Source organism: Sulfurospirillum sp. SCADC, assembly GCF_000743525.1.
GTDB lineage: Bacteria > Campylobacterota > Campylobacteria > Campylobacterales > Sulfurospirillaceae > Sulfurospirillum.
In genome coordinates this window covers 1-115343 of record NZ_JQGK01000007.1, presented here as the reverse complement: position 1 = coordinate 115343, position 115343 = coordinate 1, and the positions used below count along the sequence as shown (strand labels likewise).

Genomic DNA, 115343 nt, shown 5'->3' with positions numbered 1-115343 from the left:
TAAAAGCCGACGATGGTGTTTTTGAGCAAATCAAAGCTTTTTTATCGCTCTTACCCAAAGAAAAAGTACAACTCATTGACCCTTTTGAAGTTGGTTATATGTCACAAGAAGAAGAACAAGAGATCAAAGCTTTACTTCAAGATGAAGAGACAAAAGCACTCGTGATAGAATCTAAACGAAGCTATACTTTATGACGATTGACGTCGTTTACTCCAAAGCATCACTCTCTTTTTCAAAAGGGAAAAATGGCTCAAAGCAAAGCTTTTAACTTCTTTAACTCTACCTTTTCTTGTTTACATGTAAAGATTTCAACGAACCACCACACTTAAAAACAGTTTAAAAAACAAATCTTCAAACACTACATAAGCTTATGGAACACAACGTGCATATGTCACGTAAAAAGGCATCCAAACATGGACGAAATTCGTGATCGATATGTGAGTTTTCATAACATTGACTGCTATGAAAATGCAACCCAAGTGCTTGATGCCATGTATGAACTCTTTGATCTGTATCCTGAAGCTAAAGATGGTTTGTGGATTCGTTTTGAGACATTGATTCCTAAAGATTATAAAGCGGTTTTTGCGAAGCACTATTCTAAGGACATTTTGTACCACATCTGCTCTCATGTTTTTTATCTTTCGGCTCTTTTTGAAACGTATGATTTTAAAAAAGGAATCGAACTGATGGAAAAAGCTGAAATGGAGTGTTGTTAAAAATCCCATAAAAACCCACGCGCACTTGCTATAATGGCACTATTATTTTGCAGGAGTGAGCGATGGAGTACTACAGTTGGATTTTAACATTTCACGTTATGTCGTTTATGTCGTGGATGGCGATGCTTTTTTACCTGCCACGTCTTTTTGTCTACCATGTTGAAAACGCACACAAAAGCGAATTTGTCGAAGTGGTGAAGATTCAAGAGTACAAAATCTACAAATACATCGGTCTGCCTGCCTTTTGGGCAACGCTTTTAAGCGGTGCAGCGATGCTGATCATCAACCCTATTTTATTTGAATCAGGCGAATGGCTTTACGCTAAATTAACGGTAGTTGCGCTTTTAACCGCATACTCTTTTTCATTGGAATACTACCGTGTACAGTTGGAAAACGATGAATGCACCCAAAGCGGCAAATTCTTCCGCGCGTACAATGAAGTGCCAACCTTGCTTTCCATTTTGATCGTCGCTTACGTTGTGGTTAAAACATTTTCACTGCTATTTACCTCTATTACGGTCGCCTTTTTTGCCTTTATCATTTACATGATTTTCCAGCAACCAAAACATAAAGGGTAATTTTTCTTTGATCGCTGCAAAAGTTTACATGTAAACAGAAACGATACCATTACGCTTCATGGGCGCTGAGATGAACTCCATGTTTAGCTTGATACATCTTGGTATCCGCCTCAACCATCAAGTCATCCACCCTGCTCTCTTTGTCGCCCATCGCCATACCGATGGAGACACCCAACATTTTGGCACTGCCTTGAAAGAAAAAAGGCTCTTTTAAAGCTTCCATACACTTCGTTGCAACAAGCGTTGCCGTATTGCGTGCAGATGCGACATCACTCTCAAGGTCGCTGAGCACAATCACAAATTCATCACCGCCAACGCGGGCTAACGTATCACTCTCGCGTATCAACGCTGAAAACCGCTTCGCCACCTCAATCAATGCGTGATCTCCTGCGCTATGACCCAAAGAGTCATTGATCGCCTTAAATCCATCCAAGTCCATAAAAAGCAGTGCCAGCCTCGTATGATTGCGTGCGCACCGTGCCAGAGCTTGCTCCAGTCTATCGACCATCAAAAAGCGGTTAGGTAGCTTGGTCAGATAGTAGTCATAGTGGGCGATCTCTTTGAGCTCTTTTTGACTCGCTAAAAGCATTGCCATCAAGCGGTTGAACGCAACCGTCAAATACCCACCTCATCCATCCTTGTGATCGGCAATGGTTTGAGAGGGACTTCGCCAAGCGACATTTTATTGGCCAACAAAGCCGACGTTCGAAGAGGTTTAAAAAAGAAAAACAAGAACAAAAAAAGTATGGCTGGAACGATGACGAGACTCATGATATGTGCTCGTATCAGGGTCGTTTTAATATCTCTTCCATCACAAAAGCCTCTTTGGTCTGAATATGAGAAGCAACAAACCAGTCGGTGTTGGGAATGGAAGCAATCGCAGATAACTCTTCGACGCCATTGGTGTTGATCGTAATATCACTGCCCCTAAAACCTTCTATTGCCCTATCATGCAAGAGATTTTTCCCTTTTGGCGGTGTGGGTTTGAGTATCAGCTCTTTGTTCGTCGCTGCTATAAAAATCTGCTGCTTCGCATCAATCAGTAAAAAGCCGCCTGTCTTACCAATGCGACCATTAAGGCCGCGATTGAAAAACGTGGCATCATAATACGTCAAGCCCACCACGATGGCTCGAACATGCCCAAAATCATCTTTGATCGGCATCGCCATAGGAAGAACAGGCTCGTTTGAATGTTGAGAGAACATCAGCGTTCCAATCACAAACTCTTGATTAAACGCACGTTTAAAAACATCATCACTCGCATACGCTTTTTCACCCTCTACTCTTTCAGCCCCCGTCCCTGCGATCAAACTTCCCTCTTCATTGAGCACCAACAGAGCGCCGGAGAAAAGGGATTGAAAACATGGCGTTCCTCAAGCCACATTTTAAGTTGATGTGGATTTTCAAGCAATTCTAAAGGCATCCGAGACGCAATCTGTGCAAGCAATGTTTTGCGAACATCTAAATCATGCGTGATCTCTTTAGCTGCCTCGTTGGCAAGTGCTTCTTGATGAATCGAAACGACCTTGAAAAGATTCGTATGGATGGTATAAGCGAAGAGGTAATACCGTGTTAATCCCCCTATGATGATCATAACACATAAAAATCACCCTCACAATAATGCTATTTTTAATCTCGTTAAACCAGCCGTATTTGAGTCTCAACACCCTACCTTTTTTGAACATCATGTGTCAGATTTATTCCAACAAAACTATGATTTTAAGGCTATTATTGTACTTGTCTCTACCTTAATTCACCAAGAAAATACGAAGCTATAGTCAAACGTATTGGGTACGTATTATAAAAATAGCGCTGTGCTCAGTCATTGCAAAAAACGCTCCGTTTAGGTTACAGACTGCCCAACGAGATACCCCGAAGCCCACGCAAAATGCAAGTTAAACCCTCCGCAATCGCCATCAATGTCCAACACTTCGCCACAGAAATAGAGATTTGGCATCTTTTTTGACATCAGATTTTTGGCATCTAGTTCGCGCACATCCACGCCACCAGCGCACACTTCGGCACTTTCAAATCCCTTGGTCGCCTTTACATGTAAACGCAGTGCCTTCAAAGCAAAGACGATCTTTTTGATCTCTTTTGCACCCAGTGTTGACGCCTCTTTGATGTGCGCTATTTTTGTGTTTTCGATAATGAAATGGGCTAGCTTTTTAGGAATCATCCCCTCAAGCCACAACGAGAGTGACTTCTCTTTGGCAACACTCACTCTTTTTTGAAGCAGCGACGTCAGTGCTTCGCGCGAAAGCGTGGGAAGAAGATCGAGCACGACATGCACGGATTCATGATGCACCAACGCATGAGACGCTTTGCGACTTAGATCTAAAATCGCCGAGCCTGAAAGTCCATACGCGGTAAAAAGCAGATCGCCCTGCACGCTTTGGCATTTTTGGTTGTCGATGTAAAGCTCGACATTCGCGTCCATCTTCACACCGCTCACCTCTCTCAGATGCGGTTCATCGCAGACAAACTGCACCAGCGAAGGATACGGCTCAATGACGCTATGTCCCAAGGTTTTGGCAAAACCATACCCACTGCCAGAACTTCCCAAAGTGGGCATTGCGACGCTTCCTGTGGCAATCACGCAGGCATCAAAAACATGCGTTTTATCGTTTACATGTAAAATAAATTCCACACCTTTTTTCTCTATTTTTGCGACTTCAGATTCAAGTAAAATGTTTACATGCAAAGATCGCACTTCATGCAACAGCATATCGACCACACTTGAAGCTTGATGGCTCATCGGGTAGAGTCTGCCCTCCTCGCCTTCGCGCATTTCCAGTCCTAACGTGCGAAAAAACGTTTTACATGTAAGGGTGTCAAAACGACGCAACGCCTCTTTGGCAAAGCTGGGCGATTCGCCATGGTAGCGCTCGAGGCTGATCTTTTCATTGGAGATATTGCACTTACCATTGCCCGTGGCAAGAATTTTGCGCCCTACTTTGCTGTTTTTCTCAAACAGCGTGACGCTATGTCCTTTGCGCGAGGCTTCGATGGCACACACCAGTCCCGACGCTCCTGCTCCAATGATGGCAACACGACTCATAAAAGCTTCATGCCTTCATCGTTCACTTCCAGTTTTTTTGCCTCGATCAGTTTGGTGAGGGCGCGTTTATACGCCTTACGACTCAGCCCAAAACGATCCGAAATCAGCTCAGGCGTACTTTTGTAATTCATCTCGCACGCCCCACCCGTGAGACTTAAAATCTCCACGATTTTAGCGGCAGCCGCTTCATCGCTTTTATCGCCGATGGGACGAAGCACAATGTCTAATTTTCCATCTTTGCGAAGGGTTTTAATGTAACCCACTTTTTCATCACCGATCTCAACATTTTCAAAAATTTCATTGTGAAAGATGAGCCCATCGTAAAGGTTGTTAACGATCACTTTGAAGCCAAGTGGGGTTCGCTCGCGCACCAGAACGTTGACCTCTTGTTTGAGTTTGAGCGCTTTGAGATCTTTTTTTAAGAAGTCGTTGTACTTTTGTGTCCCTATGATGCGCCCCGTCTCATCGTCCAAACTGACCTGTACGATCACCTTCATGCCGACATAAAACGGAAATTTCTGAAGCGCTTTAGGAACCAATAAATCTTTGGGCAAGCCCCAGTCTAGAAAAGCGCCAAAGGGGGTGACATCGACCACTTCAAAACAGCCAAATTGATCGAGCATCGCTTTGGGGAAAGTCGTACTCGCCACGATGCGATCTTCCGAGTCAAAATAGACAAACACATCGATCTCATCGCCCTCTTTCATCGCGTAGGTGACGTATTGGTTGGGCATGAGAACTTCATCTTGATCCTCACAGATCAGGTAAACGCCATTGTCGGTGTAACGGTTGATTTTCAGACGATTTTTTTCGCCTACAAGCAGGTATTGATTCATTTATCCTCGATTATTTTACAGCGATCGTGCATATCGCTGAGTTCCATATTTAAAGCACGTGTAGAGATCATCACTTCCCAAAGGGAGATAAAAAGTGAAATACACATTGAAATGAGGCTTAAGCCAAAGATTTTTTTCCCTAACTCTAAAATGCCCAAGAAAAGATCAAACATCGAGAAGGTACAGAGCAAAATGGAAAGTACGCCAAAAAACTGCATCCATTTGGTGAGTTCCAAACGGTGCTTAAGATTGCCGATCTGTTTGTACTCTTCGCAATTTTCGCGCTCGTTTGATTGACGATGCAACATGCGAATCAGTTGCGCAACCGCCAAAAAACGGTTGGTATATGCCAGTAGCAAAAGTGAAACAGCAGGGAACAAAAGGGCGGGGGTTGAAATTTCAATCTCCATGGTTATCCTTTTACAATAAGTGCTTTTATTGTACCTTAAAATGGCTTTTGGCAAACCAAACTTTATGCTTTCGTGCGCTATAATCTAGCCACTTTAACGAGATGGATAGAAAAAGAATGCTTGAAAATATTGCGCAAATGCTCTGCTCCAAAGAGAGACTTCTGACTGAAATTTACTTCGATCTTCAGCTCTTTTTTGAATCAAAATATGGCAAAAATACGATTGTATTTATGGAAATCGGCTCTTTTTTTGAAACCTATGAAGTCAACAACGAAACGCATCAAATCGGCAAAGCCAAAGAGGTCAGTGAGCTTTTAAACATCCAACTCACGCGCAAAAATAAATCCATTTTAGAAAACTCCGTGCAAAATCCTCTGCTTGCAGGCATTCCTTCCGTTTCACTCGATCGTTATTTGAGCCGTCTGGTGCAAGCGAAAAAATACACAATCGTTTTGGTTCGCCAAAAAGGCGAGCCGCCCCACGTCAAACGCTACATCTCCAATATCATCAGCCCAGGTACAAACTTTGATTATCTGATCGAGCCTAGTGAAAACTACTTGGTTTCACTGCTCGTAGACTGCAATCATCAGATCTATTCCATCGGCTACAGCGCCATTGATGTCACAACGGGCAAAACCATCATCAACGAAGTGCATGGAACCAGAGAAGATAAAACTTATGCACTGGACGAGATTTTCAACCTTTTGCAGACCTATAAAACCAGTGAAATTGTCCTCACCTTTAACACCGAGAGCATCGATAAAGAGTGGGTGCAAAACTACCTGGAGATCACGCCCAGTGTCGCGCACAGCCTCAACAAAGAGCGCCTCAAAGTGACCTATCAAAATGAACTTTTCGGTCGCATTTACGCGATTCGCTCCCTGCTCTCGCCTATCGAATACCTCGACATCGAGCGCTACCCCTATGCGAGTGAATCATTGGCGATTTTGTGCGATTTTATCATCGAACACGATGCCAATATCATCGAGAAGATGAGCCGCCCGATTTTACTTGGTAACAGTCGCTACCTCTACATTGGCAATAATACTCTCGAACAGCTCGACATCATCTCCAAAAATCCTTCCGAGATGACGCTTTTAAACCTGATCGATCAGACCTCGACTGCCATTGGAAAGCGACTCTTAAAAGAACGCTTGCTCAACCCGATTTGTGATCTTAAAACCCTCAATGAGCGTTTTGAGCTGAGTGCGCAGCTCATCAGCGACTCTAAAAAATTTGAGATCGCGCTCAAGCAAGTCTACGATTTGGAGCGCATTTTAAGACGGATTGCGCTGAAAAAATTGCACCCGTTGGAGCTCGATTACCTCGGCACGTCGCTTGAAGCGATTTTGGGCATTCTCAAAGAGGCGGAGCTTAAAAAAGTGCCCACACCCAAAAAGCTTTTTGATGAGAGTGAAGCGCTGCTGTTGATGCTCAAAAATACCTTTGTACTCGATATTTGTGCGAAGTTTCGCAAAGATCAGATCAGCGAAAACCTTTTTGTCAAAGGTATTTTCCCACAAATTGACAAGATCGAGCAGAGCAAGCAAGAGCGTTTTAGCGCCCTTGAACACATCGCACAACATATTGAAACGCTCTTTGAAGAGAGTAACCGCACGACGCTCAGCATCGAATGGTTGGAGAGCGAAGGGCATTACATCGCGATGAGCAAAAACCGTTTTGCGCTCATTGAAGACAGACTCATGCAAAGCTTTATCACCATTGGGGAACAGCACTATTTCTTCAAAGATTTCACCTACAAACACCTCAAAAACAGCGTGAAGATTTCTGCCTCACTGATCGATGAGATTTCCCAAGAGATCACGCTCAGTAACCTTCAAATGATCGCATTGGTCAAACAGCGCTACGATGAGATGTTGGAAAAGATCGAAACGCATTATGCGCTCACTTTGGAGCATCTGATCTCATTTGTGGGAACACTCGACGTGGCGCTGAGCAATGCCAAATGCGCGATTTTATACAACTACGTCAGACCTGAGCTTTTGCCGATGCAGGAGAAAAACCGCTTTATCGAAGCCATCGGACTGCGCCATCCTTTAATCGAATCGCGCGAGGAGAATGGTATCTACATTCCCAACGATCTTTTCTTGGGACACTGCACGCCAGAGATCACCCACGATCATGTGACCCTTGAAGCATGCAAAGAGAATGATGTGCAGGGCATTTTGCTCTATGGCATTAACTCGAGTGGTAAATCCTCTTTAATGAAAAGCCTTGGTATCGCCGTCATCATGGCGCAAGCGGGCTTTTTTGTACCGTGCGCGAGTCTGAGGTTTCACCTGTTTGATAAAATCTTCACGCGCATCATCAGCCACGACAACCTTTACAAAGGGCTTTCGACCTTTACGGTGGAGATGTTGGAACTCAAAAATATCTTCAACCGTGCCACGGAGTTTTCACTCGTCTTAGGCGATGAGATCAGCCATGGAACGGAGACTGAATCGGCATTGGCGATTGTCGCGAGTAGCGTGGTGAAGATGCACACGCTAGGCTCGTTTTTCGTCTTTGCGACCCATCTGCATCAACTGAACAACCTGCCTCTGATTGCAGAGCTCAAAAAGGTGATTTACCTGCATTTAGGCGTGTGTTACGATGAAGAGAGTGATAAGCTTCTCTACAACCGCAAACTCGAAATTGGCAGTGGAAGCTCACTCTACGGTTTAGAGTTTGCCAAGTCGTTGCATATGGACCCAACCTTCATTAAAACCGCGTACGATATTCGTCGCAGCCTCGCAGGAGAGCTAGGCGATGTGGAACTGTTAAAGCAGAAAAAACGCAGTAAATACAATAAAAATCTCTACCTCGCCAAATGTGCCCTCTGCGATGAGTATGTTGAAGAGGTGCATCACATCAAGGCGCAAGAGCGTGCGGATGAGCATGGCAACATCGACCACTTTCACCAAAATCACCGTTACAATCTCATTCCGCTCTGCGCGAAGCATCATAAAATGGTGCATGAAGGCAAGATCGTGATTAGCGGTTTTGTGATGGGAAGCGAAGGGTTAAAACTCCATTATGAAGAGAAGTAAAGAGTGAAAACACTCTTTACATGTAAAAGCTTACGCGGTTTTAAATTGAGCGAGCGTTGCGCTTAAACTCTCGGATAAACGTGCTAAATGTTCTGCCGCAGAGGCGATCTCTTCGACACTTCTGGCGTTGGAGCTGGAGAGATGATTGATCGTTTCGATTTTGTGGATGACGGCGGTTTGGATGCGCCTAACATTATCTTCCGCTTTGGCGACCACGGAGTCGGTTGCACTTACGGTTTCATCCAATAAGCTGACCGCATCGCCCGTTTGTGTGCTTACTTTCGTTGAAAAATCCGAGAGATCGTGGATGCGTTTGGCATTGAGATTCATCTGCCCGCAAATATCTTGAATGGACTGGACGATGACATTGATCGTTGCATTGGTTTCGATCAAACTCTTTTGCGTACGCTCCGCTAGCTTTCGCACCTCATCCGCCACAACGGCAAACCCACGTCCATGTTCCCCTGCACGCGCTGCCTCGATGGCAGCATTCAGCGCCAATAAATTGGTCTGTTCTGCAATATCACTGATCACCTCTAAAACATTTTTCACTTGATCGGTGTCGTTGGAGAGCTGATTGAGTCGGTCGTTGATCTCAGATTCGGCATGGGAGGTGTCGCCTAGTTGAATGATGGTTTCATTGAGCAGATTTTGAGCGAGTAACAGACTCTTTTGTGCGGTATGGATGCGCTCTTTCATTTTTCCCACATCGGCACTCGTGTGTTCGATCTCCAAAGCAACCGCAGACGCCTCTTGCGTTGTCTCCCTCACCACACTTGCTTCCTCTTCTGCACGCTTGCCAATTTGCAAACTCGTGCTCGAGAGCTCTTCGGCAACAGAAGCATTTTCAACGGCATTGCTTTTGGCTTCACCAATGGCGGTTGAAATCTCTTGAAGCAGTGCATTTACGGTGAGCATCGTTTCACTGATCTCATCGTGCGTATCGAGCTTTAGTGATTGGTTTAGAACTTTGCTGTGGCGCATCTGTTCACACTTGGATTGGGCTTGTGCGACAGAGTGTTTGATGGAACGCGTGAGAAAAAAGAAGAGCACCAAAATCACCAGCGAGACAGCCCCTAAAACAATCTGTGAGCTGGTTTTGTTCTTTTCGAGTCGATCAAAATTGGTTTGTTTCATATTTTGAGAAAGCTCGTAGATGTTTTCCAAAATCGTTTCAAACGCATTGACATTCTTTTTGGACTTGTCACTACTGCCTTGATAATCTTCAAAACTACTACCATCGACCGTTTTTTTAGGCTCATTGGCAACATGCCAGATCTCAATAGCATGTTTAATCTCAGCGATTTTATCTTGGTTAATTTTGGAGCGAAAAATCTTTGTCAGTGTTTCGATCTGAGGTACGAGCTTTTCATAATGCTCCTCATACGCCTTCACCGCCTCTTCACGGTAATAATTTTGATAATTTCGCTGTTCAATGCGCATTTGTAAAAAATGTGACTCCAGTGCCTGAATAGCAGTAAATCGTACCGCAATCCCTTTAGCATTATTGCTCACCTCTACAATCTGATACCCCAGTGCTCCAAAGCCTACAATCAATATCGCTAAAAGAAGCGTTAACTTCCCTTTGATGGTTCTAAGCAACATTACCGATCCTTCGTATGAATTTATCTTGATTATAAAGTCATGCCTCTTAAAATGTTGATAAAATTACATATTAAGTAATAAATCCTTTTTGAGCGCAAAGGCAACGTCTGCAGAGCAGAGCTGTTCCACAAGGCTCAAAGCAAAAAGCATCGCCGTACTGGGCCCTTGTGAAGTTGTAATATTGCCATCCTTAACCACTTTATCAATGGCGTTATAACCTTCCCCTCCAATTTTTGGCTGAAAGCCTGGGTAGCAGGTGTAGCTGTTTTTAAGCACGCCTGCGCTCTTTAGGGCATAAGGGGCCGCACAAATCGCAGCGATGGCTTTATGCTTAGCATCAAAGCGTTTCAGAAGATTTTGGGTGGTTTCATCGGCAGCTAAATTGGTCGCACCAGGGAGTCCGCCCGGCAGGGCGATCATATCGTAAGCATCGCCATCAACCTCTTTTAAAAGGGCATCGGCTACGACCACAATACCGTGTGCTCCTTTTACATGTAAAGACTCTAAGGCTGCCATAACCACTTCAACATTGGCACGTCTTAAAATATCCACAATCGTGAGTGCTTCGATCTCTTCGAATCCCTCAGCTAAAGGGACAATCACTTTTTTACGCATAGGAAACTCCTCAAAAAAATGGTGTTGTGTGTAAGGTCGGTCTTGTGAAGATTATTATAGCACTAAAGGAAAAAAGAAGAGGAAACCATAGCACCGTTTTCGATGCTATGGTGTTGATATGTAGACTTATTTAACTTTTTCTAAGTATTCGCCGCGAACCGTGTCCACTTTGATGACATCACCCTCAACGACGTGGAAAGGTACTTGAACCACTGCACCACTCTCAAGCGTTGCTGGTTTCTTACCGCCTTGGGTATCGCCTTTAAAGTTAGGGGGTGTTTCGACAATTTTGAGTTGAACAAACTGAGGCGCTTCAACGCTGATAGGTTTACCGTTGTGGTAAAGCATATCAACATTCATACCATCAATGATCCAATCCGCTGCTTCACCGACTTGATCGTGTGTTAGTGCGATTTGCTCATAGGTAACGCTGTCCATAAATTGTAAAAATTCACCATCGTCGTATAAAAATTGCATGATTTTATCTTCAAGATGAGGCGTTTCACACTTATCACCCGCATGAAATGTTTTTTCAATGACTTTGCCATCCATAAATGATTTGATTTTACAGCGTACAAAGGCCGCACCTTTGCCCGGTTTGACATGTTGATACTCGACGATTTTATACGGTGTGCCGTTTAATTCGATCTTTAACCCTTTTTTTAAGTCGCCCATTCCTATAGAGGCCATACATTCTCCTAGATTTTAGTTTTCGTCATTATAGCGAAAAAAACTACGACTACAAAGCAGTCTATTTTTATACAATATATTGTATGTTTAAATCAATATAAATGATATAATTATCAATATAAACGTTATAAAATTCATAATATTGTTTATAATATAAATTAACTTGTATATTTTATGATTTTTAATTTATATTTAATACATCTTTCAGTATCATCATACGATGAAAACAAGCGATATTATTAATCTTTTGCATAATGCCATTGAAGCCGAAAATATGGGGAAGAAAATTTCTCAAAAAAAAATGGCGGAAACCTTTGGTATTTCCATGCGCACCTACCAAGAGTGGAGACTTGGAAGTAGCGCGCCTATGGGCATTCCTGTGGTTTTCAATATGCTCGGAATGTTGAAAGATGAAGATATTGTGAGATTAGTGCGTAAAATAAATGATGGGCAAAAAGGAACGGTATGACAAATCTATCCGTGAGTGAGAAGTTGGCATTAGAAGAGGTATTTGAGTGTTTGAAACATAAGCATTGCCGTAAAATAAACATCATGACAAAACGTCTTTTTGTCTACCGCATGATGCGTCTGTTGGTCTCAACGCGTCGAAAACTCTTACATGTAAAACGTTGAGTTGCCCCACCGTTTACATGTAAGTGCTGCTAAAGTGCCTTTGTATTATCCATAAACACCGGAACCACGATCAACGATACGATCACAGCCGCAATCGTTCCAAAGATCAAAGCAACCCCAAGTCCACCAAATATAGGATCGGTGGCAAGCAATGTACTGGCTAAAATAATCGCTGCTGCTGTCAGCATAATCGGCTTTGCTCTGGTAGCGCTCGCCTTGGCTATCGCCTCTTTTTTTGAACTCCCTTGTGTGATCAAAGTCTGCGCAAAATCAATCAACAACAAAGAATTGCGCGAGCTAATCCCCATCAGTGAAATAAATCCAATCAGCGATGTTGCGGTGAGAAAAAACGTTGTCGATGCAAAAAGATCCATGATCCAATGCCCGATGATCACCCCAATGATCGAGAGAAAACTTCCTAAAAGTACAATGCCAGCGAGCGCAAAGCTTTTGTAGTAAACAACCATCAATAAAAAGATCAAAACAAGGGCTGTGATAAACGCACCACCGAGGTCACGAAACGTATCCATTGTTACTTTCATCTCGCCATCCCAAGCCAATTCGTACACATCACCACTCTTTTTATCTTTGAGCGTGAGATCAAACAGATGGCTACGATGTACCTCAAACTCCTCTTGCAGTGCTTCTTTGATCTGGGATCGTGCTTCCAAAAGCGGATAGACTTGCGAAACAAGATCAGCTTCAGCCACAATGCTGACCATCTTTTGAAGATTCTTTGACATAATCGTTGGGCTTGAAGCCACTTTTTCAACACGAACCACTTCGGAGAGTGGCACCATCATGCCTTGAGCATTGAGCAGTTTAAGCTCACTCAATTTTGCGCTGAGCTCCTCTTTGGAGGCATGTGGAAGCGACTTGGAAGGAGCGCTTAACACTACATACAGTGGGATTTGTTCAGGGGAATTTTCACTGTTTTTATGAGCGACATGTGCGCCTTCAAAGGCAAGGTACAACAGTTCGTTGATCTGAGCAATGGTTAGATGCGAACGGGTCACTTTTTCTTTATCAAGCACAAGCGCGTACTTTTCATACACCTCCTCAGAGAGTATATCCACATCGACCAGATCCTTGGTTTGCGCTAAAATCTGTTTGATTCTCTGCGCTAGCGCGTTTAAAGGCTCACTCTTTTCGCCATACAACTCGACCACCACAGCCGCCATTGTTGGAGGGCCAGCAGGCTGTTCGACCATCTTGATGGACGTCTTTGGAATCAAGGTTTCACATGCTTGATGGATGAGAGGACGCAAGCGATGCACCATCGCAAAGGAGCGCTCATCTCGCTCATGAATGCCACTGAGATTGACCACGATTTCACTGCTTTGCTCTCCTCTTTTCAGCCCAGAGCCTTTTACCAACCCTGCATAATCTAAAGGAGATCCCATGCCATTAAAAACTTCAATATTTTGAATCTCTTTCTCTTTTTGCAAAATACCCACAACGCAGGAATTGACCCTGTCAGTCTCTTGGTACGAACTTCCACTGGGAAGATCCACATAGATTGAAAATGTGTTCGTACTTTTTCCCGGTAACATCTTGGCTAAGACAATTTTAGTAGGAAACATCAGCACGGCTAGGACAAAGGCTAACAACGTTAAAAAAAGAACGAGCTTTTTCTTACGCTCATCCATTAAAAGAGCATGGATGAATGACTCAAATTTTTGCATCATGCTCTCCTTGAGTGTGTGTTGGTTTTTTCAAAAATCTGCGTGCTAAAAACGGTGTAAAAATATAGGCGATCAATAAAGAGGAGAGCATCGCCACAGGTACATTGAGTGGAATCGGTTTCATAAACTCACCCATCATCTGCCCCACAAACGCCATCGGCACCATCGTTAAGATGATCGCAATCGTTGCTAAGTTGGTCGGAGCTCCGATCTCATCGGTCGCTTCGATAAGTAGCTCATCCATCTCTTTATCATGAGCATCTTTTGCGTGCAGATGGCGATGAATGTTTTCGATGACGACGATAACATCATCCACCAAAAGCCCAAGGCTCAGCAAAAAGGCAAAAAGCGTGATGCGGTTGATCGTTTGCCCGCTCATGTAGGCGATAAAAATCGTAATCGCTAAGATGGCAGGAACGGTAAGCGTGACGATCAATCCTTCCCTCCAACCCAAAATAAAAATCAGCAAAAAAGCAATAATCACGATGGAAATCAACAAGTGAAAGACCAACTCGTTCACCGCTTCATTGGCGCGCTCACCATAATTTCGCGTTACAATGTAGCCAATGCCCTCACGATCCAGAGCACTTTTGGAAGCCTCAAGACGGGTGACCACGTCATTGGCGATCACAACAGCATTGGAGCCTTTGAGTTTGGAAACACTGAGCGTGACTTGATCTTGCAAAGGCGTAAAGGTTTCGCCTTGTTTGTAGCTGATCTGCGCACTCTTTTTGTTTTGAATATCATCACCCAGATGAATAGCGGCAATATCTTTCAGATACACCACCGAACCGCCAAAATGGGCGACAATCAGATTTTGAATATCTTCGACCTTTTCAAGCGCATTTTTCACACCAAAAACGATCAATTTCCCCTCTTGCGTTCTATTTTTCACTTCAGGGGAGGAGACCGTGAGTGATTTTAACGAGCCTACGATCTGCTCCAAAGAGAGATGATAAGCGGAGAGTTTGGAAAGATCGATCTCGATGTTAAACTGCTCTTTGTGTTCGCCTTTGATCTCGGTTTTAGCGACATTAGGCACATTGCCTAACGTATTTCGAAAAGCTTCCACACGCTTATAAAGACTCACATTATCCACCCCTTGAGGCGTTTTAGCGTAAAAAGCGATGGAGAGAATAGGAATGTCGATGTCGATGTCAAAAGGACGCACCAGTGGCGTTGCTGCCCCTTGAGGAAGTTGATCCATATTTTGCATCACTTTATCGTAGAGTTTGAGGTTCGACGCTTCACGGTTTTCGCCGATAAAATACATCACATTCACAATGCCCACATTATCACTCGCGATCCCATAAATGTGCTCCACACCTTTAATCTCCTTGATACGCCTCTCTAAGGGACGAACAATCATCTGCTCGATCTCAGCCGCACTCGCCCCTGGCATCGAGACGATGACCACGCCACCGCTGATCGAAATTTGGGGGTCTTCTTCTCTGGGCATTAACGAGAGTGCGATCACTCCCAAAACAATCAAACTCACCCCTAAAATCATCGTCAGAGGATTTTTCAAAAAAAGTCGCGCTAAGTAGCCTGCGAGGTATCGCTCTTTGTACTTCATCGTTACTCACCCACCGTGACAACTGCGTACATACCAGGATACGCTTTGGTATCTTTACATGTAAAAGAGAGTTTCACACGAAAGGTGTGCGCCATTTGATTGGAGCTAGGGATGATCGCTTCGATTTTTCCTTCACTAATGCACCCAATGGAAGGCACTTCCACACGAGCTTTATCGCCCACTTTAACACTACCAAGATAACTCTCTGCAATTTCAGTGCTAATTCTAAGCGCACTCAGATCGGCTAAAACCAATGTGGGAACTCCGGAGAGCGCCATTTCTCCTGCTTTAATGTGCTTTTCAATCACGACGCTCTCATTGGGTGCTTTCACTTTGAGATACTGGTACTGGTTTTGAACCTCTTGGCGTTTTTGTTTGGCTTGCGCTATCTGTTGTCTTGCAATATCAACCATCGCTTTAAGATTGCTCGTTGAAAGCTCCAAATTTTCAACCTCATACTTTGAAACCATATCTTTTTCAAGCAAGCGCTGATGACGCTCTAAATTGAGCTTTGCATTTTGATACTGGTTTTCGTACATTTTCAGACTAAGCTCCGCTTGAGAGATCGCAAGCTCACTTTGCGCAAGAGCGGTATCGACCTCTTTAGAGTCAATGCTGTAGAGCAGATCGCCCTTTTTGACCACATCGCCTTCGCTCACATTGACCGTTTGCACAAATCCCATATAACGGCTCGAAATTGTTTTTTGATTCTCGGAAATCACGCTACCGCTTAAGGTCAAACTTCCTGCTTGAAGCGTTCCTGAGGCGATTAAAGCAAGCATTACTGCTTTTACATGTAAAGATTTCATTGCACTTCCTTGCTGGCTAATTTTTGAAGCTCAAAGATTTTTTCATTGCGTGCATTTTGCACCTCTTTGAGCCTGAGTACTTTGGTAAGCTCTTCGGATTGTTTCATCATCACCTCGTTAATAGAGACCAATTTTTGCGCATACCTTCCTGCATAATTTTCATAAATGAGATGGGCAAGTTCCACCTCTTTTTTAAGACTTTGGATCTCATAGTCATCATTATATATCTGGGTCTGAATCTGCTTGATTGACAAAGCAATCTGTTTCTTTGCCAACGCCAATTGTTGCGAAGCTTTGAGGTTTTCAACGCGCGCTTTTTCCAGATTATTTTTATCGCTTCCACCGTTAAAAAGGTTCCATTTCACTTGAAGCCCCACAGTGTACGCATCGTTTTTTGAAAAGTCATTCATCAGCTTATCATCACTGCTGCCATAGTTTGCAAACGCACCTACTTGAGGGAGAAAAGCACTCTGCTGCAGGTCAATGCCCATCTTAGAAATCTCAACGCCCTGCTCGGCTTTTTTGATCTCAAGATTGTCGTTCAAAATGTCTGCATCGCTACTGTGAAGCATAAGCGCCTCTTCATCATTTCCCGAAATTTGCGTCACAGGTTCATCCACTAAAAACGAAACAAAGGCATATAAAAGCGTTCTGTTCGCTTCGGCTTGATGAATCAATCGCTCGACATCGGCTTGTTTGCTCTGCACTTCTAAAAGATCGATTTTTTTAACATACCCTTCTTCCAGCATCGCCGCTGTTTTTGCCTCTAATTTGGCGGTATTAGACGCAATAATGTGAAGGTTATAAAGGTGCGCATCCAAAAGCGTTATAGCAAAAAAACTCTTTTTGAGCTCGTAAATTTTTTGAAGGGTTAACGCCTCACGATCTAGTGTGCTCATCGCATGCAAGGCTTGGGTGATTTTGCCATACTGCTCAATTTTGCCACCTGTGTAAAGCGGTAAGGTATACTCTATTTTGGTTTGAAAGTGATTACGATCCGAGGGATTGTTAAGATCATCGGGCGATAACATGTAGTTACTCCCACTAAACTGCTTAAAGCCAAAGTCCGCAAAGGTGGCTTCGCGTGATTGAAGTTTATAGCCAAAGATGTTTAGGGCATCGTTACTTCGAAGTGCTGCTTGGGAGAGTTCTAAACTTCCATAATGCGCACCTAAAGCTGCTTGATGCTCTAGCATTTTAATTCTTTCATCAAATTTAGCAATCACAATCTCGCTGTTTTGCGCTTTGAGTTTTTGAATCGCATCGTCTAAACGGAGTCCATCCGCTGCAAAGCTAAAACGCAATGCCAGTAGAAAAAGCAGAATCATTCGCATGCACATTCCCCTCACCTATTTTAATTACTATTATATTATCAAATGTATAATATTTATTTATTTATTGAAAAATATTAAGCAGATCATTTTAGCTAAAGATAATAAAATTTTACTTTTTAAAAAGGTGACTAAAGCTTTAAAAGAGGGACTATATCCAAAAGAAGTAAACTATATTTTAACGAAAGAACACAGGAGCTCTCTGCAAAGAGAGGCTCCTATGAGTATCATATTTTATACGATCATAAAACAGCGTACTCTACCCAAACGCATGACTCGAGTTTGGTGAGTTCGGTAATGATCTTTTTATCAATGTCGGTATCCACCAAGATAACCGCCATCGCAAATTGGTGCGCACCACGCCCCAATCTAAAGTCAGCAATGTTAATGCCCTCTTTGGCTAAAATCGTCGCGATATGAGCGATAACACCTGGTACGTCATTGTTTTTAAAAATAATCATCTTACCTTTAGGTTTAAAGTCAAACTTGAAGCCATTGATACCCACGATGCGTTGCTCATCTTCGCCAAAAACGGTTCCACTGATACTGATCACATCTTTTTCAGTGGTTAAAACAAGCGTTACTTTATTTTTATAGCCGCTTGAACTCGCAGCCACTTCACATTTACTCTCAATGTTTTTCTCTTTGGCAACAAATTCCGCATTGACATAGTTGATTTTGTTCTCATTTGCCTCTTTGAGAGAGCCTACAATACCAAAGGTTAAGAGGGATTTCGCGTAACCACCGATCTCGCCCTCTAACTCAAGTTTGATCGATTTGATCGCAGAGCGGTTCAGTTGCGCGGCTAAAAAGCCCATTTTTTGTACCAGCTCTAAGTATGGCTCCACAAACGCAGGAATATCTTCTGCTTTGATTGGAAGATTGAGCGCATTAGGATAACTAATGCCACGCGCCGCACTGATCGCATTTTCGGCGGCTTGAATCGCAATTTTTTCTTGAGATTCTAGGGTATTAGCACCAAGGTGTGGGGTCACACAGATATGCTCAAGATCCAGTAAAGGGTGGTTGGTTGCTGGCTCTTTGGAAAAAACATCAATACCCGCAAAAGCGATTTTGCCACTTTTAATGCCTTCTAACAGAGCCTCTTCATTGTAAAGACCACCACGCGCACAGTTGATAAGGCGTACGCCATCTTTCATCTTCGCGATTTCATCGTGTGAAATGATATTAATCGTCTCTTTGTTTTTAGGCGTATGAATCGTAATAAAATCACAGCTTAAAATGTCATTGAAATTTTCAGTATAGGTCATGCCAAGATCGGTCACTTTGGATGCAGAGATATACGGATCATACGCCACCACTTCCATGCCAAAGGCTTTAGCGCGAATGGCTACACGACTACCGATATTGCCAAAACCAATGACGCCAAGACGTTTCTCACACAATTCAACGCCATACCATTTTTCGCGGTTCCATACACGATCAATTTTGAGGTGATTGTTGGCGTTGGTAAAGCTTCGTGCACAGCCTAAAAGATGTGCCATCGTCAGCTCAACCGCAGCAATCGTATTGGCGGTTGGAACGTTCATCGCGATGATACCACGTCTACTACAGCCATCTTGATCGACGTTGTCAACGCCTACACCTGCTCTTACAATCGCTTTAAGGTTGGTCGCTGCGTTTAAAAATTTTTCATCCACATCGGTGGAGCTTCGTGTAATCGCAACATCACTCTCGCCAATAATTTTAAGCAACTCATCTTTAGGCAAACGTACAGCGTCAATAACTTCAATATCTTTTTCAGCACGTAAGATTGCAAAACCTTTTTCGTGAATCGCATCGCATACAATGATTTTCTTCTGTTTCATAACCAAACCTCGACAATTTTTGATTTTATATCGTATTTTTCAAGCTCTAGAACAACATTTTCCAGTTGCTTTTCACTTTTTTCTTCTACGTAGATAATAGGAATTTTATCTTCCTTAATCACCATATACGGTAGATGCAAAGCATTCAGAGTCTGCACAATGCAAAACAGTGAGTAGCGATCCGCTCGATCAATCACCAAGCGAAACGACTTTAATTTGCCTGCACTTCCGCTTTTTTGCCCATACGCATCGATCTGCATAAAAAGCTCATTGACAGGGAAGATAAACTCCCTAGCGTCTTTATGCGCCATCTCTTTGATCCAAACGTTTTGGGATGTTTCTTGTTTGATTTCTTGCGTTTTGGAAGGTTCGTACTTGACGATCTCTTCCTTCACATCTGTCTCGTGAGTCAGAAGTTTGGAGAGAAAAAATCCTACTCCTGCAAAGAGGAGCAGAAAGAGTGCGCCAAGTACTTTTTTTTGCATTGCTTATTTCAATTGATCTTTAAGGATGTCCCCAAGTGTCATCTTCTCTTCTTTATTGATCTCTTTAAGCGCTTCTCTCTCTTTCAGTTTTGAAAGACGTCTAACAGAGAGACGGATGCGGTTTTTCTTGTCATCAATAAACGTAATGGCAGCTTCGATTTCATCACCAATCTTAAGATCAGCTTCACTCACTTGACCCAAATCTTCTTTACGAATCAACGCGTCAACATTCTCTTCAAGTTCAACAAAGATACCAAACTCTTTAATATCTCTTATTTTACCATGAACGATGTCGCCATTCTCGTGTGATTTTGCGTATTTTTGGATTGGGCTGTCTTCAAGCTCTTTTTTGCTGAGAGATACTTTTTCAGTCTCTTCATCAATCTTAACGATTTTTACTTCTACTTCATCGCCAACCGCAAAAAGCTCTTTGCATTTGTTGTTACGATCCCAAGAAGCATCTTCATTGTGTAAGAGACCTTCAATTCCACCGATTTTAACAAATGCACCAAAGTTTGTAATGGTCGTGATAGCACCTTTAACCACATCACCGACTTTGAATTTTTTCATAAAATCATCAAATGGTTTTGGAAGTACGTTTTTCAAAGAAACTCTTAAACGTCTCTCTTTGGCGTCAATTTCAATCACTTCAACATCAACCACTTGTCCCTCTTCGATGTAATCGCGTGGGTGTTTAATGTTTTTATCCCATGAAATTTCAGAGATGTGAAGGAAACCTTCAATGTCATTACCCAAATCAACAAACGCACCGTATGGCTCAATATTGCTAATCGTAACTTGAATTGAATCACCTGTCTCTAACTCATCTTTGATCTCATCCCAAGGATCAGGCATAGCCGCTTTTACGGAGAGAGAAAGATGACGCTTGTCTTTGTCGTATTTAATCGCTTTAACAGGAATAACTTCACCCTCTTTGTAGAGTGTACCAGGATTGACGGGACCTTTGTAGCTGATTTCACTGTAGTGAACCAAACCGTCAATACCACCCACATCCACAAACATACCATACGTGGTGATTTTTTTAATCGTACCTTCCACCACTTCGTCACGGTCGATCAACTCTTGAACGATCTCTTTGCGTTTTTTACGCTCGTCATCGAGGAATTTTTTACGAGAAATGATGATCGATTCGGTCTCAGTGTCAATTTTGATGATTTTCACTTTGAGCGATTTACCTAAAAGTGCGTTCATATCTTTGACCGCTGCTTGTGAACGAGGAAGGAAAAATTCGATACCTTCTGCATTTTCAGCGATAAATCCACCTTTGTTTTTTCCCGTGATTTTAACATCAAGAACCACATCGTCTTCTTCTTTATAGTCAGCGATAAATGATTTAATATGACCTTTACGAAGGGCCTTTTTGTGCGAAACCGCTGGTCTTTCGTTTCTGAATCCTGTAATCACTACAGGGATGACATCTCCCACTTTGCATGTTATGTTGCCATTTTCATCTGTGACCTCAGATGCGTTGAGACGTCCTTCAGACTTCTTACCCACATCAACTAAGATAACATCTTCTTTGATCGCTACAACAACACCATTGATGAGTGCATCTCTCTCAGAATCTTTGAAAGACTCTTCCAACATAGCCGCAAAATCCATCTCCTCATGTTCGTCTACGGCGTCAGTATGAACAGCTTTGTTCGCCTCATTTACCATTTTATACCCTTTTTGATTGATTTTTGACACATTTAGCTACATGTAAACATGTAAAAGTTGTCTATTATACTTTAATTTTGCTGATTTTTCCAACTATTTTTTCGATAATCCAATCCGGTGTCGAAGCGCCCGCAGTCACGCCACAAAGCGTTTTTCCCACAAACCAACTCGGATCTAAATCTTTTTCACTCTCGACTAAAAAACTATCCACACAATACTCTTTGCAAATGCTGTGCAATTGCTTTGTATTGGACGAATTTTTTCCTCCAATGACAATGACGACATCGGCTTCTTTAGCCAGTTCACGCGCCGCATCTTGGTTCTCAAAGGTTGCGTTGCAGATGGTGTTAAAGACGCGCACCTCTTTGTAGCGTGTCTCCAAAAAATTGGTGATCTCTAAAAATTCGCTGATTTTTCGCGTCGTTTGTGAAACAACGGCAATTTTATTGCCTTTAAACCTTACTTTTTCAAGCTCTTCCACACTTTGAACGACGTGCGCTCCATGAATGGCATAACTCTCAACCCCTTTGACTTCGGGATGGTCAGCATCGCCAAAAATGACGATTTCATACCCTTCCATGCTCATTTTTTCGCAAATTTCTTGGGGTTTTGTCACATAAGGACATGTCGCATTGATCACTTGAACATCACTTTTGAGAAGCGTTTCAAGATCGTTTTTAGGAATGCCATGCGTGCGAATAATTGCTTTACCCACACCCTCAGCTTCTAAGATATGGTGCAAGGTTTTCACATTAAAATTCTCACGCAAACGATTAATTTCCTCGTTGTTGTGAATAAGCGGTCCAATCGTCGAAGCATTTTTGGTATTTTCCGCGATTTTGATCGCACGTTTGACACCAAAACAGAAGCCGTAACTCTCAGCGAGTTTAATTTTCATTGCTCCACCTCTCCTATTTGAGACAAGAGCTCGATGAAATTGGGAAAAGAGGTGTTAATGCACTCAATATCTTCAATTTTCATGCTCACACGTGTTCCTGCAATCGCAAAACTCATCGCAATGCGGTGATCACCAAAGCTGTTAATCGTAGCACGTTTAAGCGCTCCGCCACTGACTTCATAACCATCTTCAAACTCTTCGACATCGATGCCACATAAACGAAGATTTTTCACCACGCTGGAGATACGATCACTCTCTTTGACACGTAGTTCCTGTGCATTTTTAACCAGACTTTTACCCTGTGCGCACGCAAACGCAATGGAGAGTGCTGGCAGTTCATCGATCAACCATGAGATGTTTTCACTCACTTCCACGCCGTGCAGTTCTTTGCCCATAATGATTATATCACCAACACTCTCGTATACACTCTCTTTTTCGATAAACACTACCTCAGCACCCATGCGTTTTAGCACGTTGTAGGCTTCGATGCGTGTAGGGTTTAAAAGCATATTGTGCAGTGTGACGGAACTTCCCGTATTAATTGCTGCGGCAACGGCAAAGAAGAAACCACTCGAAGGGTCATTGGGAACTTTCATGTGCAACGGTTTGAGCGGTGAAGTTTGGGGATGAATGCTTACATGTAAACCTTCAGATACCACATTCGCACCCATGCCTCGAAGCATGCGTTCACTGTGATCACGACTCAGTTCTGGTTCACTAAAGGTGGAGATACCATCCGCTTGAAGGGCGGCTAAAATCAGGGCACTTTTGACTTGTGCGGAGGCGATTTTACTCTCATAATGAAACGCCTTAAGTGTTTCGCCACGAATACCAAGAGGGGCATAATTGCCATTGTTTCTGCCATCAATTTTAGCGCCAATCTCACGCAGAGGGTCTGCGACACGACGCATCGGTCTGGAGCATAAATATTTGTCTCCATACAAGACAAAAAACCCTTTACATGTAGAAAGAAAGCCCATCAAAAGTCGTATCGCTGTACCCGAATTGCCGCAGTCTAAAATGAGCGGAGGCTCCACTATGCTAAGAGGCGGCGTAATCGTGAGTGTTCCATCTTCGGCTTTTTCAACCTGTGCACCCAGGGATTGAACAATGCTGAGGGTACAGAGCGTATCTTCCGCAGGCAGGTAATTTTGAATGATGGAAGGTTGATCACTGAGGAGTGAGAAAATCGCGCAGCGATGCGAAATCGACTTATCGCTGGCGATCTGATCGGTTGTAAACGAAAAGTCTCCTTTTGGGTTTACATGTAAAGTTTTCATCGGATCGAAATTCCAAATTTTTCGTGAATTTTGGCAAGTATCTCTTCAACCATCGAAGCGATCTCTTCTTCTTCAAAGGTCTTTTCCATGGATTGGAATTGAAGTTTAAGCGTCAAACTGACTTTATCGCCAAGACTCTCATGCACGTAACGATCAATGACTGCAAATTTTACCAACGCTTTGGGAGCAATGGAAGCGATAAACTGCTCTAACTCAAAATAGTGCATTTTTGCATCGACAAGCAAGCTAAGATCGCGTGATGAAGAGGGAAGTTTAGAGTACTCTTTGGCAATTTTACGCTCATACATCAACGCGTCAAAATCAAGCTCACAAATGTACGTACGCGCTAAATCAAGCTCTTTTTCGACTTGAACATTCACACGTGCCATATACCCAGCGTCCACGCCATCAATGAGCACACGCGCGGCTTCATACGGACTGCACAGACCATTGACATCGCTTAATGGAAGCAGCGTAAAGTTGCCCAAAACACTCTGAATTTTACCCGCAAACGCAAAAAAGTCAATCTCACTAGGCTTCCCATGATTTGCAATTTCAGCCATACCATTTTCGCCACTAAAGACAAACGCTATTTTTTTACTCTCATTTCTCTGCGTATCAAAAACACTGCCCACTTCAAAGAGTGCCACACGTTTTTTACCAAATTTGAGGTTGTTGGAAACCGCATTTAAAATATTCGGTAACAATGAACTGCGAAGTGTGTTAAGCTCACTGGTAATCGGATTGGCAACATCCAGTGCTTCATTTAACAGTGGCAAATGAAATTTTACAGCTTTTTCGCGATCATCAAACACAAAATGTAAGGTCTCAAAAAATCCTGCAGAAACGGCACGGTGACGGTACATTTGTCTTTTTTTGAAGTTCAAATACGGTGGATTGATTTTGAGTTGTTCGGCAAAGACAAAAGGTTTTGAGGTGATATTATCAATGCCCACAATACGTACAATCTCTTCACAAATATCCTGTGTATTCACAACATCCGATCGAAATTGTGGTACTTTGACATTAATGACATCTTGCTCAAATGCAAAGTTAACGCCAAATCCTAACTGTTTTAAAATTTTAATAATCTTATTTTTAGGGATCTCTTCCCCAATCATCTCGGTCAAATCGCTTTGGTGAATATTGATAATTTTGGCTTCAAAATCTTGCGTAATTTGTTGAGAATCCGCATATGCCATGATTTTAGAACGTTTGTTGAGCATTTTAAAGAAATAGTTCAAACCAAACGCCAGTTGCGGTTCGCTGCCTCTGGAAGAGCGGTAGAGGTGTTTGTCCGCGCCTAATTTTTTGTTGGCACTGCGTGAGGCAATGATCTCAGGATGCGTGTAGTTTGCTTCGACAATAATGCGATCATCCAGCGCTGTTGCTCGGCATTCACTCATTTGTGCCACACCCGTAATCGCCACCTTTTGACCTTCAAGACCGTAAATAGCATCCAACCCATTCTCATCTTTAGCGATGGCAATCTTTGCTTTTTCCTCTTTAGCACCAAAGCAGGTTTGGTTGTAGACACGAAGCAATACGCCTGTGACATAGGTAGCATAATCAACCAATTTACCCAATAAACACTCATTTTCAATCGCGGCAAACCCTAAACGCAGTTGAATAATAAGCGGCACACCAATCTCTGTGTTATCAAATACTTTGTACATGTAAGAGCCCGAAAGTGCTTCGCTACCATGCAGATGAAGCACGCGACCCACACCGGGTTGGTTCTCTTCTTCCTCTTTTTGACTCAATGTTTTGACTTCCAAATCAAAATAGACACTGAGATCTCGAGCCACACCATACACACTTTGGCAATCGCCTCGGTTAGGAGTGAGTCCAATTTCGATCACATCATCATTGATCAAAGGGTACTCACACAGAGGTTTTCCAAGCTCAAGCGTGCCAATACTCTCATCTAAGATCATAATACCATCATTGATTTTTGGAAGTCCAAGCTCCGTAGAAGAGCAGATCATGCCACATGATTCGACATCACGAAGTTTTGCTTTTTTGATCTTAAGATCACCCGGAAGCATTGCACCCATAAGTGCCACAGCGACCATCTGGCCTGCAGCCACATTTTTAGCCCCACACACGATCTGCTGAATACTCTCACCCACATCGACTTGGCAGACATTGAGTTTATCCGCATTGGGGTGTTTTTCGCACGAAACGACATGACCAACAACGACATTTTCAGGAATTTTGATTTTGGTGAGCCCATCGACTTCAAGACCGATGGCGTTCAGTGCTACAGAAATTTTATCCGTATCAATTGCACTGATGTCGATCCATTCATTTAACCACTGTTTTGTTACTATCATCTAAATTGCTCCAATAATCTCAAATCACCCTCAAACAAAGACCGCAAATCCGGGATCTGATGCAACAGCATCGCAAAGCGCTCAACGCCGAGTCCAAACGCATAGCCACTCACATCTTTGTAGCCAACCGCTTTGAAAACGTTTGGATCAACGACACCACAACCAAGGACTTCGAGCCAACCGGTGTGTGAACAGACACGACACCCTTCCCCTTTACAGAAGATACAGCTAATATCTGCTTCTGCACTTGGCTCCGTAAACGGGAAAAAGCTCGGACGGAAGCGCACTTTAACATCGCCAAACATGTACTTTAAAAAGTCTTCAAGAATAAATTTTAGATTGGCAAAGGAGACTTTTCCTGTTTTATCAACGACCAAACCTTCGACTTGGTGAAACATCGGAGTATGCGTAATGTCAAAATCACGCCTAAAAACAGCTCCTGGACAGATCATACGAATCGGAGCGCCTTGTCTGAGCATCGTCCTGATTTGAACGGGCGAGGTGTGGGTACGAAGCAACATCGAATCTTTAAAATAAAAGGTGTCTTGCATATCGCGTGCTGGGTGGTATTTGGGAAGATTGAGCGCTTCAAAGTTATGGAAGTCATCTTCAACCAAAGGACCTTCTTCGATGGAAAAGTTCATACTTACAAAATATTCAATAATTTTATCCATCGTATCCATCACTGGATGAAGTGCACCTGCACTACTTTCTTGATTAAAAAGGGTAACATCCACACTGCTTTTGCGCATCTGCGCTTCAATCATCACGGCATCCAATGCACTCTTTTTTTGATTGAGCAGATCTAAAAAGTTCTCTTTGTTGATATTGAGATTTTGAGCAAACTCTTTTTTAGCGTCTCCGTCAAGCTTTTTCAGCTTTTCAAATTGCACTGCAAAATGCCCTTTTTTACCAAAGAGCGAGACTCTTAATTTTTCTAATTCAACAAGCGACGTACATGAAGCAATCGCATTTTCTATATCTTTCAAAGGGTTACCTTTCATTCGTGAGCATCCATTACGCTCTTAAGTCTATTCGGAAGCCCATTTTAGTCAAACTTTAATTATAAAAGGTTAAAATCCAACGTTTAGACTAAATTCAAAGCACTATGTACTACACTATATCCCTAAAATGAAGGAGAAGGCAATGACGATCTTTAGTAAAATTGTAAGTGGCGAAATTCCATGCAATAAAGTGCTTGAAAATGAGGATTTCTTAGCGTTTCATGATATTAACCCCAAAGCACCGGTGCATATCTTGATAATCCCTAAAGTTGAGTACACCTGCTTTCAAGAAGTTGATCCAAAAATCATGGTAGGACTCACCGAATTTACGCAAAAAGTGGCAAAACTTTTAGGATTGGACGAGCGAGGGTATCGTTTGATTACCAATAACGGCAGTGACGGTGGGCAAGAGGTGTTGCATCTGCATTTTCACCTTTTAGGAGGAGCAAAACTTTCATGGAGTCACTTAAGCGACAGTGACACCCACAATTTTTTATAACATATCGAAGAGGTTTTCACCTCTTCTGCTCTCTTTTAGTGACGCGATTGTATCCATGTTTCAAAAATTTCAATCTGTTTACATGTAGAAGAGACTGCCGTTCCTCCTTGGGAGGTTCGTGCGTTCATAGAATGGACTAAAGAGAGATACTCACTCACATCTTCGCCAATACGTGCATCGACTTTTTGAAGCTCAGGAACGCTCATAACACTGAGATCTATTCCTAAACCTTCCGCATGCGCCACGGCGCGCCCTGTGATAAAATGGGCTTCACGGAAAGGGATGTTGCACTTTTGAACCAAGTAGTCTGCCAAATCGGTGGCACTGAGATGCCCTACTTCACACGCTTGCTTCATACGATCTACATTGATGGTCATCGTACGAACCGCTTCTTTAAGAATATTAAGGGACATAAAAACGGTTTCAACACTGTCAAACACACCCTCTTTATCCTCTTGCATATCTTTATTATACGCCAAAGGAAGCCCTTTAAGCACGGTTAAGAGTGAAATCAGATTGCCATTCACGCGTCCTGTTTTACCGCGTAACAGTTCAGGCACATCGGGATTTTTCTTTTGGGGCATGATGGAGCTGCCCGTAGAGTACTCATCGCTGAGCGTGATAAATTTAAACTCATAACTTGACCATAAAATAAGCTCTTCGGCAAAACGCGAAATGTGCATCATAATGGTTGAAATATTAAAAAGAATCTCTAATGCAAAGTCACGATCACTGACCGTATCAAGGCAATTCACACTCACACTGTCAAAACCAAGGAGCTTTGCTACGTACTCTCGATCGATGTTATGCGGTGTACCCGCAAGTGCGGCGCATCCAAGCGGTAAAACATTATTGCGATGGTAAGAGCTCTCAAGGCGCTCGATGTCACGTTTAAACATCGAAACGTAGGCTAAAAGGTGAAACGCCAAGTTGATCGGTTGCGCGTGTTGCAGATGCGTCATACCAGGAAGTAGCGTCTGGGTATGCTCTTTAGCGATGCTCATCAAAACCTCAATCACCTCTTCTAAAGCACGCACAGTGATGAGGGTGTGTTTTTGCACATACTGTTTAAAATCAACCGCGACTTGATCGTTACGACTTCGCGCGGTATGCAGGCGTTTTCCCGCTTCTCCGATGAGATCAATGAGACGTGTTTCCACCGACATATGAATATCTTCATGGGCAATATCAAACACAAATGTCTCTTCTTCGATCTCTTGCTTGATTTGCAAGAGTCCTTTGGCAATTTGATCGGCTTCATCCTGCGTTAAAATGCCTTGTTTTGCAAGCATTGTAGCATGAGCAATGGAGCCTTTAATATCCTCTGCGTAGAGTTTTTTATCGAATGGTAATGAAGCGTTAAATTGATCGAGCAAAGCGGCTCCACTTGCGGCAAATCTGCCAGACCATAGCTTTGACATGAACGTGTCTCCCTGTAAAATAAAGTAATAAAGTTCTTGCAAAATGAGTTTTACAAGAACTTAAAGCACCAAAGGTGCGTGGGCATTCCGCCAAGGATTACCCAGTGTTAACGTAGTCTTTAGAGCTTTGCTTTAAAGACGTGTCAAGAGTTTTGCAAGAACTCTAATAAGATAATGTGATGTAAAACTAAAGTAAAGGAGTTGGAAACTCCTTTACATGTAAAGATTGAATTAGAGTTTTGGACCCGCGTTAGAAAAATCAGAATCGGCTGTAATGTATTTTTTGAAATTCTCAATAAACATCTCGGCAAGCTCATCTCTGGTTGCATCGTAAAGGCTTTTATTTTCCCAGGTACTTTTCGGGTTGAGCACTTCGGTTGGAACGCCTGCGAGCGCTTTTGGGGCTTGAATGTTAAAGACCGGAATGGTTTCAAACTCACACTCGTTGATACTGCCATCCAAAATGGCGTTAATACACGCACGGGTTGCTTTAATGCTCATACGTTTACCGATACCATAGCTTCCGCCGCTCCAACCAGTGTTGACCAAGTAGACATCCACATTGTGCTTGGCAATCTTTTCGCCTAAAAGCTTCGCGTACACGGTTGGATGCAAGGGTAAAAATGCCTCACCAAAACATGCACTAAAGGTCGCAACGGGCTCGGTAACACCACGCTCTGTTCCTGCAACTTTAGCCGTATAGCCACTGAGGAAGTAGTACATCGCTTGCTCTTTGGTGAGTTTGGATACGGGAGGTAAAACACCAAACGCGTCAGCACTTAAAAAGATGATTTTTTTAGGGTGCCCTGCTTGAAGGCTTACTTCGTGATTGTCAATATGATAGATAGGATAAGAGACGCGGGTATTTTCTGTTTTAGAGGCATCGGCATAATCCACAACCCCGTTGTCATTGATAACAACATTTTCTAACAGGGCATCTTGACGAATCGCACCAAAAATTTCAGGCTCACTGCTTGGATCAAGGTTGATACATTTGGCGTAACAGCCGCCTTCAAAGTTAAAGACACCTTCATCATCCCAACCATGCTCATCATCGCCAATGAGTTTACGTTTAGGATCGGTGGAAAGCGTTGTTTTACCCGTTCCTGAAAGTCCAAAGAAAAGGGCGGTATCGCCTTTTTCACCGACATTCGCAGAACAGTGCATCGAGAGTTTGCCTTCTAATGGCAACCAGTAGTTCATCATGGAGAAGATACCTTTTTTAATCTCTCCACCGTACCATGTGCCTCCGATAATCGCAATGTTCTCTTCCACATTAAAAACAACAAACACATCGGAATGAAGATTGTGTTTTTTATAGTCATCGTTGACCATTTTACACGCATTGTAGAGCACAAAGTCTGGTTTAAAATGGGCAAGTTCTTCTTCACTGGGACGAATAAACATGTTTTTGACAAAATGAGCTTGCCATGCAATCTCTGTGACCACACGAATGCTTTTGCGACTCGCTAAACTGCCACCACTGTAAGCATCTTGAACGTAAATATCTTTACCAGAGAGCTGTTTTTTGACTTTATCAAACAGCTCTTCAAAAATCTCTTTACTGATTTTATGGTTCATTTTGCCCCATGAGATGTACTGATTGGAAGGCGCTTGATCTACAAAGTATTTATCTTTCGGGCTTCGACCTGTAAAAATTCCTGTATCCACACTAAACGTACCATTGCTGGTGACACGCCCTTCATTATTGGCAATTTCATGTTTCAGCAACGCTTCATAATCGAGGTTGTAGTGAATCTTACCAACCGTGGTTAAGCCTAACTTTTCAATTTCATTAATCTTCGACATCGTCTTTATATCCTCAAAACATTTTATTTAAAAATGGACAGCAGCACACCTGCTACAACCGCAGAGCCAATGACACCTGCCACATTTGGACCCATCGCATGCATTAAAAGCATATTGGTTGGATCTTCTTTCATACCCTCTTTATTGGATACCCTTGCCGCCATAGGTACAGCACTCACACCTGCTGAACCAATGAGTGGGTTTACTTTATGTTTGCTAAATTTATTCATCACTTTTGCCATAAGGATACCACCTGCAGTTCCCATAGAAAAAGCAATCAGTCCTAAAACAATAATGCCTAACGTCTCTGGAACCAAAAACTTTTCAGCGGCCAATTTTGACCCAACTGAGAGCCCTAGAAAAATGGTTACAATGTTGATTAACGCGTTTTCCATTGTGTCGGACAATCGTTTCACCACACCCGATTCACGTGCTAAATTTCCAAAAGCAAGTGCTCCAATCAAAGGGGTCGCATCAGGCAAAATCAAAATACATAAAATCATCACGGTAATAGGAAAAATAATCTTTTCAAGTTTAGAGACTTCGCGTAACTGCTCCATCTTAATCAGTCGCTCTTCTTTCGTTGTAAGCGCTTTCATAATAGGAGGTTGAATAATAGGTACCAATGCCATATACGAATACGCTGCTACCGCAATAGCACCCAAAAGATCCGGTGCTAACCTCGTTGCTACAAAAATAGAGGTAGGACCATCTGCGCCACCGATAATACCAATGGCACACGCATCTTTCAAAGAGAAGTTAATAAAGCCTGTGTATTCGGTTAGAATAGCCGCACCTACAATCGTACCAAAGATACCAAGTTGTGCAGCACCCCCTAAAAGGGCCGTCTTAGGGTTTGCTAAAAGAGGACCAAAGTCCGTCATCGCACCCACGCCCATAAAAATCATCAAGGGGAAAAGCCCTGAACTGATACCCATGTTAAATAAAATACCTAAAAATCCTTCAGGGCCTGCAATATCCGCCACAGGAATATTGGCTAAGAATCCACCAAACGCAATCGGAATGAGCAGCAACGGCTCAAACCCTTTTGCAATCGCTAGATAAATTAACACAAAGCAGATAGCCATCATGACAACCTTACCCGCACCTTGGTTAAAGGTAGAGACAGGAATGCCATGCGAAATTAATCCTTCAACAGGATTAATCATGGCATTAATACCTGTGGATTCATACAATGAGACAAAAAGCTCCGAAACGCTTTTGGATTTATAGTCTTGGTTTAAATTCTCTTTGGCTACATCGCTCGCATTTAGAAATGAGGGAATCACCATCAATCCTAAAAACAACATTATCCCAATGATCTTTTTTTTCATTTTGTCCCTTATAATGTTACAAGTAATTGATTATTGACGATGGTATCACCTTGTTTCACTCTGACGCTACTGACCACACCATCGGATGGGGCTGTCACTTCAATTTCCATTTTCATGGCTTCAATCACAATAACGGGTTGACCTTTGCTCACTTTATCGCCGACATTCACAAGTACTTTAAAGATCGAACCAGGAATGCCTGCTTTAATTTCAGTACCGTTTGAAGAAGCAGAGGCTGCAACATGAGCGCCACCTGCTTCATCACTGCATCCCTCTTCGATTTCTATAAAATACTCTTGCCCGTTAATGACAAAAGCATCTTGTTTATCGGACGATTTAACATTGTATTTTTGACCATTGACAATGACCGTATAATCTGAAGAGGCACTGCAAACAATCTTCTCTTTCTCTGCTTTACCAATTTTACGAACATTGACTTTTGCTTCACCTTTGAGGAATGCAATACCTTTTTCCTTACATGAAGCGGCAATAAAGAGATTCTCTTCAGTTGTTTTAAGTCCCTCTTTTGCTAAGATCTGTTTCACATGTGCAAGTGATTTACTCTCATCCGCATCTGCCAAATCAAGTGCATTTTTCTTTGTTGGTTCTAATTTAAGTTGCTCACTTGCGAGGGCGACAACATGTTCATCTGGAGTGACTGGTGTTTTTCCAAAGTAACCAAGCACCATTTTGCCATAACCTTCTGCAATTTTTGTCCACGGTCCAAACATCACATTGTTAAAGGCTTGTTGGAAATAAAATTGCGATACAGGCGTGACACTCGTACCGTAGCCACCTTTTTCAACGACTTCACGCATCGCTTTGATGACTTCTGGGAATTTATGTAAAATGTTGTTATCGCGTAGCATTTGAGTATTGGCCGTTAGAGCACCCCCCGGCATTGGGGAGAAAGGAATTAAAGGAGAGACTTGCACCGCTTCGGGTGGCATAAAGTAGTCTTTTAAACAGTCTTGCAACACATCTTCGTAGGTCAAAATTTTCTCAAGTTCTAATCCTCCAAGATCGTAATTTTTACCTTTCACCGCGTGAAGCATCGTTAAGATGTCTGGTTGAGAGGTACCACCACTCACAGGTGAAGCGGCAAGGTCGATTCCATCGGCACCTGCTTCAAGGGCGGCAAGATAACACGCCACACTGACACCTGCCGTTTCATGCGTATGAAGTCTAACATGGGTGTTTTCAGGCAGTAATTTTTTAGCCATTTTTATGGTCTCGTACACTTTTTGAGGGCTGGAAGTTCCACTCGCATCTTTAAAACAGACACTGTGATACGGAATACCTGAATCTAAAATCTCACGAAGCGTTTTCTCATAAAAAGCAACATCATGCGCTCCCACACATTTAGGAGGAAGGTCCATCATCGTTACCACGATCTCGTGTTTAAGTCCATGATGCACAATGCGTTCACCGCTGTATTTGAGGTTTTCAATATCATTGAGTGCATCAAAGTTACGAATGGTTGTCGTACTGTGTTTTTTAAACATTTTGGCATGCAAGTCAATCAAATCACGATTGCCCGTATCGAGCATTACGGTATTGACGCCACGTGCTAAGGTTTGAAGGTTGGCATCAGGACCTGCGATGGCACGAAAACGATCCATCATCTCAAAAGCATCTTCATTAAGATAAAAGTAAAGGCTTTGAAAACGTGCTCCACCACCAAATTCAAAATGGCTAATACCCGCATCTCTTGCTGCAGCAACTGCAGGGAGAAAATCATCCATAAGTACACGTCCACCAAAAACCGATTGAAAACCATCTCTAAACGTTGTATCCATCACATCGATGTATTTTTTAGCCATCTTACTTTGCCCTTTTTACTGTTTTGATTTTTTTTTGTATGACTGAATAGAAGCAGCAATGGCTGCAACAACCGTGAAGTTATCTTTTTGTGATAATTCTTGTGTAGAATTATAAACACTCACCTCTTTGGGAGGAAAATATTTGAGGATAATTTTAGCCTGAAGCTCCAAAACAACAACCATTAAGACCAAAAACATAAATACCGTGGACATTCCTAAAACCAAGAATTTAAGGCTTTCCACAATCAGATTCACTTCCATAGACGCAACCCTTTTTGTTTAAATTTAACTAAAAAGCATAGTCAAAATTTTAGTATTTTATCATTTTATTTATTAAATCAAACCCATGAAAAAGTGGTGTTAAAGGTGAGGTAGTTGGGTCAATTCAGTCTACAATAAAGAGTGATTGACCCATATTTACATGTAAAGCAGAATCCTTAAGAAATAGCGCGTTCAAGGAGATAAAAGAGGGAACGATACTCCAATCCACTCTCTTCGCTCAAACCAATTTCACAGGGTTTTCCTGTCGAAAAAGCTAATTTTGTATCGCTGGGAATGGATGCTTTGAGATGACGTAATGCCGATTTATTAAGCTCTGGGTAGTTAAACCCACGATCTCCTGCAAAGCCACAACAGGTGACATCCGCAGGAACCGTGACCTTAGAGCTGCACAAACGTGCAATTTTTTCAAATTTATCGGCTAATCCCATTTTTCGCGTACTGCAAATCGTATGAATGACCACTGGCTCATCAATTTGCTTAATGGTAAGCTTATCTAAGAGAAAATCATGAATAAACTCAATAGGATCGTGAACTTTTAATCCTGAATCAAAATACTCCATCATGGTTTTGGTACACGAACTCATGTCACATAAGATTGGGTATTTACCGTTTTCACTTGCTTTATTCAAGGCAGCTTCAAGCTCAACTGATTTTTGTTTTCCCTCTTTTTTATACCCTTTACTCGAAAAAGGCATACCACAGCACAATGGCTTTAACTGCTCTGGGAAAATCACTTCAAAGCCCGCTTTTTCTAAAATACCGATGATGAGTTCATCCAACTCTTTCTCTTCACCTTTTGGCTTTGGATTTCCCATGGTACGATTGAGACACGATGAAAAATAGACCACTTTATCAGCAACGCCAAAGAGTTTTCTGCTGTCTTTAAACGTATGACCACCGGGTAGACTGGTTGTCCATAGTGGCAATTTATTTCCACTGAGTGCGGTAACACCTGCGCTCATTGCTTTCATAACGCCATCAGGAATAACAGCATTGACACCTTTTACGGCACTTAAAACAAAGCTACCTACACCTAAAATGGTTCCATAGTTATTGGCAATCATACTAGCAATTTTGTGCTGCGTTGGGGTGATTTGATGTGCACGAATCTTCTTCGTTAATGCACCTGTATCAATGCCAACAGGGCAGACCAGTGAACAGAGTGAACACGTGGCACAGGTGTCAACCCCATCGTACTGATACAACGCCTGAAACGCTTCAAGTGCTTCTTCATCTCCTGCATTTTTCAGGGTACTCATATAACGATTGGAAACAATGCGCTGTCGAGGTGTAAGTGTTAAAAAGTTCGATGGACAGGCAGGTTCACAAAAACCACACTCGATACACTTATCGATATACTCATCTGTTACGGGCATTGATTTGAAGTTTTTAAGATGCGCTTTAGGATCATCATTGATAATGACGCCAGGATTGAGAAGTCCACGAGGGTCAAAAATATTCTTAATCTCTTTCATAAGCATATAAGCATCATTTCCCCATTCCAATTCGACAAATGGCGCCATATTGCGACCTGTGCCGTGTTCGGCTTTAAGACTACCATGGTATTTTGTGGCTACTTGCTCGGCAACATCTTGCATAAACGCTTCGTAGCGTTGAATCTCTTTGGGATCTTCAAAGGCTTGGGTGAAGACAAAGTGTAGATTGCCATCCAGAGCATGTCCAAAAATAATCGCTTCGTTGTAGCCATACTTTTTGAAAAGGTCTTGAAGCTCCAACGTTGCATCCGCCAAAGATTCGATAGGATACGCCACATCTTCGATGATAACCGTTGTTCCGCTCTCACGCACAGCACCAACGGCAGGGAAAAGCCCTTTACGAATTTTCCAATACTTCGTATACTCGTACACATCTTTGGTAAAATGCAGTGGCATTTCAGGCTCAAAATGAGAGAGTTTCTCTAAAATGACGGCGATGTTTTCATCCAATTTGGCATCGTTTTCTGCGCGACTTTCAACTAAAAGAGCGGTGGCTGTGGGGCTTAGTGTTTTAAGGAAACTTGGCATTCCCTCTTTGTTTTCAACACTCGCAAGCCCTGCCCTATCCATCATTTCAGCCGCAGCCACGTTTTCTTTGCATTGAGTTTTAAGCACAATAACCGCGTCACAGGCATCTTTGATGTTTTTAAAGATCATCAACGCACTGGCTTTATCTTTGTACTCAGGCACCGTTTTAAAGGTAATCTCTTTAATAAATCCAAGCGTACCTTCACTACCGATCATGAGGTGCGCGATAATATCAATTGGATCTTCATAATCCACCAGTGCATTAAGGCTATACCCACAGGTATTTTTGATCTTAAATTTACGGACAATTTTATCATGAAGTGAAGGATTGGCTTTAATCTCAGCCGAGAGTGCGCTAATGCGCTCTACCAAAGCGTGATGGTATTGTTTAAACTCTTTGATACTTTGGGGTGATGCCGTATCGAGTTCAGTGCCATCATGGAAGATAATCTTCATCGATTCAAGCGTTTTGTAGGAGTTGTCGGTTGTGCCACAGCACATACCACTCGCGTTATTCGCGGCAATGCCTGCAATCATCGCGGAGCTAATACTGGCAGGATCGGGACCGATTTTTTTCCCATACGGAAGCAAATACGCATTCGCATCCGCACCGATGACTGAGGGTTGCATGGTGATGGTACTCACTTCTTTATTCACATTGATCTTTTTCCAATCACGTGACGTCATAAGTAAAATGGAATCGGTAATCGCTTGCCCAGAAAGGCTTGTCCCTGCCGCTCGAAAAACAACTGGCAAAGAGAGTGAAGAGGTGATTTTAAGAATTTGACTCACTTCATCAGCATTATTGGCCCAAACGACGACTTTGGGAACTAACCTGTAAAACGAAGCATCCGTACCGTATGCTATGGTATGAAGAGGATCGGTAAAAATTCTCTTCTCGGGAATAAACGCAATGATTTCATTGTAGAAATCAAGATATTTTCCGCTTAATAACATTCACAATCCTTTAAAGGGGGTTTTACTCAGTGTATCAATTTGACATAAAAAACACATGACATTTTGTCAAAAAACCTTACATGTAAAGCCGATCAAGCAAAAAAGTGACACACCTTACATGTAAAGAAGAAGAAGCGAAACATTTTTTCTACATGAGCCTATTTGAGCATCATTGTAACACCGTAAATCTCTGGGAAAAGTGTGAAAACAAGCATCACTAAGATTTGCAAAAGAATAAAAGGAACCACCCCTTTGTAGATGTCCATTGTCGCAACAGAAGTAGGGGCAACGCCTCTGAGATAAAAGAGACTAAAGCCAAACGGTGGCGTTAGAAACGAGGTTTGCAAATTAAGTGCGATTAAAAGCGCATACCAAACCGGACTCAACCCAATCGCTTCTGCAATCGGCGCTAAAATAGGAATGATGATGTAAGAGATCTCCACAAAATCAATAAAAAAGCCCAATGCCATAATTGCGAGCATTGAGACAACAATAAATCCCCATTTATCGCCGGGTAAAGAACGCATAACCTCTGCGATGATTTCATCGCCACCGGTGTAGCTAAAAACCATGGAGAAAGCGGTCGCACCGATTAAAATCGCAAAAACCATTGCCGTTGTACGCACGGTTTCCATCGATGCTTCTTGAATCATCTTCAACGAAAATGATTGGTACATCCACGCCAAAACCATCGCACCAATACACCCAACAGCCGAAGACTCCGTAGGCGTTGCAATGCCTTCAAAAATGGAACCCAAGACCAAAATAATTAAAATAAGTGGTGGTAAAATCGCTTTGAACGCATTCACAATTTGTTTGGATTTGCTGTGCGTCAGCTCACTTTTAGGAATGGCTGGCGCCATCTCTTTGTTAAAAAAAGCGACGATGGCAATGTAGAGAATATAAACAACCACCAGTGTCAATCCTGGCCAAAAAGCGCCCTCAAACAGATCGCCTACAGGAAGCTGAAAGACATCCCCTAAAATAATCAAAACAACAGACGGCGGAATAATTTGCCCTAGGGTTCCTGAAGCGCAAATGGTTCCGCACGCAAGGGATTTGGAGTAGTTGTATTTGAGCATAACAGGCAAGGAGATCACGCCCATTGCCACAACACTGGCACCAACAACACCGGTCGATGCGGCAAGCAGAGCACCTACTAAAACCGTGCTGATGGCGAGTCCTCCACGAATTTCGCCAAACAAAAAGCCCATCGCCTCTAACAAACGCTCTGCCAAACGTGATTTTTGTAAAATAATGCCCATTAAAATAAACATCGGAACGGAAATCAGAATCGTGTTGTTCATAATGCTCCAGATACGATGCGGCATAAAAGCAAACATCCGCGCCCCCGCATCAAGCCCTTCCATAATGGTTCCACCATCCCTCAAAGAGTCTATCATGCCCGAAGCTAACCCAAAAAAGACCGACACTGCACCAAAGGTAAAGGCAACAGGAAATCCTATCAGCAACATCAGCATGCCGACGATAAACATCACAATACCGATCATAACTCTTCCTGCTTTCTAAAATGGGCTTTTGTGACACCTCGGTAGATGTTAATATTTTTAAGAATAAATCCAAGCGTCATAAAAATCAATAGCCAAAAAGAAAAAGGGATAAACGCCTTTAAAATCCAGCGATGTGTCAATCCTCCTGGATCGCTGCTAATTTCATGAGAGGTAAATGCTTCCATCACAAACCCCACAGAACTGAGGGCAACCAGCAGGGCAATAGGTGTTATAAAAACAATCGCGCCAACGATATTGACCAACGCTTTTTTCTTATCGCTAAATTTTGCGTACAAAACATCCACACGTACATGCGAATCTTCCATCAGTGCATACGAAGTCCCAAGGAGAATAATGACAGAGAAAAGATGCCACTCCATCTCTTGAAGTGCGATAGAACCACTTTTAAACAGATACCGCATAAACACATCGTAAAAGATATTTAACATCATCACAATCATCAACCCTGAGCAAAGATGCCCAATCCCATGGCTGATTTTATCAAACCATTTTTCAATCATTAAGAGCATTGAAATCCTTTTTCCAAAAATGCAAAGCGAGAACCTTCTTCCAAAGATGCTCGCTTTATATTTTACAAAAGAGTGCGTAACGTTGAATGCAACATCTGAACCATTGAGTCAAATAGCTTACATGTAAAGCACTAATAACGCAGAATATATCCTACATCGACTACCGTTTCGATACACTCAAACGGAATTTTTTTACGCAGTCGTCGCATCAAAGAGCGAATCGAATCCAAACTTGCAAAATTGCCTTCCCATACCATCGCTTGAATTTTATCAAACGTAACCACTTTTCCTTTTTCGCTAATGAGGACATTTAACAGAAGTTTTTCTTTACGCGAAAGGTGCTCTTCTTGCGCTTCCCCGATACGAAGCAAGCTTGTTTTAAAATCAAAACAACACTCATGCCCTAAATCCACAATATCATGGCGAATATTGCAGAGTTTTTCAATTTTAATTTCAAGTTCATCAATAAAAAATGGCTTTTTCAAGAAATCGTTACACCCATAATTGTAAGCATCTTTGATCACTTCAAGTTCCACACTGGAGCTCATAATAATCACTGGCGTCTCTGGGTAAAAATCGCGTATTTTTTTCAAGATTTCAATGCCATCAAGACTGGGAACGTTGATGTCTAAAAGAAAACAGGCATAGCCATTATCCAAAGCATTATACGCTTCTTGCCCATCCGTAAATGAATCTATACGGTACCCTTTCGCTTCCAACCGTTTGACGATCGTGGCATTAAAGCGTGCATTGTCTTCTAAAAGTAAAATTTTCATTCGCTGCCTTTGTTTGCATTCGGAACTAAAATGGTAAACTCGACGGTGCTCGTATCTTTATTCTGCACGCGAATACTGCCACCCATTTTATCTTCAATAATCATCTTCGCCATATACAACCCTAACCCTGTTCCATTTTTGTTCGTCGTAAAATACGGATCAAAAATAAACCCAATGATTTTTTCAGGAATAAATCCTCCATCGTCGCTAATGATGATTTTGGTATAGATCATCTCACGATCAACTTCAATACTAATTTTCCCACCTTTGTGCGCTTTTACCAGTTTGATTTTAGCATTATTAATGACATTGATGAGCACTTGTTTAAACTCATTTTCATAACCATACACCGGAAACGATTCTGCCTCTTTAAGGTAAGTGACATTAAGATCAATATGCGCATAAAAGATCTGCCTACCAATGATCTCTAACACTTCATTCAACGCTTTTTTAGCGCAAAAGAGTGTCTTCTTGGTGGAGGGTTTAAGAAAATTACGAAAATCTTTCAGCGTTTGTGACATGTATTGTATCTGAATGATGGCGTCACGTACAAACTCTTTCATTTTTGCCCGATCCATCTCCCCACTATTAAAACAAAACTCCATATCTTGCATGATTGCCGAAAGCTCCACCAAAGGCTCATTCCACTGATGCGCAACACCTGCGATCATCTCACCCATTTCGGTCAGTTTCGATTGTTGAATTAAAAATTGTTGTTGTTGCACCCGCTCTGTCATATCATCCATAATACAAACGATACCACCCACGCTCCCATCAATATTGCTGTAGACTGCTTTACTCAGTGTAAAAAGTCGCGCTCTTTTTTTAGGAAGATGCAACATTAATTCAAGCATATCGGAACCTTTTTTGGCTAAGAGCTCAACATCGCTTTTTCGCCTCTCAGATGCCCACTCTTTTGGGAAAAAATCAAAAATGGATTTTCCAATAATCTCCTCTTTGCTTTGATCATACAGCTTTGCAAACGCCATATTGCTCCCAATATATTTCCCTTCGACATCGGTAAAATAGATAGGGTTAGGGATTGTATCGAGTAGCACTTTGATAAATTCCAGCTGATTTTTAAGTGCCATTTCACTCTGTTTACGAATGCGCACATTTTGCATTAAAAAGAGAATAATCATAATGATAGCACTAAAAATAGCAGCAAAAAGCCAAATATAATGCTTATACTCCTCATAAAAAGAGAAAGGCTTATTGATCACTTCGTAATTTTTTAAAACAGGAGATGGATCTATTTGATGATTGGTAAGCTCTTTGTAATCGAAGAGATAGCGGTTGGGACTTCTTTCCACGATGGGAATCGTCTGAGGATCTTTTCCTGCAAAAATTTGATCGACTATTTTTGAAGCGGCCTCTGCTTGCGCTGTCGCACTGGTTAAAAAACCTCCTACAATGCCATAATCCAAATAAAAATCCCAAAGTCCATAAATAGGTATGTGCGTGATTTTACGAATCTGTTGTAAATTATCTTTATAGGTAAAAAAACGTCCCGTTTTATCTTTGAAGAGGAGAACCCATAAAATAGCACTGTTTTTGCTCAAGCCCGCTGTTTTTGATGCAATTTCATCCATATCCATACTATCAACATGCTCAATTTCTATGCGACTTTCATACTTTGGACTCACCGCATCAATCTCTTTGCGAATAGCATCACCTGTGATTGTTTTCTCATTGATAATTAAGATTTTATCAAGATTAGGCTGTAACGTTATCATTAAATCAATATTTTTTTCAATATCTACATTTTCAACCACGCCACTAATGTTTTTGATTCCATCAATTAACGTGGGTTCAAAATTATTGATACCAACAAAAACAATAGGAGTTTTGTGTGAAAAAAGCTCTTCATAATGTTCTTTAACAAAGGCTAATGCGCTGTTGTCTACTGCGATAACAATATCAAACGTGTAATGACTAAAGCGCTCTTTATAATAGCGGTAGAACTCTTCTAAATATTCGGGGGTATCAATACGTTTGGTATCCATATAAACCGTTGATATAAAAATATTTTCTTGATTTGAAAAATTTTTTTCAATCGTTTTTGAAATATCATCGCTCCACTTATACCCTTTATGGTACGACTGGATAATTAAAATATCTTTTGTATTTTGAGCAAGAAGCACTCCCAAACTCAAACAGCAAAGTAAAAAAATCTTTTTCATGCGTTAAAAGAGGTTACATTAGATAATAAAAAAGTTTTCGGGATGTTGAATAATAGCACCGTGTTCTGCGATTGCTTCGTCTGCCATATTGTAGCGTTCATTGAAGATAGGATGATGAAATTGTACTTCGTCATTCATAATCTCAAACACCATGGTTTCATAGACAATTTTTTTAGAATCACCTTCAAAAAAAGAGTGGCGAACATGCATACTAATGGTTGAAATTAAAAACTCACGTTCACCAAGTTTGATGACATTTTTTAGCTCTAACTCTCGCATCAAGAACCTTTCAGAATTGAAAAAATAGGACTAATAATAACATAATTCAACATTGAGTTTTATAAAAATGGAGATATTAAAAAAGAGGAGATAAAATGGTGCGGTCGGGGGGATTTGAATAAAAGGTACATACTTTTTTAGTGCATCTCGATCTTGATATTTGGGTTTTTTGTTGGTGTTTTTACCTCTTCTTTTTGTAAAGTCTTTGTTTCTGTTTTTATAGGTTCTTCAATAATTGTAACAGGAGCTTTTTTTGTAGTTTCTTGTTGTGTTGGATATGGTATTGTTATTTTAGGTTTATCTTGAAACATGTTCATACTTTTTTCAAAGCTTTTATTCATTATTTCAAAACTTTTTCCTAGTTCTCTATTTAAATTGTCTCCTAGAGCTTCCATTTTTAGGGTTAATCTTCTTTCTTCTATTTTGTCTAAAAAACTTCCGATTATTATATATCCTATAAGTGCTGTTATAGCAATCCATACATATCTTGGTACACCATTTTTGTTTTGATTATTTTCTAAGTAGTTCATTTTTTGTAATTCTCCTCGTTCATTTCATTTTGAATAACATCACTTTCCATTTTTAATAGATAATATTTTTGTTGTTTTTCATTTAACGACTTAAATATCTTTAGGATTTTTTCTTCTTCTATACTAAGTTTATTTAAGCTTCCATTCTTCCATTGCATTACTATTTCATATAAATTTTTTTTGTTTTTTTTCCATGAATATATGGTTGGCTCTGATATTCCTAAATATTCTGCAAATTCTTTATTATTCATTTATTCCTCTTGACATACTTAATATATTTTAGTATAGTTCCTTATGTATTTTAAGTATGTGTTCTTTTTCATTAAAATATTTAAGTTGCATTATAGCATTTCTATTTTTTTTAATAAAAAAATACTTTTTCAAAGCTTTTACATGTAAAGGCTCTGAAAGAGTTTCTGCGTTAGCGAGGGAAATTCTTGTCATGGGGTGGTTGACTGGCTCCGCCCCTGATCTATTCCAACCAGTCAAAAAATCTTCCTTAAAGGAGCTTGTCATGCACGTATATCTAATCGGTTTACTCGAAGAGGTTCGCCCAGTTGAGCGTAAAGATAAAAAATCAGGTGAAATGAAACCTTTGATCGACGTTACGATCACATTCAGTTCAAAAGATAACGAAGGTTACCTCGTTAAAAGCACTGAGACACTGTCTTATCCTGTGGAAATGAAACTAAAATTTGACCCACTTAAAGGCAAATTTATTGCTGTTCCTCACGTTTTTATTACAACGTCAAACGGTAACTATCTTTTCCCTGATGAAAAAATGCAGTTTTTCACATTCGATAAAGACCCACTTTTACAGCCTCCAGCTTCTAAATAGCATTTACAGGTTTTACCCTTTTCCTTTAAAAAGGGGGTTTCTTAGATCAAAGTTGAAAAGAATTCCAGTCTTCTTTTGAGCTTTGGCTCTAATACATCTCATGTAAGGAGTTCTTATGTCGTGGAAAAAATTAACTGCTAAAGCAGTTAGTGCGGGTCAATCTGTTGTTACAGCGGGTAAAGGTTTAGTTGTTGCGGGTGCGGTAGCCGCTGGTAATTTGATGGCGGGTGACTCTCCTGTTGTTCCTACAACTGAGTTAAAAGCGGATTTTGCTCTGTTTGACTACGTTTTTGCAGGTGTTTTGGTCGTTTGTATCGTTTTCATGGTTGCGAAACGTTCCAAAGGTTTTGTTCGTTAAATCAAGGGGCTTTCGCCCCTTTTAAGGTGTCAGTCATGTTGAAATATCTTTTATTTTTAATTCCTTTTTCTCTTCTTGCTGAAGATGTAAACGCAACAAGCGCTTCGTTAAATCTTACTCCAAACCAATACAGTTTTTTAATGGGTCTTACGGGTAACCTTGTTGGATTTACCTTTTTACTTGGTCTTATCTTAGTGGCGTCAAGGAAATAAAATGGAAGTAGTAGTTTTATCCAACGAAACGTTCAATTTCTTTTTAGCGCAATACGCCGTCTTTTTCGTTCCATTGTTTATCTATATTTCTGCCCTTACACTAACAAAGGATTGACATGCAATCTTTCCTTACTTGCCCCTCTCTTTGCTCTTCGCTCTTTAAAAGAGAAAACTTTAACGAAAAAAAGAAGTTTCAACCTGAGAAGAGACGCAGACGGGCACACGATGTGAAAAACGACCGTTTAAGGTTTTTTCACGTCGGGTTCACGCAAGTCGGACGTGCTACGGAGAAATCATCTCTAGGGGATTTGGTTTTGATCGTAATAAATGTCGAAAACTTTAAAAAAGCTCTTTGCGTTCCTATGTTTTGGACTTCAAAATGAAAAAAATATTCCTAGCTTTAATAATAATGGTAACGACTTCTTTTTCTGATATTGTTTCACCAACATATTATACATATGGTGGTGTTACTTATGTGAAGTCTGGTAATTCTTATAATTTTGTTACAGGTGTTGACTTAGGTATTCCTACTCCTTTGAATGGCTATTCTTATCAGATTATGAATTTTTCTTCTACTAGTCTTCTTTTAATTATTAATTATTGTACTTCTATTCCTTTTTTTGGTCGTTCTGTTGGTGATCATGTTACTCAAAATTATGTTAAAGATACAGGAACGTGTCAATCTCCTAGTATAATCGTTAATGGTGAGTGCGTTATTCCTACATGTGGTACAAATGGAACATTAAATCAAACGACACAACAATGTGATTGTAATCCTGGTTATTTTTCAAAAAATATTCAAAACGAAGATGGCACCGCCACAAAAGATGAGTGTAGACCTTTAGTTGATTGCCCTTCCCAAATGAAATACTTTTGGACAGATCAAGCGACTGATATTACGGGTCTTTTTAAAACAACTTATTATACATGTTTGCCACGTACTGATCTTAGTGAACCTGATTGTGCTTCACAAGGTGGTACTTATTATAAAAAATCGATGATGGGTGAGAGTGTACAGGATTATTACACTATGTATATTTTAGAACATGGTGAGGGTTGTGTAAATGAGCAATGGATTAAAAGCGACGTTTTTAGACTTGACTCTACATTTTTAATGAGTGGTTTTATCCTTGGTGCTGTTAAACCTTTTCCTGCTTCTTTAGCTAATAAAGCAGTTTCCGAAAAACAGCTTTTATTAGAATACAAAAATAAACAAGGTGATTTTCCTTTAACAAAATATGAACCTGTTGTTGAAGATTTAGGCATGACTTCTGAAGGTGTTACCGGTAATATTGGTTTTAATCCAAAAAATGCCGTCACCGATGCTGAAACCACTGCGGCTTATAATAAATTTTTGAAAGATAATGGCTATATAACGGATACTTCTGAAGTCCCTTCAGCTCCTGTCAATGATCTTGGTGTTGACCCTGCTGTTACTTCTAAAATTGGCGATAATTTTTATAAGGGCGATGATGTAACAAAGTTTGGTGACAATATGTTGGGTTCGGCTAATATGGCTTCTAAGGGCACAATCCCTGATCTTGCGCCTGCAACTTCTGCGCCTGTTGGCGCTACTGTTGCAACAAAAATCGATCTCAGCCAATATCTAAACAAAACGGAAGTTCAAAGCTATCCTGTTGCTGTTGTCAAGCAATCTGAAAAGACAAATGTTGATGGTTCTGTTGCTACTGTTTATAAAGGTAAGGTCACTTATCCTGACGCAACGGTAGCGGATTTTACTGTCAATCAAATAAAGCAGTCAACGGGTGCTACTGTAAATGAAGTTGGTTATTCGTACATCGTTAATACTGCCAATGGTACAAAAACTTTTAACGGCGCTTACACTACAACAACGGACGCGACTGGAACCGTTACAAATACAGTCAATAAACCTTCTAATATTACACAGGTTAATGATGACGGTTCAATCTCAACAAGTTCAAATGCTGGTTCGCAATCTGTCGAAACAGACAGAACTGAAACAGCTATTAATCTTTCTCCTATTATCCAAAGATTAGATCAAATCAAAAATAAATTAGATGAAATTCAATTACAAAAGCAAAAAGAGTGGGAATACACGTCACCAAAAACTGCCGAAGCTGTCGTTTCTCTTACAAAATTAACACAAGCATTTACAAATTACAGCGTCTCTCTTGACACACTTTTTGATTTTACTAACGGTCTTTTTTCTGATCTTAAAAATCTTTTTCAAGCTTTTGATGACGCTAAAAATCAATTAACTGATAAGCCAACTGTAAATATTCCTAACGGTACTTGCCCTTTTACTATTTCGGGTGCAAATCGTACAGGTGGACCTATAAAAACCTATACCATTGACCCTTGTATGTTTGTAGCTCCGCGAAAACCGTTTTTAACGGTTTTTTTCACTTTGTTATTTTCTTGGGGTGTCATTATGTTTGCTATTAAACATCTTTTTAATACCACGCCAAACGCTTAGGGGGATTACATGCAATGGTTGATTAATTTTATTGCGGCTGGTGCGGTTAGTTTAATCGAAATTATTGTCAAAAAATTTGGCATTTTCGTATCTGTTAACGTACTTATAAAGTCTGTTGTTGCTCTTTACATTGCTTTTTTAATTGCGGCGGCTGCTTTTATTACCTCTTACATTTTGCGTATTTGGAACGCTTTTAAAGATTTATTTACACAAGTTACTTCTATGCCTTCCATAGGGGGAACGTGGGGCGGTATTTCAAATTCTCAAATCGTTAGTTCTTCTTTCGCTTTTTTGCATGAAAGTGGACTTGCTGACGCGTTTATTACCGCTGGTGATCTTTTTATAGGTCTTTTGTCTGTTTACTTTGTTATTCAGCTTTATAAGCTCTATAAAGCCATTACGGGCAACATCGTAAAAATCATCAATGATCTTTTACTCTTGATGACACGTTAAATTAAAAGGAGCCAGTCACCATGTTTTCTGCTATCGTCGGGCGTCCTCGTTCCGGTAAAACTTACAAACTTGTACATTTAATCGTTGAGGAATTTAAAAAACATAAAAAAGGTGTTTCTCCTTATCGTTTTATTTATACCAATATTAATGGTTTTCTTTTTGACTCTTTTGATGGTTTTGTTAAGCGTTATAACAAAGCTGACTTTGATAATGCTATGCAACAGGAATTTGGCATATATACACAAGCAGAACAGGGTTTAATCGATTACGGTAATGACTATGACAAATGGGCGATTGAAAACGGCGTTTATGCTGATTATCACCATTGTTTAATTATTATCGATGAGGCTTATGGTACTTTCACAAAAACGCTGGAAGATCATAAAAATCGTTTTCTTTCTTATCATGGTCATTGGGGCATAGATGTATTTTTTATCCTACAATCAAAAAGGCAAATTAATAGAACTTATTTTGATCAGTGTGATATTTTTTTAGTTACCAAATCTTCTGCTAAGCGTTTAAATTCAAAGATTTTTTCTTACAAAGTCTATTCGACTTCTGAAGTCTGTAAAGACAATTTTATTGAGGACGTTAGCTTAACTTTAAATAAAGATATTTACAATTTTTATAATAGCGGTTCAACTGTTCTTTATAAAAGTTTCGTTTTAAAAAAACTTATGCCTCTTTTCTTTTTAATCCCTGCTCTTTACTTTTACTTTTTCTTCTTTGGTGCTCCTAAAGTTTCCAAAGATGTTCCTCAAAATTCTAAAAATGAAATTTCCAAAAGTTTTGATCTAAACTATTCTAATGACCAAAATATTTCAAAACAAAACACTCAATCTTTACCTATACAACAAGAAAAACCTTTTTTAACGGAAGGTGTTTTTTTAAGAGCTTTTTGTTATTCGACTGGGTGTCGTTTTGAAAATTACTCCATCGTTTTAGGTGAAAAAAACATGCTCAAAATTGTCAATATTTATAAGTGTGAGATTGTTTTATATGAAACATTGAGCGCAAATTTTGCTCATTATTATTTACGTTGTAATCCTGCAATTAATGAATTTTTATTACCATTTAAGGAGCGAAGCAATGAAGCAAATATTGCTAATGATAGTCCTGTTAAGTAGTCTCTTTTCAGCTGACTATAAAAATATCTCTTTCCCTGATTTTGTGCGTGAACTTTCTTCTGTTTCGGGTAAAAATATTGTTATCAGTGGGGAGGTAAATACTAATTTTAACGTTTTCTTCCCTACCTTTGATTACACAAAAAAAGAGAATGTCTTTAGCGTTCTTCTTGATGTTTTACAGGTCAATGATCTTGATTTTAAAGAAACGGCTCAGTCAATTATTATCTTCAAAAAAAAGCCTGATATAGCGTTAACTCCTCCATCTGACAACAACGTTACAGAAAAAGAAGATTATTACGTTGTTAAGTTTCGTTATCTTGCAAATAACGATGTCACAAAGGCTTTATCTATCTTTCAAGGTGTTGGGGTCTCTGTTTTTAAAGATCGCGTTTTGGTACGTTGTTTACCCTCTCAAATTGACGCTATTCGCTCCATGCTCAATAGCCTTGACGCTTCTTATCAACTTCGGCAACTTACTTTTGTCGTTATTGCAACAAACAATTCAAAATTAAAAGATGTTGGAACAGATTTTGAAATATTTAAACAATTCGACGACGCTTATATAAAACTCGTAACTTCTACAGTATCGCTTAAAACTACAGTAAAAGACCCCGTTAAATTTACCTCTTTTATTAACGCGATGAGTTCGCAAGGTGTAAGCGATATTATTTACAATCCTGTTGTGACTCTTCTTGACGGCAAAGATGCAGTTTTAGAGAGTATAAAAGAAGTTCCCGTTTCTACTGGCACTACATCAACAACCAATGCACAGACAGTTACTACAACCACCAAAAGTTATAAAAAAGTAGGGTTAAAACTGAATGTTACAAATGTCGTTATTTTTGATGAACGTATAACCTTTGCTCTTGATCTTTACATTGAGAGCCTTGCAAATGAAAGTGAAACACCCACAATTAATTCAAAACATGTTCAAACACATGTTTACCTAGATAATCACAATAGTTTCCTTCTAGCTGGCATAAATTCATTTGATAGGAGTCAGACTGAGTCTAATATCCCGATCATTGAAAATATACCCCTTCTAGGGTCTCTAACACGCCATAAAACAGAAACAATTAATGACTTTACTTTCTCTGTTTTCATCTCTCTTTCAAACGCAACAGAGGAGCCAAAGGGGGCACCCGCGCAAGCGGGGGAATGAGCGACGAAGTTGCCTCTTGGCTACTTATAAAATAAATGTGTACCAATATAAGATAGAAAAGGAACTCTAAAATGTACGGATTAACAAAAGAAGATCGTAAAACGGTTTTGGCAAAATTGCAAAAACAACAAGATTATCTCTATGAGAATTTTATCGACACTGGTGTTGCAAAAATTCCTTATGCAGACTTTTTTCAAAATGCTTGGCATAATTCAAATCGTTACATCGCTGAATTAAATCATCGAGTTTGGTCTTTGAATGAATATGCGAATGACAAAGGTTTAAAGTGCATTTTTGCCGTTCTTTCCCTTCCCCCTGAATACCATTTTAAACGTCAAATAACGTTAAAAAATGACAAAATAAGGCTAGTTAGAAACGATAATTACATCAATGATGACGCACATTCTGTTGTCGCTGGTAGCAAAATTCTTGGTAATGCTGTACGCTCAATTTTAAACTCAAAAGTATTTCGTGCTATTCCAAAAGATGATCGTTGCTATGTTACGACACGTGAGCCTCATAAAGACGGTACATGCCATCTCAATTTCATGTGTTTTGTCCCTGCTGAATATGTGGATAATTGTGTTAAAGCTATTGAACATCGTTTTGTAGATGAAAAATCCTATTGTAGGGTTGCGATTGATAATCCGACTGCCTACATCATGAAATATATTTTTAAAACGCTTGACGATCTTCGCAAAAGCAAAGGTGATCTTAATGATCTGAGCGATCTTACACTTTGGTATATTCATCATAAAATACCAAGAGTTACTATGTCTCGTACCTTCATATCGCTTGACGTGTATCGTTGTTTAAAAGGTCAATACAATCTTCACAAAATGACTACTATGTATAATAATGGTCGCTTAGAAGTTTTATTGAATGATGATGGTAAAATCTTACAAATTTCAAATGATTATGGCGATTTGTATATGCACCGTAGGTCATTCATCCGTAAAGATTGGTTACGTGAAGATAAACCGTGTTTAAAGGTTCATCAAAAAAACCTTTCTGTTGAAATTTACGACGTTTTAGGCAATCTTTTGAATCCCCCTGTTCTTCCTGTTTCTGATCTTAAATCATACGAATTACTTTCGTATTACTATAAACTCAATCCTGAAACTTACAATCTTCAACACTTTGGTTTAGTTAAAAACGAATGTGTTAAACGAGGACTTATTAACGGTCAAGTTCAGTCTCTTAATGATTTTTCTACTGATCTAGTTAAGACAAATATCAATCCTTATTCTGATCAACTTTCTAAATTCAAATATTATCTCGAAGCTAACCCCAAAAAGGTTGACGATCACTTTAATAATTTGATTGCTCTCTCTGAAGAAAAAAGAATAGCAAATAACAAAAATCGAAAACTTCCTAAAACTTTTGATCTTACTCCTATACCTGAAACGGTCATAGAACATAATCGTCAATCAACAATCTATGATTTTGGAGCATAAAATGAAAAAGCGTCATGATTGTTCTGAATGGATTGTAAGACATATTGCCCCTAACGGTTATGTTGACATTTGTTCTATATGTTGTCGTCAAGTTGGTTGGAATTTTACTAGAGGTGATGGTTCTCAAAATGTTGGTTCTATTTGGAAAAATAAAACATATTCTGTAATTGCAGTAAAAAAATAAATAGGAGCTTAAAATGCAAATTTTTATTGGTTTACTTTGTTCATTTTTTATTTCTTTTATTTTGATTTTAAATGATATTGGTGAGGATTCTCGTAGTGCTCTTAAACGTTTTGAAAATAATGAAACTATTGTTTGCTTATCTTCTTTTTTAATTAATAATAGTTTCTATACGGCAGATGGTGGTCGACATTATTATTTTCTTTCTTCTTCTAATCCATCTTATCCTGTTTCATTTAATATTTATGATTGTAAATAGGTATATAAAATGACTTTCCAAAAATACGCAGACCTTTATATTCAACTTAACGAAGATGAGTGGAAACCATCCTATCTCTATAAAAACAAACGTATTCTAAACAATCGTTTTGATGAATTCCAAAACATGAACATTAAAGACATTCATGCCTCTGATATTAAGCTTTGGTATAAAAAAATAACAGGTGTAGGGAATAAGTCGAAAAGAAACTACTTAAGCGTTTTAAAGGGTATTCTAGACGTCGCATTGCAGGACGAAGTTATCGAAAAGAATCCCATGATACATGTAAAGCTTCCGCAATACCATGCACCCAGAATAAATCCTTTTAGTTCCGATGATGTTAAACGTATCATCGAAGGTGCACAGGACTTTAATTTTAACTTTGTTTACTTCCTTGCAATGGGTCTTTTTACAGGCATGCGTACAGGTGAGATTTTAGCTCTAAAAAGAAGTGAGGTTGATCTTGAAAATAAAATCATTCATATACGCTCTACGATCTCTAGGTTTGGTGATGTAAAACCAAAAACGTTTGGTTCTTCGCGCGATCTTCCAATTATAGATACTCTGTATCCTTATATCTTAAAAATGTTTGAGAAAGAAAATGACAATTATATGATGACTACACAGTATGGTCTGCCATATCATGACACGCACATTTTCTGCAATTATTGGTGGAAGCCTCTTCTAAAGTCTCTTGATATTCCATACCGTAGACCTTACAATATGCGTCACACATTCGCTACGAATATGCTTTACCGTCAATTATGCACACCTGTTGAACTATCGCAGTATTTGGGTCATTCTAGTACAAAAATGATTTATGACGTTTATGTGAGTTATATTCAAGGGCATTTAAATAATTTCAATACAAATATTTCGGTTTATTCCTAGATATTGCCTACGTAAGGGTTTTTGACTTTTTTTTGATTTGTTTTGGAAGTGCCTAAAATAGGGGTTTGGAGAGATAAAATGGTGCGGTCGGGGGGATTTGAACCCCCACACCCGTAGGGCGCTACCACCTCAAGGTAGTGTGTCTACCGTTTCACCACGACCGCATAAGAAGAAAGAGGTCTAAAAAGACCTCTTATTTTGTTGTGTATTAATTAACCAAGAAATGGGTTTTTGTAAAGAAGGATCAAAGAGATAACAAGTGCATAAATAACTTGTGCTTCGATCATCGCAAGCGCAATAAACATTGTTGTTACCAGTTTACCACCAAGACCAGGATTTCTTGCTGTTCCAGAAATTGCTGAAGAGGCAGTGTTACCCATACCGATTGCGCCACCAAGTGCAGCAAGACCAAGTACGATACCTACAGCGAGTGCTGAATATGCTTTAACTGTTTCACCCTCACCTGCAAACGCAAACGTTGCAAATGCTACCATTAAAAAAAGAATCTTTTTCAAAGATTACTCCTCTGTGTTTTTCAAAGTCTGTTCGGATAACATCCCTACTTTCCACTTTGTGAGCGAGATTATAGCCATCCAATTGTTAAAAAGCCTTTAAAGTTATCGTTCTAACCCTAGCTCGATTTTATTCCCTGTTTGTTTTAAGATTTTAACACGTACTTTTTGCTCTAAGCTCAAATAATCACTCACTTTATCCACACGGTGATCGGCAATTTTAGATACATGTAAAAGCCCATCAATTCCACCAGGAAGTTCAATAAACGCACCAAAATCAACAATACGTTTCACAACACCATCAACCACTTCATCTTGCACAAACGTTGGTACGGGCTTCTCTTCTCGTGGGGCACTGTGTCGATCACCGCCTCTATCTCTTCCGCCACCGCGTCCGCCAAAGGAAGGTTTATTGGTAATTTGAATGATATGCTCTTTCGCCGCTTCCACTTTTTCTTTGTTCTCTCCTGCGATTTTCACTTCACCTTTTTCGCGATCAAGATCAATAGAGACTTCAAAGCGCTCAATAATTTCACGAATCGTTTTACCCGCTTGCCCAATAATATCAACAATTTTAGAAGGATCAACACTAAAGAGTTCCAGTTTTGGCAAAATAGCATTATTAATCACAATCTCTTCACTTGCCGCTTCCATGAGTCCTAAAATATGCGCTCTACCCTCTTTGGCTTGGTACAACGCTTCTTTAAGCACATCGCGTGAAATTCCTCCAAGTTTAATATCCATCTGAAGCGCTGTAATACCATCCCTTGTACCTGCTACTTTAAAGTCCATATCGCCATCGTGATCTTCCAAGCCCATGATGTCACTCAGAACCGCATGTTTATCACCTTCAAACACAAGTCCCATGGCAATACCCGCTACCAGTTTTTCAAGAGTGATTCCAGCCGCTTTAAGCGCTAGGGCACCACCGCAAATGGTTGCCATAGAAGAAGAGCCATTCGATTCTAAAATCTCCGATACCAAACGAATGGTTTGCAAACGATTTCGATCCAAAACAGGCTCAAGTGCACGACGCGCAAGATTGCCATGACCCAACTCTCTTCGTCCAGGAGCGCGAAGTGGAGAAGCTTCACCTACGGAGAAACCTGGGAAGTTATAGTTCACCATAAAAGTATCATTAATCGTATTTTTTTCGGTTAAAAGATCGTACATTTGCGCATCTTTATCATTTCCCAGTGTGACAACTGCAAGCGCTTGTGTCTGACCACGGGTAAAGAGGCATGAACCATGTGCTAAAGGTAAAAGATTGGTCTCGATGCTAATCGGTCTGATTTCATTGAGCTTTCTACCATCGGCACGCACACGTTTTTCAATAATCATCTCTCTCACGATTTTCTTTTTATACGCTTGCACAACGCTGTCCACTAACTCTTTGCTCCAGCCCTCCAAGATCGCTACTTCATCCCCTAAAATTTTGGTAACAATCTTTCCAAGCTCACTCGCACGCTCACTTTTTGCCATTTGGTTGATCGCGTTGTTAACCTCGTCTTTGTAGAATTCATCCACGTACGCAAAAATAGAATCATTGGCTAAATCTTGTTTATAATCAAGGACGGCATCCTCTTTTTTAAGAGGTTTAAAGGTATTTTCATACGCCGTTGTTGCTTCGGTAATGGCACTTTGTGCTTTATCAATTGCGGCAACAATCGCATCTTCATCAAATTCATTGACCGATTGCTTCACAATAACGCTCTGCGCAAGGGTTGGATCAAGCATTGGGTCAATTGCCATGATAGGAAGGCTCATGCTCTCCATCGAAGCGAGGGAACGCATCTCAATCATCAAGAGCTCTTCTTTTGTTCCAGCCACATAAAGATCCAACGTGCTCGTTTTTAAAGCAGAATTGGAAGGATTCACAACATATTGCCCATCAATGTAACCAATACGCACGCCTGCGACTGCTTTATTCACAGGAATATCAGAGAGATAAAGCGCTGCACTTGCAGCGTTGAGAGCGGCTACTTGAAGATCGACTTCAGGGTCACAGCTTAAGACAAAAACAACAATTTGTGTGGGATAAGCATACCCTTTAGGGAAAAGAGGACGAAGGCTTCTATCAATAATGCGTGAGGTTAATGTTTCAAAATCGCCTGGCTTCGTCTCTCGCTTAAAATAGCCTCCAGGAATTTTCCCAACCGCATAGGTTTTTTCAACATATTGCACGGTTAAAGGTACAAAATTTTCAGCAACTTGGGAATCATCTCGCGCAACCGTTGCTAAAATAACCGTATTTTTAATCTTTAATAATGCAGCCCCTGCCGCTTGTTTTGCAACTTTGCCAAGATCGTAAATCTCTTCTTGGTTATTCACTCTAATTTTATATTCCACGCTGATGCTCCTTGAATTTTTACTCAATTTTAATTTGTAACTTTTTGCTCTGACTCTCTTGAGAAATCATAGCTAACACTACCCATTGGGTAGAGATTAAACATAAACATAATACCTTGTTTGTTGACCGAATCAATTCCATTACTTGAACTCGTTGATTTAGGCGTCGTTGTGTCTTTGTACTGAATAGAGTAATCCCAACACTTTAATGTCTTTTTAAAGCCAAAAGCCCACGATCTAAATTCATCCTCTTTAACGTCATAATTGACGCTTGTGAAAATATTGTAATGGGTAAAATATTTGGTATCGGCATACAGTGTTACATAGCTATAATCTTCATCCGTAGAGGTACTTTCCGTAATTTTATAGATCGTATTTTCTTTATAAACCGAATCTTGATAGGTGTAACGAAGAGAGGTTGAATAGAGCTCATCACTGTAATTAATCGAAATTTGATTCCGTGAAATTTTACTATACTCATTGGAATAAGAGAGATTATGACCCAATGAAAGTTGATCACTTACATGGTACTTAATGTCATTTTCCAAGTCACCATACTTATAATCATAGTCATCGTAATAAAATTGTACCAATTTATGACTGATTTTTTTCTCTCCATCGCTGTTGTAAAAAAACTCTTTTAGCGTTAATGAGGTACTTTTGGCAAGCGTATTCAGCGTAATAAAATCAGCAAAATAGCCTGTCTCATCCTCTTTACTAGGGATGATATGGTCAAGTTTAAGATACATCGTATGGTAAAAATTATCATACGGTTTTGCAAGCTCTGTGAAGAGTGAAATTTTATGGTAGTTTCTCCAATATTTCCCTTCATTCTCATTTGAATCATCGTCGTTTCCATAGGCAATATGCGACGCATAGATATTTTCTGAAACGCTTACATGTACATAATCTTGAAGAAGAGAAAAGTAGAGGGAGAAAGGGACATCCACTTGATTTTGAAAGGCAGTTATACCCTCTTGACGCGTATAATTACTGGTTTTATAATCAACACTGTAGAGTAAATTATCTAACAGTAAAGGCGATGTAAAATGGTGGTAATGCAGTGTTGGCAATTCCTGAAGAGTGCCTCTGTTATCAGTTCTTGATGGATCTTGTAGCTCTGGGTGAGTATCAATATCATACCTTGCATACACACCATAATAGTCTTGATCTTGTTTGATGTAGTAATTAAGGCGAGACGTTACCAATCTATCATAACTTGTTGTCTCATTGCTCATCGTGTTGTAATAGTCTATATCATTTAAATAGTTCAGATCAAACCAAAGACCATCTTCGAGATTGGTATACTGTGAACTCAGCAGTTGACTGCGATCATACTTTACTTGTAAACCATAATGTGAACTGTTTTTTAGATTTTCTTCTTCCGCATAATCGCTGTGTTCATTAAAATACCCCGTAGTAATCTCACCATTGGAGTAAGCAGAATCGACAAAACGATAAGTTCCGTGCATGCCTTCACCTCTATTGGTGCGCATTTGAGGACGAAGCTCCACATCGTAATCCACCGCAGGCGCAATGTAGATAGGTTGCATGTAATAAAAACCCTCTGAGCTTCCAAAGCCAAATTCAGGTCTTAAAAGTCCTGTGCGACGTGTCGTATCGGTTGAAAATGCAAAATAAGGAAGGTAGAAAACAGGCACATCGTTCGCGTAAAAGACGGGATTGTAAAGGTGTAACCATTTACTCTCTTTGTTAAATTCACCCGTAGTAAAAGCAATTTTCCAGTCAGGTTCTTGGGTATTGCAGCTTGAGACAATGGACTTTTGGGTGATGTAGGTTTCAGGATTTAACACAGCATTTTCACATTTGATCCAGACATTGGTCTCTTCATCGTAAAAGAATAGCGGATCTGAAACGCCTATATCCGTATTGAGATTGAGTTTTGTGTGTCCTGTACGAGAGGCGTAACTGACACCCTCTAGCATCGTAATATTGCCAAAAAGTTCTAAATCACCACTTTCCGTGTCATAATACGCTTCATCCGCGGTAATCAGGTATTTGGGGCTGTAAAGTACCACGTTATTGATAGCATGAATTAACGTACCCTTTTTGGTAACATTTTCAGCCAATACTTCAACGTCTTGAGGTCCTTTTTGTTCGGGTGTTTTTTGTGCAGGTGCTGCCCATAAGCTTCCTAAAGAAAGCGCCACGAAAAGAAAAAACTTAATTTGCATTGACCACCAACGTGTTGGCAACTCTATCATGCCATGTCTCTCTTTTTGGATTTAACGCGGCCCATACAAACCCTAAATAAAAGATGGACTCACTGATCATTCTAAAGGCAGCGCGACTGAGTGAAAACAAAAAGGAAGGCTTTTCCAAATCATCGGTGGAAATCACTCTAATTTTCATCGCGATTCTTCCTAAAGTCGCCCCATACATCCATACAAAATAGGTTTGATAGATCACTTTTAAGACAACGACATAACCAAAAAGACCATTGATCGCTTCTATCATCTCTTCGGTCGTCATGTTTTCAGGGATTTGATCAAAATAGATGAGCGCAAACAAAACAGAGATCAAAATCTCATCAATTATATACGCTAAACCACGCTTTTGAAGCGTGGCTAATGTAATATTTTCACTCTCGAATTTTTCAATCAACTCTTCATTTGTCATGTTTAAGTGCCTGATATGCAATATCGCTCCTAAACTGTTTGCCTGCAAAATGGACTTGTCCGCAGAGCAAATAGGCACATTCTCGTGCCTCTTTGATGCTTTCCCCAACGCCCACACATAAAAGCACACGTCCACCTGTGGCGTAAAGTTTGCCCTCTTCAAGGCTTACACCTGCATACGAAATATGAGTGTTCGCTAGACCTGCATGCACACTTTTATCGACAATAATTTCAGAAGGTTTTGAATTGCTATACGGATAATTCTCACTTGCCATCACCACAGCAATCGCATATTGATTAAAAAATTCAATGTTTAAATCTTTAAGATTGCCTGTCGCAGCTTTGTAAAAAAGCTCGCTCGCAGGGGTTTTTAACAGTGGCATCAAGATTTCGCACTCAGGATCGCCAAAACGAACGTTGTACTCTAAAACAATCGGCTCATTTTTCACGATCATCAAGCCAATAAACAAAACACCCTCAAACGGAGCATTTTCATTTTGCATCCCTGCTAATGTTGGCTTAATAACGCGTTCTTCCACTTTTTTGTACAACACGTCATCAATCAATGGCGTTGGTGCATACGCTCCCATACCGCCCGTATTGGGGCCAATGTCGTTGTCTTTGAGGCGTTTATGATCTTGCGCTGCTGGGAGGATTTTATAATCCACACCATCGCAAATCACAAATAACGAAAGCTCATAACCGTCTAAAAACTCTTCCACAACCACACCAAGTCCCGCATCACCAAAGCTTTTTCCACTGAGCATATCAGCAACTGCCTCTTTGGCTTCCTCTTTACTTTGCGCGATGATAACGCCTTTTCCAGCACACAAACCATCGGCTTTGACAACGATAGGAAGCTCTAACGTTTCGATAAAATCATTGGCTTTTTGAGCATCACTGGTTTCGATAAATTTTGCAGTCGGAATCTGATAACGCGAGAGGAAATTTTTCATAAAAATTTTTGAGCCTTCAAGTCTGGCTGCTGCTTTAGAAGCGCCAAAAATGACAAGCCCTTTGGCTTTAAAACAATCGACGATACCATCCACCAAAGCAGTTTCAGGACCAACAACGGTCAGATCAATACCGTTTTCTTTAGCAAAATCTGCCAAAGCTTCATAATCTTTACATGTAACGTTTTGTCCAAGTTGAGGGGTTGCACCGTTTCCAGGTGCGAAAAAAATTTCGGTTACATTGGGGTCTCGTTTGAGCGCCAACCCTATAGAATACTCTCTGCCACCACTACCAACAACCATGACTTTCATCAATTATTTCTCCAAATTTATGTGTAAAAACCCAAGTGAGCGTTCCGTGATTGAAGCGGCCCTAATAAGCCAACTTCTGGGAGTCGACCTTTCCTTTAGGCTGCAATCTCTCACTTTTTGCAAAGCTCAAACAAAACCACAGACACACCAAAAACGTACGTATTCCCGTATACTAATTGTTGGACCCTCATGAAAACGGTTGTCGCTTCACCCAGGCAAGTAAATGACTAAACTTCTTCAATTATAAAGGATTTTAGCTTCTAAAGAGCTTTTGCCAAGGCGATGCACGCCTCAATACTTTGGGTGGAAGCGACCTTGCAGTTTACATGTAAAGGAAGAGCCGAGGCTGTTTTTTCACCAATCGCAATTGCAGTGTAACTCTCATCCCATGCGAAATTTTTCAAAAAACACCGCACGGTTGAAGGAGCTGTAAAGATAAGTTTAGCCTCTTTTAAAGGAGCACTTGAGAGAGGATACTGCTTGCAGTGTGTCTCATAAACAATGCGCTCTTCTATCGCAATACCGTTTACATGTAAGATCTCAAAAAGCGAAGAGACGACCTCTTTGGCTCTAGGGAAAAAGACCTTTTGCGCGCCCAGTAAAGGAAGAAGATTTTTGGCAAAAAGATCACCGTAGGATTCTTTACATGTAAAGACCAAATTTCCCCCCAACTGCTCGATAAAGGAAGCGGTTCCTTCACCGATGGCATAGGCATTTTTAGCTTTCCATGCCGTACCATTTTGCTCAAGCGCTCTCACACTGTTTTTGGAGGTAAAGATGATGCCATCAAACCCTTCCAAATCAATCGGTGTGGGATCAAAAGTGATCTCAAAAAGCGGTAGATGCACTACCCCTTCATACGCTTTATCGCTGAAGAGGTAGATCATCGTCTGTTATTCCCATTCAATCGTTGCAGGTGGCTTGGAAGAGATGTCATACACCACGCGGTTAATGCCAGCCACTTCGTTGATAATACGTCGGCTAATATTCTCCAAAATCGTATGCGGAATGTGCGCAAAGGTCGCGGTCATGCCATCCGTCGCATCGACGATTCTGACACAAATGGTGTTATCATAGGTTCGATTATCGCCCATAACGCCGACACTTTTGACATTGAGAAGCACGGTAAAGGCTTGCCATGTTTTTTCATAATAGCCCGTTGCGCGAAGCTCTTGAAGCATAATGACATCGGCTGCGCGTAAAAGCACTAAATCCTCTTTCGTCACTTCTCCCATGATGCGAATCGCAAGACCAGGTCCTGGGAAAGGATGGCGAGAGAGCATATCTTTGGGAAGCCCTAACTCAGCGCCTAAAATTCTCACCTCATCTTTAAAAATTTCACGAAGTGGCTCAATGAGTTCAAACGTCATCCAATCAGGAAGGCCGCCCACATTATGGTGCGATTTGATCGTTTTAGAAGGGCCTTTGACCGAGACGGATTCGATCACGTCGGTGTAGAGTGTACCTTGGGCTAAAAACTGAATGCCATTGTGTTTTTTTGCCTCTTCATCAAAGACTTCAATGAAGGTTTCCCCGATGATTTTACGTTTTTTCTCAGGATCGCTCACACCAGCCAATCGACCTAAAAATTTCTCACTCGCATCGACGGTGATGAGAGGCACATTGCGACTTTTAAACATCGCTTCGACTTGCTCACGTTCATGCGCTCGAAGAAGTCCATTGTCCACAAACACCGAAACGAGTTGATCGCCAATCGCTTCGGCTAAAAGGGTTGCAACCACAGAGCTATCAACGCCACCACTCACACCACACAACACTTTTTTGGAACCTACTTTTTCGCGAATCTTTGCAATTTGCTCTTTCGCAAAGGAGCCCATATTCCACGTACTTTCGCATCCACAAATGTATTTGGCAAAGTTTTTAAGCAGTTTGCTTCCTTGTTCTGAATGATACACTTCAGGATGGAACTGAAACGCATAAATATTGCGTTTTTCATCGGCAATCGCCGCATACGGTGAATTTTCACTGTAGCCGATTTTTTCAAAGCCAGCAGGTAAAGACTCAACCCTATCGCCATGACTCATCCAAACAATTTGTCCGCACGTCGTATCTTTAAAAATCTTATGATCACTTTCAAATTTAAGCTCAGCTTTTCCATACTCTTGATGCGTTGCAGGAATGACGCTACCACCAAAGTGTTGCGTTAGAAGCTGCATACCATAGCAAATCCCCAAAATTGGAAGCCCAAGTGTGTACACATTCTCATCGGGGTGGTACGAATCTTTGGCGTACACAGAAGCTGGACCACCACTTAAAATAATCCCTTTAGGGTTTCGCGCTTTTATAGCCTCAATCTTCTCATTGTACGGGACGATTTCACAGTAAACACCACTCTCACGGAGCTTACGTGCAATCAACTGCGTGTATTGTGACCCAAAATCTAAGACTAAAATAGGGACTTCTTTCATTTATTTCCTTCTATTTAAATATAAACTAAACGCATTAACTCTTTTAAACAACTACCACACGCTTTCAAAGCAAAGCTTTGAAAACTACGTTAACACTGGGTAATCCTTGGCAGAATGCCCGCGCACCCTTGGTGCTTTTTCTAATATAAATCAAGTATTTCAAACTGTACGTACCAAATGACAACGGAGAGAACATAACCAGCAAGCACGGTCCATGCGTACTTCATGTGAGAACCAAAAGTGTAAACACCTCTCATTTTTCCCATAACGCCCACACCTGCTGCAGAGCCAAAGCTAATTAAACTGCCACCAATTCCAGCCGTCATCGTAACGAGTAACCATTGATCCATGGACATATCGGGATTGGCTTTTAAGACCGCACTCATGACAGGAACATTGTCCACAATGGCGGAGAGAAATCCTATACCAATGTTAACGGTTGTTGCACCAAGGCTATCATACAATTTTACAGCTAAATCCAAATAACCTAAAAAATGGAGCCCGCCAACTGCGGCTAAAATACCAAAAAAGAAGAGCAGTGTATCGTGTTCGATTTTGCCAATGGATTTAAAGGTATTGAGCTCTTCATGATGCCTTCGTTTGAGCTGATAACTGTAAAGTTTCAAGAGCGAAAGTCCAAAGACCATGCCCCACATCGGTGGGAGTTTAAAGAGTTGCTGACAGAGCACGGCACAGACAATGGTAACAACACCTAGCACCATCACCACTTTGCCTCCTTTTAAAACAGTGACGCGCATTTCCGTTGAGACATCAAAGTGCGGCTTATCCGAAGGCACATACAACGATAAAAGCCATGCAGTGAGCACCCAACCCAAGAAAGCGGCGGGAAAGAGGTAAAAGAAATCCGCAAAAGGCGCTTTTTCTGCCATCCACGTCATCAGGGTTGTAATATCCCCAAAAGGGCTCCATGCACCACCTGCATTGGCGGCAACAACGATATTAATCGCCCCTGGTACCAAGAAAGTTGGCTTCTCTTTTTCAATCGTAATCAAAACGGTGGATAAAATCAATGCCGTCGTTAAATTATCGGCTACGGGGCTGATAAAAAAGGCCAATGCACCGGTTAGCCAAAAAAGTTTTTTATACGAATAGCCTCTGGAGACAAGGTTGTATTTAAGCGTGTCAAACACTCTGCGCTCAATCAAAACCTCAATATAGGTCATCGCAACCAATAAAAAGAAAAAGATCTCAGCAATTTCTAAAATCAGATGATCAACACTCTGCGTTAACGCCGTAGCATCTAAGCCATTGATGTAATTGTAAATTCCAATTAAGACAAAAATAAATGTCCCCATAAACAAAGCAGGTTTTGCTTTATTGATATGGTAATTCTCTTCGGTTGCGACCATATAATACCCGATCACAAACACAGCCAAGCAGACAATTCCTACCCATGTTGTTGTCATATCTTGCCCACTGGATGCCCAGATGGTATTTGCCAAGACTAATAATACAAACGCTATTTTCATAGTCTCACTTCCTCTTTTATGTAGTGTGCGCCCAAAGACGTTTTTCGTTTCAATGCACTGGTGATAATCTCGCGTGAGACCCAAAGTCTCAACCTCAAAAGCTTCCCAATCGACAATGCCAGCATCGCGTCAACCCTTTGCTGCGCCTTTTCCAACCGCTCTTTTTCACGTATAATGCCCACGTCATTCCACATCAAGTGGCGCAGTTCATTTTTAAGGACCTTATCGTTTTCGCACATCAAGACGGCTTCGTTCTCACTAAAACGTTTCATCGTTTTTGCGGACTCTTGCGTTGCGATGACCTCGTTGGCAACCCTTATCGAGAAGACCAAGCCTTCCAGCAGTGAGTTACTTGCCAACCGATTAGCACCGTGAACTCCCGTGTGGGCGCATTCGCCAACTGCGTACACATCTTTTACATGTAAAACCCTGCCGTGCAAATCTGTTTTGATACCTCCCATTGAATAGTGAAATGCTGGAGAGATTGGAATTCTCTGGTGTGGCACATTGTAACCAATATTTTTCATATTAAAATAGATACTCGGAAAGCGTTGTTGAAAATGCTCCTGCGAGAAAGCACTCAAGTCAAGATAGACCTCTTTGTGCGTTTTTTGTTTGTACTGAAAAATAGCACGACTGACCACATCGCGAGGTGCGAGTTCGCCTCTAGGGTCGTAGTCAAAGACAAAACGTTTGCCCTCTTCATCCACCACTAAAGCGCCTTCACCACGTAAAGATTCGCTTAAAAGCTGTTTGCGCACGCTATTGCCCAAAATAAATGCGGTCGGATGAAACTGCATCATCTCCATGTCGCCCAAGGCGATGTTATGGCTTAAACAGATCCCTTGCATGTCGGCACTGATGGTACGTGCGTTGGTATGGTACTCATACAATGATCCCACGCCACCGCTGGCAATGATCACTTTTTTGGCGTAAAGGTTAAAAATGCGATCGCTATTGGAAACACGCACACCATAACAGGTACCTTCATCGATCAAAAGGTCGGTCACTTGGGTGTTGTATAAAATGGGAAAAGGGAGTTGTTCCATTAAAAAAAGATGAATGTATCGCCCCGTGGCATCGCCGCCTGCGTGCAAAATGCGGTTGGTACTGTGTGCGGCTTCTTTGGTGTAGAGCAGATTGCCTGCTTCATCGGTATCAAAATGAAATCCTCTATCGATCAAGCCTTTGATCGCAGCTGGACCTTCTGAACAGAGAACATTGACCGCTTCTGCATCACAATGCCCTGCTCCAGCGCCTAGTGTATCGTTTACATGTAAAGGGATGTCGGCGTCATCTTTCGCCACCGCAACACCGCCTTGCGCATAAAAGGTATTGCACTCCCACGCATAATCTTTGGAAACGATCAAAACGCTCAGTGATTTTGGGAGTGCTAAAGCGGTATTCAGTCCCGCAATACCCGTACCAATAATCAGCACATCGTACGATGTTTTCATTTAGTAAAGTGATTTCTTGTGTGTTTTTGCCGTTGTGTTGCCATCGTCGTAAACAGGAGGTCCTTTGTAACCGCAACCAAGCAGCCCAAAGCCCAAACATGCTATAATCAACGTATGAAAGATTCTAAAAGTATAATTTCTCATCTCGTACAACAACCTTCTATGAAGAAATATGAGCAGATGCGTTGTTACGACAGATTGCTCAGTTTATTACCCAAAAGCTTCACACGTATGATACGCTTTGTGTACACCAAAAACGATACGCTCTTTTTTGTACTCAATCATCCGTGCGCCAAAATGGAATTCAATTATAAACGTAATTTAATAAAGAGTCTATTAAAAGAGGTGCATGTTCATTTTCCCGAGTGTGGCTGTTTACATGTAAACGAAGTTCAAGCCTTTGTCACCAATCAAAAAAGCGAGGAAGAGGCGCTCATTGTCTCTGCCAATTCGGAAATTTTCTATGCAGAACAAGCGACTGGGGCGTTTGAAACACTCTGCGAAGATGAAAAACTGCATTCGCTTTTTGAAGCGATCAAAGAGACCATTGCCAAAAACAGAACATGCTAGCTCAAAAACTTAAAAATGCTCCGCACAATGCGGGCATTTATCAGTATTTCAATGCGCAAGGAATGCTGCTGTATGTTGGCAAAGCCAAGAGCATTAAAAACCGCGTGAAGAGCTATTTTCGCTTCTCAGGTGAACTCAGTGCTGCACCCAATTTATCGCCACGCATTGCGAAGATGATCAGTGAAGTGGAGAATGTCGAGTACATCGTCGTGCAAAGCGAACATGACGCTTTAATTTTGGAAAACTCGCTGATTAAACAGCTCAAACCCAAGTACAACATTTTGTTGCGCGATGATAAAACCTACCCGTACATTGCGATCAATCTCTCCGAGCCCTTCCCTCGTTTTGAGATCACGCGTAAGATTGTCAACGATAAGCATATGAAATATTTTGGTCCCCTTTCAGGTTCAGCCAAAGCTCTCTTAGAAGCGCTCTATTTGGCGTTTCCGTTGGTGCAAAAAAAAGGGTGTTTGAAAGGCAAAAAAGCCTGTCTATTTTACCAGATCAACCGCTGTTTAGCGCCTTGCGAGCAAAAGATAGACACCGAAACGTATGGCAAAATTGTTCAAGAAGCACTCGAATCCTTAAGCGATCAAAAAAAGCTCGTTACCCTTTTACATGTAAAGATGGAAGAGGCGTCGATGAAGCTCAATTTTGAAGAAGCCGCCAAGCTTCGTGACATCATAAACTCCATCAAAGATGCGTTACATGTAACGCATGTGGAGCTTTCAAAACTCGAAGATTACGATGTATTTGCCATTGAAATTATGGAAAAAACCGCGGTGATTATGCGTCTGTTTATTCGAGGCGGCAAAATCGTCTCCACCTCGCACACGCTGATGCACAATGCGTACGGTTTTGAAAAAGAGGAGCTGTATCAGCGAGCACTTTTTGAGTTTTACAACCCGATGAATCAAACCTTTGCCAAGCAGATTCTCATCGCAGAGTCGTTTCATGAACAAGAGTACCTCAGTCAATTTTTAAGTGAAAAATTTGGACAAAAGATCACGATTAGTGTTCCTCAAAGAGGCGAAAAACTGCATCTAACCTCCATCGCACAAGAAAATGCCAAAACGATTTTACTTCAACACAGCACGAAAAACAACAACTCTTTGTACGAGCAGATGCAAACCCTGTTTGATTTTGTCTCTTTGCCCAAACGCATTGAAATTTTTGATAACTCGCATCTTGGAGGCAAATCGCCCGTGGGAGGTATGGTCGTGTGGGATGAAGGATTTGATAAGTCCAGCTATCGCCGTTATGAACTTCACCACGCCGATGAATACGCGCAAATGCGCGAAATGTTAGAGCGTCGTATTAATGATTTTTCCAAAGAATCTGCGCCCGATCTTTGGGTGCTGGACGGCGGTGAAACCATCCTCAAACTAGCCAAAAGTCTGCTCAGCCAAAAAGGGGTGCAGGTCGATCTGCTCGCCATCGCCAAAGAAAAACGTGACGCCAAAGCGAACCGCTCCAAAGGAGCCGCGCACGATCTTTTATACAATCAAAACCAAGCCTTTGAACTCCCACCTAGCGACAAACGTTTGCAGTTTATTCAAAGGCTTCGCGATGAAGCCCACCGCTTTGCCATTACCTATCATCAGAAGAAAAAACGAGGAGCCGATATGAGTTTGGAGCTTTTGCAAATCGAAGGAGTCGGTGCGGCAACGATTAAAAAATTGCTCCTTTACTTTGGCACGTTTGAAGCCATTTATGCGGCAAACCAAGAAGAGCTAGAGGTCACCGTTGGTAAGAAGCTTGGAGTCAATCTATTTCAGGGCTTAAAAAAGTAGGTTAGTTTTAAGTATAAGTGAGTTAAAATTGACTTTTTAACGTTCATTAAAGGATCGTGATTTGATACTTTACGATAAAAGTGGCCTATTTTTGGGAATGGGGAGCCAAGAGTTGTACCTTTTGGGGTACGAAGACATGGAAGAGTTTCGTAATTATCACAGCGACATTGCCGATCTCTTTGTGAATAAACCAGGCTTCATCTTCAAGTTTAAAAACTTCTGCTGGATCGATTATGCTCAGCACAGTGGCACACCCAATAAACGCGTTCTCATCCGTACCAAAAATGGTAAAGAGATTGAATCTTCTCTTTTGATTAATGAAATCTATCTTCAAAAAGAGCTCAATAACACATCGCTTTTTTACAGTGTAGAGCTTAGCAATGCGCCTTCATTTAAACGTGACCTTCCTATTTCGATGAACACGCCTCAAAGTTTTGATACACCGCTTGAAGAGCCATCCCCTTCTATCATCTCGTATGAAGAGTCCTTCAGCGAAGAAGTACCATCAGCACCCATTAGCTTTGAGACACCGCAACCTTCGATGAAAACGGCTTTTGAAGAGGATTATACCCCTCCGCTTCCGACACCGATGATTGCACTACCTGAGACAGAAGAAGATCAAGATTTTAAGCTCAATACTTCTGCCCCACTTTTGGAAGAGACGTTTGATTTTAAACTCAAATTTGACCATACCATTCTGGATGAACCCAAAGAGGATAACGAGCCAAAAACCGTAGAAGAGACGCCACAAGCGTACCATTCGATTGATCAAATCACGCTACACGATCTTGATTTTGTCGCCCCTCTGGAAGCCTATCCAGAAGATCATGTCGAAGATCTTTTAAGCGATCCAACCTTACATGTAGAGGAGTTGCGGCTCCAAGCAGAGGCTCCTCCTTTCGTGCAAGACGAGAGCTTTGATCTCTCAGAGTGTGCCGAAGCATTAGGGCTTGATATTAGTACATTAGCACAAATTATTGAAGAGTATGTACTGTCCTTGGATACCAGTTTACCACGGCTAAAAGACGCTATCGATGCGAATAATCGCCATCAAGCCAAAGAGGAGATTGCACACCTTAAAAGCATTGCCCTTCATCTTCAAATTCTCTCTTTATTTCACCATTTCGAGCACTTAGAAACCAGTTTAGATTTTGATACCAAAGAGGAGATTTTGCACACACTCCAAGCTCTCCAAAAAGCTGTTTCATACTTTAAGGAGAATGTTCTATGATAAAATTTTTCCTCGTTTTGGCGCTACTACTCTCATCTGCCTTTGCCGACCACTTTCGCGATGCAACCTTAGCGTATAAAGCAGGTCACTATACGCAAGCCAAAGAGCTTTTTGAACTCTCTATCAAAAAAGAAAATGCCATTCAAGGCTACTTTTACTTAGGCAAAATGTATCTGTATGGCGAAGGGATGGAAGCCAATGCTTCGCTTGCAATTCCCTACTTAGAACAAGCGGTGATGAAAGGCAATATCAAGGCAAAATGTTATCTTGCTGAAGCCTATCTCAAGAACAAGATCAAACATGATGATGCCGTTTTACTCCTCAAGCAAGGAGCCAAAGAGAGCGTTACATGTAAAGAGATCGCTGCTACTTACAACATACTTATCAACAGTTAATAAAGGACGCCGACCATGAAATTAACGACACAACATACGTTACGACTTATCAGCCAATACCCATTGATTATCCTCTTTATCTTTTCAAGTTATTTTCTCTTTTTATCGTACAGTCAATTTGATACGACACTCACACTGAAGAATAAGATAGAGAGTACCAAGGTTTTAAGTTCACTCTCCATTGAACTTGCCAAAGAGAGGGGGCTCAGTGCTTCGTACCTTTCCAGCCAAGGAAGCATCGCCAAAGAGGCACTCCAAGAGCAGCGTGCCAGTGTCAATAAATCCATCAAAGAGTTCCATGACTTTTACAAAATCCATGAGGTAACCCCGAACATTAAAAATGTGATTACCTATGTGACTAAAATTGTTGAAATGCGCCAAGCTGTCGATAGTTTTTCCATTGATTTTAATAAAATGTTCTTTGATTACTACAGCCAAATCAACATTCATCTTCTCAAAGAGCTTGAAACCATCGGCACCATTAACACCAATTCCAATATTTCAAACCTTACCTACTCTTTGGTGACGGTCTATAAAAATATTGAATCGCTTGGTCAAGAGCGTGGATTTGTTGCTAAAATCTTGAGCCAATATGTCCCCTTTAGTCCTAAAGACCTCGAAATGTGGATCACAATATTTGGGACATCCAATAGTTTTGATTATACAACGATTAACGATGCTCAAACACGAGCACAAATCGAAAGTCTTTATAAACTTCCCGATAATGTCAAACTGGAAGAGGAGATCACACAAGTTAAAGCGGAACTCATTGCAGCAGCACAAACGGGCGAGTATCTGATTGATCCAACCCTGTGGTTTGGGCTTTTGACAAAAAAAATCGACATCCTTGATAAATCGGCACAGATTATTAAAGTTTCATTAAACGCACAAGAGCACAACTATGACAATCAAAATATAGGACAACTCATTGGCGCAGGTTTTACATGGGTTATCTCCATTGTGCTTATGTTCCTAGGCTTTGGACTCTCAGGACAATTTCGAAAGAACGTCCAAGGTCTTGAAAACATCTTTACCCGCGTTGAAGAACTCGCCGATACCAAAGAGAAGGTTGATTTTAACACAGCAGAGGGCATGAACGTCGCTTACGCCATTATCGATAAAGCAATTGAAAATATTGCCAAAGAGAAACAAAATGCCGAAGAAGCGAGTGCTGCAAAAAGTATTTTCTTGGCGAATATGAGCCATGAAATCAGGACACCACTCAATGGCATTATCGGTTTTACGGAGCTGCTGAGAAACTCTGATTTAGATGAAGAGAAACGTGAATTTGTGGATGTTATTGAGAAAAGTTCTGAAAACCTTTTGGCGATTATCAATAACATTTTGGATCTTTCTAAAGTGGAGAGTAACAAAATTGAGATCGATGAGATTCTCTTCTCCCCTATTGATGAGTTTGAAAATGCCGTTGAAGTGTATGGACCAAAAGCGGCTGAGAAAAATATTCAGCTCTCTTTGTACATTGACCCAAGCTTGCACAATTACCTCAAAGGTGACGCCGTTAAGATTAAAGAGGTATTGATTAACCTTATGAGCAACGCGGTCAAATTTACCCCCAATAATGGCCAAATTACCGTCGAGATCAAACGACTGGATAAAGCGCCGCTGGATAAAGCCCGCGTGCTCTTTAGTGTTCAAGACTCTGGGATTGGCATTCATCACGATAAAATTGAAGGTATTTTTGATGCCTTTAACCAAGCAGATTCAACGATTACGCGCAAATTTGGAGGAACGGGACTTGGTCTTACGATCTCATCGAAGTATATTGCGCTTATGGGAAGTCGCTTGGAAGTGGAGAGTGAAGAAGGCAAAGGGAGTCGCTTCTTCTTTGTACTGGATCTTATTGAATCCACCGCTAGCGGCACGGATTATAAAGATCATTTTAGTGACTTTAACTGTGCCCTGTATGCACCGCTGAACAGTGCTAAAGCGCATACCGAGTTTATGTATGACTACTTTACCTATTTTGGTGCACACGCCAAATACTATACCGATTTTCCGGCACTTAAAAATCTGATCTTTAAAGCAGGAAGCAACATCATCGTTGCCGATTACAACAACCTCACCAAAGAGGAGCTTGAAGAGTATAAAAAGATTAAATTACCGATTATTTTGATCTTCAAATCTTCACAGCAATCCAAATACAACGAATACAATACCAAATACATTACCCCAATTTACGAGCCTATCAATGTCTCAAAACTCGTTAAAGCACTAGAGTCAAAACGTGAATTTTTACCAGCGAAAGAAGAGCATGTTGAGCCACAACCGGTTCAAAAAGCGACCTTTGGTAAAAAATTTAAAGCCAATGTCTTGGTCGCAGAAGATAATGAGATCAACCAAAAACTGATTCGTAGAACCCTCGAAGATTTAGGCTTAAACATCACGATTGTCCCCAATGGTCTTCAAGCCTTGGAGCGCAGGCGCAATGAGACATTTGATATGATCTTTATGGATATTGCGATGCCAGTTATGGATGGTATTGAAGCGACCCATAAGATTTTAGAATACGAAGAGAAAAATCACCTGACCCATACACCCATTGTCGCCATTACGGCCAATGCGCTTAAGGGAGACCGTGAACGTTTTATGAAAGAGGGCTTGGATGAGTACATCACCAAACCGATTAAGAAAGAGAGTATCATCAGTATCCTCAACCTCTTTATGCAAGACAAGATTGATTACTCTGCTCAAGAAAACGTTGCCGAAGTCAAACCTTCCCCAAAAGAGAAACCCATCGAGCCTGTAGCACCACTGCAAGATGACGTTGTCGTTGCCCCAAGCGCGCCTGAGCTATCCATCCGCGAGGAAGAGACTGTGTCACCTCTCGAACTGCTTGATGTTTTAGTCTTGAAAAAAAGTCCCATTGAAACCAAAATTTTCACCAGTGTTTTGAGTAAAATATGTGATCATGTTGAAGCAGCAACCTCGTATAATGAGTTTAAACAAAAAATTGAGTCCAAACAGTGTAAGATTGTCTTGTTCGACAAAGAGATGCTTTTGGATGATGCAGAGACGTTTCTAGCATGGATTCACACCATCACAGAGCAACACCATGCAGGAAAGATCTATACCATTATGTTTATTGATCCTAAAGATAAAATCCAAGATTCCGCTGTTGCCTTTGATGCTATTTTACCAAACCAAATTAGCAAAAAAGAGCTTGAGACCCTGATTCACACGTTTATTTAAAAGGCCACATGTATGGAAAAGCAGTTAAAAATTCTAGCGGTTGATGATGATTTCATTAATCTAAAATTGATTAGTTCTATGTTACGTAAAAATGAGAACGTAGGCATTATCATCGAAGCAACCAATGGACTTGATGCCATTAACCTGTTAAAAACACAAGGCGATATTGACTTAGTGCTTCTTGACATTAAAATGCCTGTCATGGATGGTATTGAGTTTCTCACCAATATCCAATCCATGAGCGAATTTAAAAAGCTTCCTGTCATTGTTTTAACAACGGACGAGACGCGAAAACATGAAGCGTTTGATCATGGGGCGTTTGATTTTCTAGTCAAGCCGATTCGTGAGCATGACTTAAGCAGTAAAATCGCTAAGGTTGCTGATCTTTATTGATCAGCGACTTTGGTGAATCACCTCATGAATATGGTGATACAACGATGTAATTTCCTCTTTTTTCTCAATAAAACTGTTTTTATTCGCGATCAAATACGCCGATGAATCTAAAATAGTTTCAACCACTTTAAGCCCATTTTGCTTCATCGTGCTCCCCGTTTCGACAATATCCACGATCACATCTGAAAGCCCAACGAGTGGCGCTAATTCAATCGAACCATAGAGTTTAATAATATTGACTGGCATCGCTTTTTTTGAAAAATACTTTTGCGTAATATTGGTCATTTTGGTAGCGACTTTAAGCTCTGGAGCACTGTAATCGATCTCTTTACCCTCTTGGATGCCCACACAGACTTTGCATTTACCAATACCAAGATCAAGCAGTCGCAAAAGATCTTCATCTTTCTCTTCTAACACATCTAAACCCACGACACCAATATCTGCTGATTGGTGCAAAACATACGCAGGTACATCTTGATTTCGTACCAATAAAAATCGAAAACCATCGGCTTCTAAGATTAGTTTACGATCGTCAAAGCGAAACGCCGTTCCAAAGATTTTTTCAAAAATTTCCAATGTCTCTTCTGCAATTCTACCCTTTGGCAATGCCACTGTTAACATTTTCTTCCTTTTAGTATTTTGATCACGGGGTTTAGGCAAAGCCTAAACCCCTACGCTTGGCCGCTGTGACACTAAAGCTTGACTCCAACGAGTCAGAAAGCTTCTAAGAAGTCTATTCTAATTGTGCTTCTTTAATGGTTTTGAGCATTCCTCTAAAAATGAGCGTTCGATCAAAGACCGCATTGCTGAAAAATTTAGAGAAAAATTTACCATCTCCACCCAAAAAGAAGATGCGTTTATCTTTACATGTAACTTCTAAAAGCATCATAATCGACTTAATCACGCCATAGGAGATCGCATCGTTTGTTTTTTGAGGTAGGGCATCCAAAGCGATGCTTGGATTAATCGGTAAACTAAGACGTGGCGAAATCGAGGCATAACACTTCTCATACGCGCCAAGACCCGGAAGAATAAAACCACCCAAGTGCATTCCTCCTGACATAATGTCAACCGTAATGGCGCTGCCTGCATCCACAATCATCCCATCTTCAATCGTACAACATGCCGCAATACGATCAATCCCCATTCCTTGGTAAATCGTGTCAAACTCAAAATAAGGCTCCAAATCAATAAAATGATTTCGCCCTTGCAACCAACTTTTGAGGGCATCGTTCACACAAATATAGTAGACACGCTCTTTGGCTGAAAACTCTTTAAACTGTTTATGAGACATGCTCCACACTTTACCATCTTGGTAAAAATCAGCATTGGAATTTCCAATATCACATAAAATCATTATAAACCTTCCAACCATTGTCTTGAAGTATGAGGGCTGCTTTGGAGCACAAAGGCGCATTAAGAAGCAGGTGTTTATACTTATAGGTATGCTTTACATGTAACTCTAAATTGTGACATAGTTCAACAATTTCATCCACATGTTTGCGTAAAAATCGGCTCTTTTGTTCCATACGAAAGATAAGATGGTAAAACGATTTTGGATCTACCCCACTAAAGATAGCGAGCTTTTTGCGCGTATGAAGTATTTTTGGATCCACCACTTCCAGAGATGTAAAGACGACCTGCTTGCAACAAATGCGCTCTAACATCTCTTTCATGATGGTAACACAACCCAATGCCTATTTTTTACGATTGAGTTTGAAGAAATGATCTTTATAGTAAAGCGCATCACCTGTTGTAAAGATGTGGCTCTCAATTTCATCGGGAAGTTTATACACGTTGGTAGAGACGAGATCCAAATCGGTCGCAATCACATACCCACCTTTTTCGATCATGTAGATAAAATCGCCGTAAATCGTTCCAGCAAAGGTTGCAAAGGGAAATTTACGCTCTTTAATCACTCTAAGATCCGCATCGGCTAAAATGACACGTCCATCTTTCGTGAAGACAAAAATGCGATTTTCAAGTACGATCACATCTTTGACCTCTTTTTCAAGGAAACTGATCGATTTTGGGCTAATGGAAACCACTTTGCTCTTCGTCGCTGCCACCAAACGATCGCCTAAGACTTGAAGGTAGATGATGTTACCAAAGAACTTTTCATTGCTGACCACAACATCACGAATCGGTTTTTTGCTTTGCGCATCCACAATCACAAGCTTACCATCCAAGGTTGGGAAAACGATTAAGTCGCCCAAGAAATACGGTGCCGCAATACGAGAATCAAGCACATAAACGTTATCTTGCTTAAGGTGCATCATCTCTTTGCCATCGTTAATGTCAATCAAGATAAGCTCATTAGAGCCTAAAACAAGTGCTAAGATATTGGCTTTTAGCGAAGCAGAAGCGACAGAGACGCTACAGTCTTTAGTGAAAAGCACTTTTTTAGACGCGTCAATGACTTGCAAAGCACCGCATTTGGATGCAGCAACATAGCGCCCTTGATCTTCACCAAGGTAGACAAAACCTTCAGGTAAAAGAACATTTGAGAGTCCTTTTTTGGTGATAACTTGACCATTAGAGAGTGTAGCACCATCGCGTACCGCGTCCACAATGGAACCAGGCAATGAGCCATCATAACTTACTTTACCCGCAAGCGCCTCTGGTTCAAAATATTGACGTTTTGTGCCACAGCCGCTGACAACCAATAGTAAAGCTAAAAGTGAAAAAACAATTTTTGCGTATCTCATTAGTTTAAACCTTGATAGTGTTCTAGATTTTTTGCAATCTGTTTAAGTGGAGAACTTGCATCGATTTGAGCAAATTTCAACCTCGCCTCTTCTACTTTCTTCTCTTTGAGCAATTCATACCCCTCTTGGAGAGCCACCATTCCCGAAAGCAATTCACCTTTAGCCGTGGCATTTGCATCAAGCTGTGAAAGCTGATACGCTGCTAAATCCGCTAAAATAGGATCTTCTTTTGAAAGGGAGACGCTTTTGAGCACTTCCGCATCACCTTTTGCCAGTGCTGACTCAAAGAGATACATCGTGTACAGTTTTGGATTTTTTGCTTTGAGGGTTTCTAGCGCAGAGACATTACTTGCATCCATCAAAAGTGCTTGATACGCAACATTGGAAGCTTTTAAACGTTGTTGAACCATAACATCATTGATAGCGTAGCCACCAGCGCCTAGCACTAAAAGCACCAGTGCAGAGATGATATATGTTTTATTACGTTTAAAGAAACGCTCACCTTTGATCATGCCCTCTAAGAACTGCTCTTCCGTGCTTATCTCTTCTTTGACCGCTTTAATATTCTCTTGAAGTCCCAAACACTATCCTTATAGAAGCGATTTTTTTAAAAATATGCCAAAGTTTATCACAAGAAATATAAAAAGCCACTAATGCCATTTCAGTCTTAGCCAAAAGAGAATTTGCTATAATCAGCTTTTAAACCAACTGAAGGATTTTAGCCAATGCACATTGATGACACACTCTTGCAAAAACTTGAAAAACTCTCTTCTTTGAAAATAAGCAATGAGAAACGTGAAGGTGTGATTAACCAGCTGAGTGAAATTGTCGCTTTTGTTGAAAACCTGAATGAACTGAACCTTGAATCAGAAGAGGCGACCTTTACAACCCTCGCAGGGGGCACACCGTTTCGTGACGATATTCCCACTGTCAATCCAGCCATTATTAAAATTATTTTAAACCATGCCCCACAGAGTGAAAGTGGCTTTTTTGTCGTTCCAAAAATCATCGAATAAGCCCATTTAAGGAGAAAACCGTATGAGTTCACTTAATATTAAAGCATTATTAAAAAATGTGGTCGCCTATAAAGCGTCCGATCTACACCTTGTAGGTCGTAGTGAACCTCAGATTAGAATTGATGGTAAACTGGTTCCTCTCGATATGGAACACCTCAGTGGCACGGTGATTGAAGAACTCTGTTATACCCTGATTACCGATAAACAAAAAAAGAAACTGGAAGAAGAGAAAGAGCTCGATTTTGCAATCATGTTTCCTGACATTGGTCGTTTTCGCGCGAACTACTATTACACGATCAACGGTGATTTAGCCGCCGCATTTAGGATTATTCCTATTGAAATTCCTTCTTTGGATGATCTTAATGCTCCTATCGTGTTTAAAGAGCTGATTAAACGCGAAAAAGGGCTTATCTTAGTCACAGGGCCTACGGGAAGCGGTAAATCAACCACCTTAGCAGCCCTGTTAAATGAAATTAACCTTTTTGAACATCGCCATATTATTACTATTGAAGATCCCGTGGAGTTTATTCATAGCAACAAAAAGTGCCTCTTTTCGCACCGCAATGTGGGTGAAGATACCAAAAGTTTTGCAAAGGCGCTCAAATTTTCACTTCGCCAAGATCCAGACATTATCCTTGTGGGTGAGATGCGAGATCAAGAGACCATTAGTACAGCTATTACCGCAGCTGAGACAGGTCACTTGGTTTTAGGAACCTTACACACCAACTCTGCTGTTCAAACGATCAATAGAATTGTTGACAGTTTTGATGGCCCTGAACAGGTACAAGTACGCAATATGCTAGCAACGTCGCTGTACGCTATTATTTCGCAAAGCCTCTTGCCAAAAGTCGGTGGAGGAAGGGTTGCCATTCATGAAATCATGATTAACAATGCGGCAATTGCAAACCTTATTCGTGAAAATAAGATTCATCAAATTTACTCACAAATGCAACTCAATCAGCAAAAAACAGGTATGGTCACCCAAACCCAAGCCATGATGAAACATCTCAAAGCAAACCTGATTACCAAAGAGGATGCCATTCGTTACTCGACACAACCGCAGGAGCTCTTAAACAATATGGGCATCTAACGCAAAGGTTTTACTAATATTACAGCTAATTCAGGCTATACTAAAGCACTAAAATTTAAAATAATGGGTAAAAAGGCACCTATGGACATGAACAATGGCAATCATATCGCAGAGATGGTTTTTCAACTGGCCGATGAGACATTTGCAAAGCTCAAAGATTTAAATATTCCCCCCTATCCCAAATATTATCACGATACCTTTGTCGAGACGATGCAAACAAACGGCGATGCCGAAATTTTAGACCTTTCAAAAAAACACAGTTATCTTTTTTCCAATGCAGGGCAGGAAGAACTTTTAAGTGAAAACTGCTTTGGATTAATGAAAAAAGGGCTTGAAGAGTTTGTCAAAACCAATGACAATCTTAGATTCATCTCCGATGAGACCGCCATTAATATTGATAACATTAAACGAGACTATGAAAGTGTGGATACCCACCAAATTCTTCAAGCATTTGACCATTTCCAAGATAAAATTTTCCACGAGTTGCAAGCAGCCGATGAAACCATCGCAAAGCTCAAATTGGAAGTGGAACGATTGGAGCGTGAATCCAACATCGACCCTCTGACCAAAGCACATAACCGCAGAGTCTTGGTGAAAGACTTAGAAGAGGTGCTCAGTTTTGGAAAAGAGAAAGATATGGACATGCACCTTGTCATGTTTGATGCCGATGATTTTAAACAGATCAACGACTCTTTTGGACATATTGCAGGGGATAAAACACTGATCTTTTTATCCAAACTGATTCAAAACTCGCTTCGTCGTGGAACACGCATCTACCGTTACGGAGGAGAAGAGTTTGTGGTGATTCTTAACCGCACCTCTTTCGAAGAGGCGACCAAAATTGTTGATCGCATTATTAAAGAGACGAGTGATAGTAAATTACTCTACAAAAACCACGACATTCATTTGACACTCAGTGCAGGTATCTGCTCTCATAGACACACCATGAGTGCGGATGATCTTTTAGATAAAGCAGACAAAGCACTGAATGAAGCCAAACGAAGTGGCAAAAATTGTTTTAGGAGCACCTATTAATGGCGAATTTTTCCATGTTTGACATTATCTCATTGGCTTTAGTGCTTATTTTAGGTATTAAAGGTATTATTAATGGCTTTGTCAAAGAAGTTTTTGGTCTTTTAGGCATTATTGGAGGTATCTATTTCGCCTCACGTTATGCACCTGTTGCTGGTCACATGATTAATGATCATCTTTTTGTTTTTGGAAACCAAGCCTCTTTGTATCTTTTTGGTTTTATTGCAGTTTTAATTGTTGTATGGATTACGTGTATCTTTTTGGGCTACCTTATCGCGCAAGCATTGAGCCTTAGTGGACTTGGTATGATCGATAAATTAGCAGGTTTTGCGGTGGGAAGCATGAAAATCTTTTTGGTCTTCTCAGTGCTTGCTGTGACACTCAGTAACATTGAATTTGTCAAATCCAAAATGGAGCCTTATGTTACTCAAAGTAGTATGTATCCTCTCTTTTTGGAGATGGGCAATTATATTGTAAAATTAGATACCAATACGATGTTTGAAAGCCTTCAGCCTAAAGTCGATAATTCAACAAATCCTTAAGAAAGGTTACACAATGAGTGCATTTGAAAATCTTGAATACAGCTCTTTACTCGCCAACTTTAAAGAGCTCTTGAAAAACAATAGTTTAAAATTTACCAAACAACGCGAAGTTGTTTTAAAAACCTTGTACGAGCGAAATGAGCATTTTACCCCTGAGGATCTCTATATTTTTCTTAAAAGCACGTACCCAGAACTGAACATTGGGATCGCTACGGTGTATCGCACTTTGAACCTTTTGGAAGAGTCCCTCATGGTCACGTCCATCTCTTTTGGCGTGGCAGGTAAAAAATTTGAGCTTGCCAACAAACCCCATCATGATCATATGATTTGCAAAACATGCGGGCTTATCATCGAATTTCAAAACGATAAAATCGAACAACTTCAACTAGAGATCGCGAAAGCGAATCACTTTCACATCACCAGCCATTTGATGCAACTACGTGGTCTTTGCGAAAAATGTGCTAAAGAAAAAAGCTAATATTTAGAAAAGAGGAAGCAATTTGTTATTTCAGGACCAATACCAACAACAACGTATCGAGAAGGGAAAAGCGCTCCAAGTTCTTGGTCACAACCCTTACAGGCACAATATTATCAAAGACACCAGTACCAAAGAGTTTTTAGAGTGTTATGAATATGTGATTGAGAGTGAACTCAAACGTGATGAGAACAAGAACAATACCGTTGTAGGACGTATTAAATTTTTACGCCATATGGGAAAAGCCGCGTTTGCAAAAATCGAAGATGAACAAGGGCTGCTTCAAATCTATTTTAGCCGTGAGTCGATCGGTGAAGCATGGTTTGATGAAGCCAAAAAACTCGTTGAAGTGGGTGACATCATCAGTGTGACGGGCTTTCCATTTGTCACCAAAACGGGTGAACTCTCTTTACATGTAAACACACTTGAAGTCGCTACCAAGTCCATTGTACCGCTTCCTGAGAAGTTTCATGGTCTCCAAGATAAAGAGCTCAGATACCGTAAACGTTATCTCGATATGATTATGAACGCGGATGTGCGCAAAACCTTTAAAATCAGAAGTAAAATTGTCAGCGAGATTCGTCATTTCTTTGAAGAGAGAGACTTCTTGGAGGTTGAAACTCCTATGATGCACCCCATTGCAGGAGGGGCTAATGCGAAGCCTTTTATCACCCATCATAATGCGCTTGGTGTTGATCGTTACCTTCGCATTGCACCCGAACTTTACCTTAAACGTCTTGTAGTAGGAGGTTTTGAAGCGGTTTTTGAGATCAATCGTAATTTTAGAAACGAAGGGATGGATCAAACCCATAACCCTGAATTTACGATGATTGAATTTTACTGGGCGTACCATAACTACCATGATTTAATGCGTCTGACTGAAGAGATGTTTGATGTGCTCCTCAAAAAACTCAAACTCCCTCGTAAACTCCCTTATGGTGATTTCGAAATCGATTTTTCAAAACCATTCCGTAAAATTGGCTTTAGAGCAGCGCTTGCAGAAATCGGTGATATTCCTGATCAAATTTTGGATGATCGTGCTCAAATTGTGACCTATATTACCAATAAAGGGTTTACAGTTGAAAAAAACCTAAGCCTTGGTAAACTCTACGAAGAACTTTTTGACCTTTTTGTGGAAGAAAAACTGATTGATCCAACGTTCATCATGGATTATCCGATTGAAATTAGCCCCCTCGCACGTCGCAGTGAAATTGATCCAAACATTGCAGAGCGCTTTGAGCTCTTCATTGCTGGGCGAGAGATCGCCAATGGATTTAACGAACTGAACGATCCTTTGGATCAATACGAACGATTTGCAAAACAGTTGCAGGCTAAAAATGCCGGTGATGATGAAGCCCATGAGATGGATGAAGATTATGTCTACGCTCTAGGGTATGGCTTACCGCCAACCGCAGGACAAGGGTTAGGAATTGATCGTTTGACGATGTTACTCACCAATGAGATGTCGATTAAAGATGTCATTTTGTTCCCTGCCATGAAACCCCTTGGTGAGAGCGATGATTTAACACAAAAAGATGAGGAATAAAAATGAGTATTTTAAAAACTGTTGACCCTGTTGTTTATGACTTGACCGTAAAAGAGTTGCACCGCCAATGCGATCACCTTGAGATGATTGCCAGCGAAAACTTCACCTATCCTGCTGTTATGGAAGCGATGGGCAGTGTTTTTACGAACAAATATGCGGAAGGTTATCCTGCAAAACGCTACTACGGTGGTTGTGAATTTGCCGATGCGGTAGAACAACTGGCGATTGATCGCGTGTGTCAGCTTTTTGGATGTACCTATGCCAATGTTCAACCAAACTCGGGTAGTCAAGCCAACCAAGGTGTCTACCAAGCGCTTCTTACGCCCTATGATAAAATTTTAGGTATGGATCTAAGCCACGGTGGTCACTTAACACACGGTGCAAAAGTGAGCAGTTCAGGTAAAACGTATTCGAGTTTCTTTTACGGCGTAGAGCTGGATGGTCGCATCAATTATGATAAAGTGAGAGAAATCGCGCACATTGTCAAACCTAAAATGATCGTTTGTGGTGCCAGTGCGTACCCACGCGAGATTGATTTTGCTAAATTTAGAGAGATTGCCGATGAAGTCGGTGCGTATCTTTTTGCCGACATCGCGCACATTGCAGGTCTTGTAGCAGCAGGTGAGCATCCAAGTCCATTCCCACACTGCCATATTGTAACTTCAACAACGCACAAAACACTTCGTGGACCTCGTGGTGGCATCATTCTTACTAACGATGAAGAGATCGCTAAGAAAGTCAATAGCGCGATCTTCCCAGGTATTCAAGGTGGTCCCTTGGTGCATGTGATTGCGGCTAAAGCGGTTGGGTTTGCTGAAAACCTTAAGCCAGAGTGGACAGTGTATGCCAAACAAGTTCGTGCCAATGCCAAAGTTTTGGCAGACGTGCTCATTAAACGTGGCTATGACATCGTGAGTGGCGGTACCGATAACCATTTGGTACTTGTTTCATTTTTGAACAAAGAATTTAGCGGTAAAGAGGCTGATTTGGCATTGGGACGTGCTGGCATTACGGTCAATAAAAACACCGTTCCTGGCGAAACCAGAAGCCCGTTTGTCACCAGCGGTGTTCGCATCGGTTCACCTGCTTTAACCGCGCGTGGTATGAAAGAGAAAGAGTTTGAAATCATCGCCAATAAAATTGCCGATGTGCTGGATAATATCAACGATGAAGCGTTACATGTAAAGATTAAAGATGAGATGAAAGCGCTTGCAAGCAACTTTATTATTTACGACAGACCAACCTACTAAGGGAAATTATGTACAATATTGACGTCTCTCTTATCAAAATGATTACCGATCACTATTGGATCAAACGTGACAACATTGTCCAAAAGATCGATTTTGGAGGGAGAGTCTTTTTTGATAAATACGAGCGTATTAATCAGCCTCTGAACAACAGTATCATCAAAGATCATCTTGATGGCAAAATTACGGTTGCGCACTCGCTGATTAACCGCTTTGACAAAGTCGAAAACATCGTTTTTGACTATAACGGAAGAAACACCGAGCGATTTTGGCATAGGGCACAACTTTTGCTTAGAGAAGAGGGATTCATCAATTTTACGGCGTATAAAAGTAAAACGGAAGATCATCTACATCTGTATGTTCATAAAGGCCATACTACCTTGCAAGAGGGGTATCAGATCGCTAAAATGCTCTCAGCCAAACTCTCCCAAAAGCTTCCGCGCGAGTGGAGAATGTTCCCAACACAGGAGCTTCCAAAAGAGTTTAACATTTTGGCACTGCCTTATGACTTGTACCAAAAAGAGCGAGGCGCTTCTTGGTCGAAGCATATGTAGTGATAACATCATTCTAAGGAGAACCGATGGAAAATAGAAATGAGCTTAGTGATATTGTGTTAGAAAAAGGGGATAATAAGACCCTTAGGATGAAGCGTATCCTTATTTTAGTTGCTTTTTTGATTCTTGTCTTTTTAGTCGCACTCGCAAGCATGAAAGTAGCAAACAAAGACGAAGGCAAAGATACGTCGAAACTTATTTTACCGCCAGAGCCAACCCAAGAGACACAAATTCCTAAAGATGACCAACTCTTTAAGCAAGTGCCAATTATTGAGGAAAACCCTAAAAAAGAGAGTTTTGAAGATATGATCAAAACCCTCAAAGAGAAAGAGGCGCAAAAACAAGAAGAGGCAAAAGAGACCGAGAAAACAGCTACGCCAGCAACAACCCCTTCTGTCAAAGAGACCCTTCCTTCTAAAGTGAAAGAAGAGCCTAAAAAAGAGGCGACAAAAGCACAACCTCTGCTTCGCAGTACCGAAGTGAGCTCTAGCGAAAAAGCACCTACTAGCGGAAGTGCCGATGCAGGAATTTATGTTCAAATAGGCGCTGTTGCGACCACACCTGATGCCAAACAGCTGAACGACATTAAGTCCAAAGGGTTTGAGTACAAACTCTACACGACCGTGGTTAATGGCAATAAAGTGACGAAAATCTTAATTGGACCGTATGCCAAATCAAGCGATGCGGAGAGTGCACTTGTCCTCATTCGCTCCAGTGTCAATAAAAACGCATTTATATACCGGGTGAAATAAGGTGCTAAGCTCTCGTAAAATTCTCTTCGATCAGCTCACCCCAATTACGATCTTTGCAAAATTGCAGGATTATTTTCAAGGTGAGCTCTGCTTTTTGTTTGAAAGTGCCATCAACAACAACGATGGCAACTTTAGTTTTCTCTTTATTGGCGCACGTGAGCGTGTTATTCATCAAAATGATCTGGCGGTACACATCGATGAAGAGGGCATCTCTCACGATTTAGGCGCTAACCCATTTACCTTTTTAAAAAAACGCTACGCAGAACTGGATAAAACACTCTACCAAAACTATGCCAAAGAGCTAGGTGTTGGCTTTGTAGATGGTTTTATCGGTTACATCGGTTATGATGCCGTGAAAATTTTTGAACCACGTTTACGCTCACACATGGATGGACTCAAAGATGAGCTTCACATTCCCGAAATCGACCTGATGCGTCCCAAACTCGTCTGTACCTTTTCGCATAAAACCAATACACTTGTCCTAAGCACATTTGTACCTCACATTGTAGCTCAACTGGATGCCATTGAGGCAACCCTTAAAGAGCCTCATCATCACATTCCGATTCAAACAGCGATTGTCGATAAAAGCAAGAGCTCGTTTGCGCTTTCCAAAGAGCACTTTTTTGAGATGGTGGCACAAGCTAAAGAGATGATTCGCAGTGGGGATGTTTTTCAGATTTTGATGTCGAATCGTTTTACGCAATACGCACAAATTGATCGTCTCAGTTTTTACCGCATTTTGCGTCAGAAAAATCCATCGCCATACATGTTTTACCTCTCCTATCCCACATTTGCGATCATCGGCAGTTCTCCTGAAGTGATGATCGGGCTCAAAGATGGGCGCATAACGCTTCGTCCGATTGCAGGCACACGCAAACGCGGATCGACGTATGAGAAAGATATGGCGTACGAAAAAGAGATGCTCAGTGATGAAAAAGAGCGTGCGGAGCATCTGATGCTGATCGATCTTGGACGCAATGACCTTGGACGCGTGGCAAAAGTGGGCAGTGTGAAAGTGAAAGAGATGATGCGTGTCGAGCGTTATTCTCACGTCATGCACATGGTCAGCGACATCGAAGCAGTGCTCGATGCCAAATACGACATGTTTGATCTTTTTGCAGCCACCTTTACGGCTGGAACGATGACCGGAACGCCTAAGATTCGGGCAATGGAGCTTATTAGCGATTTTGAAGGTTTGAAGCGAAGCTTTTACAGTGGAGCAGCGGGTTATTTTGGATTCGATGGCAATATGGACAGCTGCATTATGATTCGAACCGCTTACCTTGATGAAGAGAAGATCATTTTTCAAGCAGGAGGCGGTATTGTAGCCGATAGCAACCCTGAGCTTGAATACCTCGAAGTGACCAATAAACTAGGTGCCATGACCAGTTCACTTGATGACCTAAAAGCGTAGCATACTCATGTTACTCTTTAGTATTTTTGGCGACCCTGTTACGCATTCGATCTCTCCAAGACTTCATAACACCGTTTTGCAGGCGTTAGAACTCGATGGTTGTTATGTGCGCAAAGCCATTAAAGAGCCTGAAAAATTGCTCTCCGCGTTTCGTGCGATGAATCTTCAAGGGGCAAATGTTACCGTCCCCCATAAAGAGGCAGCGTATGCGCAATGCGACGAAGTGCGAGGGCTTGCCAAAGAGATTGGCGCGGTCAACACGCTGGTCCGTGAAGGAGCGCGCGTCATCGGCTACAACACCGATGCTGAAGGCTTTTACGAAGCGATCAAAAGCTTTGGCATGCTTCGCAATGCCCTGATTTTAGGAGCAGGAGGAACGGCAAAAGCGATTGCGATGATTTTAAAAACACACCACATCGAAACCACCATTCTCAACCGATCCTCCTCTCGACTCTCTTTTTTTGAAGCCAAAGGCTTTACATGTAACACTTGGGAAACCTTTACATGTAAAGCGTATGACCTCATCATCAACACCACCTCAGCAGGACTCAAAGAGGAAGCGTACCCGTGTGACAAAGCGCTCTTAGAGACTCTGTTTCAAGACGCCAAATACGCTTTTGATGTGATTTACAATAAACCAACCCCTTTTTTAGAACTCGCACGAAGCCATCAGCTTACATGTAAAGATGGTAAAGAGATGCTTTTATACCAAGGAGTTCTTGCGTTTAACCTTTTCTTCTCTAACCATTATGACGTTAAAACGATCGAATCGTTGATGCGCCCTGCGTTTGATCTCTAAATTTTACCCAAGGAGAGCGTGTGCAACTTGAAAATACCCTGAAAAATCCTTATGCGCATGAGTATCAACTCTTGATTAAAAACATCCTCAATGCTCCAATTTATTTCGACCCTAAACAAGAGATCGTCTACCGTGGGGAGAAGCGTTTTACCTACGCAACGTTTAAAAAACGTGTGCATAAACTGGCGCATATGCTCAGTGCTCTGGGCGTGAAAAAAGGCGATACGGTCGCGGTGATGGATTATGACTCGCACCGTTATTTGGAGTGCTATTTTGCGATTCCGATGCTAGGAGCCATTTTACACACAATCAATATTCGTCTCAGCCCTGAGCAGATTCTCTACACGATTGACCATGCCGAAGATGATGTGATCTTAGCGCATACCGACTTTTTGCCCATCCTTGAGCAGATCAAAGGAAGGCTGGATGTGGAGCATTTTATTGTTTTATCGGACGATGAAACAATCCCTTCAACCTCTTTACATGTAAACGGTGAATACGAAGCGCTTCTTGCGCAAAGTGCCGATGTTTTCGACTTTCCAGACTTTGATGAGAACACCCGTGCAACAACGTTTTACACCACAGGAACGACAGGTCTTCCCAAAGGTGTCTACTTTACCCATCGCCAACTTCTCCTTCATACTCTAGGCGTTCTCTCCACGCTCGGAACAGCTCCACAACAAGGAAGTTTTCACCAATACGATGTGTATATGCCGATCACACCGATGTTTCATGTCCACGCATGGGGATTGCCTTATGTTGCAACGATGCTTGGGGTTAAGCAAGTCTATCCAGGTCGTTACATTCCTGACCTGCTTTTAGAGCTGATCGAGACAGAAAAAGTCACTTTCTCGCATTGTGTTCCAACAATCATGCACATGCTTTTTAACTCCCCAAAAATTAATGAAGTCAATCTCAAAGGCTGGAAAGTCATCATTGGAGGAGCAGCCCTTCCCAAAGCAATGTGCAAAGAAGCACTCCGAAGAGGGATCGATATGTTCACAGGGTATGGCATGAGTGAAACCTGCCCAATTTTAAGCCTTGCGCAACTTACGCCTGAGATGTTGGAGATGAATGATGACGCGCAAAGCGATATTCGCATCAAAACGGGTCGTCCGATGGGACTTGTGGAGATTCACGTGGTGGATGAGCAGATGAACCAACTTCCAAGGGATAGCATCAGCACAGGAGAAATTGTGGTGCGTTCACCATGGCTGACACAAGGCTATTTTAAAGATCAAAAAAACTCTGAAGTGCTGTGGCACGGTGGGTATTTGCACACGGGCGATATGGCAAACATCGATGAAAAAGGCTACATTAAGATCACCGATCGCGTCAAAGACATCATTAAAGTGGGTGGTGAATGGGTCTCATCACTTGAGCTTGAAGACATCATCAATCAACATCCCTCTGTCAAAGAGGTCGCTGTGATTGGGATTGATGATGAAAAATGGGGAGAGCGACCGCTTGCACTGGTCGTGAAAGATCCCACAAAATCCCTTAGCGATAAAGAGCTGCTGCTGCACACTAAGGAATTTATTCACAAAGGAATTATGGCACGTGAAAGCATGCTCTTGAAAATAAAATGTGTCGAAAGTATCGATAAAACCAGCGTTGGCAAAGTCGATAAAAAAGAACTGCGTCACAAATACAGTGCTTAAAAAGCGGAGGGACGTTTAGATGTAAGCTTCCCTTTGACATACCCAGAGACTTTTTTCCCCTCCTTCACGACACTAATAATATTTTTAAAAAAATTTTGTAAGTTTATCTTATAATACTTTATCGCATTGGAATAGATAGTGCATATACGATATTTTAAAGCTTTTAATGGTCTACATTTTAATCCAAGGCTCTATGATGACCATAAAACTACGGTTAATTCTAGCAGCTATCCTCAGCATGCTCGTCGTGGCACTGGTCATTGGAGTCTCATTTATCACCATCAATGCCGTGCAAATTAAAGGTGAGCTCTACACCAAAATTATTCTCTCCAAAGACCTGCTTGCCGACATTCTCCCTCCGCCTGAGCATATCATCGAAACCCGCTTGATTACATACGCTATGCTCACAAGTGACACCGCACAGATTGCCGAACTTAAAACAAAATTACTCGCGTTAAAGAAAGAGTTTATGAATCGCCAAGCATACTGGTTTGAGAGTGACGTTGAATCATCCATGAAAAAATTGGTGCTTAATGAGGTTAAAAACTCCGCATTAAGCTATTTTGAAATCACCGAAAAAGAGTTTTTACCTGCCATAGATACCCACGATCTTAACAAAGCCCAAGCGCTGGTGCTGGGAAAACTCAAAACAGCATATGACACGCATCGAAACTACGTCGATCAACTGGTGATTCTTGCCAACCAAGAAGCGCAAAAAGATGAGGCACGTGCCGATAGCGCACTTCAGAGAGGATTTATAACGCTTTTGCTCACAGCATTTTTGGGTGTTTTTCTTCTGCTGAGCATTTTAGCATTGACCAGCAGATCCATTCTAAAAAATATCAATCGCCTCAAATCCATTGCCGAATCCCTAGCATCCGAACAAGGTGATCTCTCCAACCGTTTAGCCATTGTGAGTAGCGACGAAATCGCGCAAACATCTCGTAATTTCAACCTTCTTTTTGATAAATTTGAACAGAATGTTCTTCTTGCCAAGGAGGAAGAGAAGAAGATCAAAGAGGCGAATGAACAGATTCATCAACATATGAAGCGATCCCAACTCATGATCTCGCTGACCGATCTGATGAGTGAAGGGGCGATTCATGGAAGCCTTGCCATTCAACCAACCATGCAGACAACCATTGGAACATTGCAATCCATTTTAAAACTGAATGACCAAACATCCATCGTCGTTCAAAATGTTCACCAAAGTACTGCGATCAACATTCTAAAGCAAAATGCCGAAACAATGGTCGAGAGCAGTGAAAGTACGGAAACGTATGTCAAAGCTTCCGTACAGGAGGTCGAATGCTTTAAAGAGAGTTTAGGAGAGCTCACGACCAACGCCAATGCCATTCGTCGTGAAAATCTTCTGATTTCGTATGATATTTTTATTGAACTTGCTAAGCTTGACCATATTATCTTCAAACTCAATGCCTATAATACTCTCTTTAAAAATGATGCAAAAACCACATTTGGAGATCATCATCAATGCCGACTAGGATAATGGTACGAAGTGGGTGATGGCAAAAAAGCCTTTAGTAGTGTGGCAAGTTATCCTCTCTTAGAAGAGCCTCATCACAGTGTCCATGAGAAGGTACGCACCTCTTTGGCGTGCATTGCGCAAGGAAACTGCGTGGAAAAAACGGAAAACATTTTAGAGAATTTTAGAGTGATTGAACTGAAAAGTAAAGAGCTTTTCACCATCCTCGATCAGATGGTCATTGAGGCAAAAAGAGTTTAAAAATCTTATTTTTTACTTATTTATTTTATTAATATATTAAATTTATTTTTTAGATCAAAAACGCTAAAAATCCATTTCATAATTCCAAATTTTATGTTACACTACGCGCTAAACTACCTGTAACATTTTTCAAAGAGAGCGTTGTATGAGCCTTGTTTCTAAACTTATCCAAAGACTATTGCCACCCAGCAGCGCTACACAAATGCTTGCTGAGCAGGAAATTTTCTTTAAGCAAATCTTGGATACCTCCAGTGTTGCCATCTTCTTGATCAACCCTGAAGGGCGCATCATCCAAGCCAATCAACGCATGCAAGAGATGTTTTTATACCCACTCGAAGCACTGCTTGGTAAACAGTATGTTGAGCTCATTCACCCACGAGAGCGAGAACTGAGCAGACAAAAGATGGTAGCACTTCTTGCCAACACAATAGACTCTGTGGATTTAGAGCGCATCTACTACAAAGAAGATGGCAGCATCTTTTGGGGGCGCCTGACATGCAAACCTTTTTACGATGCAAAAGGCAAGCAAATTGGGCTTGTCGGTGTGATCGCCAATATTGATGAGCGCCAATACACTCAGCAATACGAAATCCACCATAAACATATTTTACAGATGATGGCACATATGTCACCACTCTCTTCTATTTTACATGTCATCGTAGGCGATATTGAATCCATTCATCACCGCTGCATTGGGTGTAGCATTCTTCTTTTGGATGAAACCCATCATCAACTCAATCTAGGAGCGACCTCCAATGAGCTACACTATGTAAACACGGCACTGATTCAAGCAGCCCACAGCGATAACCACTTTTTAACCCAACTGCTCGCTTTAGAGCCAAAACCACACCTGTTAAGTGCCTTAGCGCATGAACCTTGGCAGGATGAGAAGATGGCAGCGCATGAGCAAAATCAACACTGCTGGATCAATCCTATTGTCTCTGCATCCAAACAGTTTCTGGGATATTTGATCCTCTGCTCTTTGCACAATAAGCCACTTACACCGCGTGAGATGAAACTGCTTGAAGATGAAGTCCAGTTCATCTCCCTTGCCATTGAGAAGAGTAAGAGTGATGCCAAGCTTCAACTCGCCGCCAATGTCTTTACCCATGCCAGAGAAGGTATTATTATCACCGATCCTTATGGCACTATTATTGAAGCCAATGATGCTTTTGTTCGCATTACAGGCTATCAACGCGATGAAATTATCGGTCGAAACCCTCGCATCTTAAAATCAGGAAGACAAGAGATGCCTTTTTACATTCAGATGTGGCACTGCATTTCTACCTTTGGAAATTGGCAAGGAGAGATTTGGAATCGTCGAAAAGATGGCAGTATTTACGCAGAGATGCTTACAATCAGTGCGATTAAAGACAGCGAAGGGGAAATTCAAAATTTTGTAGCCCTTTTTACGGATATATCCACCATCAAAGAGCATGAAAAAGCGTTAGAACATCTCGCACAACACGATGCACTCACCTCGCTTCCCAACCGTAGTTTACTGCAAGATAGACTTAAACAAGCCATTGCAGAAGCAGAGCGTTACAGCACCTCTTTAGCGGTTTTATACATTGATTTGGATGGCTTTAAAGAAGTTAATGATACCTATGGGCACAGTGTTGGGGATGAACTTCTGATCACGGCTTCCCAACGCATTGCCTCATTGTTGCGCAAAAATGAGACCATTGCACGCCTAGGAGGCGATGAGTTTGTAGCGCTCTTGACCAACTTAGAGGAAGCCAGTGAATGCACCATCATTGTGCAACGCATCCTAGAAGCGATGAATGAAGTCATTGACATTCATGGTATTGAACTTCGTATCTCTGCAAGTATTGGGATTAGCCTCTATCCTCGCGACACACGCCAAGCGGATGAGCTCATCCTTGATGCAGATAAAGCCATGTACGCCGCTAAGCAAGCGGGCAAAAATCGTTACACTTTTTTCAAACCAACCGAAGAGGTGTAGCGTTTAGGTTTTGGTGCGCGATTCTAGCGCTTTAGAGAGGGAGAGCATATCGACATTTTCCAGATGGACGCCTGTGGGAACACCTTGGGCGATCTTGGTAAACTGCAAAGCATGGTTTTTGAGCTTATCTTCGATAAATAAAATCAGTGCGTCATTGACTAAGGAAGGGGTAAGCGCAAAAATCATCTCGGTGATCCCTTCGTGCACGATCCTCTCAAGCTTACTCAGTGTCTGCTCTTCCAAGTCAGAGAGAACAAAATAACGCCCTTCAAAGAGTTTATGCTCTTCAAGCACAAAAATATCTTTCGCACTCTCCACAATGCAGAGCTTTTGAGCATCACGTCTTTCATCAAGGCAAATATCGCAAATTTCATGCTCGCTCAGGGCTCCACAACGCTCGCATTTGCGAATACTTTTAATCGCACTCTCAATTGCATTGGAGAGCTTCATCGCTGAGAACGTGTCATTCAAAACCAAATGGTAAGCAAAGCGAACGGCGGATTTTCGACCAACGGTCGGGAGTTTTTCAAACGCCTCAACCAGTTTATTGAACTTCTCTAACCCTCGCATCATAACGCACACTCTTTGGAAAAATCGATACTAAACGTGTGAAAGCCCTCTTTATAGGCATACAGCACCTCAAACCCGTGCTGTGCCACAATATTTTTAACGATGTAAAGCCCCAAGCCCAGTCCACTTCCGCACGCTTTAGAGCCTGAAACGAAAGGTTGAAAATACTCCTCAATCGCCATTTTAAGTGGCTCTCCTTCATTGGCAATGATCACTTTTTGCCCTTCACTTTTCACGTAAACACGGTGGTTGAGGCTGTGTTTCATCGCGTTGTCCATCAGGTTTTTAAGCGCCAATGCCATCAGATCAAAATCAACCGTGACTTTAAAATCAAAATCGCCCTCCACTTTTACCTGATCTTCCCTCTTTTTCTCATCCAGCATCAGAAGATCAATCGCTTGATCGATTACATGTAAAAGCGAATACTCTTTCAGACTCAAATCGTAACGCTTTGAGGTAATCTGCTCGATTTTTGAAAACTCTGAAATGAGCAGATCCAGCCGTCCAAAAACTCCAATCAAGCGCTTTTTAGCCGTCTCATCCTCTAACATCTCCGCGACGATGCGCCCTTTGCCAATAGGCGTTTTGAGCTCGTGCATAATGGTACGTAAAAAAAGTTGTCGAGAGTTAATGAGATCGTGGATTTTCTTCACGGCTCGATCAAATTCATTGGCAACTTCACCGATCTCATCATTGGATTCACTCTTGCATTCAATCTCAAGATCTCCCGAAGCAAACTTGCGTATTTGAGAGCTGAGTGTTTTCAACGGAGCAATACTTTTAAAAATAGAGATGTACATGTAAAGCAAAATTAGAAGCGCTATCACAAAAACAACCCACAAACTCTCGTTAAAATTTTTATAGTCTTGACTCTCCAAAAGCACGCTTGATTCAAAGTTATCGATGAAAAGATAGTAGCGATCATTGTAGACAATGGAAGAGAAACGACTGATCGGTGAGAGTTTTTGAAAAATAACCACCCCACGCTCTAACACTGAATCGCGAAGGTGTTTGCTGGAGACTTTTTTGAGCCCAAAGTTATTAAAGTACTCTTCAATATCCTGAGGCTGGACATTGTTGCGGTACATCACCAACAGGTAATTGACCGATTGAATTTGGCGCTGTTTCATCGTGTCTAAGTTTTTATCGCTTTGATGCTCCAACAAAAGTGTAAAAAACATCGCCAACAAAAAGAGTGAGAGAAAAAAGATCGCGCTGATCTTGTTCAGAATCGAGTTTTTAATCATCCAACCAGCTTATACCCAATGCCTCGAACCGAGTGGATGTATTCAGGACTCTTCGAGTCATCGCCGATTTTAGCACGTAAACGTCCGATGATGACATCTAAACTCTTAGAACCTTTATCTTTGAGTGATTTGCAGTTGTAGACTAGCTGCTCACGTGAAATCGAAAAACCATTTTGCTTGATCATATACGAGAGAATCTCATACTCCGCAGGTGTAAGGCTTAAGACTTCATTTTTAAACGAAATCTCATGGCGTTTTTCATCGACCAAAAAAACACTGGCACCTTGTTGATCTTCAAGCGTCGAGCTCTTTTTGTAACGGCGAATCAAGCTTTGAATGCGCGCGTACATCTCTTTAGGATCGTACGGTTTTGGCAAATAATCATCCGCCCCAATTTGAAGCCCAATCACTTTGTCGCTAATATCGCTGCGTGCCGAGGAGATAATGATAGGAATATCGTACTTCGCTACGATCTCTTTGCAGACTTCAAGTCCATCCATCCCTGGTAACGTCAGATCTAAAATCAGCAAATCGTACTTTTTAATGCCTGCGGTTAACCCCAAATAAGGGTCTTCATAATTGGTAATTTTGATATTGTATTTCGCGAGGTATTCACTTAAGATTTCAGCAAACTCAGCATCATCTTCTATCATCAAAACATTAATCATTCTATGACCTTAGAACTTTTTTACTATTATACTGAATTTGTCTCACTTTTCTTTAAAAGAGCGCAACGAAGGGGGACGAATAAAGGAAAATCCCTTATTCATCTTTAAAAATAGAGAGATTTAAACGAACAAATCCATAACTCGCCCCAATCAGCAGTGGCCATGTCAATAGCCACAAGAGGGAATGTGTGTAATCCATACGATGCTCCTAATAATGATGTTCGCTAGAGTCGTTCATCTCTGCTTCTGTAATTTTGACACGATTCATCGCATACCATGCGTACGCAATGTATGCCACAACAAAGGGAATCATCAAACCCACATAACTCATCGTGGTCAGCGTGTACACGCTTCCGCTCGCATTTTCAATATGCAATGAACTTTGCAGATCGCTCAACGAGGGGTAAAAAACGGTATGGTTCAACCCAAGAATGAGAAACAGTGCCATCACCGTCAAGACAACACCCACACCAAAAGGCTTAATGCTTGTTTTACTAGCACTCAAAAGGGCGCGCAATACTCCCAAAACAACCAAACAAACCCCCACGCTAAACAGCGCTAAGACAAACGGCATTTGGACAAAACTGTTGGCATAATGGTACGGTATGATCATCACTACTTTGGTGAGTGGATCATACGCAAATCCCTCCTTGGTTAGAATCCAGCCCATAAAGCTTACAAAAAAGAGCAAAAAGAGCAGTGTCTGCGATTTTAACATCGTTTTGATCTTTACATGTAAAGCATCGTGATCCAGTGTATTGATAAAATAAAGCCCAGCCCCAATACGTGAAAGAAAGAAAAGGGTGAAGGCTAAAAGATAATTAAAAGGGTTGCTTAGCGCTTCTAAGCCTCTCAAGGAATTATCCCAAAAGACAAAATGGTTTTCATCCAGATGAAATGCTGCCCCACTAAAAAAAGTGCTGATCGCAATGCCTAAGAGTAAAACACCTACACTGCCATTGAGGTACAAAAAGTATTCGTACGTTTTTGTTCCTAAAAAATTATCGGGTTTTTTGCGGTATTCGTAACTGACCGCTTGAATGATAAAGCAGAACAAAATGGCAAGCCACACCCAATACGCACCTCCAAAACTGGTCGCATAAAAAAGAGGAAACGCTGCAAATAAAGCACCGCCAAACAGAACCAACGTGGTAAAACCAAGTTCCCACTTACGCCCCAAAGCGTTAACCAACATCGCTTTTTCTGTTTCATTGGCAGGAAGGGAAAAGAGCAAGGTTTGCCCGCCTTGGATAAACAGTAAAAATGCAAAAATACCGCCTAAAAGGCTTACAATAATCCACCACAACTGTTGCAGTTGCACAAAAGAGAGTAGTTCAAACATCAGTGACCTCCATCTGGGCCGATGGCGATTTGCTTCACCATAATTTTAATCTCAGCAATCAACAAAAGGGTAAACAGTATGGCAAACAGACTAAAGGAGAGCATCACATTCCCACTGCCTAAATTCGTTGCCGCAATGCGCACAGGCATCAAGTCTTGAATCGCCCATGGCTGTCTGCCAACTTCCGCCACAATCCAACCGCATTCAGCGGCGATGTAGCCTAGAGGAATACTCCAAAGCGCTGCATACAAAACAGGTTTGTAGCGCATTATCTCACGCTTCATTAAGAGAAAAAGCACGATGATAAACAGGGCTAAAAACCACATCCCCAAAGAGACCATAAGGTGAAACGTGTAAAATGTCAGTGCAAGCGGAGGCACGATCTGCTCAGGTCTCTCCAAATAGCCATACCCAAAATTGGGCATATGCGTCGTTAAAAGCGTTTGCGCTTCTTGCATCAAAGCCGCATTGCCCTCTTTGCGTGCTTCACGATAATTCTTAAGTGCGCCCAACGCTATTTTGCCACTTTCGATACGCTCCTGTGCGGATACAACCCCTTTGCTAGGATTGCCATAAACCAGATCATCTAAACCTGGCACAAACGCCTCAATATCGCGGTATCCTAAAAAAGAGAGCATATAAGGAATCTCAATGTCACCGATAAAAGGGTGCAGATCATCGCCTAGTTTTTTATCAGGATTTAAAAATCCAAATGCAAGCAGGCCTGCACGGTGTTCTCCTTTGTAAATGCCTTCCATTGCCGCAAGCTTAACCGGCTGATGCTGTGCAACTTGATACGCACTCTCATCGCCACTAAGGGTTAAAAAAATAGAAGTGAGCAGACCAAACGATGCGCCTACGAGCATGCTTCGTTTGGCAAACTGGAGATGGCGCTGTTTGAGTAAAAACCATGCAGAGATGCCCACCACAAATAGCGACCCAATCACATAGCCACTCGCAACCGTATGCAAAAACTTGGCAATCGCCACGGGAGAGAGTAAAACATCGAAAAAATTTGCCATTTCGTTGCGTGCACTCTCAGGATTAAACACCATGCCAACGGGATACTGCATCCAACCGTTCGCCACTAAAATCCAAAAAGCTGAGAGATTGGAGCCAATGGCGACTAACCACGTCGAAAGCAGGTGAAAGCCTTTACTGACTTTATTCCAACCAAAAAACATAACGGCAAAGAAGGTTGATTCCATAAAGAAGGCTAAAATACCCTCTACTGCAAGCGGCGCGCCAAAGATGTCCCCGACAAACCACGAATAATTTGCCCAGTTGGTGCCAAATTCAAACTCCATAATAAGCCCTGTGGCAACGCCGATGGCAAAGTTAATCGCAAACAGTGTCATCCAAAACTTAGTCGCTTTTTTCCACTCCAGATCACCCGTTTTCACATACAGGGTCTCCATAATCGCCACTAAAAAACTAAGCCCCAACGTTAAGGGAACAAATAAAAAATGGTAGATGGCGGTCAGCGCAAATTGCGCCCTACTCCAATCCACGGAAGCGAGTTCATTCACTTTCGATCCTTTGTTAAATTATCTAATACATACTCACTTTTTTGCGTCTCTTCATCAAAGAGCGTATGCAGGGTTTCGTTGAAGAAGAGTCCTTTGAAAAGAACCAGCATCACCAATAGCTTAATAAAAATCACTTTCCACAATGTTTTTCCAACTCCTAAATGGCTAAAACCCTCTTGATAGAGCGCTATCCAAAATCGAAAATTCATCTGATTTTTCCTGATTATTTATTTTATTGCATTATAATTTTTATTAGTTAATATTTTATAAATAGAGTGCTTCTCACAAGCAGAAACAAAGAGAGGAAGAGAAGTCGATGAGATACAAGAGCGCGTAATGGCTCTTGTATCTTACAAGTAAACGATTATAGGACTATTTAACTTCAACAAGCGCTTTTGCCCAAGATTCCATCAAGGCGTGCATCTCTTCTTTGGGGGCTTCTAAAAATTCGATGATAAAAGAGGTTTCCAACTCACAGATCGCAATGCTTCGAGGGCGCACGGCGACGATTTTAGTATTGGGGATCATCGGTCCAAAGCAGAAGATGATATTTTGAGCATCTTTGAGCCCTTCCATGATCTCTCCACCCAACGACTTTGTATGCGTATAATGGTCAAACACCGCGATAAATTTCGCGATAGGATGCTCACTGATCTTCTCTTTAAAATAAGCAATAATCTGCTCAGCGTTTTCATAAACTGTCTCACTTTTTTGAATCGTCAACGAATAGAGTGGGTATTTATCCATAAAAATTGTTTTTTGCATTGAATGTTCCTTTGAAATTTTGGTTTACTCTTGAACGCAGATGTCACCTTTTTGCATGTGAATCAGTGTTTGATAAATGACAATCGTGATAATAACGCTTGTGACAGCGATCATCGTATAGGCTAGCACCAACAAAGGAAAATCCTGAGTTTGATGATACATAAGCATCGTGCTAATCGCCATTGCCGCCACAGGGAAGACAAACGCCCACCATGAGATGAAGAACTTAATCTTAATGAAATTTTTGTACATAAAGGCGATTAAAAAAGTAAAGAAAAGTGCGAGGTTAAATAAGATCATCGCAAAGGTATCAATCACTTCATAAATCTTCACATAAGCAATAAATCCAACCGCAGGGGGTGCGATAAGAATAAACATCGTTGGCATAAATTTGTTTGCCATTTGATGATGGAAGATGATGCGATTGAGCAAAATAGCAAACAAAATCACCCAAAAAAAGATGCCCGTGCTAAAAAAATAGAGCAAAACGCCTTGGCTTGCAAACCCAACGCCTGCCACAGGAATGAGGACATTGCCCACAATGGGGATAAACCACGCAGGATTGGAGTGATCGAGCTCTTGGTTGTTATTGATCCAAAACGAGATTGTGTGCATCGTTAAGTAAAAATGCAACACCGCACCTGGATACCAAAAAAAGGCTGAAACTGAAGGATAATGCTCTTTGTAGATGATCGCCAACATCAGCATTGAGATCGAAACTGCTGCAAAAAAGTTGATGCGCACCGGATGGCTAAACTCTTTTTTAACAGCCACACTGTATTTCAAAAATTTTGTGATGTAAATCACGCTGATCACACCAAAAAGCAGTGTTGTGATCGCCATTAACCCTTCGCCAATCAGTGCCGAAAAGCCTAACCATAGGGCGGCTTTTTGGTACATAATGGTCAAACCACTCATGCCCATAACCGTTGCGTACATCATAATCGGGAAAAATTTGAGCCTGTTTCGCTCCGCTTCTTGCACCATTTTCATAACTATCCTTTATTATTATATTAATAAATTTTGATGCAACTATAGCAAGCATGTAACCATAAAGAGCTAAATAATCCTAGTCAATTTATTTGTCTAAAGTAAAAAAAAGGAATCATGCGAAAAAAAAGAGGTTTACATGTAAAGAAGATAGGGAGAAAAGACCTCGGGTAAGGAGGTCTCAAGGATCTTAAAAAAAGGGTGTTTATTTACTCACAGGGGCAGGTGCTTGTCCAGGAGCAGGCTTACTTGGTTTTTGGCTCATCAATATTTTAAGTTCAGCGCGTTGTTCTTTGGTTAAAATGTTAAACACTTTTTCCATATGATCGGCTTGAACGGTGAGCATTTTTTCGTGCATTTCAGTGTTGAGTTTAATGAACTCTTTTTTATTGAAGCTCTCACCACTCATAAGATCTTGCATTTTAGTCATCATTTTTGGATCACGTAGTTTGGTCATTTCGAGTTTAAATTCACTGCGTAACACGTCTAGTTTATGTTCTTGATCATCGGTAAGATTGAGTTTTTCAAGCATCGGTATGCCCATCATCATGTCGCCTCTACCACCGCGCATTCCTTGTGCTGGCATCATTTTGCCACCATTCATACCCATGCCAGGCTGCATATCTTGGCAATTACCACTCATGCCATACGCAAACGCGCCCGTTGTTCCAAGCGCAACCAGAGTTGCGAGTGTTAAGATTGTTCTTTTCATAATGTACTCCTTAAAAGTTTGATACTGAAATAGTACAAGGTGGCTGTTAACAAGCCTTTAACGATTTGTTAACCTACCTTAACAACCAAAATTTAAACTAGAATTTGGTAAAATCTCACTCTTCAAAATCTTACATGTAAAGAGAACAATAGTGGATCTAGAATATTACGAAATATTGGAAATTAGTAGATCTGCAGATGCTGCAGAGATTAAAAAGGCGTATCGAAAATTAGCGTTGCAATTCCATCCTGACCGCAACCAAGGTGACAAAGAGGCTGAAGAGAAATTTAAAGCGATCAATGAAGCCTACCAAGTCTTAAGCGACGAGCAAAAGCGCGCCACGTATGATCGTTATGGCAAATCAGGACTCGACTCCCAAGGCTTTAGCCACTTCTCAGATATGCGCTATGAAGACATTATGGGCGACCTTGGTTCCATCTTTGAGTCCGTCTTTGGTGGAGGATTTGGCAGCAGTGGTGGGTTTGGCGGCAATGGTGCCAAACAAAATCGCAAATACAACCTCGACCTTGAAGCGGAAGTCACGTTAGCCTTTAACGAAGCCATTTTTGGATGCAAAAAAGAGGTCAGTTACAGCTATAAGAAACCCTGCGAAACGTGTGATGGTACAGGCAGTAAGGACAAATCAAAGGCGACATGTAAAGAGTGTAAAGGCAAAGGTCAAGTCTTTTACCGACAAGGGTTTATGACCTTTTCACAAACCTGCCCAGCGTGTGGTGGTAAAGGCAGTGTTGTCACCAATCCCTGCCCAAGCTGCAAAGGCAAAGGCTTTAATCAAATGGATGATAAAGTCACCATCGACATTCCAGAGGGCATCGATAACAACAACCGCATTCGCGTAGCAGGTAAAGGAAACATCGATGAGAGGGGCGCTAGGGGTGATCTTTACATCTTAGTGCACGTCAAAGAAGATGAGCATTTTGTGCGCCATAACGATGATATTTACATCGAAGTGCCTGTCTTTTTCACCCAAGTAGCCCTAGGACAAACGATCAAAATCCCAACGATTCGTGGTGAAGCCGAGCTTGAACTTCCTTTGGGCGCGAAAGATAAACAGCAGTTTATCTTCAAAAAAGAGGGTGTTAAAAACGTGCATACCCACCAACTTGGAAGCATGATCGCACAAATTTCGGTTCGTTACCCTAAAAAACTCACCAAAGAGCAAAAAGAGATGCTTGAGAAACTCCAAGCAGAATTTGGCATTGAAACCAAACACAAAGATGAAAAATTTGAAAGCGTCTTCGATAAAATCAAAAGCTGGTTTGACTAACATTTTAGAGTATGAAGGCGAAAAACTTTCATACTCCATCATCACAAACAAGCGTCTAAAAAACTTTTACATCAAAATAGATCCCATCCAAGGGGTCATCGTCAAAACCCCTTCTTCCAATACCGCGTACATTCATTCCCTCGTAGCGCAAAAAGCGCTCTGGATCTTTGCAAAAATGAAAGTAGTCCAAGAGCGTACAACAGTCGCATCGTTATTTGAAAATGAGGGAAAAGTACTCTACTTAGGGGAGTCGATTCTTTTACATGTAAACCAAACGCCTGAGTCGTTTTACAGAGAAAAGAGCATTCCCTTGGTGACACGCTTGGTGGAAGAGTGGAGCTTTTTGATGGGAGTGAAGCCTGCTAAAATCAGCTTTCGAAAAGCAAAGAAACGGTGGGGAAGTTGCAGCCATACCAATGAGCTCAGCTTCAACTTAAGCCTAGCCCAACTCCCTCTTGAGTGCATCACCTACATCGTCATCCACGAACTCTCACACATTAAGCACAAACACCACCAAAAAGCTTTTTGGAACTGCGTAAGCGAATTTATGCCTGAGTATAAACGCTGTGAGAAAATCTTGAAAAATTACTCGCCATCGCTCTCTTAGAAAAACAGAATCCTAAATCCAATCACCACCAAAATCACGCCACCGAAAATCTCCGCTTTGCTCTCTAGCCATGTGCCTGTTAGTTTTCCCACATGCACACCGATAAAACTGATGACAAAGGTGGTAAACCCGATGATGCCACAGGCGAGGAGCGGATTGAGGTCTAAGAGCATTAAACTAAAGCCAGCCGCCATCGCGTCAATGCTCGTTGCAATCGCTAAGGTGAGCATGATTTTATTGGTAATCTTTGCAAGCTCTTCACCTACGCCTTCATTGAGCCCTTCGTAGATCATTTTTGCGCCAATGAGCAACAAGAGTCCAAAGGCGATGAAATGAGCGTATTCGCTGATAAAACCAAGCACACCTTTTCCACCCACGTAACCAATCAGTGGCATCAATGCTTGGAAAATACCAAAAAAGAGCCCTGCTTTTAAGGCGAGTGCTTTCGTCGTATACCCGTATTGTTTTGCCCCAAGACCGATGGAAACCGCAAAAGCGTCCATACTCAGAGCAAAAGCTAACAGCAACACTTCGATCATTTCAATTCTCCCCAATTATTGCCTATCGCAATCGATACTTTCAGTGGCACCTTAAGTGCGTAAATCTCTTCCATCACGTTTTGTGCCTGCGCAGCAAAGGCTTCCGCCCGCTCCTCTTTGACTTCAAAAATCAGCTCATCGTGAATTTGAAGCAAGAGTTTTGCCTCATCATCCACGAGGGTCGTCATAATTTTATTCATCGAAAGCTTAATGAGATCGGCGGCACTGCCTTGAAAAACGGTATTGACTGCTTCGCGAAGGTAGCCTGCGTATTGCATACCATTGGCATGTTCAAAGTCAAAATAGCGCTTTCGCCCCAAAAGGGTCTGCACAAAGCCCTCTTTTTTAGCGCCCTCTGCAATCGCGGTGAGGAAGTTTTTAATCGTTGGAAACGTTGCAAAATAGCTGTCGATGTAACTCTTCGCCTCTTTGGTGCTGATGCCAATCGTCTCTGACAAACGTTTGGGTCCCATGCCGTACAAAAGCCCAAAGTTAATGCTTTTTGCCACACCGCGTTTAGCAGCTGCGTCCGCTTCGCCAAAAAGTTTGAGTGCGGTCTCTTTGTGAATATCTTTGTTAGAGCGAAACGCTTCTACCATCGCTTCATCACCACTAAAATGCGCCAAAAGCCTAAGCTCTATTTGTGAGTAGTCGATGCCGATCAGTTTATAGCCCTCTTTAGCGATAAACCCGCCACGCACTTCGCGCCCCAGTTCGGTTTTAACCGGAATATTTTGAAGGTTCGGATCTTTCGAACTCAGCCTTCCTGTCGAGGTTCCCGTTTGCATAAATGAGGTATGGATACGACCTTTTGGGGACTCTTTTGAGAGTTTAAGCAGTGGTTCAATGTAGGTCGAACGCAGTTTATACAGCTCTCGGTATTCTAGAATTTTCGCGATGCTTGGGTGTTTGTCCAACAGTTCATTGAGTACATTCTCATCCGTGCTGTAGCCTGTTTTGGTCTTTTTCACAGTCGGAAGTCCCAGTTGTTCAAACAAAACGGCACCCAGTTGTTGCGTCGAATTAAGGTTAAAAGTGGCGTCACACAGCTCGAATATTTCTATTTTCAGTGCTTCAATCGCATGATCGGTTCGTTTTAAAAGTGTCTCAAAATAAGGCGCATCGACTTTGATACCCTCTTTTTCCATCTTCATCAAAGTTTTAATAAACGGAAATTCCACCGATTTTGCCAGATCAAGCAAAGGAGGCTCTAACATCTCTTGAAGTTTGTGGTAGAGTTTAAGCGTCATCCACGCATCTTCGCTGGCATATTCGCATGCTTTTTCTAACGGCACGCTGCTAAAGTTTTCACCTTTGGCAACGACCTCTTTGAACTTTACCATCGCGTGGTTGAAAAAGCGAAGCGCAAGTGTGTCAAGCCCGACAGTGGTTTCAGGATTGAGCAGCCATGCCAAAAGCATCGTATCGGCGTAAATCGCGACATCGCGGATGCCAAAATTGTTTTCGATGACGGCAAGATCAAATTTGAGATTTTGCCCTACGATTTTGTGGGTGAAAAGCGCTTCCAACGCCCTCTTCGCATCCGCTAGACTGATCTGATCGCCCACGCCTAAGTAATGGTGCGCGATGGGCACGTAGTACGCCTCTTCCTCATTGATCGCAAAGGAAAAGCCTACGATCTTTGCGGTATACGCATCCAGCGCATTGGTCTCGGTATCAAACGCGACAATGGTATCTTCTTCAATGCCTTCGATGGTGTTAAACAGCATCTTGGCATCATCGAGCAAAATCGCGTTAAAGCCCGTTTTCACCGCCTCTTTGGGTTTTACATGTAAAGCTTCGTTGCGCACGCGTGAGAGCATATGGCGCAGTTCGTATTTTTCAAGTTCATCGGCAATGCTAAGCAGTGGATTATCGCTAGGAAGGTGAAAAGAGTCAAACTTATCGGCAATGTTTAACGAATCATCCAAGCGCACCAACTGTTTGCTCAAAAAGGCATTTTCACGCCCTTCCTCCAGCATCGCTTGCACGCGAGGGTTTGTGATACGCTCCAAATTTTCATACACGCCTTCCACGGTTTCGTATTCGTCCAAAAGTTTTTTAGCCCCCTTAGGACCAATGCCTTTGATTCCAGGGATATTATCGGCAACATCGCCGACAAGAGAGAGGTATTCGTTAATTTTATGCGGATACACGCCAAATTTCTCAAAACATTTTTCGGTATCGATCTCCATCTTTTTCATTGGATCGTAGATAACGACTCTGCCATCATCGATAAGTTGATAGAGGTCTTTATCGTGCGTGACGATGCGTACTTTGATGTCATGGTGTTTGGCGAAACGCACCGCAGAGGCGATGACATCATCGGCTTCAAAGCCCTCTTCGCTGTAGCATTTAAAGCCCATTTTCTCGATCCACGAAATCGCAACGGGAAGCTGGCGTCTTAAATCTTCGGGTGCTTCAGGGCGGTTGGCTTTGTAATTAGGATCAATTGTATGTCGAAAATTCTTACCTTTACTATCGAGCGCAAATAGCAGATAATCGGTGTCGTGCTCGTTTTTGATCGCATAGATAAAATTGGCAAATCCCGTCAAAAGTCCTGTGGGAAAGCCTTGGGAATTGCGCAGTTGGGGAAGTGCAAAATAGTTTCTAAAAAAAAAGCCAAAGGTATCAATGATGGTAAGTGTTTTCACAAAAGCGCCTTTACATGTAACGAGTTAGTAAGATTTTCTAAGAGACTGAATCACGCCAAGAAACAGCGTTTGGTCAAATTTCTCTTTCTCTAAAAGCTTCAGCGCCATATTGACACTGCGCTCACTCAGGGGTGCGTTAAGAGGAATCGCTGTTTTAACGACTTTTAGTGCAAAAGAGTACGGACGAATCACCACAGGTGCTGCACCGACAGCATCGGTGTATTCGATCGCCTCGACCATTGTTTTATCAAATTTCCAGTGTTTGAAGATGCGTGAGGTTACCTCACTGCTCGTGATGCGCACAAACATGCGCTCGACATCGGCGATGTTATTGCAGCTCTCTATTTCAGAGCGAAATTGATAGGTTTCATTATTTTTAGCGATCTCATCAGCGATGAGAATTTTGCCCGTCTCTTGCAAAAGTGCTGCAAGGAAAAGCAGATCAACCTTGCTCGCATCGACTTTGCCGTACCACTGTAACATCAAGGCACTCTGTAAACTTGAGATAGAGGCGAACTCTTCAGGCGTAATGCCATAGGGCGCCATGTCTACATGTAAGAGTTTTTTAATCGACATGTCCATCACCAACGAGCGGGTTGTGGACATTCCAAATAGACCGACGGCTTGCACCACGCTCTTAATTTCGCGTCTAAAGCCATACAAAGGAGAGTTTGCCACCTTTAAAAGGTTCGCGACCATCATCGGATCTTCTTCGATCACACGGGCAAGGTCGTTGACACTGGCATTGGGATCTTTGCAGATCAACGTCATTTGATGGAAACTTTTGGGAAGGGGTGGAAGTGATTTGATGCGCTCAGCTATCTCTTCAAGCATGCTGTCATCTCTCTTTATGAATTTGTTAAAGATTATAGCGCGCTTTAGTTAAAAAGCTAATGAGAGAAGCCGCCTAGAAGAGTTCTTACAACCATAGCTTCGCAAGAACTCCAATTCGTTGCATGCGACTACAAAGGAATGACGTCTTCAACGCTTTCGGGGTGATCCAGTGTGTATTTGAATTTTTCCATATCGATCTGTTTATCCCAAGCGCCAACGACCACCGCCGCAACCGCGTTACCACACAGGTTACCGACCGCACGCATCTCGCTCATAAATTTATCAACCCCAAGTAAAACCGCCACCGTTACGACAGGAATCACATCGCCCATTGCTGAGAGCGTACCTGCAAGCACGATAAAGCCTGAACCCGTGACGCCCACCGCACCTTTGGAAGCCACCATCAAAATAAAGATGATGGAGAGCTCATGGGAGAGCGTGAGGGGAATGTTAAAGGCTTGCGCCAAAAAGATGATGGAGAGCGAGAGGTAGATGTTGGTACAATCAAGGTTAAACGAATAACCCGTTGGAATCACAAGCCCCGTGGTTCCGCGACTCACCCCTGCTGCTTCTAGTTTGCGCATTAAAGGGGCTAATGCCGATTCGCTTGAAGAGGTTGCAAAGACAATTAAAACTTCTTTGGCGATAAAGCGCATAAATTTAAAGACATTGATTTTGAAAAAACACAAGATAAGACCAAGAACACCAAATAAAAAGACCAAAACCGAAACCAGCATAACGCCCAGCAAACTTGCCATACCAATCAAAGAAGCAATGCCAAATTTACCGATCAAAAATGCCATCGCGCTAAAACTCGCCAGTGGGCTTAGCCACATCACAAACGTTAAAATTTTAAAGAAAACGTTTTGCACCTGCTCGAGAGGTTTTAAGATGGCAGGTTTGTATTTGCCACCAAACGCAGAGAGCAGAACCGCTAAAACCAACGCCATCACCAAAACTTGAAGGGTATTGCCATGCAAAAATGGGGTAATCGGATCATGAGGAATAGCGCTTTTTAAAATGCTCCACGCCGTTGCACTCTCTTGCCCTGTTTTGGTAAAATTCGCCACACTCGAAGCGTCTAAAGACTCAACGCTCAGGTTCATTCCATGCCCAGGTTTGAGAATATTTCCAAAGAGCACGCCAATGGCAAGCGCAAACGTACTCACCACTTCAAAATAGATGAACGCCTTAAGCCCGATGGAACCCACCTCTTTAAGGCTTTCGAGTCCAACAATTCCTGAGATAATCGTTAAAAAGATAATCGGTCCCACCAACCATTTTAACACCTGAACAAACCAATCAATCCCTGGTTTTGCTTTGACCGCAAGAGTTGGATCAACCATCCCAAGCGTTACACCGGAGATAATCGCCACAACCACCCAAAAAGCCAAACTTTTAACCGTATAGTGCGTCCAATCTCTTCGAGATACTTTTTTTACCTTAAGCGCGTCCAATACAATCCCTTTGTGATACTCACTCTAAAAACAGCGTCTATAAATGTTTACATGTAAGCACTTATGTGCGTGCGAATAAGCGAATTATTTCTTTGATTATGACACAGCAGAGAGGATTTTAATGAGATTTTTACCGTTAAAAAAGAGCGCTAATGAGGATTTTCCTCATTAGCTTTACACGAAGATTAACCAGGAATTACGTCTTCAACACTTTCAGGATGATCAAGAGCATATTTAAATTTTTCCATATCGATCTGTTTATCCCAAGCACCTACCACAACGGCGGCTACTGCGTTTCCACAGAGATTTCCCACCGCTCGCATCTCACTCATAAACTTATCCACTCCCAAAAGAACCGCAACGGTGACCACAGGAATTGCGCCACCCATCGCTGATAAGGTTCCTGCAAGCACGATAAAGCCTGAGCCTGTAACACCCACCGCACCTTTAGAGGTGACCATAAGGATGAAGATGATCGAAAGCTCTTCCGCAAGGGTGAGTGGAATGTTAAACGCTTGAGAGATAAAAATAATCGACAAGGAGAGATAGATGTTCGTACAATCAAGGTTAAACGAATAACCCGTAGGAATCACAAGTCCCGTGGTTCCTCGACTAACCCCTGCTGCCTCAAGTCGTTTCATGAGTGGAGCAAGAGCCGATTCACTGGAAGAGGTTGCAAAGACGATCAAGACCTCTTTAGCGATAAAACGCATAAATTTGAAGATGTTGATCTTAAAAATTGCCATGATGATACCCAGCACACCAAAGATAAAGGCAAGAACGGAGATTGCCATAACACCGAGTAAACTTGCCATATTGATAAGAGAGGCAATACCAAATTTACCGATCAAAAACGCCATCGCACTGAATGATGCAACGGGACTAAGCCACATCAAAATCGTTAAGATTTTAAAGAAAAAGTTCTGAGCCATTTCAAGAGGCTTCAAAATCGTTGGTTTATGTTTTCCACCAAACGCAGAGATTAAAATGGCAAACGTGAGTGCCATCACAAGCACTTGCAGTGTGTTACCATGGATAAACGGTGTGATAGGATCGTGAGGAATCGCACTTTTTAGAATCGACATAAACGAGCCAACATCTTGGTTAGCGTTTGTAAACTTAGCAACACTCTTAGGATCCAACGACTCAACCGAGAGGTTCATGCCGTTTCCTGGGCCAAAAAGATTGCCAAAGAGTACACCGATTGCCAAAGCAAACGTACTCACAATTTCAAAATAGACAAACGCCTTAAAACCGATAGAGCCAACTTCTTTAAGACTCTCAAGCCCTACAATACCTGAGATGATCGTTAAAAAGATAATCGGTCCTACAAGCCATTTAAGAATTTGAATAAACCAATCGATACCTGGTTTGGCGAGTACCGCCATAGTAGGGTCAACCATACCAAACACAATACCCGCAATAATGGCAAAAACAACCCAAAATGCCAAACTTTTAAGGGTATAACTTTTCCAATCTTTTTTCTTTACAACACTCGTAACCTGTTCCAAGAAAGATCCTTTGAATTTTTAGATAGAGCGATTATAATGAAAAGATGTGTCTAACTTATGTAGGGTTACATGTAAAGAGATTCCTAGGTTTTTTTCAGTTAAAAAGAGTTACTAAAAGAAACATTTAAGGCTTTTTCGTTTCTGATTCCAATTCCAGGGCTAAAAATTTCCCCGTATAACTTTCGGATTTTTCTGAATTTTTAGCAACGTCCAATGGCGTTCCAACCGCGATTATACGCCCTCCATAGCTTCCACCCTCTGGTCCCATATCGATCATATAGTCTGCATTCTTAATCACATCCATGTTATGCTCAATGACCAAAACCGAGTTACCCATATCTGTGAGATGGTGTAACACTTTGACCAATCTATCGACGTCGGCGAAGTGTAAACCCGTCGTTGGCTCATCCAAAACGTAGAGAGTATTGCCGGTATCTCTCTTGCTCAGCTCTTTGGCAAGTTTGATGCGTTGTGCTTCGCCACCACTCAGTGTTACCGCATTTTGCCCAAGTGTAATGTAGCCCAAACCAACATCTGCCAACGTTTGCACTTTTTGGTTAATTTTAGGAATCGCTTTGAAAAACTCGTACGCTTCATCCACGCTCATACTTAAAACGTCCGAAATGGACTTGCCTTTGTACTTGATTTCCAAGGTTTGTGCGTTGTAGCGATGCCCTTTACATACATCACACTTGACCATAATATCGGGTAAGAAGTGCATCTCTATCTTAATTTCGCCATCGCCTTGGCACTTCTCACACCGTCCACCCTTCACGTTAAACGAAAATCGGCCGACACTGTAACCACGAATTTGCGCCTCTTTGGTTTTCGCAAACAGAGCCCTGATCTCATCCATGACGCCTGTATAGGTCGCAGGATTTGAACGAGGTGTCCTACCGATCGGGCTTTGATCCAGATAGATCACTTTATCGAGTTGATCGAGTCCAATGCACTCAACACCCGCAACTTTGTTCACTTTTTTTGCACGATTCAGATACTCTTTGGCAACAGGAAGCAAGGTTTGAAGAATCAGTGAGCTCTTACCACTGCCACTCACGCCGGTAATGGCGACAAGATTTCCCAAAGGAATTTTGACATCAAGATTTTGAATATTGTTGATCGTGACATGGTTGAGTTCGATCCAACGCTCTTGTTTGCGGTTTTCTCGGTAGTTAATGACTTTTGTGCCATTGAGGTATTGCGCGGTGAGCGTATTGCTTTTTAAAAGCTCTTCGTTGGTGCCTTGAAAGACCACTTCGCCCCCAAACTTACCAGCGCCTGGACCAATGTCCACAATAAAATCAGCGGTTTTGATCGTCTCTTTATCATGTTCAACGACAATCACCGAGTTGCCTTTTTTCTGCAAACTGCGCAGCGTTCGGATCAGTTTAAGTGTATCGCGTTCATGCAACCCGATGCTTGGCTCATCAAGCACGTACATGACACCTGTCAAACCACTCCCAATTTGCGAAGCAATACGAATCCGCTGTGCCTCACCACCACTGATCGTTCGTGCATCGCGCCCAAGGCTGATGTAGCCCAGACCCACGTCAAATAGGAAAAACAGACGCTCTTTGATCTCTTTTAAAATAGGCTCCGAGATCATCTTGTGCTGGGCTTTCATCGAAGCAAAGTTTTTTTCGTCTTTGAAAAAAGCCAAACATTGATCGATGGGGAGTTCCAAAATATCGGCGATGTTTTTCTTGGCTAAACGCACTGCTAGACTCTCTTTTTTCAGACGGTATCCACCACACGTGTCGCACGTCTTTTCACTCATATAATCGCCAAGCTCTTTTTCATCTTTGAGCATATCGTAAGCGATTTTGATCACACCTTCCCATTTACGGGTCAGCTTATGTTTTTTCCAAAAGAAGGTCGCATCTTCCACGCCACCGTGCAAAATAGCTTTTTGTTGGTACTCCTCTAACTCTTCATACGGTATTTTGGTATTAATGCCTGCCGCTTCACAAAACGCTTGCAAGAATTTAGCGTAAAAGCTTTTATTAAAGCCATAAAAGATTTTAATCGCACCCTCTTCGATACTCACATGTTCATTGATGATTTTCTTCAAATCAAGCGTGTAGCGAATACCCAAACCATCGCACGTTGGACAGGCACCTTTGGGCGAGTTAAACGAAAACGAGAGCGGCTCGAGGGGTTCAAAACTGATCTTACAATCAAAACACGCCAAATGTTCGCTGTAATGAATGTGAGACGTTGCAAGCCCTACTTCTTCGGCATTGGAGATGTCCAGTTCCACTTCGCCGTAACTCTCCAAAAGTGCTTTTTCAATGTCCGTAGCAATACGATCTCTGTTTTCATCACGCACCACGACACGGTCGATGATGACTTTAATGGTATGTTTTTTAGTTTTCAAAAGCTCGATCTCTTCATCCAACCGCACCATCACGCCATCGACCAGTGCTCGCACATAGCCTTTGTGACGAAGCGACTCGATCATGTCGGCAAAACTTCCTTTTTTCTCGCGTACCAGTGGCGCCAAAATGGAAAGCTTCGTCTCAGGAGGCAGTTTTAAAACCTGCTCGATGATGTCCGCCACCGACATCTGGGAGATCTCTTTACCACAAAGATGACAGTGCTGTTTTCCCACACGCGCGTACAAAAGGCGCAGATAATCGTAAATCTCCGTAATCGTTCCCACGGTTGAGCGTGGGTTTTTGCTCGTTGTCTTTTGATCAATCGCAATGGCAGGGGTTAATCCTTCGATTTTATCGACATCGGGTTTTCCCACACGGTCCAAAAACTGTCTGGCATAAGACGAAAGCGACTCGATGTAGCGACGTTGACCCTCGGCGTAGAGCGTATCAAACGCCAACGTACTTTTACCACTTCCACTAAGCCCCGTAAAAACCACGAGTTTGTTTTTGGGAATTTCTAGGTTGATATTTTTAAGATTATTCTCTCTAGCGCCGTAAATTTTTATCATAGGACATTCATCTCACTTAAAATTTTATTGAAGGTTAGGATAAACATAACCGTATACAAGATCAACAATGCGCGTCTTTGCATCTTTTTTTCGATGCGGTGCGATAGTTTAACACCAAAATAAACCCCCATAACAGAACCCATACCAATCGTAGCCCCCACCGCATAATCCACATAGCCATGCAGCGAAAGACTGATAAAGCCTGAAATAGAGCCAAAAATCACAAAAAAGAGGGTCGTTCCCACCGCTTTTTTAATGTCCCATCCCAAGAAGCCAACCAGCGCAGGGGTGAGAAAAATAGCCCCACCCGTTCCCGTGCTAATGGAAAGTGCGCCCACAACGACGCCGATCAGTAGAAGCAAAACGATGGATTCGTTGGGGTGAAGTTTTGGCTCAAGGTTTGCGGTAAACATTTTATAAATCGAAAGCAGTAAAATAAGCGCAAAAAGCATTAAAAGCGCTAAATGGGGCATCGCGTCGACGATCATACCACTAAAAGCAGCGCCGATAAAAGAGCCAATTCCTAAGATAATGCCACTCTTAAGCGCCAAACTTCCTGCTTTATAATTATGATACGAGCCAAACATGGAGCTAAAGATCATCTGCATCACCGAAATGCCAATCGCCATCTTGATATCATAGCCAAAATAGATGAGCGCTGGGACTAAAATGGTACCACCACCGATACCAAAAAAACCAGACGAAAACCCTACTAAAATACCAAAGAATCCAAGCCCCACCAACATCGATATGCCAACTTTAATTATAAGATGTTAGATTTTACTCGAACCCCTCTTAATAAACCATTTAAAGAGTGGTTTAGCGAGGGAAGTCGTCTTTACATGTAAAACGTTTTACATGTAAAGACTTAGAATTATTTGCGAGAGAGTTTGTACCCAACGGCAAGGAGTGCGATCCAAGCTGGGATGAGATAAACCGAGATGTTAATACCATCGATAAACAGCATAATGACCAAAATCATCACAAAGAAAAGAAGGCAGATGATGTTGCCCACAGGGAACCAAAACGCTTTAAACTTAGGCTCCACGCCCTCTTTGATCTTTGCATAACGAAATTTGAGATGCGCAAAGCTGATCATAAACCAGTTGACGACAAGCGCTGAAACGACCAATGCCATCAAAAATTTAAACGCATCTTCGGGCATAAAGTAGTTGAGTACGACACACAGTCCCGTAATGAGCGCTGAGAAAAGCACCGCATTGACAGGCACACCTTTAGCGTTTAAGCTCATCAGCATCTTGGGTGCATTGCCTTGTGCGGCTAAGCCAAAGAGCATACGAGAGTTCGAGTAAACACCGCTGTTATAGACCGAAAGTGCGGCGGTAAGCACGATGGCATTCAGCACATGCGCGATGAAATTTTCATTGAGACTGCTAAACACCATCACAAACGGTGTCACGTCTTTGGTCATATTCATCCATGGCATAAGTGAGAGCAAGATCGCCAGTGCGCCGATGTAAAAGATGAGAATGCGGTAAATGACTTGGTTGGTCGCGCGTGGAATCGTATGGCTTGGATCGTCCGTCTCAGCGGCTGCAATGCCGATGAGCTCCAATCCACCAAACGAGAACATGATGAAGACCATCGCCATCAAAAAGCCTTGAATGCCATGAGGGAAAAATCCACCCTCCAACGCCCAAAGGTTGCTAAAGTGCGCACTTTCACCACCGTTTCCACTGATCAGCAAGTAACTTCCAAATGCGATCATCGCGATAATCGCTGCGACTTTGATGATGGAAAACCAAAACTCAAACTCTCCGTAAATGCGTACATTGACCAAATTGACAAGGTTAACTAAAACAAAGAAAAACGCCGCCGATGCCCATGTCGGAATGTTTGGAAGCCAAAAATGCACAAACGTACCAATGGCGGTCAGTTCTGCCATACCGACTAAAACGTAGAGTATCCAGTAATTCCAGCCTGAGGCAAAGCCAGCGAATGGATGCCAGTATTTGTTCGCGAAGTGACTAAATGAGCCTGCCACTGGCTCTTCGACGACCATTTCGCCCAGTTGACGCATAATCATAAATGCAATAAATCCCCCCAACGCATACCCTAAAAGTACCGCTGGACCTGTGAGTTGAACCGTAGTAGAAACCCCTAAAAAAAGACCCGTTCCAATAGCACCGCCCAGTGCAATAAGTTGGACGTGTCTATTTTTAAGACCTCGTGAAAGCCCTTTTGCGTGCATAAAATTCCCTTATTCTGTAAAAAATCAAAACGCCATTGTAGCGTTTTTAACAAAAATATAACGCTATTGCGTGCTCAATTTTTATTTAATCCATAATTTAAAGAGTTTAACTTATAATGGTTCATCCATTCACGTCAAGGGAAAACCATGCAAGAAGCTGTGATCCAAGCGACCGAGAATTTCTGCTCAACCATTTTGTGTGAAGTTCCACAAAAAGCGTCCGAAATAGGAAGCTATTTTTATGGTTCCGCCATTGCCCTCATCGAAAATGAGATGGAACATACGTGGTATCTTTTTTTTGAAAAGAAGGTGTTGGATGAGATCGCACTAAACCTTCTTTTTGAAGAAAATCTCTGCGAAGACGACCTTGATGATCTGCTTAAAGAGCTCGCCAACCAAATCATCGGCTCTGCGAAAGTCCTCTTGGAAGAGAAATACCCCACCAACGACTACCGCCTCAGCGTACCCGAATTTATGGGCAATGTCGCCACCCCGTTTCCCATACCACTCAAAGAGACACAACACTACCAAATCAAAAACAGCACCTTCGTCATCGCAAAATAATCTTTACATGTAAAGAAAAGAAACGTCCCTTATACAAAAACACCCTTTCTTCTGCCCAACGTTTTTTCTTAAGTCTCTTTTGGGCATAGCTTTGTATAATCATTCCCGTATCATTGTCTGTGGGGGTGCCGAACGTATGGCTGAGATGATACCCCAAGAAGTCCATTAATGTGGCTTCACGAACCTGATCTGGGTAATGCCAGCGTAGGAAATAAGGAGATAAACTTATGAGTAAAGTACTCGACAACCTCGAAAAAATAGATGCTTCATACATTCAAAACTTCCCAAGTTCCAAGAAAATTTACATTCAAGGCACAAGGGCTGACATCCAAGTCCCGATGCGCGAAATCACCCTCAGCCCAACCTCTTTGAGAGATGGCACCTTTGAGGAAAACCCACCGCTTCACGTTTACGACACTTCAGGTGTTTATACCGACCCCAATGTCAAAATCGACCTGCATCAAGGCTTAAAGCCAATTCGTGCCAAGTGGATCGAAGAGCGAGGAGATACCGAACAATTAGAGGATTTTAGCTCCATCTATTTTCACAAACGCCACGACGACCAAGAGTTAAACGCGCTACGTTTTCCTAATCTCAAAAAGCCACGACGTGCGAAAGCGGGCAAAAATATCACTCAAATGCACTACGCCCGTGCTGGCATCGTCACGCCGGAGATGGAGTATGTCGCCATTCGTGAAAACTGTAACCTTGAAGAGGCACGCAAAAACAAACTCTTAGGCACGCAACACAAGGGTGAGCATTTTGGAGCCAATCTACCTGAAGTTTACACCCCAGAATTTGTCCGCCAAGAGATCGCCGCAGGTCGTGCGGTACTACCACTCAATGTCAACCACCCCGAAGCGGAGCCGATGATCATCGGGCGCAATTTTATGGTCAAGATCAACGCCAACATCGGCAATTCCGCCACTACTTCCTCCATCGAAGAAGAGGTTGAGAAGATGCTTTGGTCAACCCGTTGGGGTGGTGACACCGTTATGGACTTGTCAACAGGCAAAAACATCCACGAAACCAGAGAGTGGATACTTCGCAACTCCGCTGTACCTATCGGAACCGTACCGATTTATCAGGCGTTAGAGAAAGTAAACGGCATCGCCGAAGACCTTACGTGGGAAGTGTTCCGTGACACCCTCATCGAACAAGCCGAACAAGGCGTGGACTACTTCACCATTCACGCAGGCGTGCGCCTCGCTTACGTGCCAATGACGGCGAAACGTCTCACAGGCATTGTTTCTCGTGGTGGAAGCATCATGGCAAAATGGTGTCTTCACCATCACAAAGAAAGCTTCTTATACACCCATTTTGAGGAAATCTGTGACATTATGAAAGCCTACGACGTCGCCTTTTCACTCGGAGATGGCTTGCGCCCCGGTTCACTCTACGATGCGAACGATGAAGCCCAATTTGCTGAACTTGAAACCTTAGGAAAACTCACCAAAATCGCATGGAAACACGATGTGCAAGTGATGATAGAAGGCCCTGGACACGTGCCAATGCAAAAAATCAAAGAAAATATGACCAAAGAGCTAGAGGACTGTTTTGAAGCGCCTTTTTATACCCTTGGACCCCTCGTCACCGATGTCGCCCCAGGGTACGACCACATCACCTCCGCCATCGGTGCGGCGCAAATCGGCTGGTACGGCACGGCGATGCTCTGCTACGTCACCCCAAAAGAGCACCTAGGCTTACCCAACCGTGAAGACGTCAAAGAAGGCATCATCGCCTACAAAATCGCCGCCCACGCCGCCGACCTCGCCAAAGGCTTCCCAGGTGCGCAAATCCGTGATAACGCCATGAGCAAAGCCCGCTTTGAATTTAGATGGTACGACCAGTTCAACATCGGCTTCGACCCAGACCGTGCTCGTGAATACCACGACAAAACCCTACCCGTTGAAAGTGCGAAAGTCGCCCATTTTTGCTCCATGTGTGGCCCAAAATTTTGTTCGATGAAAATTTCTCAAGACGTACGTGACTACGCCGCTAAAATCGGTGCGGAAGATGTTAATGTTGCGCTGGAAAAAGGCTTGGAAGAGCAAGCAGAGCAGTTTAAAGAGAGTGGTGGACAGATTTACATGTAAAACGTTTTAGCCCTTGAAATCAAGGGCTAACCGTTTTTTATCTATCTAGTCGACCCTGAAAAACCCAAAAC

Annotated in this window: 109 protein-coding genes, 1 tRNA gene and 1 riboswitch (1 of these 111 running past the window's edge); of the genes, 43 read left to right on the top strand and 67 right to left on the bottom strand. The window is 41.7% G+C overall.

The annotated features are described in order from the left end of the window. The 3 genes from JU57_RS06235 to hemJ all read left to right on the top strand — a co-directional run. Positions 1-194, top strand: partial view of a hypothetical protein gene (locus JU57_RS06235; protein ID WP_037958402.1) — the 3' portion only. It extends 16 nt beyond the left edge of the window; the window shows 194 of its 210 coding nt (coding positions 17-210); its start codon lies off the left edge, out of view; its stop codon occupies positions 192-194. Between the two features lie 219 nt (positions 195-413). Further along, on the top strand, positions 414-716 hold the full coding sequence (cowN, locus tag JU57_RS06230) for a N(2)-fixation sustaining protein CowN (RefSeq protein WP_037958399.1): 303 nt from the start codon (positions 414-416) through the stop codon (positions 714-716). A 62-nt stretch (positions 717-778) separates the two neighbouring features. Next, complete coding sequence (gene hemJ / locus JU57_RS06225; RefSeq protein WP_037958396.1) at positions 779-1294, top strand: protoporphyrinogen oxidase HemJ; 516 nt, start codon at positions 779-781, stop codon at positions 1292-1294. 49 nt (positions 1295-1343) lie between these two features. On the opposite strand, the gene JU57_RS06220 is transcribed toward hemJ, so the two are convergent. From JU57_RS06220 to JU57_RS06195, 6 genes are all read right to left on the bottom strand, one after another. Next, positions 1344-1913 carry a diguanylate cyclase gene (locus JU57_RS06220; RefSeq protein WP_037958393.1) on the bottom strand — a complete coding sequence of 190 codons (570 nt, stop codon included), beginning with the start codon at positions 1911-1913 and terminating at the stop codon, positions 1344-1346. A 166-nt stretch (positions 1914-2079) separates the two neighbouring features. Beyond that, positions 2080-2628, bottom strand: a complete 549-nt coding sequence (locus JU57_RS06215) for a cache domain-containing protein (protein WP_294876274.1) — start codon at positions 2626-2628, stop codon at positions 2080-2082. Next, positions 2601-2888 carry a hypothetical protein gene (locus JU57_RS06210; RefSeq protein ID WP_037958388.1) on the bottom strand — a complete coding sequence of 96 codons (288 nt, stop codon included), beginning with the start codon at positions 2886-2888 and terminating at the stop codon, positions 2601-2603. Before JU57_RS06210 ends, JU57_RS06215 begins: the two co-directional genes overlap by 28 nt. Before the next feature lie 249 nt (positions 2889-3137). Beyond that, positions 3138-4355: an NAD(P)/FAD-dependent oxidoreductase gene (locus JU57_RS06205; RefSeq protein WP_037958385.1), complete on the bottom strand. Its 1218-nt coding sequence runs from the start codon at positions 4353-4355 to the stop codon at positions 3138-3140. Then, positions 4352-5191 carry a S1-like domain-containing RNA-binding protein gene (locus tag JU57_RS06200; protein ID WP_037958382.1) on the bottom strand — a complete coding sequence of 280 codons (840 nt, stop codon included), beginning with the start codon at positions 5189-5191 and terminating at the stop codon, positions 4352-4354. Before JU57_RS06200 ends, JU57_RS06205 begins: the two co-directional genes overlap by 4 nt. Further along, positions 5188-5601 (bottom strand): DUF2721 domain-containing protein, encoded by a 414-nt coding sequence (locus JU57_RS06195; protein ID WP_037958379.1) that lies wholly within the window; start codon positions 5599-5601, stop codon positions 5188-5190. Before JU57_RS06195 ends, JU57_RS06200 begins: the two co-directional genes overlap by 4 nt. Positions 5602-5702: 101 nt before the next feature. Here JU57_RS06195 and JU57_RS06190 point away from each other — a divergent pair, with 101 nt between their 5' ends. Continuing rightward, entirely contained in the window at positions 5703-8651 is a 2949-nt protein-coding gene (locus JU57_RS06190; RefSeq protein ID WP_294876265.1) for a DNA mismatch repair protein, read from the top strand. A 30-nt stretch (positions 8652-8681) separates the two neighbouring features. Here the strand turns inward: JU57_RS06190 and JU57_RS06185 are convergent, their stop codons facing one another. The 3 genes from JU57_RS06185 to efp form a co-directional block, all read right to left on the bottom strand. Further along, entirely contained in the window at positions 8682-10256 is a 1575-nt protein-coding gene (locus JU57_RS06185; RefSeq protein ID WP_037958374.1) for a methyl-accepting chemotaxis protein, read from the bottom strand. A gap of 63 nt (positions 10257-10319) precedes the next feature. Then, entirely contained in the window at positions 10320-10871 is a 552-nt protein-coding gene (locus tag JU57_RS06180) for a DJ-1 family glyoxalase III (protein ID WP_037958370.1), read from the bottom strand. A gap of 126 nt (positions 10872-10997) precedes the next feature. Next, complete coding sequence (efp, locus tag JU57_RS06175; RefSeq protein WP_037958367.1) at positions 10998-11561, bottom strand: elongation factor P; 564 nt, start codon at positions 11559-11561, stop codon at positions 10998-11000. A 220-nt stretch (positions 11562-11781) separates the two neighbouring features. On the opposite strand from efp, the gene JU57_RS06170 reads away from it, so the two are divergent. Continuing rightward, entirely contained in the window at positions 11782-12030 is a 249-nt protein-coding gene (locus JU57_RS06170) for a DNA-binding protein (protein WP_037958366.1), read from the top strand. Beyond that, positions 12027-12194, top strand: a complete 168-nt coding sequence (locus JU57_RS14065) for a hypothetical protein (RefSeq protein WP_294876257.1) — start codon at positions 12027-12029, stop codon at positions 12192-12194. The genes JU57_RS06170 and JU57_RS14065 overlap by 4 nt, the downstream gene beginning before the upstream one ends. Positions 12195-12223: 29 nt before the next feature. On the opposite strand, the gene JU57_RS06165 is transcribed toward JU57_RS14065, so the two are convergent. The 11 genes from JU57_RS06165 to pheS form a co-directional block, all read right to left on the bottom strand. Continuing rightward, a complete protein-coding gene (locus JU57_RS06165) occupies positions 12224-13879 on the bottom strand; it encodes an efflux RND transporter permease subunit (RefSeq protein WP_051906664.1) in 1656 nt (551 codons plus the stop codon). Then, a complete protein-coding gene (locus JU57_RS06160) occupies positions 13866-15455 on the bottom strand; it encodes an efflux RND transporter permease subunit (protein ID WP_037958360.1) in 1590 nt (529 codons plus the stop codon). The genes JU57_RS06165 and JU57_RS06160 overlap by 14 nt, the downstream gene beginning before the upstream one ends. A gap of 2 nt (positions 15456-15457) precedes the next feature. After that, complete coding sequence (locus tag JU57_RS06155) at positions 15458-16264, bottom strand: efflux RND transporter periplasmic adaptor subunit (RefSeq protein ID WP_037958356.1); 807 nt, start codon at positions 16262-16264, stop codon at positions 15458-15460. Further along, entirely contained in the window at positions 16261-17598 is a 1338-nt protein-coding gene (locus JU57_RS06150) for a TolC family protein (RefSeq protein WP_037958354.1), read from the bottom strand. The genes JU57_RS06155 and JU57_RS06150 overlap by 4 nt, the downstream gene beginning before the upstream one ends. 239 nt (positions 17599-17837) lie before the next feature. Then, positions 17838-19424: a phosphoglycerate dehydrogenase gene (serA, locus tag JU57_RS06145; RefSeq protein ID WP_037958351.1), complete on the bottom strand. Its 1587-nt coding sequence runs from the start codon at positions 19422-19424 to the stop codon at positions 17838-17840. Continuing rightward, the gene (locus tag JU57_RS06140) at positions 19421-19909 is read right to left on the bottom strand and encodes a hypothetical protein (RefSeq protein WP_037958348.1); all 489 of its coding nucleotides are present in this window, start codon (positions 19907-19909) and stop codon (positions 19421-19423) included. The genes serA and JU57_RS06140 overlap by 4 nt, the downstream gene beginning before the upstream one ends. Positions 19910-19912: 3 nt before the next feature. Continuing rightward, positions 19913-21589 (bottom strand): 30S ribosomal protein S1, encoded by a 1677-nt coding sequence (locus tag JU57_RS06135; protein ID WP_037958345.1) that lies wholly within the window; start codon positions 21587-21589, stop codon positions 19913-19915. A gap of 64 nt (positions 21590-21653) precedes the next feature. Then, complete coding sequence (locus tag JU57_RS06130; RefSeq protein WP_037958342.1) at positions 21654-22487, bottom strand: 4-hydroxy-3-methylbut-2-enyl diphosphate reductase; 834 nt, start codon at positions 22485-22487, stop codon at positions 21654-21656. Further along, positions 22484-23767: a 3-phosphoshikimate 1-carboxyvinyltransferase gene (gene aroA, locus JU57_RS06125; protein ID WP_037958339.1), complete on the bottom strand. Its 1284-nt coding sequence runs from the start codon at positions 23765-23767 to the stop codon at positions 22484-22486. The genes JU57_RS06130 and aroA overlap by 4 nt, the downstream gene beginning before the upstream one ends. Then, the gene (gene pheT, locus JU57_RS06120) at positions 23764-26103 is read right to left on the bottom strand and encodes a phenylalanine--tRNA ligase subunit beta (protein ID WP_037958337.1); all 2340 of its coding nucleotides are present in this window, start codon (positions 26101-26103) and stop codon (positions 23764-23766) included. The genes aroA and pheT overlap by 4 nt, the downstream gene beginning before the upstream one ends. Next, complete coding sequence (pheS, locus tag JU57_RS06115; RefSeq protein WP_037958462.1) at positions 26100-27092, bottom strand: phenylalanine--tRNA ligase subunit alpha; 993 nt, start codon at positions 27090-27092, stop codon at positions 26100-26102. The genes pheT and pheS overlap by 4 nt, the downstream gene beginning before the upstream one ends. Positions 27093-27249: 157 nt before the next feature. On the opposite strand from pheS, the gene JU57_RS06110 reads away from it, so the two are divergent. After that, positions 27250-27606 (top strand): histidine triad nucleotide-binding protein, encoded by a 357-nt coding sequence (locus JU57_RS06110; protein ID WP_037958335.1) that lies wholly within the window; start codon positions 27250-27252, stop codon positions 27604-27606. Between the two features lie 35 nt (positions 27607-27641). Here the strand turns inward: JU57_RS06110 and argH are convergent, their stop codons facing one another. The 14 genes from argH to JU57_RS06040 all read right to left on the bottom strand — a co-directional run bounded on the left by argH (position 27642) and on the right by JU57_RS06040 (position 43554). Further along, positions 27642-29027, bottom strand: a complete 1386-nt coding sequence (argH, locus tag JU57_RS06105; protein WP_037958332.1) for an argininosuccinate lyase — start codon at positions 29025-29027, stop codon at positions 27642-27644. Between the two features lie 231 nt (positions 29028-29258). Next, positions 29259-30836: a phosphoenolpyruvate carboxykinase (ATP) gene (gene pckA / locus JU57_RS06100; RefSeq protein WP_037958329.1), complete on the bottom strand. Its 1578-nt coding sequence runs from the start codon at positions 30834-30836 to the stop codon at positions 29259-29261. Positions 30837-30859: 23 nt separating this feature from the next. Then, positions 30860-32170, bottom strand: coding sequence for a sodium ion-translocating decarboxylase subunit beta (locus JU57_RS06095; protein ID WP_037958327.1), 1311 nt, complete (start codon positions 32168-32170; stop codon positions 30860-30862). Positions 32171-32178: 8 nt separating this feature from the next. After that, a complete protein-coding gene (locus JU57_RS06090) occupies positions 32179-33993 on the bottom strand; it encodes a biotin/lipoyl-containing protein (RefSeq protein ID WP_037958325.1) in 1815 nt (604 codons plus the stop codon). A gap of 15 nt (positions 33994-34008) precedes the next feature. Continuing rightward, on the bottom strand, positions 34009-34254 hold the full coding sequence (locus JU57_RS06085) for an OadG family transporter subunit (RefSeq protein ID WP_037958322.1): 246 nt from the start codon (positions 34252-34254) through the stop codon (positions 34009-34011). Positions 34255-34430: 176 nt separating this feature from the next. Continuing rightward, positions 34431-37256, bottom strand: a complete 2826-nt coding sequence (locus tag JU57_RS06080; protein WP_037958320.1) for an FAD-binding and (Fe-S)-binding domain-containing protein — start codon at positions 37254-37256, stop codon at positions 34431-34433. A gap of 158 nt (positions 37257-37414) precedes the next feature. Next, a complete protein-coding gene (locus JU57_RS06075) occupies positions 37415-38767 on the bottom strand; it encodes a TRAP transporter large permease subunit (RefSeq protein WP_037958317.1) in 1353 nt (450 codons plus the stop codon). Further along, on the bottom strand, positions 38764-39297 hold the full coding sequence (locus JU57_RS06070) for a TRAP transporter small permease subunit (protein WP_037958314.1): 534 nt from the start codon (positions 39295-39297) through the stop codon (positions 38764-38766). Before JU57_RS06070 ends, JU57_RS06075 begins: the two co-directional genes overlap by 4 nt. A 131-nt stretch (positions 39298-39428) precedes the next feature. Further along, positions 39429-40073: a response regulator transcription factor gene (locus JU57_RS06065; RefSeq protein WP_037958312.1), complete on the bottom strand. Its 645-nt coding sequence runs from the start codon at positions 40071-40073 to the stop codon at positions 39429-39431. After that, entirely contained in the window at positions 40070-42256 is a 2187-nt protein-coding gene (locus JU57_RS06060) for an ABC transporter substrate binding protein (RefSeq protein ID WP_037958309.1), read from the bottom strand. Before JU57_RS06060 ends, JU57_RS06065 begins: the two co-directional genes overlap by 4 nt. Before the next feature lie 18 nt (positions 42257-42274). Further along, on the bottom strand, positions 42275-42535 hold the full coding sequence (locus JU57_RS06055; protein WP_037958305.1) for a hypothetical protein: 261 nt from the start codon (positions 42533-42535) through the stop codon (positions 42275-42277). 137 nt (positions 42536-42672) lie between these two features. Then, entirely contained in the window at positions 42673-43065 is a 393-nt protein-coding gene (locus JU57_RS06050) for a hypothetical protein (protein WP_037958303.1), read from the bottom strand. Then, entirely contained in the window at positions 43062-43316 is a 255-nt protein-coding gene (locus tag JU57_RS06045) for a hypothetical protein (RefSeq protein ID WP_037958300.1), read from the bottom strand. Before JU57_RS06045 ends, JU57_RS06050 begins: the two co-directional genes overlap by 4 nt. Positions 43317-43344: 28 nt before the next feature. Then, positions 43345-43554, bottom strand: coding sequence for a hypothetical protein (locus JU57_RS06040; protein WP_037958297.1), 210 nt, complete (start codon positions 43552-43554; stop codon positions 43345-43347). Between the two features lie 25 nt (positions 43555-43579). Here JU57_RS06040 and JU57_RS06035 point away from each other — a divergent pair, with 25 nt between their 5' ends. From JU57_RS06035 to JU57_RS05990, 11 genes are all read left to right on the top strand, one after another. After that, positions 43580-43903, top strand: a complete 324-nt coding sequence (locus JU57_RS06035; protein WP_037958295.1) for a hypothetical protein — start codon at positions 43580-43582, stop codon at positions 43901-43903. A gap of 115 nt (positions 43904-44018) precedes the next feature. Beyond that, on the top strand, positions 44019-44261 hold the full coding sequence (locus JU57_RS06030) for a hypothetical protein (protein WP_037958293.1): 243 nt from the start codon (positions 44019-44021) through the stop codon (positions 44259-44261). A 35-nt stretch (positions 44262-44296) separates the two neighbouring features. Continuing rightward, a complete protein-coding gene (locus tag JU57_RS14060; protein WP_294876227.1) occupies positions 44297-44473 on the top strand; it encodes a hypothetical protein in 177 nt (58 codons plus the stop codon). Between the two features lie 379 nt (positions 44474-44852). Further along, entirely contained in the window at positions 44853-46931 is a 2079-nt protein-coding gene (locus JU57_RS06020; protein ID WP_037958286.1) for a hypothetical protein, read from the top strand. Positions 46932-46940: 9 nt separating this feature from the next. Beyond that, entirely contained in the window at positions 46941-47384 is a 444-nt protein-coding gene (locus JU57_RS06015; RefSeq protein ID WP_037958283.1) for a hypothetical protein, read from the top strand. Between the two features lie 20 nt (positions 47385-47404). Beyond that, positions 47405-48511 carry a zonular occludens toxin domain-containing protein gene (locus JU57_RS06010; RefSeq protein WP_051906662.1) on the top strand — a complete coding sequence of 369 codons (1107 nt, stop codon included), beginning with the start codon at positions 47405-47407 and terminating at the stop codon, positions 48509-48511. Beyond that, a complete protein-coding gene (locus JU57_RS06005) occupies positions 48474-49673 on the top strand; it encodes a hypothetical protein (protein ID WP_051906660.1) in 1200 nt (399 codons plus the stop codon). The genes JU57_RS06010 and JU57_RS06005 overlap by 38 nt, the downstream gene beginning before the upstream one ends. Positions 49674-49744: 71 nt before the next feature. After that, the gene (locus tag JU57_RS06000; RefSeq protein WP_051906658.1) at positions 49745-51130 is read left to right on the top strand and encodes a hypothetical protein; all 1386 of its coding nucleotides are present in this window, start codon (positions 49745-49747) and stop codon (positions 51128-51130) included. Position 51131: 1 nt separating this feature from the next. Then, positions 51132-51314, top strand: a complete 183-nt coding sequence (locus JU57_RS14055; RefSeq protein WP_294876221.1) for a hypothetical protein — start codon at positions 51132-51134, stop codon at positions 51312-51314. A gap of 13 nt (positions 51315-51327) precedes the next feature. Beyond that, positions 51328-51570 (top strand): hypothetical protein, encoded by a 243-nt coding sequence (locus JU57_RS05995; protein ID WP_037958280.1) that lies wholly within the window; start codon positions 51328-51330, stop codon positions 51568-51570. A gap of 9 nt (positions 51571-51579) precedes the next feature. Then, positions 51580-52461 carry a site-specific integrase gene (locus tag JU57_RS05990; protein WP_037958276.1) on the top strand — a complete coding sequence of 294 codons (882 nt, stop codon included), beginning with the start codon at positions 51580-51582 and terminating at the stop codon, positions 52459-52461. 79 nt (positions 52462-52540) lie between these two features. On the opposite strand, the gene JU57_RS05985 is transcribed toward JU57_RS05990, so the two are convergent. The 11 genes from JU57_RS05985 to JU57_RS14050 form a co-directional block, all read right to left on the bottom strand. Continuing rightward, positions 52541-52625, bottom strand: a tRNA-Leu gene (locus JU57_RS05985). Positions 52626-52673: 48 nt separating this feature from the next. After that, on the bottom strand, positions 52674-52976 hold the full coding sequence (locus JU57_RS05980; RefSeq protein ID WP_025343956.1) for a F0F1 ATP synthase subunit C: 303 nt from the start codon (positions 52974-52976) through the stop codon (positions 52674-52676). 102 nt (positions 52977-53078) lie between these two features. Next, complete coding sequence (locus tag JU57_RS05975; RefSeq protein ID WP_037958273.1) at positions 53079-55322, bottom strand: polyribonucleotide nucleotidyltransferase; 2244 nt, start codon at positions 55320-55322, stop codon at positions 53079-53081. 29 nt (positions 55323-55351) lie between these two features. Then, positions 55352-57517 carry an LPS assembly protein LptD gene (locus JU57_RS05970; RefSeq protein ID WP_294876213.1) on the bottom strand — a complete coding sequence of 722 codons (2166 nt, stop codon included), beginning with the start codon at positions 57515-57517 and terminating at the stop codon, positions 55352-55354. Further along, positions 57507-57962: an RDD family protein gene (locus JU57_RS05965; RefSeq protein WP_037958267.1), complete on the bottom strand. Its 456-nt coding sequence runs from the start codon at positions 57960-57962 to the stop codon at positions 57507-57509. Before JU57_RS05965 ends, JU57_RS05970 begins: the two co-directional genes overlap by 11 nt. Continuing rightward, complete coding sequence (gene purD / locus JU57_RS05960) at positions 57952-59226, bottom strand: phosphoribosylamine--glycine ligase (RefSeq protein ID WP_037958265.1); 1275 nt, start codon at positions 59224-59226, stop codon at positions 57952-57954. The genes JU57_RS05965 and purD overlap by 11 nt, the downstream gene beginning before the upstream one ends. A gap of 260 nt (positions 59227-59486) precedes the next feature. Next, positions 59487-60113 carry a uroporphyrinogen-III synthase gene (locus tag JU57_RS05955; RefSeq protein WP_037958264.1) on the bottom strand — a complete coding sequence of 209 codons (627 nt, stop codon included), beginning with the start codon at positions 60111-60113 and terminating at the stop codon, positions 59487-59489. Positions 60114-60119: 6 nt separating this feature from the next. Further along, positions 60120-61655 (bottom strand): glutamine-hydrolyzing GMP synthase, encoded by a 1536-nt coding sequence (guaA, locus tag JU57_RS05950; protein ID WP_037958262.1) that lies wholly within the window; start codon positions 61653-61655, stop codon positions 60120-60122. A 140-nt stretch (positions 61656-61795) separates the two neighbouring features. Continuing rightward, the gene (gene nhaD / locus JU57_RS05945) at positions 61796-63145 is read right to left on the bottom strand and encodes a sodium:proton antiporter NhaD (protein WP_037958260.1); all 1350 of its coding nucleotides are present in this window, start codon (positions 63143-63145) and stop codon (positions 61796-61798) included. Next, the gene (nadB, locus tag JU57_RS05940) at positions 63142-64602 is read right to left on the bottom strand and encodes an L-aspartate oxidase (protein ID WP_037958257.1); all 1461 of its coding nucleotides are present in this window, start codon (positions 64600-64602) and stop codon (positions 63142-63144) included. Before nadB ends, nhaD begins: the two co-directional genes overlap by 4 nt. Further along, positions 64603-64746, bottom strand: a complete 144-nt coding sequence (locus JU57_RS14050) for a lipoprotein (RefSeq protein ID WP_294876204.1) — start codon at positions 64744-64746, stop codon at positions 64603-64605. An 87-nt stretch (positions 64747-64833) separates the two neighbouring features. Here JU57_RS14050 and JU57_RS05935 point away from each other — a divergent pair, with 87 nt between their 5' ends. From JU57_RS05935 to JU57_RS05910, 6 genes are all read left to right on the top strand, one after another. Then, the gene (locus tag JU57_RS05935; RefSeq protein WP_294876201.1) at positions 64834-65172 is read left to right on the top strand and encodes a hypothetical protein; all 339 of its coding nucleotides are present in this window, start codon (positions 64834-64836) and stop codon (positions 65170-65172) included. Beyond that, positions 65166-66965, top strand: coding sequence for an excinuclease ABC subunit UvrC (gene uvrC, locus JU57_RS05930; protein ID WP_037958253.1), 1800 nt, complete (start codon positions 65166-65168; stop codon positions 66963-66965). Before JU57_RS05935 ends, uvrC begins: the two co-directional genes overlap by 7 nt. Before the next feature lie 61 nt (positions 66966-67026). After that, positions 67027-68196 (top strand): hypothetical protein, encoded by a 1170-nt coding sequence (locus JU57_RS05925; protein WP_037958251.1) that lies wholly within the window; start codon positions 67027-67029, stop codon positions 68194-68196. After that, a complete protein-coding gene (locus JU57_RS05920) occupies positions 68193-68591 on the top strand; it encodes a sel1 repeat family protein (RefSeq protein WP_037958248.1) in 399 nt (132 codons plus the stop codon). The genes JU57_RS05925 and JU57_RS05920 overlap by 4 nt, the downstream gene beginning before the upstream one ends. A gap of 15 nt (positions 68592-68606) precedes the next feature. After that, the gene (locus JU57_RS05915; RefSeq protein ID WP_051906656.1) at positions 68607-71801 is read left to right on the top strand and encodes an ATP-binding protein; all 3195 of its coding nucleotides are present in this window, start codon (positions 68607-68609) and stop codon (positions 71799-71801) included. Between the two features lie 12 nt (positions 71802-71813). Then, positions 71814-72194: a response regulator gene (locus tag JU57_RS05910; protein WP_037958245.1), complete on the top strand. Its 381-nt coding sequence runs from the start codon at positions 71814-71816 to the stop codon at positions 72192-72194. Here the strand turns inward: JU57_RS05910 and hisG are convergent, their stop codons facing one another. The 5 genes from hisG to JU57_RS05885 form a co-directional block, all read right to left on the bottom strand. Then, on the bottom strand, positions 72195-72815 hold the full coding sequence (hisG, locus tag JU57_RS05905; protein ID WP_037958243.1) for an ATP phosphoribosyltransferase: 621 nt from the start codon (positions 72813-72815) through the stop codon (positions 72195-72197). It abuts the gene before it with no gap. Positions 72816-72927: 112 nt separating this feature from the next. Further along, positions 72928-73551: a type III pantothenate kinase gene (locus tag JU57_RS05900; RefSeq protein ID WP_037958240.1), complete on the bottom strand. Its 624-nt coding sequence runs from the start codon at positions 73549-73551 to the stop codon at positions 72928-72930. Beyond that, positions 73538-73861 carry a hypothetical protein gene (locus tag JU57_RS05895; protein WP_294876193.1) on the bottom strand — a complete coding sequence of 108 codons (324 nt, stop codon included), beginning with the start codon at positions 73859-73861 and terminating at the stop codon, positions 73538-73540. The genes JU57_RS05900 and JU57_RS05895 overlap by 14 nt, the downstream gene beginning before the upstream one ends. 30 nt (positions 73862-73891) lie before the next feature. Further along, positions 73892-74902 (bottom strand): PQQ-binding-like beta-propeller repeat protein, encoded by a 1011-nt coding sequence (locus JU57_RS05890; protein ID WP_037958238.1) that lies wholly within the window; start codon positions 74900-74902, stop codon positions 73892-73894. After that, a complete protein-coding gene (locus tag JU57_RS05885) occupies positions 74902-75483 on the bottom strand; it encodes a hypothetical protein (RefSeq protein WP_037958235.1) in 582 nt (193 codons plus the stop codon). The genes JU57_RS05890 and JU57_RS05885 overlap by 1 nt, the downstream gene beginning before the upstream one ends. A gap of 144 nt (positions 75484-75627) precedes the next feature. On the opposite strand from JU57_RS05885, the gene gatC reads away from it, so the two are divergent. The 15 genes from gatC to JU57_RS13715 all read left to right on the top strand — a co-directional run bounded on the left by gatC (position 75628) and on the right by JU57_RS13715 (position 90740). Further along, positions 75628-75918 (top strand): Asp-tRNA(Asn)/Glu-tRNA(Gln) amidotransferase subunit GatC, encoded by a 291-nt coding sequence (gatC, locus tag JU57_RS05880; protein WP_037958233.1) that lies wholly within the window; start codon positions 75628-75630, stop codon positions 75916-75918. A 22-nt stretch (positions 75919-75940) separates the two neighbouring features. Next, positions 75941-77008: a PilT/PilU family type 4a pilus ATPase gene (locus JU57_RS05875; RefSeq protein ID WP_037958231.1), complete on the top strand. Its 1068-nt coding sequence runs from the start codon at positions 75941-75943 to the stop codon at positions 77006-77008. An 87-nt stretch (positions 77009-77095) separates the two neighbouring features. Then, on the top strand, positions 77096-78043 hold the full coding sequence (locus JU57_RS05870) for a GGDEF domain-containing protein (RefSeq protein WP_037958444.1): 948 nt from the start codon (positions 77096-77098) through the stop codon (positions 78041-78043). Continuing rightward, positions 78043-78582: a CvpA family protein gene (locus tag JU57_RS05865; protein ID WP_037958229.1), complete on the top strand. Its 540-nt coding sequence runs from the start codon at positions 78043-78045 to the stop codon at positions 78580-78582. The genes JU57_RS05870 and JU57_RS05865 overlap by 1 nt, the downstream gene beginning before the upstream one ends. Before the next feature lie 13 nt (positions 78583-78595). Further along, positions 78596-79060: a Fur family transcriptional regulator gene (locus JU57_RS05860; protein WP_037958227.1), complete on the top strand. Its 465-nt coding sequence runs from the start codon at positions 78596-78598 to the stop codon at positions 79058-79060. Positions 79061-79082: 22 nt separating this feature from the next. After that, the gene (gene lysS, locus JU57_RS05855) at positions 79083-80603 is read left to right on the top strand and encodes a lysine--tRNA ligase (RefSeq protein WP_037958225.1); all 1521 of its coding nucleotides are present in this window, start codon (positions 79083-79085) and stop codon (positions 80601-80603) included. A gap of 2 nt (positions 80604-80605) precedes the next feature. Further along, entirely contained in the window at positions 80606-81853 is a 1248-nt protein-coding gene (locus tag JU57_RS05850) for a serine hydroxymethyltransferase (protein ID WP_037958223.1), read from the top strand. A gap of 8 nt (positions 81854-81861) precedes the next feature. Continuing rightward, positions 81862-82404, top strand: a complete 543-nt coding sequence (locus tag JU57_RS05845) for a DUF1882 domain-containing protein (protein WP_037958221.1) — start codon at positions 81862-81864, stop codon at positions 82402-82404. Between the two features lie 26 nt (positions 82405-82430). Then, a complete protein-coding gene (locus tag JU57_RS05840) occupies positions 82431-83156 on the top strand; it encodes an SPOR domain-containing protein (RefSeq protein ID WP_037958218.1) in 726 nt (241 codons plus the stop codon). Between the two features lies 1 nt (position 83157). Beyond that, positions 83158-84570 (top strand): anthranilate synthase component I family protein, encoded by a 1413-nt coding sequence (locus tag JU57_RS05835; protein WP_037958217.1) that lies wholly within the window; start codon positions 83158-83160, stop codon positions 84568-84570. A gap of 7 nt (positions 84571-84577) precedes the next feature. Then, the gene (locus JU57_RS05830; RefSeq protein WP_037958215.1) at positions 84578-85369 is read left to right on the top strand and encodes a shikimate dehydrogenase; all 792 of its coding nucleotides are present in this window, start codon (positions 84578-84580) and stop codon (positions 85367-85369) included. Positions 85370-85389: 20 nt separating this feature from the next. Then, on the top strand, positions 85390-87030 hold the full coding sequence (locus tag JU57_RS05825) for a fatty acid--CoA ligase (RefSeq protein WP_037958213.1): 1641 nt from the start codon (positions 85390-85392) through the stop codon (positions 87028-87030). Between the two features lie 196 nt (positions 87031-87226). Further along, positions 87227-88537, top strand: coding sequence for a HAMP domain-containing protein (locus JU57_RS05820; RefSeq protein ID WP_294876176.1), 1311 nt, complete (start codon positions 87227-87229; stop codon positions 88535-88537). A gap of 9 nt (positions 88538-88546) precedes the next feature. After that, a complete protein-coding gene (locus JU57_RS05815; protein ID WP_037958209.1) occupies positions 88547-88774 on the top strand; it encodes a hypothetical protein in 228 nt (75 codons plus the stop codon). 145 nt (positions 88775-88919) lie between these two features. Continuing rightward, the gene (locus tag JU57_RS13715) at positions 88920-90740 is read left to right on the top strand and encodes a sensor domain-containing diguanylate cyclase (protein ID WP_051906653.1); all 1821 of its coding nucleotides are present in this window, start codon (positions 88920-88922) and stop codon (positions 90738-90740) included. Positions 90741-90743: 3 nt separating this feature from the next. On the opposite strand, the gene recR is transcribed toward JU57_RS13715, so the two are convergent. The 9 genes from recR to JU57_RS05765 form a co-directional block, all read right to left on the bottom strand. After that, positions 90744-91313 (bottom strand): recombination mediator RecR, encoded by a 570-nt coding sequence (gene recR, locus JU57_RS05805; RefSeq protein WP_037958207.1) that lies wholly within the window; start codon positions 91311-91313, stop codon positions 90744-90746. After that, positions 91310-92557, bottom strand: coding sequence for an ArsS family sensor histidine kinase (locus tag JU57_RS05800; RefSeq protein WP_294876171.1), 1248 nt, complete (start codon positions 92555-92557; stop codon positions 91310-91312). The genes recR and JU57_RS05800 overlap by 4 nt, the downstream gene beginning before the upstream one ends. Beyond that, positions 92554-93225, bottom strand: a complete 672-nt coding sequence (locus tag JU57_RS05795) for a response regulator transcription factor (RefSeq protein ID WP_037958205.1) — start codon at positions 93223-93225, stop codon at positions 92554-92556. The genes JU57_RS05800 and JU57_RS05795 overlap by 4 nt, the downstream gene beginning before the upstream one ends. 208 nt (positions 93226-93433) lie before the next feature. Continuing rightward, positions 93434-94567, bottom strand: coding sequence for a cytochrome d ubiquinol oxidase subunit II (gene cydB / locus JU57_RS05790; RefSeq protein WP_037958203.1), 1134 nt, complete (start codon positions 94565-94567; stop codon positions 93434-93436). Further along, on the bottom strand, positions 94567-96096 hold the full coding sequence (locus JU57_RS05785; RefSeq protein ID WP_037958201.1) for a cytochrome ubiquinol oxidase subunit I: 1530 nt from the start codon (positions 96094-96096) through the stop codon (positions 94567-94569). The genes cydB and JU57_RS05785 overlap by 1 nt, the downstream gene beginning before the upstream one ends. Next, positions 96093-96305, bottom strand: coding sequence for a DUF4492 domain-containing protein (locus tag JU57_RS05780; RefSeq protein WP_037958199.1), 213 nt, complete (start codon positions 96303-96305; stop codon positions 96093-96095). The genes JU57_RS05785 and JU57_RS05780 overlap by 4 nt, the downstream gene beginning before the upstream one ends. Positions 96306-96468: 163 nt before the next feature. After that, positions 96469-96861: a DUF6858 family protein gene (locus JU57_RS05775; protein WP_037958197.1), complete on the bottom strand. Its 393-nt coding sequence runs from the start codon at positions 96859-96861 to the stop codon at positions 96469-96471. A 24-nt stretch (positions 96862-96885) separates the two neighbouring features. Then, complete coding sequence (locus JU57_RS05770; protein ID WP_037958195.1) at positions 96886-97854, bottom strand: SLAC1 anion channel family protein; 969 nt, start codon at positions 97852-97854, stop codon at positions 96886-96888. A gap of 202 nt (positions 97855-98056) precedes the next feature. Continuing rightward, the gene (locus JU57_RS05765) at positions 98057-98563 is read right to left on the bottom strand and encodes a Spy/CpxP family protein refolding chaperone (protein ID WP_037958193.1); all 507 of its coding nucleotides are present in this window, start codon (positions 98561-98563) and stop codon (positions 98057-98059) included. 151 nt (positions 98564-98714) lie between these two features. On the opposite strand from JU57_RS05765, the gene dnaJ reads away from it, so the two are divergent. Further along, entirely contained in the window at positions 98715-99851 is a 1137-nt protein-coding gene (gene dnaJ / locus JU57_RS05760; RefSeq protein ID WP_294876159.1) for a molecular chaperone DnaJ, read from the top strand. Next, positions 99844-100458: a SprT family zinc-dependent metalloprotease gene (locus JU57_RS05755; protein ID WP_294876157.1), complete on the top strand. Its 615-nt coding sequence runs from the start codon at positions 99844-99846 to the stop codon at positions 100456-100458. The genes dnaJ and JU57_RS05755 overlap by 8 nt, the downstream gene beginning before the upstream one ends. On the opposite strand, the gene JU57_RS05750 is transcribed toward JU57_RS05755, so the two are convergent. The 8 genes from JU57_RS05750 to JU57_RS05715 all read right to left on the bottom strand — a co-directional run bounded on the left by JU57_RS05750 (position 100455) and on the right by JU57_RS05715 (position 112612). Further along, a complete protein-coding gene (locus tag JU57_RS05750) occupies positions 100455-100997 on the bottom strand; it encodes a manganese efflux pump MntP family protein (RefSeq protein ID WP_037958186.1) in 543 nt (180 codons plus the stop codon). The two genes, JU57_RS05755 and JU57_RS05750, sit on opposite strands and share 4 nt — an antisense overlap. Beyond that, complete coding sequence (gene polA, locus JU57_RS05745; protein WP_037958183.1) at positions 100994-103651, bottom strand: DNA polymerase I; 2658 nt, start codon at positions 103649-103651, stop codon at positions 100994-100996. The genes JU57_RS05750 and polA overlap by 4 nt, the downstream gene beginning before the upstream one ends. A 24-nt stretch (positions 103652-103675) precedes the next feature. Further along, a complete protein-coding gene (locus JU57_RS05740) occupies positions 103676-104485 on the bottom strand; it encodes an HDOD domain-containing protein (protein WP_037958180.1) in 810 nt (269 codons plus the stop codon). A gap of 128 nt (positions 104486-104613) precedes the next feature. Next, positions 104614-105942, bottom strand: coding sequence for a cation:dicarboxylase symporter family transporter (locus JU57_RS05735; protein ID WP_037958177.1), 1329 nt, complete (start codon positions 105940-105942; stop codon positions 104614-104616). 185 nt (positions 105943-106127) lie between these two features. Further along, entirely contained in the window at positions 106128-107453 is a 1326-nt protein-coding gene (locus JU57_RS05730) for a cation:dicarboxylase symporter family transporter (protein WP_037958175.1), read from the bottom strand. Positions 107454-107577: 124 nt separating this feature from the next. After that, positions 107578-110400, bottom strand: coding sequence for an excinuclease ABC subunit UvrA (gene uvrA, locus JU57_RS05725; protein ID WP_037958172.1), 2823 nt, complete (start codon positions 110398-110400; stop codon positions 107578-107580). Continuing rightward, complete coding sequence (locus JU57_RS05720) at positions 110397-111146, bottom strand: sulfite exporter TauE/SafE family protein (protein ID WP_037958170.1); 750 nt, start codon at positions 111144-111146, stop codon at positions 110397-110399. The genes uvrA and JU57_RS05720 overlap by 4 nt, the downstream gene beginning before the upstream one ends. Positions 111147-111274: 128 nt before the next feature. Beyond that, the gene (locus JU57_RS05715) at positions 111275-112612 is read right to left on the bottom strand and encodes an amino acid permease (RefSeq protein WP_037958167.1); all 1338 of its coding nucleotides are present in this window, start codon (positions 112610-112612) and stop codon (positions 111275-111277) included. Positions 112613-112759: 147 nt separating this feature from the next. On the opposite strand from JU57_RS05715, the gene JU57_RS05710 reads away from it, so the two are divergent. After that, positions 112760-113176 (top strand): chemotaxis protein CheX, encoded by a 417-nt coding sequence (locus JU57_RS05710; protein WP_037958165.1) that lies wholly within the window; start codon positions 112760-112762, stop codon positions 113174-113176. A 111-nt stretch (positions 113177-113287) separates the two neighbouring features. Then, a riboswitch (TPP riboswitch) is annotated at positions 113288-113405 on the top strand. Next, complete coding sequence (gene thiC, locus JU57_RS05705) at positions 113404-115272, top strand: phosphomethylpyrimidine synthase ThiC (protein WP_037958162.1); 1869 nt, start codon at positions 113404-113406, stop codon at positions 115270-115272. It overlaps the preceding riboswitch by 2 nt. Positions 115273-115343 lie beyond the last annotated feature (71 nt).

Excerpts from the sequence above, each read along its gene's own strand:
- cowN (WP_037958399.1), top strand. The coding sequence starts at position 414 with ATGGACGAAATTCGTGATCGATATGTGAGTTTTCATAACATTGACTGC.
- hemJ (WP_037958396.1), top strand. The coding sequence starts at position 779 with ATGGAGTACTACAGTTGGATTTTAACATTTCACGTTATGTCGTTTATG.
- JU57_RS06210 (WP_037958388.1), bottom strand. The coding sequence starts at position 2,888 with ATGATCATCATAGGGGGATTAACACGGTATTACCTCTTCGCTTATACC.
- JU57_RS06205 (WP_037958385.1), bottom strand. The coding sequence starts at position 4,355 with ATGAGTCGTGTTGCCATCATTGGAGCAGGAGCGTCGGGACTGGTGTGT.
- JU57_RS06200 (WP_037958382.1), bottom strand. The coding sequence starts at position 5,191 with ATGAATCAATACCTGCTTGTAGGCGAAAAAAATCGTCTGAAAATCAAC.
- JU57_RS06195 (WP_037958379.1), bottom strand. The coding sequence starts at position 5,601 with ATGGAGATTGAAATTTCAACCCCCGCCCTTTTGTTCCCTGCTGTTTCA.
- JU57_RS06190 (WP_294876265.1), top strand. The coding sequence starts at position 5,703 with ATGGATAGAAAAAGAATGCTTGAAAATATTGCGCAAATGCTCTGCTCC.
- JU57_RS06185 (WP_037958374.1), bottom strand. The coding sequence starts at position 10,256 with ATGTTGCTTAGAACCATCAAAGGGAAGTTAACGCTTCTTTTAGCGATA.
- JU57_RS06180 (WP_037958370.1), bottom strand. The coding sequence starts at position 10,871 with ATGCGTAAAAAAGTGATTGTCCCTTTAGCTGAGGGATTCGAAGAGATC.
- efp (WP_037958367.1), bottom strand. The coding sequence starts at position 11,561 with ATGGCCTCTATAGGAATGGGCGACTTAAAAAAAGGGTTAAAGATCGAA.
- JU57_RS06170 (WP_037958366.1), top strand. The coding sequence starts at position 11,782 with ATGAAAACAAGCGATATTATTAATCTTTTGCATAATGCCATTGAAGCC.
- JU57_RS14065 (WP_294876257.1), top strand. The coding sequence starts at position 12,027 with ATGACAAATCTATCCGTGAGTGAGAAGTTGGCATTAGAAGAGGTATTT.
- JU57_RS06165 (WP_051906664.1), bottom strand. The coding sequence starts at position 13,879 with ATGCAAAAATTTGAGTCATTCATCCATGCTCTTTTAATGGATGAGCGT.
- JU57_RS06160 (WP_037958360.1), bottom strand. The coding sequence starts at position 15,455 with ATGAAGTACAAAGAGCGATACCTCGCAGGCTACTTAGCGCGACTTTTT.
- JU57_RS06155 (WP_037958356.1), bottom strand. The coding sequence starts at position 16,264 with ATGAAATCTTTACATGTAAAAGCAGTAATGCTTGCTTTAATCGCCTCA.
- JU57_RS06150 (WP_037958354.1), bottom strand. The coding sequence starts at position 17,598 with ATGCGAATGATTCTGCTTTTTCTACTGGCATTGCGTTTTAGCTTTGCA.
- serA (WP_037958351.1), bottom strand. The coding sequence starts at position 19,424 with ATGAAACAGAAGAAAATCATTGTATGCGATGCGATTCACGAAAAAGGT.
- JU57_RS06140 (WP_037958348.1), bottom strand. The coding sequence starts at position 19,909 with ATGCAAAAAAAAGTACTTGGCGCACTCTTTCTGCTCCTCTTTGCAGGA.
- JU57_RS06135 (WP_037958345.1), bottom strand. The coding sequence starts at position 21,589 with ATGGTAAATGAGGCGAACAAAGCTGTTCATACTGACGCCGTAGACGAA.
- JU57_RS06130 (WP_037958342.1), bottom strand. The coding sequence starts at position 22,487 with ATGAAAATTAAACTCGCTGAGAGTTACGGCTTCTGTTTTGGTGTCAAA.
- aroA (WP_037958339.1), bottom strand. The coding sequence starts at position 23,767 with ATGAAAACTTTACATGTAAACCCAAAAGGAGACTTTTCGTTTACAACC.
- pheT (WP_037958337.1), bottom strand. The coding sequence starts at position 26,103 with ATGATAGTAACAAAACAGTGGTTAAATGAATGGATCGACATCAGTGCA.
- JU57_RS06110 (WP_037958335.1), top strand. The coding sequence starts at position 27,250 with ATGACGATCTTTAGTAAAATTGTAAGTGGCGAAATTCCATGCAATAAA.
- argH (WP_037958332.1), bottom strand. The coding sequence starts at position 29,027 with ATGTCAAAGCTATGGTCTGGCAGATTTGCCGCAAGTGGAGCCGCTTTG.
- pckA (WP_037958329.1), bottom strand. The coding sequence starts at position 30,836 with ATGTCGAAGATTAATGAAATTGAAAAGTTAGGCTTAACCACGGTTGGT.
- JU57_RS06095 (WP_037958327.1), bottom strand. The coding sequence starts at position 32,170 with ATGAAAAAAAAGATCATTGGGATAATGTTGTTTTTAGGATTGATGGTG.
- JU57_RS06090 (WP_037958325.1), bottom strand. The coding sequence starts at position 33,993 with ATGGCTAAAAAATACATCGATGTGATGGATACAACGTTTAGAGATGGT.
- JU57_RS06085 (WP_037958322.1), bottom strand. The coding sequence starts at position 34,254 with ATGGAAGTGAATCTGATTGTGGAAAGCCTTAAATTCTTGGTTTTAGGA.
- JU57_RS06080 (WP_037958320.1), bottom strand. The coding sequence starts at position 37,256 with ATGTTATTAAGCGGAAAATATCTTGATTTCTACAATGAAATCATTGCG.
- JU57_RS06075 (WP_037958317.1), bottom strand. The coding sequence starts at position 38,767 with ATGATCGGTATTGTGATGTTTATCGTCGGCATGCTGATGTTGCTGATA.
- JU57_RS06070 (WP_037958314.1), bottom strand. The coding sequence starts at position 39,297 with ATGCTCTTAATGATTGAAAAATGGTTTGATAAAATCAGCCATGGGATT.
- JU57_RS06065 (WP_037958312.1), bottom strand. The coding sequence starts at position 40,073 with ATGAAAATTTTACTTTTAGAAGACAATGCACGCTTTAATGCCACGATC.
- JU57_RS06060 (WP_037958309.1), bottom strand. The coding sequence starts at position 42,256 with ATGAAAAAGATTTTTTTACTTTGCTGTTTGAGTTTGGGAGTGCTTCTT.
- JU57_RS06055 (WP_037958305.1), bottom strand. The coding sequence starts at position 42,535 with ATGCGAGAGTTAGAGCTAAAAAATGTCATCAAACTTGGTGAACGTGAG.
- JU57_RS06050 (WP_037958303.1), bottom strand. The coding sequence starts at position 43,065 with ATGAACTACTTAGAAAATAATCAAAACAAAAATGGTGTACCAAGATAT.
- JU57_RS06045 (WP_037958300.1), bottom strand. The coding sequence starts at position 43,316 with ATGAATAATAAAGAATTTGCAGAATATTTAGGAATATCAGAGCCAACC.
- JU57_RS06035 (WP_037958295.1), top strand. The coding sequence starts at position 43,580 with ATGCACGTATATCTAATCGGTTTACTCGAAGAGGTTCGCCCAGTTGAG.
- JU57_RS06030 (WP_037958293.1), top strand. The coding sequence starts at position 44,019 with ATGTCGTGGAAAAAATTAACTGCTAAAGCAGTTAGTGCGGGTCAATCT.
- JU57_RS14060 (WP_294876227.1), top strand. The coding sequence starts at position 44,297 with ATGTTGAAATATCTTTTATTTTTAATTCCTTTTTCTCTTCTTGCTGAA.
- JU57_RS06020 (WP_037958286.1), top strand. The coding sequence starts at position 44,853 with ATGAAAAAAATATTCCTAGCTTTAATAATAATGGTAACGACTTCTTTT.
- JU57_RS06015 (WP_037958283.1), top strand. The coding sequence starts at position 46,941 with ATGCAATGGTTGATTAATTTTATTGCGGCTGGTGCGGTTAGTTTAATC.
- JU57_RS06010 (WP_051906662.1), top strand. The coding sequence starts at position 47,405 with ATGTTTTCTGCTATCGTCGGGCGTCCTCGTTCCGGTAAAACTTACAAA.
- JU57_RS06005 (WP_051906660.1), top strand. The coding sequence starts at position 48,474 with ATGAAGCAAATATTGCTAATGATAGTCCTGTTAAGTAGTCTCTTTTCA.
- JU57_RS06000 (WP_051906658.1), top strand. The coding sequence starts at position 49,745 with ATGTACGGATTAACAAAAGAAGATCGTAAAACGGTTTTGGCAAAATTG.
- JU57_RS14055 (WP_294876221.1), top strand. The coding sequence starts at position 51,132 with ATGAAAAAGCGTCATGATTGTTCTGAATGGATTGTAAGACATATTGCC.
- JU57_RS05995 (WP_037958280.1), top strand. The coding sequence starts at position 51,328 with ATGCAAATTTTTATTGGTTTACTTTGTTCATTTTTTATTTCTTTTATT.
- JU57_RS05990 (WP_037958276.1), top strand. The coding sequence starts at position 51,580 with ATGACTTTCCAAAAATACGCAGACCTTTATATTCAACTTAACGAAGAT.
- JU57_RS05970 (WP_294876213.1), bottom strand. The coding sequence starts at position 57,517 with ATGCAAATTAAGTTTTTTCTTTTCGTGGCGCTTTCTTTAGGAAGCTTA.
- JU57_RS05965 (WP_037958267.1), bottom strand. The coding sequence starts at position 57,962 with ATGACAAATGAAGAGTTGATTGAAAAATTCGAGAGTGAAAATATTACA.
- purD (WP_037958265.1), bottom strand. The coding sequence starts at position 59,226 with ATGAAAGTCATGGTTGTTGGTAGTGGTGGCAGAGAGTATTCTATAGGG.
- JU57_RS05955 (WP_037958264.1), bottom strand. The coding sequence starts at position 60,113 with ATGATCTACCTCTTCAGCGATAAAGCGTATGAAGGGGTAGTGCATCTA.
- guaA (WP_037958262.1), bottom strand. The coding sequence starts at position 61,655 with ATGAAAGAAGTCCCTATTTTAGTCTTAGATTTTGGGTCACAATACACG.
- nhaD (WP_037958260.1), bottom strand. The coding sequence starts at position 63,145 with ATGAAAATAGCGTTTGTATTATTAGTCTTGGCAAATACCATCTGGGCA.
- nadB (WP_037958257.1), bottom strand. The coding sequence starts at position 64,602 with ATGAAAACATCGTACGATGTGCTGATTATTGGTACGGGTATTGCGGGA.
- JU57_RS14050 (WP_294876204.1), bottom strand. The coding sequence starts at position 64,746 with ATGAGAAATTATACTTTTAGAATCTTTCATACGTTGATTATAGCATGT.
- JU57_RS05935 (WP_294876201.1), top strand. The coding sequence starts at position 64,834 with ATGATACGCTTTGTGTACACCAAAAACGATACGCTCTTTTTTGTACTC.
- uvrC (WP_037958253.1), top strand. The coding sequence starts at position 65,166 with ATGCTAGCTCAAAAACTTAAAAATGCTCCGCACAATGCGGGCATTTAT.
- JU57_RS05920 (WP_037958248.1), top strand. The coding sequence starts at position 68,193 with ATGATAAAATTTTTCCTCGTTTTGGCGCTACTACTCTCATCTGCCTTT.
- JU57_RS05915 (WP_051906656.1), top strand. The coding sequence starts at position 68,607 with ATGAAATTAACGACACAACATACGTTACGACTTATCAGCCAATACCCA.
- JU57_RS05910 (WP_037958245.1), top strand. The coding sequence starts at position 71,814 with ATGGAAAAGCAGTTAAAAATTCTAGCGGTTGATGATGATTTCATTAAT.
- hisG (WP_037958243.1), bottom strand. The coding sequence starts at position 72,815 with ATGTTAACAGTGGCATTGCCAAAGGGTAGAATTGCAGAAGAGACATTG.
- JU57_RS05900 (WP_037958240.1), bottom strand. The coding sequence starts at position 73,551 with ATGATTTTATGTGATATTGGAAATTCCAATGCTGATTTTTACCAAGAT.
- JU57_RS05895 (WP_294876193.1), bottom strand. The coding sequence starts at position 73,861 with ATGTTAGAGCGCATTTGTTGCAAGCAGGTCGTCTTTACATCTCTGGAA.
- JU57_RS05890 (WP_037958238.1), bottom strand. The coding sequence starts at position 74,902 with ATGAGATACGCAAAAATTGTTTTTTCACTTTTAGCTTTACTATTGGTT.
- gatC (WP_037958233.1), top strand. The coding sequence starts at position 75,628 with ATGCACATTGATGACACACTCTTGCAAAAACTTGAAAAACTCTCTTCT.
- JU57_RS05875 (WP_037958231.1), top strand. The coding sequence starts at position 75,941 with ATGAGTTCACTTAATATTAAAGCATTATTAAAAAATGTGGTCGCCTAT.
- JU57_RS05870 (WP_037958444.1), top strand. The coding sequence starts at position 77,096 with ATGAACAATGGCAATCATATCGCAGAGATGGTTTTTCAACTGGCCGAT.
- JU57_RS05865 (WP_037958229.1), top strand. The coding sequence starts at position 78,043 with ATGGCGAATTTTTCCATGTTTGACATTATCTCATTGGCTTTAGTGCTT.
- JU57_RS05860 (WP_037958227.1), top strand. The coding sequence starts at position 78,596 with ATGAGTGCATTTGAAAATCTTGAATACAGCTCTTTACTCGCCAACTTT.
- JU57_RS05850 (WP_037958223.1), top strand. The coding sequence starts at position 80,606 with ATGAGTATTTTAAAAACTGTTGACCCTGTTGTTTATGACTTGACCGTA.
- JU57_RS05845 (WP_037958221.1), top strand. The coding sequence starts at position 81,862 with ATGTACAATATTGACGTCTCTCTTATCAAAATGATTACCGATCACTAT.
- JU57_RS05840 (WP_037958218.1), top strand. The coding sequence starts at position 82,431 with ATGGAAAATAGAAATGAGCTTAGTGATATTGTGTTAGAAAAAGGGGAT.
- JU57_RS05830 (WP_037958215.1), top strand. The coding sequence starts at position 84,578 with ATGTTACTCTTTAGTATTTTTGGCGACCCTGTTACGCATTCGATCTCT.
- JU57_RS05820 (WP_294876176.1), top strand. The coding sequence starts at position 87,227 with ATGACCATAAAACTACGGTTAATTCTAGCAGCTATCCTCAGCATGCTC.
- JU57_RS13715 (WP_051906653.1), top strand. The coding sequence starts at position 88,920 with ATGAGCCTTGTTTCTAAACTTATCCAAAGACTATTGCCACCCAGCAGC.
- recR (WP_037958207.1), bottom strand. The coding sequence starts at position 91,313 with ATGATGCGAGGGTTAGAGAAGTTCAATAAACTGGTTGAGGCGTTTGAA.
- JU57_RS05800 (WP_294876171.1), bottom strand. The coding sequence starts at position 92,557 with ATGATTAAAAACTCGATTCTGAACAAGATCAGCGCGATCTTTTTTCTC.
- JU57_RS05795 (WP_037958205.1), bottom strand. The coding sequence starts at position 93,225 with ATGATTAATGTTTTGATGATAGAAGATGATGCTGAGTTTGCTGAAATC.
- cydB (WP_037958203.1), bottom strand. The coding sequence starts at position 94,567 with ATGTTTGAACTACTCTCTTTTGTGCAACTGCAACAGTTGTGGTGGATT.
- JU57_RS05780 (WP_037958199.1), bottom strand. The coding sequence starts at position 96,305 with ATGAATTTTCGATTTTGGATAGCGCTCTATCAAGAGGGTTTTAGCCAT.
- JU57_RS05775 (WP_037958197.1), bottom strand. The coding sequence starts at position 96,861 with ATGCAAAAAACAATTTTTATGGATAAATACCCACTCTATTCGTTGACG.
- JU57_RS05770 (WP_037958195.1), bottom strand. The coding sequence starts at position 97,854 with ATGAAAATGGTGCAAGAAGCGGAGCGAAACAGGCTCAAATTTTTCCCG.
- JU57_RS05765 (WP_037958193.1), bottom strand. The coding sequence starts at position 98,563 with ATGAAAAGAACAATCTTAACACTCGCAACTCTGGTTGCGCTTGGAACA.
- JU57_RS05750 (WP_037958186.1), bottom strand. The coding sequence starts at position 100,997 with ATGATCGAAGTGTTGCTGTTAGCTTTTGCTCTGAGTATGGACGCTTTT.
- JU57_RS05740 (WP_037958180.1), bottom strand. The coding sequence starts at position 104,485 with ATGCTTGAAGAGATAGCTGAGCGCATCAAATCACTTCCACCCCTTCCC.
- uvrA (WP_037958172.1), bottom strand. The coding sequence starts at position 110,400 with ATGATAAAAATTTACGGCGCTAGAGAGAATAATCTTAAAAATATCAAC.
- JU57_RS05720 (WP_037958170.1), bottom strand. The coding sequence starts at position 111,146 with ATGTTGGTGGGGCTTGGATTCTTTGGTATTTTAGTAGGGTTTTCGTCT.
- JU57_RS05715 (WP_037958167.1), bottom strand. The coding sequence starts at position 112,612 with ATGCACGCAAAAGGGCTTTCACGAGGTCTTAAAAATAGACACGTCCAA.
- JU57_RS05710 (WP_037958165.1), top strand. The coding sequence starts at position 112,760 with ATGCAAGAAGCTGTGATCCAAGCGACCGAGAATTTCTGCTCAACCATT.
- thiC (WP_037958162.1), top strand. The coding sequence starts at position 113,404 with ATGAGTAAAGTACTCGACAACCTCGAAAAAATAGATGCTTCATACATT.